General features: G+C 62.1%; 93 protein-coding genes and 4 tRNA genes (1 of these 97 running past the window's edge). 45 read left to right on the plus strand and 52 right to left on the minus strand.

The window, feature by feature from the left end; all coding sequences use genetic code 11:
• The 4 genes from dnaA (at nucleotide 1) to JAB4_RS00020 (ending at nucleotide 6984) form a co-directional block, all read left to right on the plus strand.
• Entirely contained in the window at nucleotides 1–1395 is a 1395-nt protein-coding gene (gene dnaA / locus JAB4_RS00005; protein WP_070224767.1) for a chromosomal replication initiator protein DnaA, read from the plus strand.
• A 274-nt stretch (nucleotides 1396–1669) separates the two neighbouring features.
• Entirely contained in the window at nucleotides 1670–2776 is a 1107-nt protein-coding gene (dnaN, locus tag JAB4_RS00010; RefSeq protein WP_034754341.1) for a DNA polymerase III subunit beta, read from the plus strand.
• Between the two features lie 152 nt (nucleotides 2777–2928).
• A complete protein-coding gene (gene gyrB / locus JAB4_RS00015; protein ID WP_070224768.1) occupies nucleotides 2929–5427 on the plus strand; it encodes a DNA topoisomerase (ATP-hydrolyzing) subunit B in 2499 nt (832 codons plus the stop codon).
• A gap of 225 nt (nucleotides 5428–5652) precedes the next feature.
• On the plus strand, nucleotides 5653–6984 hold the full coding sequence (locus JAB4_RS00020) for a hypothetical protein (RefSeq protein WP_070308508.1): 1332 nt from the start codon (nucleotides 5653–5655) through the stop codon (nucleotides 6982–6984).
• Nucleotides 6985–7149: 165 nt separating this feature from the next.
• Here the strand turns inward: JAB4_RS00020 and JAB4_RS00025 are convergent, their stop codons facing one another.
• On the minus strand, nucleotides 7150–8235 hold the full coding sequence (locus JAB4_RS00025) for a Fic family protein (protein WP_343216286.1): 1086 nt from the start codon (nucleotides 8233–8235) through the stop codon (nucleotides 7150–7152).
• Nucleotides 8236–8750: 515 nt separating this feature from the next.
• Between JAB4_RS00025 and JAB4_RS00030 the strand changes: the two genes are divergently transcribed.
• Nucleotides 8751–9812, plus strand: coding sequence for a GGDEF domain-containing protein (locus JAB4_RS00030; RefSeq protein WP_070224770.1), 1062 nt, complete (start codon nucleotides 8751–8753; stop codon nucleotides 9810–9812).
• Here JAB4_RS00030 and JAB4_RS00035 read toward each other — a convergent pair.
• A complete protein-coding gene (locus JAB4_RS00035) occupies nucleotides 9791–10159 on the minus strand; it encodes a hypothetical protein (protein ID WP_070224771.1) in 369 nt (122 codons plus the stop codon). The genes JAB4_RS00030 and JAB4_RS00035 overlap by 22 nt on opposite strands.
• A 123-nt stretch (nucleotides 10160–10282) precedes the next feature.
• Here JAB4_RS00035 and JAB4_RS00040 point away from each other — a divergent pair, with 123 nt between their 5' ends.
• Together JAB4_RS00040 and JAB4_RS00045 are read left to right on the plus strand one after the other, a co-directional pair.
• On the plus strand, nucleotides 10283–11299 hold the full coding sequence (locus JAB4_RS00040) for a hypothetical protein (RefSeq protein WP_139143769.1): 1017 nt from the start codon (nucleotides 10283–10285) through the stop codon (nucleotides 11297–11299).
• 162 nt (nucleotides 11300–11461) lie between these two features.
• A complete protein-coding gene (locus tag JAB4_RS00045; RefSeq protein ID WP_070224773.1) occupies nucleotides 11462–12604 on the plus strand; it encodes an AI-2E family transporter in 1143 nt (380 codons plus the stop codon).
• A 10-nt stretch (nucleotides 12605–12614) separates the two neighbouring features.
• On the opposite strand, the gene JAB4_RS00050 is transcribed toward JAB4_RS00045, so the two are convergent.
• From JAB4_RS00050 to JAB4_RS00060, 3 genes are all read right to left on the minus strand, one after another.
• Nucleotides 12615–14345: a methyl-accepting chemotaxis protein gene (locus JAB4_RS00050; protein ID WP_070224774.1), complete on the minus strand. Its 1731-nt coding sequence runs from the start codon at nucleotides 14343–14345 to the stop codon at nucleotides 12615–12617.
• Nucleotides 14346–14696: 351 nt separating this feature from the next.
• Entirely contained in the window at nucleotides 14697–16316 is a 1620-nt protein-coding gene (locus JAB4_RS00055) for a hypothetical protein (protein WP_175444802.1), read from the minus strand.
• 40 nt (nucleotides 16317–16356) lie between these two features.
• Nucleotides 16357–17271 carry a DMT family transporter gene (locus JAB4_RS00060; RefSeq protein WP_070224776.1) on the minus strand — a complete coding sequence of 305 codons (915 nt, stop codon included), beginning with the start codon at nucleotides 17269–17271 and terminating at the stop codon, nucleotides 16357–16359.
• A gap of 102 nt (nucleotides 17272–17373) precedes the next feature.
• On the opposite strand from JAB4_RS00060, the gene JAB4_RS00065 reads away from it, so the two are divergent.
• The 3 genes from JAB4_RS00065 to JAB4_RS00075 all read left to right on the plus strand — a co-directional run bounded on the left by JAB4_RS00065 (nucleotide 17374) and on the right by JAB4_RS00075 (nucleotide 19455).
• Complete coding sequence (locus JAB4_RS00065) at nucleotides 17374–18162, plus strand: helix-turn-helix transcriptional regulator (protein ID WP_083287361.1); 789 nt, start codon at nucleotides 17374–17376, stop codon at nucleotides 18160–18162.
• Between the two features lie 116 nt (nucleotides 18163–18278).
• The gene (locus JAB4_RS00070; protein ID WP_070224777.1) at nucleotides 18279–18878 is read left to right on the plus strand and encodes a MarC family protein; all 600 of its coding nucleotides are present in this window, start codon (nucleotides 18279–18281) and stop codon (nucleotides 18876–18878) included.
• A 31-nt stretch (nucleotides 18879–18909) separates the two neighbouring features.
• Nucleotides 18910–19455, plus strand: a complete 546-nt coding sequence (locus JAB4_RS00075) for a DinB family protein (RefSeq protein WP_070224778.1) — start codon at nucleotides 18910–18912, stop codon at nucleotides 19453–19455.
• Here JAB4_RS00075 and JAB4_RS00080 read toward each other — a convergent pair.
• Nucleotides 19420–20610 (minus strand): MFS transporter, encoded by a 1191-nt coding sequence (locus tag JAB4_RS00080; protein WP_070224779.1) that lies wholly within the window; start codon nucleotides 20608–20610, stop codon nucleotides 19420–19422. The genes JAB4_RS00075 and JAB4_RS00080 overlap by 36 nt on opposite strands.
• Entirely contained in the window at nucleotides 20607–21788 is a 1182-nt protein-coding gene (locus JAB4_RS00085) for a serine hydrolase domain-containing protein (RefSeq protein ID WP_217494550.1), read from the minus strand. Before JAB4_RS00085 ends, JAB4_RS00080 begins: the two co-directional genes overlap by 4 nt.
• 113 nt (nucleotides 21789–21901) lie before the next feature.
• On the opposite strand from JAB4_RS00085, the gene JAB4_RS00090 reads away from it, so the two are divergent.
• Both JAB4_RS00090 and JAB4_RS00095 read left to right on the plus strand, forming a co-directional pair.
• Entirely contained in the window at nucleotides 21902–22792 is an 891-nt protein-coding gene (locus tag JAB4_RS00090) for a LysR family transcriptional regulator (RefSeq protein ID WP_070224780.1), read from the plus strand.
• A 207-nt stretch (nucleotides 22793–22999) separates the two neighbouring features.
• Nucleotides 23000–24712: a methyl-accepting chemotaxis protein gene (locus JAB4_RS00095; RefSeq protein ID WP_070224781.1), complete on the plus strand. Its 1713-nt coding sequence runs from the start codon at nucleotides 23000–23002 to the stop codon at nucleotides 24710–24712.
• Here the strand turns inward: JAB4_RS00095 and JAB4_RS30560 are convergent.
• Nucleotides 24709–25059, minus strand: a complete 351-nt coding sequence (locus JAB4_RS30560; protein WP_227742066.1) for a hypothetical protein — start codon at nucleotides 25057–25059, stop codon at nucleotides 24709–24711. The genes JAB4_RS00095 and JAB4_RS30560 overlap by 4 nt on opposite strands.
• On the opposite strand from JAB4_RS30560, the gene JAB4_RS00100 reads away from it, so the two are divergent.
• A complete protein-coding gene (locus JAB4_RS00100; RefSeq protein WP_227742067.1) occupies nucleotides 25027–28251 on the plus strand; it encodes an AAA domain-containing protein in 3225 nt (1074 codons plus the stop codon). The two genes, JAB4_RS30560 and JAB4_RS00100, sit on opposite strands and share 33 nt — an antisense overlap.
• 354 nt (nucleotides 28252–28605) lie before the next feature.
• Here JAB4_RS00100 and JAB4_RS00105 read toward each other — a convergent pair whose 3' ends face one another.
• Complete coding sequence (locus JAB4_RS00105) at nucleotides 28606–30006, minus strand: heavy metal sensor histidine kinase (RefSeq protein ID WP_083287362.1); 1401 nt, start codon at nucleotides 30004–30006, stop codon at nucleotides 28606–28608.
• The gene (locus tag JAB4_RS00110; RefSeq protein ID WP_070224783.1) at nucleotides 30003–30713 is read right to left on the minus strand and encodes a heavy metal response regulator transcription factor; all 711 of its coding nucleotides are present in this window, start codon (nucleotides 30711–30713) and stop codon (nucleotides 30003–30005) included. The genes JAB4_RS00105 and JAB4_RS00110 overlap by 4 nt, the downstream gene beginning before the upstream one ends.
• A gap of 138 nt (nucleotides 30714–30851) precedes the next feature.
• On the opposite strand from JAB4_RS00110, the gene JAB4_RS00115 reads away from it, so the two are divergent.
• Nucleotides 30852–31346 (plus strand): heme-binding protein, encoded by a 495-nt coding sequence (locus tag JAB4_RS00115; protein ID WP_070224784.1) that lies wholly within the window; start codon nucleotides 30852–30854, stop codon nucleotides 31344–31346.
• Nucleotides 31347–31357: 11 nt separating this feature from the next.
• On the plus strand, nucleotides 31358–31765 hold the full coding sequence (gene uraH, locus JAB4_RS00120; RefSeq protein ID WP_070224785.1) for a hydroxyisourate hydrolase: 408 nt from the start codon (nucleotides 31358–31360) through the stop codon (nucleotides 31763–31765).
• Here the strand turns inward: uraH and JAB4_RS00125 are convergent.
• Nucleotides 31762–32466 carry a glutathione binding-like protein gene (locus tag JAB4_RS00125; protein ID WP_070224786.1) on the minus strand — a complete coding sequence of 235 codons (705 nt, stop codon included), beginning with the start codon at nucleotides 32464–32466 and terminating at the stop codon, nucleotides 31762–31764. The two genes, uraH and JAB4_RS00125, sit on opposite strands and share 4 nt — an antisense overlap.
• A 189-nt stretch (nucleotides 32467–32655) precedes the next feature.
• Here JAB4_RS00125 and JAB4_RS00130 point away from each other — a divergent pair, with 189 nt between their 5' ends.
• Nucleotides 32656–33081 (plus strand): hypothetical protein, encoded by a 426-nt coding sequence (locus tag JAB4_RS00130; protein ID WP_070224787.1) that lies wholly within the window; start codon nucleotides 32656–32658, stop codon nucleotides 33079–33081.
• A gap of 6 nt (nucleotides 33082–33087) precedes the next feature.
• Here JAB4_RS00130 and JAB4_RS00135 read toward each other — a convergent pair whose 3' ends face one another.
• Nucleotides 33088–34731, minus strand: coding sequence for a methyl-accepting chemotaxis protein (locus tag JAB4_RS00135; protein WP_070224788.1), 1644 nt, complete (start codon nucleotides 34729–34731; stop codon nucleotides 33088–33090).
• Nucleotides 34732–35055: 324 nt separating this feature from the next.
• On the opposite strand from JAB4_RS00135, the gene JAB4_RS00140 reads away from it, so the two are divergent.
• Nucleotides 35056–35421: a hypothetical protein gene (locus JAB4_RS00140; RefSeq protein WP_070224789.1), complete on the plus strand. Its 366-nt coding sequence runs from the start codon at nucleotides 35056–35058 to the stop codon at nucleotides 35419–35421.
• Between the two features lie 144 nt (nucleotides 35422–35565).
• Here the strand turns inward: JAB4_RS00140 and JAB4_RS00145 are convergent, their stop codons facing one another.
• Nucleotides 35566–35973 carry a hypothetical protein gene (locus JAB4_RS00145; RefSeq protein WP_070224790.1) on the minus strand — a complete coding sequence of 136 codons (408 nt, stop codon included), beginning with the start codon at nucleotides 35971–35973 and terminating at the stop codon, nucleotides 35566–35568.
• A gap of 169 nt (nucleotides 35974–36142) precedes the next feature.
• Here JAB4_RS00145 and JAB4_RS00150 point away from each other — a divergent pair, with 169 nt between their 5' ends.
• Nucleotides 36143–36985: a helix-turn-helix transcriptional regulator gene (locus JAB4_RS00150; RefSeq protein WP_227742068.1), complete on the plus strand. Its 843-nt coding sequence runs from the start codon at nucleotides 36143–36145 to the stop codon at nucleotides 36983–36985.
• A gap of 45 nt (nucleotides 36986–37030) precedes the next feature.
• Here JAB4_RS00150 and folE read toward each other — a convergent pair whose 3' ends face one another.
• Both folE and nudC read right to left on the minus strand, forming a co-directional pair.
• Nucleotides 37031–37597, minus strand: coding sequence for a GTP cyclohydrolase I FolE (gene folE / locus JAB4_RS00155; RefSeq protein WP_034781250.1), 567 nt, complete (start codon nucleotides 37595–37597; stop codon nucleotides 37031–37033).
• A gap of 74 nt (nucleotides 37598–37671) precedes the next feature.
• Entirely contained in the window at nucleotides 37672–38511 is an 840-nt protein-coding gene (gene nudC / locus JAB4_RS00160; RefSeq protein WP_070224791.1) for an NAD(+) diphosphatase, read from the minus strand.
• Between the two features lie 296 nt (nucleotides 38512–38807).
• Between nudC and JAB4_RS00165 the strand changes: the two genes are divergently transcribed.
• The 6 genes from JAB4_RS00165 to JAB4_RS00190 all read left to right on the plus strand — a co-directional run bounded on the left by JAB4_RS00165 (nucleotide 38808) and on the right by JAB4_RS00190 (nucleotide 48016).
• A complete protein-coding gene (locus JAB4_RS00165) occupies nucleotides 38808–41138 on the plus strand; it encodes a catecholate siderophore receptor Fiu (RefSeq protein WP_070224792.1) in 2331 nt (776 codons plus the stop codon).
• A gap of 384 nt (nucleotides 41139–41522) precedes the next feature.
• Entirely contained in the window at nucleotides 41523–42836 is a 1314-nt protein-coding gene (locus tag JAB4_RS00170) for a dicarboxylate/amino acid:cation symporter (protein WP_070224793.1), read from the plus strand.
• Nucleotides 42837–42944: 108 nt separating this feature from the next.
• Nucleotides 42945–43937, plus strand: coding sequence for a porin (locus tag JAB4_RS00175; protein WP_070224794.1), 993 nt, complete (start codon nucleotides 42945–42947; stop codon nucleotides 43935–43937).
• Between the two features lie 110 nt (nucleotides 43938–44047).
• On the plus strand, nucleotides 44048–45955 hold the full coding sequence (locus JAB4_RS00180) for an ATP-binding protein (protein WP_070224795.1): 1908 nt from the start codon (nucleotides 44048–44050) through the stop codon (nucleotides 45953–45955).
• Entirely contained in the window at nucleotides 45948–47291 is a 1344-nt protein-coding gene (locus JAB4_RS00185; RefSeq protein WP_070224796.1) for a sigma-54 dependent transcriptional regulator, read from the plus strand. The genes JAB4_RS00180 and JAB4_RS00185 overlap by 8 nt, the downstream gene beginning before the upstream one ends.
• Before the next feature lie 89 nt (nucleotides 47292–47380).
• On the plus strand, nucleotides 47381–48016 hold the full coding sequence (locus JAB4_RS00190; protein ID WP_070224797.1) for a hypothetical protein: 636 nt from the start codon (nucleotides 47381–47383) through the stop codon (nucleotides 48014–48016).
• On the opposite strand, the gene JAB4_RS00195 is transcribed toward JAB4_RS00190, so the two are convergent.
• A complete protein-coding gene (locus JAB4_RS00195; RefSeq protein ID WP_070224798.1) occupies nucleotides 48013–48765 on the minus strand; it encodes a metallophosphoesterase family protein in 753 nt (250 codons plus the stop codon). The genes JAB4_RS00190 and JAB4_RS00195 overlap by 4 nt on opposite strands.
• Nucleotides 48762–49328, minus strand: a complete 567-nt coding sequence (locus JAB4_RS00200; RefSeq protein WP_070224799.1) for a GNAT family N-acetyltransferase — start codon at nucleotides 49326–49328, stop codon at nucleotides 48762–48764. Before JAB4_RS00200 ends, JAB4_RS00195 begins: the two co-directional genes overlap by 4 nt.
• A gap of 165 nt (nucleotides 49329–49493) precedes the next feature.
• Here JAB4_RS00200 and JAB4_RS00205 point away from each other — a divergent pair, with 165 nt between their 5' ends.
• Nucleotides 49494–50342: a hypothetical protein gene (locus JAB4_RS00205; protein WP_083287363.1), complete on the plus strand. Its 849-nt coding sequence runs from the start codon at nucleotides 49494–49496 to the stop codon at nucleotides 50340–50342.
• Between the two features lie 6 nt (nucleotides 50343–50348).
• Here the strand turns inward: JAB4_RS00205 and JAB4_RS00210 are convergent, their stop codons facing one another.
• Both JAB4_RS00210 and JAB4_RS00215 read right to left on the minus strand, forming a co-directional pair.
• The gene (locus JAB4_RS00210; RefSeq protein WP_139143771.1) at nucleotides 50349–50855 is read right to left on the minus strand and encodes a GNAT family N-acetyltransferase; all 507 of its coding nucleotides are present in this window, start codon (nucleotides 50853–50855) and stop codon (nucleotides 50349–50351) included.
• A 152-nt stretch (nucleotides 50856–51007) separates the two neighbouring features.
• Entirely contained in the window at nucleotides 51008–51787 is a 780-nt protein-coding gene (locus JAB4_RS00215) for an acetoin reductase (RefSeq protein WP_070224802.1), read from the minus strand.
• 288 nt (nucleotides 51788–52075) lie between these two features.
• Between JAB4_RS00215 and JAB4_RS00220 the strand changes: the two genes are divergently transcribed.
• The gene (locus JAB4_RS00220; protein WP_070224803.1) at nucleotides 52076–52492 is read left to right on the plus strand and encodes a hypothetical protein; all 417 of its coding nucleotides are present in this window, start codon (nucleotides 52076–52078) and stop codon (nucleotides 52490–52492) included.
• Here JAB4_RS00220 and JAB4_RS00225 read toward each other — a convergent pair.
• Together JAB4_RS00225 and ssb are read right to left on the minus strand one after the other, a co-directional pair.
• The gene (locus JAB4_RS00225) at nucleotides 52489–52968 is read right to left on the minus strand and encodes a DUF1203 domain-containing protein (RefSeq protein ID WP_070224822.1); all 480 of its coding nucleotides are present in this window, start codon (nucleotides 52966–52968) and stop codon (nucleotides 52489–52491) included. The two genes, JAB4_RS00220 and JAB4_RS00225, sit on opposite strands and share 4 nt — an antisense overlap.
• Nucleotides 52969–53162: 194 nt before the next feature.
• Entirely contained in the window at nucleotides 53163–53678 is a 516-nt protein-coding gene (gene ssb, locus JAB4_RS00230; RefSeq protein ID WP_034754418.1) for a single-stranded DNA-binding protein, read from the minus strand.
• Between the two features lie 381 nt (nucleotides 53679–54059).
• On the opposite strand from ssb, the gene uvrA reads away from it, so the two are divergent.
• A complete protein-coding gene (uvrA, locus tag JAB4_RS00235; RefSeq protein ID WP_070224804.1) occupies nucleotides 54060–56909 on the plus strand; it encodes an excinuclease ABC subunit UvrA in 2850 nt (949 codons plus the stop codon).
• Between the two features lie 67 nt (nucleotides 56910–56976).
• On the opposite strand, the gene JAB4_RS00240 is transcribed toward uvrA, so the two are convergent.
• Both JAB4_RS00240 and JAB4_RS00245 read right to left on the minus strand, forming a co-directional pair.
• Complete coding sequence (locus JAB4_RS00240) at nucleotides 56977–57543, minus strand: hypothetical protein (RefSeq protein ID WP_139143772.1); 567 nt, start codon at nucleotides 57541–57543, stop codon at nucleotides 56977–56979.
• 149 nt (nucleotides 57544–57692) lie between these two features.
• The gene (locus tag JAB4_RS00245; protein ID WP_070224806.1) at nucleotides 57693–59564 is read right to left on the minus strand and encodes a phosphoenolpyruvate carboxykinase (GTP); all 1872 of its coding nucleotides are present in this window, start codon (nucleotides 59562–59564) and stop codon (nucleotides 57693–57695) included.
• Between the two features lie 357 nt (nucleotides 59565–59921).
• Between JAB4_RS00245 and JAB4_RS00250 the strand changes: the two genes are divergently transcribed.
• Nucleotides 59922–60935, plus strand: a complete 1014-nt coding sequence (locus tag JAB4_RS00250; protein WP_070224807.1) for a D-2-hydroxyacid dehydrogenase family protein — start codon at nucleotides 59922–59924, stop codon at nucleotides 60933–60935.
• Here the strand turns inward: JAB4_RS00250 and JAB4_RS00255 are convergent.
• Nucleotides 60923–61696, minus strand: a complete 774-nt coding sequence (locus JAB4_RS00255; RefSeq protein WP_070224808.1) for an L-asparaginase — start codon at nucleotides 61694–61696, stop codon at nucleotides 60923–60925. The two genes, JAB4_RS00250 and JAB4_RS00255, sit on opposite strands and share 13 nt — an antisense overlap.
• Nucleotides 61697–61874: 178 nt before the next feature.
• Here JAB4_RS00255 and JAB4_RS00260 point away from each other — a divergent pair, with 178 nt between their 5' ends.
• The gene (locus tag JAB4_RS00260; RefSeq protein ID WP_070224809.1) at nucleotides 61875–62360 is read left to right on the plus strand and encodes an asparaginase domain-containing protein; all 486 of its coding nucleotides are present in this window, start codon (nucleotides 61875–61877) and stop codon (nucleotides 62358–62360) included.
• A gap of 524 nt (nucleotides 62361–62884) precedes the next feature.
• The gene (locus JAB4_RS00265) at nucleotides 62885–65608 is read left to right on the plus strand and encodes a TonB-dependent receptor (protein ID WP_070224810.1); all 2724 of its coding nucleotides are present in this window, start codon (nucleotides 62885–62887) and stop codon (nucleotides 65606–65608) included.
• Nucleotides 65609–65744: 136 nt separating this feature from the next.
• On the opposite strand, the gene JAB4_RS00270 is transcribed toward JAB4_RS00265, so the two are convergent.
• The gene (locus tag JAB4_RS00270) at nucleotides 65745–66641 is read right to left on the minus strand and encodes a recombination-associated protein RdgC (protein WP_034754435.1); all 897 of its coding nucleotides are present in this window, start codon (nucleotides 66639–66641) and stop codon (nucleotides 65745–65747) included.
• Between the two features lie 118 nt (nucleotides 66642–66759).
• Nucleotides 66760–67935 carry a DNA polymerase IV gene (gene dinB, locus JAB4_RS00275; protein WP_265334697.1) on the minus strand — a complete coding sequence of 392 codons (1176 nt, stop codon included), beginning with the start codon at nucleotides 67933–67935 and terminating at the stop codon, nucleotides 66760–66762.
• Nucleotides 67936–68076: 141 nt separating this feature from the next.
• Here dinB and JAB4_RS00280 point away from each other — a divergent pair, with 141 nt between their 5' ends.
• The 8 genes from JAB4_RS00280 to JAB4_RS00315 all read left to right on the plus strand — a co-directional run bounded on the left by JAB4_RS00280 (nucleotide 68077) and on the right by JAB4_RS00315 (nucleotide 73298).
• The gene (locus JAB4_RS00280; RefSeq protein ID WP_070224812.1) at nucleotides 68077–70215 is read left to right on the plus strand and encodes a S9 family peptidase; all 2139 of its coding nucleotides are present in this window, start codon (nucleotides 68077–68079) and stop codon (nucleotides 70213–70215) included.
• Nucleotides 70216–70314: 99 nt separating this feature from the next.
• A tRNA-Val gene (locus JAB4_RS00285) sits at nucleotides 70315–70390 on the plus strand.
• A 54-nt stretch (nucleotides 70391–70444) separates the two neighbouring features.
• Nucleotides 70445–70521: transfer RNA gene (locus JAB4_RS00290), tRNA-Asp, on the plus strand.
• 215 nt (nucleotides 70522–70736) lie between these two features.
• Nucleotides 70737–70812, plus strand: a tRNA-Val gene (locus JAB4_RS00295).
• Between the two features lie 57 nt (nucleotides 70813–70869).
• Nucleotides 70870–70946 (plus strand) — tRNA-Asp (locus JAB4_RS00300).
• A gap of 156 nt (nucleotides 70947–71102) precedes the next feature.
• Nucleotides 71103–72200, plus strand: coding sequence for a hypothetical protein (locus JAB4_RS00305; protein ID WP_227742069.1), 1098 nt, complete (start codon nucleotides 71103–71105; stop codon nucleotides 72198–72200).
• Nucleotides 72191–72817: an ATP-binding cassette domain-containing protein gene (locus JAB4_RS00310; RefSeq protein WP_070219444.1), complete on the plus strand. Its 627-nt coding sequence runs from the start codon at nucleotides 72191–72193 to the stop codon at nucleotides 72815–72817. Before JAB4_RS00305 ends, JAB4_RS00310 begins: the two co-directional genes overlap by 10 nt.
• A gap of 133 nt (nucleotides 72818–72950) precedes the next feature.
• Nucleotides 72951–73298 carry a CzcE family metal-binding protein gene (locus JAB4_RS00315; RefSeq protein WP_070219445.1) on the plus strand — a complete coding sequence of 116 codons (348 nt, stop codon included), beginning with the start codon at nucleotides 72951–72953 and terminating at the stop codon, nucleotides 73296–73298.
• A gap of 68 nt (nucleotides 73299–73366) precedes the next feature.
• On the opposite strand, the gene ahpF is transcribed toward JAB4_RS00315, so the two are convergent.
• The 15 genes from ahpF to JAB4_RS00390 all read right to left on the minus strand — a co-directional run bounded on the left by ahpF (nucleotide 73367) and on the right by JAB4_RS00390 (nucleotide 89818).
• Nucleotides 73367–74962, minus strand: a complete 1596-nt coding sequence (gene ahpF, locus JAB4_RS00320; RefSeq protein WP_070219446.1) for an alkyl hydroperoxide reductase subunit F — start codon at nucleotides 74960–74962, stop codon at nucleotides 73367–73369.
• Nucleotides 74963–75060: 98 nt separating this feature from the next.
• Nucleotides 75061–75624: an alkyl hydroperoxide reductase subunit C gene (ahpC, locus tag JAB4_RS00325; protein ID WP_070219447.1), complete on the minus strand. Its 564-nt coding sequence runs from the start codon at nucleotides 75622–75624 to the stop codon at nucleotides 75061–75063.
• 194 nt (nucleotides 75625–75818) lie between these two features.
• Nucleotides 75819–76217, minus strand: coding sequence for a DUF3597 domain-containing protein (locus tag JAB4_RS00330; protein WP_070219448.1), 399 nt, complete (start codon nucleotides 76215–76217; stop codon nucleotides 75819–75821).
• A 168-nt stretch (nucleotides 76218–76385) separates the two neighbouring features.
• Complete coding sequence (locus JAB4_RS00335) at nucleotides 76386–79229, minus strand: EAL domain-containing protein (protein ID WP_070219449.1); 2844 nt, start codon at nucleotides 79227–79229, stop codon at nucleotides 76386–76388.
• A gap of 134 nt (nucleotides 79230–79363) precedes the next feature.
• On the minus strand, nucleotides 79364–79756 hold the full coding sequence (gene rbsD, locus JAB4_RS00340; RefSeq protein ID WP_070219450.1) for a D-ribose pyranase: 393 nt from the start codon (nucleotides 79754–79756) through the stop codon (nucleotides 79364–79366).
• 13 nt (nucleotides 79757–79769) lie between these two features.
• Nucleotides 79770–80684 (minus strand): ribokinase, encoded by a 915-nt coding sequence (gene rbsK / locus JAB4_RS00345; protein ID WP_070219451.1) that lies wholly within the window; start codon nucleotides 80682–80684, stop codon nucleotides 79770–79772.
• Nucleotides 80681–81739 carry a LacI family DNA-binding transcriptional regulator gene (locus tag JAB4_RS00350; protein ID WP_070219452.1) on the minus strand — a complete coding sequence of 353 codons (1059 nt, stop codon included), beginning with the start codon at nucleotides 81737–81739 and terminating at the stop codon, nucleotides 80681–80683. Before JAB4_RS00350 ends, rbsK begins: the two co-directional genes overlap by 4 nt.
• Before the next feature lie 9 nt (nucleotides 81740–81748).
• Nucleotides 81749–82720: an ABC transporter permease gene (locus tag JAB4_RS00355; RefSeq protein WP_070219453.1), complete on the minus strand. Its 972-nt coding sequence runs from the start codon at nucleotides 82718–82720 to the stop codon at nucleotides 81749–81751.
• A gap of 18 nt (nucleotides 82721–82738) precedes the next feature.
• Entirely contained in the window at nucleotides 82739–84292 is a 1554-nt protein-coding gene (locus JAB4_RS00360) for a sugar ABC transporter ATP-binding protein (protein WP_070219454.1), read from the minus strand.
• Between the two features lie 86 nt (nucleotides 84293–84378).
• Nucleotides 84379–85314: a sugar ABC transporter substrate-binding protein gene (locus JAB4_RS00365; RefSeq protein ID WP_227742192.1), complete on the minus strand. Its 936-nt coding sequence runs from the start codon at nucleotides 85312–85314 to the stop codon at nucleotides 84379–84381.
• 231 nt (nucleotides 85315–85545) lie between these two features.
• A complete protein-coding gene (locus JAB4_RS00370) occupies nucleotides 85546–86427 on the minus strand; it encodes an EamA family transporter (RefSeq protein WP_070219456.1) in 882 nt (293 codons plus the stop codon).
• A gap of 160 nt (nucleotides 86428–86587) precedes the next feature.
• Complete coding sequence (locus JAB4_RS00375) at nucleotides 86588–87682, minus strand: zinc ribbon domain-containing protein (protein WP_070219457.1); 1095 nt, start codon at nucleotides 87680–87682, stop codon at nucleotides 86588–86590.
• An 8-nt stretch (nucleotides 87683–87690) separates the two neighbouring features.
• Nucleotides 87691–88797 (minus strand): zinc ribbon domain-containing protein, encoded by a 1107-nt coding sequence (locus JAB4_RS00380; RefSeq protein ID WP_070219458.1) that lies wholly within the window; start codon nucleotides 88795–88797, stop codon nucleotides 87691–87693.
• Nucleotides 88798–88864: 67 nt separating this feature from the next.
• A complete protein-coding gene (locus JAB4_RS00385; protein WP_070219459.1) occupies nucleotides 88865–89590 on the minus strand; it encodes a hypothetical protein in 726 nt (241 codons plus the stop codon).
• Nucleotides 89591–89638: 48 nt separating this feature from the next.
• A complete protein-coding gene (locus tag JAB4_RS00390; protein WP_193725206.1) occupies nucleotides 89639–89818 on the minus strand; it encodes a hypothetical protein in 180 nt (59 codons plus the stop codon).
• 757 nt (nucleotides 89819–90575) lie between these two features.
• Here JAB4_RS00390 and JAB4_RS30885 point away from each other — a divergent pair.
• Nucleotides 90576–90863: a hypothetical protein gene (locus JAB4_RS30885; protein ID WP_254677365.1), complete on the plus strand. Its 288-nt coding sequence runs from the start codon at nucleotides 90576–90578 to the stop codon at nucleotides 90861–90863.
• Nucleotides 90864–90989: 126 nt separating this feature from the next.
• On the opposite strand, the gene JAB4_RS00400 is transcribed toward JAB4_RS30885, so the two are convergent.
• From JAB4_RS00400 to JAB4_RS00425, 6 genes are all read right to left on the minus strand, one after another.
• Complete coding sequence (locus JAB4_RS00400; RefSeq protein ID WP_070219688.1) at nucleotides 90990–93251, minus strand: YgiQ family radical SAM protein; 2262 nt, start codon at nucleotides 93249–93251, stop codon at nucleotides 90990–90992.
• Between the two features lie 237 nt (nucleotides 93252–93488).
• The gene (locus JAB4_RS00405; RefSeq protein ID WP_070219601.1) at nucleotides 93489–93767 is read right to left on the minus strand and encodes a DUF4404 family protein; all 279 of its coding nucleotides are present in this window, start codon (nucleotides 93765–93767) and stop codon (nucleotides 93489–93491) included.
• An 11-nt stretch (nucleotides 93768–93778) separates the two neighbouring features.
• Nucleotides 93779–93991 carry a VF530 family protein gene (locus JAB4_RS00410; RefSeq protein WP_070219603.1) on the minus strand — a complete coding sequence of 71 codons (213 nt, stop codon included), beginning with the start codon at nucleotides 93989–93991 and terminating at the stop codon, nucleotides 93779–93781.
• A gap of 109 nt (nucleotides 93992–94100) precedes the next feature.
• Nucleotides 94101–96245, minus strand: coding sequence for a M3 family metallopeptidase (locus JAB4_RS00415; protein WP_070219605.1), 2145 nt, complete (start codon nucleotides 96243–96245; stop codon nucleotides 94101–94103).
• Between the two features lie 226 nt (nucleotides 96246–96471).
• Nucleotides 96472–98628 (minus strand): M3 family metallopeptidase, encoded by a 2157-nt coding sequence (locus JAB4_RS00420; RefSeq protein ID WP_070219607.1) that lies wholly within the window; start codon nucleotides 98626–98628, stop codon nucleotides 96472–96474.
• 154 nt (nucleotides 98629–98782) lie between these two features.
• Nucleotides 98783–99001, minus strand: coding sequence for a SlyX family protein (locus JAB4_RS00425; protein ID WP_034753936.1), 219 nt, complete (start codon nucleotides 98999–99001; stop codon nucleotides 98783–98785).
• A 159-nt stretch (nucleotides 99002–99160) separates the two neighbouring features.
• On the opposite strand from JAB4_RS00425, the gene JAB4_RS00430 reads away from it, so the two are divergent.
• Nucleotides 99161–99544, plus strand: a complete 384-nt coding sequence (locus JAB4_RS00430) for a type II toxin-antitoxin system RelE/ParE family toxin (RefSeq protein ID WP_070219609.1) — start codon at nucleotides 99161–99163, stop codon at nucleotides 99542–99544.
• Nucleotides 99541–99897, plus strand: coding sequence for an addiction module antidote protein (locus JAB4_RS00435; protein WP_070219611.1), 357 nt, complete (start codon nucleotides 99541–99543; stop codon nucleotides 99895–99897). The genes JAB4_RS00430 and JAB4_RS00435 overlap by 4 nt, the downstream gene beginning before the upstream one ends.
• A 7-nt stretch (nucleotides 99898–99904) precedes the next feature.
• Here the strand turns inward: JAB4_RS00435 and JAB4_RS00440 are convergent, their stop codons facing one another.
• The gene (locus tag JAB4_RS00440) at nucleotides 99905–101965 is read right to left on the minus strand and encodes a UvrD-helicase domain-containing protein (RefSeq protein WP_070219613.1); all 2061 of its coding nucleotides are present in this window, start codon (nucleotides 101963–101965) and stop codon (nucleotides 99905–99907) included.
• Nucleotides 101966–102174: 209 nt separating this feature from the next.
• On the opposite strand from JAB4_RS00440, the gene JAB4_RS00445 reads away from it, so the two are divergent.
• On the plus strand, nucleotides 102175–102660 hold the full coding sequence (locus tag JAB4_RS00445; RefSeq protein ID WP_070219615.1) for an SRPBCC family protein: 486 nt from the start codon (nucleotides 102175–102177) through the stop codon (nucleotides 102658–102660).
• 9 nt (nucleotides 102661–102669) lie between these two features.
• Here JAB4_RS00445 and JAB4_RS00450 read toward each other — a convergent pair whose 3' ends face one another.
• Both JAB4_RS00450 and JAB4_RS00455 read right to left on the minus strand, forming a co-directional pair.
• Nucleotides 102670–103791: an HD domain-containing phosphohydrolase gene (locus JAB4_RS00450; protein ID WP_227742070.1), complete on the minus strand. Its 1122-nt coding sequence runs from the start codon at nucleotides 103789–103791 to the stop codon at nucleotides 102670–102672.
• A gap of 164 nt (nucleotides 103792–103955) precedes the next feature.
• A complete protein-coding gene (locus JAB4_RS00455; protein WP_070219691.1) occupies nucleotides 103956–105404 on the minus strand; it encodes a dihydrolipoyl dehydrogenase in 1449 nt (482 codons plus the stop codon).
• A 129-nt stretch (nucleotides 105405–105533) separates the two neighbouring features.
• Between JAB4_RS00455 and JAB4_RS00460 the strand changes: the two genes are divergently transcribed.
• Nucleotides 105534–106424 (plus strand): ArgP/LysG family DNA-binding transcriptional regulator, encoded by an 891-nt coding sequence (locus JAB4_RS00460; protein WP_070219617.1) that lies wholly within the window; start codon nucleotides 105534–105536, stop codon nucleotides 106422–106424.
• Between the two features lies 1 nt (nucleotide 106425).
• Here JAB4_RS00460 and JAB4_RS00465 read toward each other — a convergent pair whose 3' ends face one another.
• Nucleotides 106426–108477, minus strand: a complete 2052-nt coding sequence (locus tag JAB4_RS00465) for a primosomal protein N' (RefSeq protein WP_070219618.1) — start codon at nucleotides 108475–108477, stop codon at nucleotides 106426–106428.
• 842 nt (nucleotides 108478–109319) lie between these two features.
• The gene (gene hemE, locus JAB4_RS00470; RefSeq protein ID WP_070219620.1) at nucleotides 109320–110405 is read right to left on the minus strand and encodes a uroporphyrinogen decarboxylase; all 1086 of its coding nucleotides are present in this window, start codon (nucleotides 110403–110405) and stop codon (nucleotides 109320–109322) included.
• Nucleotides 110406–110603: 198 nt separating this feature from the next.
• Here hemE and JAB4_RS00475 point away from each other — a divergent pair, with 198 nt between their 5' ends.
• Together JAB4_RS00475 and JAB4_RS00480 are read left to right on the plus strand one after the other, a co-directional pair.
• Nucleotides 110604–112547, plus strand: a complete 1944-nt coding sequence (locus tag JAB4_RS00475; RefSeq protein WP_070219622.1) for a prolyl oligopeptidase family serine peptidase — start codon at nucleotides 110604–110606, stop codon at nucleotides 112545–112547.
• On the plus strand, nucleotides 112544–115343 hold the 5' portion of the coding sequence (locus tag JAB4_RS00480) for a DEAD/DEAH box helicase (protein WP_070219624.1). Its footprint extends 1382 nt past the window's final position; 2800 of the gene's 4182 nt are visible here — the first part of the coding sequence; its start codon is at nucleotides 112544–112546; its stop codon lies off the right edge, out of view. The genes JAB4_RS00475 and JAB4_RS00480 overlap by 4 nt, the downstream gene beginning before the upstream one ends.

Consider the following 115343-nt stretch of genomic DNA (forward strand, 5'->3'; position numbering starts at 1 on the left):
ATGGATAATTTCTGGCAGGCCTGTTCCGCGCAGTTGGAACTGGAGCTGACACCGCAACAATTCAGTGCGTGGATCAAACCGCTTATCCCTCTCGATTACGAAGAGGGCAAGCTGCGCATTGCTGCGCCCAATCGCTTCAAGCTCGATTGGGTCAAGACCCAGTTCGCCAGCCGCATCACGGCGCTGGCCATACAGTATTTCGAAGCGCCGACGGAAGTGCAGTTCGTGCTCGACCCGCGCCTGGCCCTGCCGAAAAAGCCAGTCACCGCCAGCACCCCGGCCAGCGATCCGAATGGCGGCGCGCCCAGCGCCCGCCCGGCGGAGCCGCAGCCGAGCGTGCCGGAACTGAGCATCGGCGCCGCGCCGCGCCGCGAGCAGAGCCGCATCAACACCGACCTGACCTTCGACAGCTTCGTGACCGGTAAGGCCAACCAGCTGGCGCGCGCCGCCGCCATCCAGGTGGCGAACAATCCGGGCGTGTCGTATAACCCGCTGTTCTTTTACGGCGGCGTCGGCTTGGGTAAAACCCACTTGATCCACGCCATCGGCAATCAGGTGATGGCCGACAATCCGGGCGCGAAGATACGCTACATCCACGCAGAACAGTACGTTCGCGACGTAGTGACCGCTTACCAGCGCAAGGGTTTCGACGATTTCAAGCACTACTATCACTCGCTCGACATGCTGCTGATCGATGATATCCAGTTCTTTGGCGGCAAGAGCCGCACGCAGGAAGAGTTTTTCTATGCGTTCGAGGCACTGATTGCCGCAAAGAAACAGATCATCATCACCTCGGATACGTATCCGAAGGAAATCACGGGCATGGACGACCGCCTGATTTCGCGCTTCGACTCGGGCCTGACGGTGGCCATCGAACCGCCGGAACTGGAAATGCGCGTGGCGATTCTGTTGAAAAAAGCCAAGCAGGAAGGCGTGACCTTCTCCGACGACGTGGCCTTCTTTGTCGCCAAGCACTTGCGCTCGAACGTGCGCGAACTCGAAGGCGCGCTGCGCAAAATTCTGGCGTACTCGCGTTTCCATGGCAAAGACATCACCATCGATATCGTCAAGGAAGCCTTGAAGGACTTGCTGTCGGTGCAGAACCGCCAGATTTCCGTGGAAAACATCCAGAAAACCGTGGCCGACTTCTTCAATATCAAGGTGGCCGACATGTATTCGAAGCGCCGCCCCGCGAATATCGCCCGGCCGCGCCAGATCGCCATGTACCTGGCCAAGGAATTGACACAGAAGAGCCTGCCGGAAATCGGCGAGCTGTTCGGCGGCCGCGACCACACCACGGTGCTGCATGCCGTGCGCAAGATCGCGCTGGACCGCACCAAGAATCCGGAATGCAACCATGAACTGCATGTACTGGAGCAAACATTGAAAGGCTAAGAACGCCTGACCAAACCTACTGCGCGTCGCGATTCGCAGCCTCCGATGCTCACTGTGCTAAAGCACAGCTCCGCGTCTCGGCCACGACTCACTGCCGCTCGCTACGGTTTTGTCAGGCGTTGCAAGCACGACTGGGCAAGACTGGCTCAAAACGTGCTTTACCCTTATTATCTGGGAGGGCGCCGCAGCCGGTCTGTCGGGGCTCCCTATGGCAAGAATTGTTAAATTAATACGTTAAACGTCGTACTGTTCAACCTATACATTGAGGATAAATATGCAATTGGTCAAAACCACCCGAGATACCCTTCTCCGGCCACTGCAGATCGTGAGCGGTATTGTCGAGCGTCGGCACACTATGCCGATTCTGGCCAATATCCTCATCCGCAAAGACGGTGAAAATGTCTCCTTCCTGTCGACCGACACCGAAGTGCAGATCACCACGCACGCGGAAATCGGTTCCGGCGCGGACGTCACCGGTACCACCGTGGCCGCGCGCAAGCTGCTCGACATTTTGCGCGCCCTGCCCGAATCGGGCGACGTCACGATGACCCTGCTCAACAAGCGCCTGACCGTGCAAACGGGCAAGTCGCGCTTCGCGCTGCAAACCCTGGCGGCGGAAGAGTTTCCAACCGTGCAACAGGCGGAGAGCTACAACGCGTCCGTCACCCTGCCCCAAAAAACGCTGAAGCACCTGTTCAACATGGTGCATTTCTCAATGGCGCAGCAAGACATCCGCTATTACCTGAACGGCTTGCTGCTGGTTCTGGATGGCAATAATGTCATCGCCGTGGCCACCGACGGCCACCGCCTGGCGTTTTGCCAGGTCGCCACCGAGCAGACGTTCGCGCGCCAGGAAGTCATTATTCCGCGCAAGACCATCATCGAACTGCAGCGCCTGCTGGAAGAGAACGATGAGCCGGTGCAACTGGACATCGCCGCCAACCAGGTGAAACTGACCTTTGCCGACATCGAGCTGATCTCGAAGCTGGTGGAAGGCAAGTTCCCCGACTACACGCGCGTGATTCCCAAAGGCTACAAAAACGACTTCACCATCGGCCGCGATGAACTGCTGCGCTCGCTGCAACGTGCCGCCATCATGACCAGCGACAAGTTCAAGGGCGTGCGCTGCATCATCACCCCGGGCAGCATGAAGATCAGCTCGACCAATGCGGACCAGGAAGAAGCCGTCGAAGAGCTGGAAATCGACTACGGCGGCGACTCCGTCGATATCGGCTTCAACGTGACGTATCTGCTGGACGTGCTGAACAACCTGAAATGCGAATACGTCAACATCGCGCTGGGCGACTCGAATTCGTCCGCCCTGATCTCCATCCCGGACAATGCCGACTTTAAATATGTCGTCATGCCGATGCGGATCTAAAGACCACAGCAGTGACGTAGGTCGGATGAGCGCAGCGTCATCCGACATGCTGAGCGCCGTCTGTCGGGTTACGCCGTTCCGGCTAACCCGACCTACGGTCATCAGCCAGCAGCCCCGAATCAATCAGCAATCGTTATTTGAGAAAGCAGTCCATGTCCGAGAATCCACAAGACACCCCGATCCAGGCCAAAACGGAAGAATACGGCGCCTCCTCCATCCAGATCCTGGAAGGCCTGGAAGCCGTACGCAAACGCCCGGGCATGTACATTGGCGACACCTCGGACGGCACCGGCTTGCACCATCTGGTATTCGAAGTGCTGGACAACTCCATCGATGAATCGCTGGCCGGCCACTGCACGGAAATCCACGTCACCATCCACAGCGACAATTCGATCTCGATCACCGACAATGGCCGCGGCGTGCCGACCGGCCTGAAAATGGACGACAAGCACGATCCGAAGCGTTCGGCGGCGGAAATCGTCATGACCGAATTGCACGCGGGCGGCAAGTTCGATCAGAACTCGTATAAAGTCTCGGGCGGTTTGCACGGCGTGGGCGTGTCCTGCGTGAATGGCCTGTCGAAATTGCTGAAACTGACCATCCGCCGCGACGGCAAGGTCCATTACATGGAATTCGTGCGCGGCGTGCCGCAGGACCGCCAGATCGTCATGGTCGGCGACGTCGCCACCTCCCCGATCAAGGTCATCGGCGACACCGACAAACGCGGCACCGACGTGCACTTCTGGGCCGACGAAGAGATTTTCACGCACGTGGAATTCCACTACGAAATCCTGGCCAAGCGCATCCGCGAACTGTCCTTCCTGAACAATGGCGTCAACATCAAGTTGTCCGACCAGCGCACGGGCAAGGAAGAAATCTTCGCTTTCGAAGGCGGCACGCGCGGCTTCGTCGAATACATCAACAAGGCCAAATCGGTCTTGCACCCGACGATTTTCCAGGCTACGGGCGAGCGCCTGTCGGACCAGAATACGAACATCTCGGTCGACGTGTCGATGCAGTGGAACGATGCCTACAATGAACAGGTGTTGTGCTTCACGAATAACATCCCGCAACGCGACGGCGGCACCCACCTGACGGGCCTGCGCGCGGCCATGACGCGCGTGATCAACAAATACATCGATGAACACGAGTTCGCCAAGAAGGCGAAAGTGGAAATCAGCGGCGACGACATGCGCGAAGGCCTGACCTGCGTCCTGTCGGTAAAAGTGCCGGAACCGAAATTCTCGTCGCAGACGAAAGACAAGCTGGTATCGAGCGAAGTGCGCGGTCCTGTCGAAGAGATCGTCGCCAAGACCCTGGCCGATTACCTGCAAGAAAAACCGAATGACGCCAAGATCATTTGCGGCAAGATCGTCGAAGCGGCACGTGCCCGTGAAGCGGCCCGCAAGGCCCGCGACCTGACGCGCCGCAAAGGCATCATGGATGGCCTGGGCCTGTCGGCCAAGCTGGCCGACTGCCAGGAAAAAGACCCCGCCCTGTGCGAACTGTACATCGTCGAGGGTGACTCGGCAGGCGGCTCGGCAAAACAGGGACGCGACCGAAAGTTCCAGGCGATCCTGCCGCTGCGCGGTAAAGTCTTGAACGTGGAAAAAGCCCGTTTCGAAAAAATGCTGTCGTCGGAGCAGATCACCACCCTGATCGCCACCCTCGGCACCTCGATCGGACCGGACGAATTCAACGTCGAGAAGCTGCGCTACCACCGCATCATCATCATGACCGATGCGGACGTCGACGGCGCCCACATTCGTACCCTGCTGCTGACCCTGTTCTACCGCCAGATGCCGCAACTGGTCGAGCGCGGCCACATCTACATCGCGCAACCGCCGCTGTACAAGGTGAAAGCAGGCCGCGACGAGCGCTATCTGAAAGATGACGCCGAGGAAGCGAGCTACATGATGACGGTGGCGCTGAACACGGCCGTGCTGGTGCCGCGCACAGGCGCGGAAGGCATTTCCGGCGACACCCTGACGGAACTGGTGCGCAAGTTCAACCTGTCGAACACCATCATGACGCGTCTGACGCGCGTCATCGACCGCGCCGCCCTGACGGCCATCATGACGGGCGTGCAACTGGACCTGTCGACCCTGGACCTGGCGGAAGCTTCCGCCCTGGCCCTGCAGACGGCCATCAACGACAGCGCCGTGAAAGTGCATGTGCGTTCCGACGACTTGTCGGAAAAACACATGCTGCGCATCGAGCGCATGCACCACGGCAACATCAAAGTCAGCGCCATCGACGCCGACTTCGTGCAAGGCCCGGACTACGCCGTGCTGAGCAGCGGCGCCGCCACCTTCGAAGGCCTGATCGGCGAAGGCGCGTTTGTCCGCCGCGGCGAAGGCGAGCGCATGAAGGAAATCGCCGTGGTCGACTTCCACCAAGCCATGCAATGGCTGCGCGACGAAGCCGAACGCACGGTCTCGAAACAGCGCTACAAAGGTCTGGGCGAAATGAACCCGGACCAGCTGTGGGAAACGACGATGGACCCGACCGTGCGCCGCCTGTTGAAAGTGCAAATCGAAGACGCCATTGCGGCGGATCAGATCTTCACGACCCTGATGGGCGACGACGTGGAACCACGCCGCGCCTTCATCGAAAATAATGCATTGCGAGCGGGCAATATCGACGTGTAACTGCGACTTGTAGCAGAACCCATAATCTGAGATTTTGAGACGCAACCATTGAGATTTTTATTCAACGGGGCGTCTCGATAACGCGTGTGGCCCGCACCATAATTGATAAAAAAGCCCTCGAATTTTGATTCGTGGGCTTTTTCGTTTCCAGGTAGCTTCTTGTTGCGTGCGGCCGGAGACTCAGGTCGTGATTTTCGGTGACTGAATATCAAAGGACGAAAAATAATGACATCTAAAAAAGAAGGATTTTTAGTCTACTTTGACGAGGCTCGACTCGAACAAGTACTTGATAAAGGATCTTCTGGTATTCCTACTACGTTTTCAGATGCATTGAGCATTCGCGACTGGAGTGTCGGCAAAGTTTGCGTCGCGTTGCTCGGTTTTTCGGAGTCAACCATTGACTATATTTGTCTAGCTAAACGAGGCAAGACGGTTGTCACTGCAAAACAGCGCGTCGAGTTCACTTCGTTTGTTGGCCTGGAAGGTATCCAAGTCTCAGATATCACCGCCCGGTTGGGTGCAGGAATAAAATCACATTTTATTCGCGCATCTAGTGGTGTGGGGGGCGCGTTTCCGACAGCCACATGGCATTCCTTGATCATTGCGCTTAAAGAACTTCGTCCACATATTGCGGCTGAAATCGACAGAGTTTTATCTCTTCAGCGTCTTTCGGGGGTGCGACTCAGCGGTCCATCTGCTGAGGTCGCGTTGCAGGAGCGAGAGGCTATTGGTATCTCGCTAGATATATTTTCTGGCGGCACCGGACTGCGTGAAGAAGTGCTGAGTCAGTGGGCGCCTGTTGAAACGGATGTCGTCCTGAACGCTGACGGCGAAACTGGTACCTTAAAGCCCGCTGACGAATCGTCATTCTTACTCGGGCTGCCTAGTCGGTATATACAGGAGGAGTCCGCACTTCAACACGATCTTATGAACTGGCAAGGGGCCACAGCGCTGCATCAACTCGGCGGTTCCACCTTTAATCTGGGTGATCGACGACTGGATGTTGTTTACGCGAATCGCAATTCATTGGAAACGACGATGGGGGTAGACCTGATCTACTACAACTCCATTTTTGACATGTTCACTCTCGTTCAATACAAGTTAATGCGAGATGAAAATGGGGAAATGGTGTATCGCCAGGATAGTAATATCCATGCAGAATTGGATCGAATGGACCAATTTTATATATCAACGAAAGTTCAAAGCACTGCATCGCAACACAAACATTTTCGTCTAAATGATGACGGATTTTTTTTCAAATTCGTACCAAATCGTGGGATTCAGGCAGCCACGGGAGAGCTTGTAAAAGGTATGTATTGCTCCCGGGAGTATGTTCGCTTTTTGCTCGGACCAGGTGGGCCAAAGGGGCCACAAAATGGGACACGCATTTCGTTTAAGGGAGCTCCGCGCTACTTAACGAATTCTCAATTTTCGGATCACGTGCATGGCGGATGGCTTGGCAGTAGAAGCGACCAATCAAAGGCCATTTTCGAGATGGTGCAGACTCACCTGAGCACTGGCAGAGCGGTCGTCGTCTCCCGTGAAACACGACGCTAGATCGGTCAGAGAGACGGATTCACAGGGAGACGAGGTCTGGTCCGCCATTACGACACGATCTCAGCCATGCCGATATCCAAACCTCTGCGCAATCTCAGCGACAATGCATCATAGCGCAGCACGTCGCTGGGTTTCAGAGTTTCTGAATAGTATCTTTGTTATTCATTAGCTTGTTTCCTGATTCAAAATGTTGATGTAAGCACCGTAGGCATACACGCGGTTACGTTTTTGGCCGGTCACTTCCTGCACCATACCCAGCGTACCTGCCATGGCATCGAGTGCCTTGCCCACCGTCGCGGCGGTCAAGCCGGTGGTCTTGCTCAGGGCGGCAATATTCAAGATGGGGTGCGCAAACAGCGCATCAAGAATTTGCCTGGCCGACCCCGCCAAGCGCCCCAGTTCCGCCAACCGTGCCTTGTCTTGCGCCAGCAACTGCGTCAGCGCCTGGGCCGTGCTGACGGCCTGATTGGCGGTGGCGGCGATGGCATCGGCAAAGAACAGCAGCCATGCTTCCCAGTTGCCGCTGATGCGTACTTGTTGCAGCAAGCTGTAGTAGGTTTCACGATGCTGTTTGAAAAACACGGAAAGATACAGCAGCGGCTCCTGCAAAATACGGGCGTCAACCAGTATCAGCATGCGGCCGAGGCGGCCATTTCCATCCAGGAAGGGATGGATGGTTTCAAATTGCACATGCGATAGTGCCGCCTTGATGATGGCGGCAGTCGGCTGCGGCACGTCGTTGATGAAGTTTTCCAGTGCCGCCCAGCATTCAGCGAGCTGGTTGGCAGGCGGTGGCACGAACGTTGCCTCGTCGGCGCGATGGCCACCGATCCACACCTGATTGCGGCGAAATTCGCCAGGGCTGCGCTGCACGCCCCTGCCCGACGTCATCAGCACTTTATGCACTTCCGTCAGCAATCGAAAACTGATGGGCTGCCCTTGCCGTATCCGTTCCACCCCCAGCGACATCGCCTTGACATAGCACGAGACCTCTTGCACATCATCGAGCGGTACGCCAGGCTGCCCGTCTATCTCATACAGCATTAGGTCGCTGAGCGACGATTGCGTGCCCTCAATTTGGGAAGACATGACGGCTTCCTTGCGCACATAGCTGTACAGGAACAGCCGTGCATCAGGCAAGAGCGTGCTGATGGCATCGAGTCGCCCCAGCGCGATCAAGGCTTCGTCCAGGCGGCTTTGCAGCTTGCCGTTCAAGTCCAGCGCCGGCACTGGTGGCAGTGGCAAGGGCACAAAGGCCTGGCACGCGACACCGCCGGCAATGGTCGACGTGTAAGTCCCTGTGAGTCCACGTTGCATAGATTCGCTGAAGTTAAAATGAATGGAGGTTTTATTTTAACTTACGGAGAAAAATGAAATAATGAAATCCTTATTTTATGTTGACGCTATCAAGCCGCCTTCGGCAACAGCACTTCCCCAAAGGTTTGCAACACTTGTTCCAACTTGCCGTCCATCATCGCGTTAAGACGCCGACGATGCTGGCGGCGATATCCTGATTGGTCTTGCTACACCAGACGGTTTGCGGCATGGCGTCGGTGTAGCTATGTTGATCGAGCAATAAGCGCACTTCCTTCATACTGTGGCGACACGAAGACACTGGCCGCCGTTTTCCTCGCCCGGATCACCACTGCCCCCAAGAAACCAGTACACTAGTTCCTGAGCGCAACTAATTTTGTACGCGCGTCATGCCGCCTGCCGTTGCCGGGAGGCGCCCCTGCCGCAAGGCGTGTTGTCTCTGGACAAATGCAATGTTCACTTCGCGCAGCCTGTCGCCTGCCTTTTATTACCTGTTCTTTTCAGGAGAACGGGAGCAGCAGCAGCGCTTTTTCAAGGAACTGCATTTCATTTCGATAGCCATCCTGACGTTTGGCCTGGCTTGCTGGCTGGTCACCTTCAGCCTGACCTTGTCGCGCGCGTCGCTCGATCATGCGCAGGCGGCGCTGGGCGTGACGGGCATGCTGGCCGGGCTGCTGCTGACTGTGTATGCGAAGTCCTTGCAGGCCATCATCACCAGCGGCACCATCAGCGTGCTGTTCATCGCTTTCGGCTTTCGCGTGCTGATGCTGGGCACGGAAGACCCCGCTTTCTGGGTATTGCCGCTGGGCGTGATGATCACCCTGACGACGGCGCCCATCTTCAGCGGTATCGCGTATTACCTGGGCGTGTCGCTGTGCGTGTGGGCCATTCTGGGGCTGGGGCAGTTTCCCGTGCATGCGGGCCAGGCCGACCAGCATTGGCCCGTGCTGGCCGTCACCATCAGCGTGATCATCGGTCTGGCGCTGAACATCTATTTTCTCGTCTTGCGCATCCATAACTACCGCGCCCAGCGCGAGCTGGCGACGATGGCCTACAAGGATGGCTTGACCGGACTCAATAACCGGCGCATGTTCACGCAAAGCGCGCGCGCCTTGCAGCGCACGGCGCGCACGCCCGCGTATTTCCTGATGATCGACATCGACGACTTCAAGCAGATCAATGACGTGCATGGCCATGACGTGGGCGACGAAGTGCTGAAAAGGATCGCCGAGGTGATCGCGGGGCTGTCGGGCGAGCACCTGTGCGGCCGCCTGGGCGGCGAGGAATTTGCCGTCATCTACGTGGGTGAAAAGAACGCGGCCTGCGCCTTTGCCGCGCAGCTGGTCGATGCGGTCGAGGCGGCTTTCGTGCCGGAACGCAAGGTGTCCGTCAGCATCGGCATGGCGGAACTGATCAAGGAAGCGGACTTGTCGCACAGCTACCGGCGCGCCGATGAATCCTTGTACCAGGCCAAGAAAAACGGCAAGAACCGCTACGTGTTCAACGCCGCCTGAATACCGCCGTCCGGCGTCGCGTCGAGCAGCGCCAGCAAGGCTTGCGGCGCAATCTTCCATGGATCGCGCTGCTCGGGATCCACCTCGCACCAGCTGTCCTGCGCGCCGATCTTGAGGATGGTCAAGGGAATGTTCTTGCTCTCAAAGAAGGCCAGCATGCGGCGGAGCAGTTGGCTGACCCTGGCATGGTCTTCCAAGTATAAAGAACACGTATAGAAGCAGCCCTTCTCTCCCATGCGTAATTTCCTGGCCGCCCCGACACGCGATTGGAGCACGTACTTGTGCAAGAACTCGGTCACGACCTCATCGTCAACGGGCGTACTGCAGGAAATGGTGATCTTGGCCATGGCAAGCGGGGCAGTGATTCAATAGACTAGCTTAGCAGAAAGCTTTTCATTCCTGAAATGCTAAGATCGCGGCGCGCGCATGTCGGCAAGCCGACCGGCCTGGCGTCTCGACAAGGATAGCCATTGAACACCCCAGGAAAATTCACTCTGCGCATGCTGTCACTGTGCGCCGCCCTGTGCCTGCCGCTTGTCAGCATGGCTCAAGCCGTTTCCGCCGAAGACGCCGCCTTCGTGGCCGCCACCGTGCCTGTCTCCGTGCCATCGCCGCCGCTCAGCCTGAACGAGCATCCACAAATTCGCGCCGGCGTCTTCAAGCTGCTCGGTTATGCGCGCGGCAACTACACGCAGGGCGATACCCTGATCGCGCTCCAGGTACTCGACAGCATGCGTTCGCTGCCAGACATCCAGCGCACCATGCTGCCCGACGGGCGTTCCGTGCTGGCGTCCATCAACCCCGACACACACGGCGCGCAGCGTGCCGCCATGCTGTTCGATCCGCAACGCAAGCTGTTGGCCCTGGGCCTCGTCAACGGTCATTGCCAGGCCGCCATCGGCGATGCCGTGCCCGCCTGCCTGCCGTCCACCCACGCCGTGCTGACGGTGTTTGTACCGCCGGGCGCGGAGGACGAGATGGCCGCGCCGCTGCTCGTGTGGGCGCGGCAACTGCCGCCCATGCTGGCGCAGGCTGCGCCGGAACAGCGGCAAAGTATTGCTGCGGTGGAATACATCACCACTCTTCCCGGCCAGCCCGGCTGGGAGCCGCGCGACGTGCCGCCCGGCTTTCCCCCCAGCTTGCTGCACCTGTTGCTGCCGGACGCGGAATTGAATAGCAGCGCCAGCGGCGGCAAGCTCATTGCACCGGCGGGCCTGGGCGGTTTGCCCATGCGCACGCCTGCGGAAGCGGCCGAGGCCGGTGACGAGCCCCTGCCCGATGCCAGCATCACCCTGCGCAGCTATGCCGATTTCCACTGGGTGCTCAACACCTATGCCAAGCTGGCCAAAGGCGCGCAAGTGCAGGGCCATGACGACAAGGTCGTGTTCACGGGCAGCGATACGAGCGGCCGCTACACGGTGACCTTGCGCGAACCGGGCAAGAAAGACAGCGTGCTCATCACCGTGGCCATCTGGCGGAAAAATTAAGGAAGGCGAACAGGGAAAGCATTGCCATTACGCACAAGAGCATGGCATTTTGGCATTTTGCGGTATGATTTCCGGCCGTGCGGCGCGGCCTCATCCCTGCCTTGCCCACCCTGCCCTTCAAGCCAGCCACGCTTGCGTCGCATCCTGCCCTAAGGAATTCATATGTTCGGTTTTAACTTGCGTGTTGCCAAGATGGTGTGGACGGCGTTCCTCATCGCCTTCCTGCTCTTTCTCACCTACAAGGTCTCGTCGACCCTGATCGTGGTGGTCTTTGCCATCTTCTTCAGCTACCTCGTGTATCCGCTGATCGGACTGCTGGAGCGCCATGGCCCGAAGCGCCTGCCGCGCACGGCCGCCATCGGCATCGTCTTCCTCGTGGTGATCTTGCTGGTGGCGGTGCTGGGGTCCATCTTCGGGTCGCGCATCGAGGAAGAAGCGATCAAGCTCAGCGATCAGCTGCCGACCTTGCTCAAGGGGAATAATTTTGCCGAACGCATCCCATTGCCCGAATTCATGGAGCCCTTGCGCGCGCGCCTGCTGTCCTTCATGCAGACGCAGCTGAGCAGCGGTACGGGACAAGCCATGCCGCTGGCGAAGGAACTGGGCTTGACCGTCATGCATGCGGCCAGCAACCTGATCTATCTGGTGCTGGTGCCCGTGCTGAGCTTTTTGCTGATCAAGGAAGGCCCGGACATGCGCGACGGCTTGCTGTCCCTGCTGAACCGCCCGAACAAGAAACTCTGGGGCGCCATCATCGATGACCTCGACATCCTGCTGTCGCGCTATGTACGCGCCCTGCTGCTGTTGTCGATCGCCACGTTTGTGTCTTACAGCATCGCCTTTTCCCTGATGGGCGTGCCGTACAGCCTGCTGCTGGCCGGCGCGGCCGCCTTGCTGGAATTCATCCCGTTTGCCGGTCCGCTGGCGGCGGCCGTCATCGCCGTGGTCGTGGCCGGTTTCAGCGGCTTCGAGCACGTGTTCTGGCTGATCGGCTTTATCGCCGCCTACCGTTTGTTCCAGGATTACGTGGTCAACCCGTATTTGATGAGCGAAGGCGTGGAAGTGAGCCCGCTGATGGTGATCGTCGGCTTGCTGGCCGGCGACCAGTTGGGTGGCGTGGTCGGCATCTTCCTGTCCGTGCCCGTGATGGCGGCCATCAAGATCGTCTTCGTGCGCGCGCGGGCAGCCTTGCAGGCGCGCCACGATGCACTGGAGAAAGCCGAACAGGCGGCAGAGGAAGCGCGCGCCCAGGCCTTGGCCGAGGCGGCGCTATTGCAGGAACAGGGCAGCAAGGTGGCCCTGTAAGCCCGCTAGATTAAAACTCTTCCCATTCGCCGCTGCTGTCTGCAGCGGGCTTGGCAGCACGTGGCTGGGCCGGAGCGGCTGCCGAGGCAGTACGGCTTGGCGTCAGGCGCAACGCCGGGCGTTTCAAGGCCGTGCTGGCGGCGGCCACGACAGGCTTGCGCAAGGCAGGCTTGGCCGCTGCCGGGCCGCTGTGGTTGGCGTCGAGTTTAAAAATGCTGACCATCTCGGCCAGCGCCGCAGCCTGCTCCTGCATGGATTCCGAAGCGGCTGCCGCTTCTTCCACCAGCGCCGCATTCTGTTGCGTCACGGTATCCATTTCCGCCACAGCTTGATTGATCTGGCCGATGCCCAGTTCCTGCTCGCGGCCGGCGGCGCTGATTTCGCCCATGATGTCCGTCACGCGGCGGATGCTGGACACGATCTCGTCCATCGTCGTGCCCGTCTGGCTGACCAGCGCGCTACCGGCGCCCACGTTTTGTACCGACGCTTCGATCAGCATCTTGATGTCCTTGGCGGCGGAAGCCGAGCGGTGCGCCAGGTTGCGCACTTCCGTGGCGACGACGGCAAAGCCACGGCCTTGCTCGCCGGCGCGGGCCGCTTCCACGGCCGCGTTCAGGGCTAGGATGTTGGTCTGGAAGGCAATGCCGTCGATCACGCCGATGATGTCGGCGATCTTTTTCGACGATTCGCTGATGGTGCCCATGGTGTCGACCACTTGCGCCACCAGTGCGCCGCCTTTCACCGCCACGTCCGAAGCGGAAACGGCCAGCTGGTTGGCCTGGCGCGCATTGTCGGAGTTCTGCTTGACGGTCGAGGTCAGCTCTTCCAGCGACGAGGCCGTTTCTTCCAGGCTCGACGCTTGCTGTTCCGTGCGGCTCGATAAGTCCAGATTGCCCGAGGCGATTTCATTGCTGGCCGTGGCGATGGCACCGCTGCCGTCGCGCACGCCGCGCACGGTGGTCGACAGGCGTTCCTGCATTTTCTGCAAGCCCGTCAGCAAGGCGCCCATCTCGTCGTGGCGCGTGATGACGATGTCGTTGGCCAGGTTGCCGTCGGAAATGGCGCCGAAATGGCGCAGGGCCTGGTCCAGCGGACCAAAGATGGCGCGCAGCAGCAAGAAGCTGGAAATAATCGTCAGCAAGGCGCCCACTATCATGCCGCCGATGGCCATGGTCACCTGGGTGCGGAAGCTGGACTGGCTTTCCGCATACATCTTGGCGGCCGAGCTGGCCTGGTATTGCGTCAAGGTTTCGGCGGCCTGGTCAAGGGTGCGGTACAGCGGCGTCAGCCCTTTCATCATCAAGCCGTCCGCTTGCGCGATGTTGCCTTCACGCAAAGCCTTGCTCATGGTCAGCACGCCATTGTTCATGTAATCGCTGCGCTTCTTGTCCATGTCGTCGGACAGCCGCTTTTCTTCCGCGCTCTGCGGCAAGGCCAGGTACACCTTCCACGACTTGTTGGACGCTTCCAGAAATTGTTCCGCGCGGGCCAGGGTATCCTTGGCATCGGGCGCGTCCGGGTGCACCATCACACGGTCCATCGTGAACCGCGCGCGGCCCAGGGCAATTTGCGATTCGCCGATCGCTTGCGTCGAGGCCAGCTGATTGCTGTAGACCTCGTTGAGGCTGTTGTTGGCCGATTTCAGGCTGATGATGCTCATCACGCCCAGCAAGGCGATCAACACGCCCAGCACACTCATGGTAGCGATCAGACGCATTTTTATTGTTATATTCGACAGCATGCAGTTTTCCTTGGTAAGGGCGCGACCGTGCCACCGCCTGCCGGACGAGATAGCGGCAAACGCCAGATGGGCGGATCACGTGAATTGTTCAGGACAGGTCGATACGGCGTGTGCGGCGGCAGGGGGGAAGGCGGCCCGCGCATATCGTCAGGAGTGCAAGACAGGGCAACGAGGTCGAGGTTTCCTGTACTTTTAATTTCCTGACTGCAAGATACAGGGAAAGATTACCAGTAGCAACATCCGTCTGGAATTTTCACGCTTTGTAACAAGCGGATGATGTTTTTTGCGCAGAACTGGCATTCCGCTGACGTGCGCGGTCGCTTGGGAATGCCATTTATGCTAGCCATCTAGTTAATACATGGTTTCTTCGATGAGCTGGCCATCGTCGCGAAAATATTGAAACCGGCCCGTTTTTCTGCCCATGTTGTAGGCGCCGATCTGCTTCGGCTTTCCGTTCTGGAAATTCTCGATATTGACGCCATGCAGCACGCCCATGTGCCAGTTGCGGTGAAATTGCGGCAGTTCGCCATCGGGATACAACAGGGTTTCCGCACCATCGCGCTTGCCGTCGGCAAACGTGCCTTGGTAGCGCCGCTTGCCGTCCGGATAAAAACTTTCCATCGTGCCATCGAGGACACCGAGGCGGTAATGTTCGACCAGTTCCAGCCGACCATCGGCCGCATACTGCTCCAGCTTGCCATCGGGTTTGCCATTGAGCATGGTCAACACTTGCCAGCCGCCGTCCGGCGTCGATTTCTTCCATGGCCCCTGTTTGATGTCATCGACATAGTTGCCGCCACCGCCAGGTTCCACCCACTGGCCCTGCTTCTTGCCATTCACATAAGTACCCTGCCATTGCACCACGCCACCGGCGCGGCGCTCGCTGGGGCCGTCCAGGCGGTCTTTTACGAAATGGTCGTAACCGGTGTAGCTGTGCATGTCCGCTGCGCGCCATTCGGCCACGCCCGGGCGCACTTCCCAGCGCCCCGTGCGCTGGCCCCGCTGCATCATGCCCGTGGTGGTCTCGTCGCCGCTTGCATATGTCCACGGCCCCTCGGCCTTGTCGTCGACAAAAGCGCCAGACGAGCGAATGGTATTGGGCTCTTCGTAATGCCATACGCCGGTGCGCTTGCCCTGCGCATACAGGCCGCGGGCAAACACGCTGCCCACGCAGCAATTGACGTCGTACTCGATGAATGGCCCGTCCTGGCTGCCGGCAAAGCGTTGCGGCTGCGTTTCCCAGGTGATCCACTTGACGTGGTAGCTGGGCGCACGGCCCCCTTCCCAGCCCTTTCCCAGCAGATACGTGACGGTCAGATAATGGCCATCCTTTTCCTGATACGTCTTTTTATAGGCAAACGCGGGAGCGTCGGCTGGCTTGCCGGGCAGTAATTCGCCATCGATATTGAAATAGCCGGCCAGCTTGCCATGCGCATGCTCGATGGCGTCGAACCCGGCCACGCTCGTGGGCGCGTAGGCGATGCTGTAATCGATCAGTTGCAGGGACGCCAGCGCGGCGCGCACCTGCGCCTCGTCCATGGTTGTTGCGCCGCGCACGATGGCGTCCAGCGCAGGCTGCAAGGCCGGCACCTTGAACATCTTGCCGCCGCTGCGCTCGTAGCGGTAGGCATGCAAGCCGTAGGCTGCGCCACTGTTAGCACTGCGGCTGAGCACGAACGTGGTTTCACCCTCGCTGTCGAGATCCAGCTGGAACACGGCCTCGATGCTGGCCTGGCCGTACTTGTCCAGGTTCATGCGTTTTTCACTGATGCCGTTGCACTGGCAATAGTAGCCGTTGACCTCGCCATTTTCCCGCAGGAAGGCCAGCACCACGCCGCCGTCGCGGCGCTCGACGGCGCTGGCGTAGGCCATGGGCGCACCCTCATAAAAACGCGGCGCGGCCTGGGCCGGCGCCAGGGTACCCCAGGCCAGCGCCATGGCCATCGTGCTCACCCAAAATGTGTACCGCATGTCAACTCCACTGCCGAAAGCCGCCATTATGCATGGCCGTTCAGGCAAGGCCGGACACCCCAGCACGCCGGCCAAACAGCGGCCGCTGCACTGTCTGCGCCAGCAGCACTCCCAGCAGCGAGATGCCGCCGCCGACCAGGTGATAGAGATGCATGCTTTCCTGCAGCCAGACGATGGCCAGCAAGGCCGTCAGCAGGGGCAGCAGGTTGACGTAGATACTGCAGCGGTTCGGCCCCAGCAGTTTCACGCCTTCGATCCACAGGTAGGACAGCACGATGGACGAGCCGATGCCCGCATAGCCGATCAGGGGCAAGGTGGTGGCGTCCAGCTTGGCGCTGCCGGGCGGCAGCAGCAGGAAAAACGGCAGCATGCACACCAGGGCCGCCAGCGCCTGGCAATAAATAGCTTGCCAGGCGGGAATGGACAGACGCCAGCGGCGCAGCAGCACGCCGTACAGGGCAAAGCTCAGGCAGGCCAGCAGCATCAGCGCATCGCCCGCATGCACGCCCTGCTGCAGCAAGGCCAGCACGTCGCCGCGCCCCACCAGGTACAGCAAGCCGCCGAACGACAGCACGCCGCCGGCCGCCATGCCGACCGTCAACCGCTCGCCCAGCAGCAGCACGCTGAGCAGGGCCGTCATCAGGGGCGCCAGCGCCGTGACGATGGCCATATTCGTCGCCGTCGTCGATTCGGCGGCCCGGTAGGACAGGCTCTGGAACAGCGCCATCGACATCAGGCCGCACAGGGCAAGCTGCCACCACTGGCGGCGGATAGCGGCGCGGTTGCGCCACAGGGGACGGGCGATAAACGGCGTCATCACCAGCAAGACCAGCACCAGCCGATAAAACGTGATGGCCGTGGGGGCGATGCTGGACGCGGCCAGCTTCGAGACGACGACGTTGCCGGCCCACAGCAGCATGGCCAGAAAAGGATACAGATAGGCGCGCACAGGCATGCGTAGCTCCAGGAATAGTTGCGGGGAACCATCATGCCTCAGGCGCGCCGCGCCTTCTCGCGCTAAGATGTCCATACCTATCGCAAAACTGACGCTCTTTTTATGGATTGCACCTCCCCCGCCTTTCAGGAATTGCTGCCCGTCACGGCGCGCGCCATGGCGCTGGCCGTCGACTATGCGCATGGCCACGTGATTTCCGTACACCGCCACACGCATGCGCAATTGCTGTACGCCATCGAGGGCGTGATGACCATCGAGGCGCAGGGCGGGCGCTGGGTGGTGCCGCCCACGCGCGGCGTGTGGCTGCAACCCGGCATCGCGCACCAGGTGCGCATGAGCGGCGCCGTGAAAATGCGCACGGTGTTCGTCAACTGCGCCAATTCTCCATTGCTGCCTGGCCACAGTTGCGTGCTCGACATCAGCCCCCTGCTGCGGCAACTGATCGTGGCGGCCGTCGACATCGCGCCCGATTTTACGGAAGGCAGCCGCGACTGGCATCTGCTGCAATTGCTGTTGCACGAACTGGGCAGCCTGCCTGTGCTGCCCCTGTATCTGCCCTTGCCTGCGGACGCGCGCCTGCGCGGCATCTGCGCGCGGCTGATGGAACAGCCGGGCGAACAGCTGACGGTGGCGCACTGGGCGCAGGAACTGGCGATCACCGAGCGCAGCCTGCACCGTTTGTTCCAGAAGCAGACGGGCATGCGCTTCGGCCAGTGGCGCCAGCAGGCGCGGCTGCTGCGGGCGCTGGAGCAATTGGCGCGCGGCGGCAAGGTCATCGACGTGGCCATGGACAATGGCTACACGAGCCAAAGCGCGTTTGCCGCCATGTTCAAAAAGCATTTCGGCACCACGCCCACCGCGTTTTACCAGGCAAAAGTCATCGCCGCATAAAAAAAATGCTGCTATGCATCAATAATCATGGGCGATAAGCGCCGCTCTTGCTATCATCGCAAGCCTTATCGCACCGCGCCCATCCTGGCAGCGGTGTTGACCTCAATCACACCACCATGACACAGAATTTCTTCCAGACTTTTATCCTGCTTTTGCTCGTCACCGATCCATTCGGCAACGTTTCCCTGTTCGTCAACGCCCTGAAACGGGTACCGATCGAGCGGCGCTGGAAAGTCGTGGTGCGTGAATGCCTGATCGCCTTCGGCATCTTGCTGCTGTTTATGTTCTTCGGCCGCCATTTCCTGAACGCCTTGCAATTGTCGGAAGTGGCGCTGCGCATCGGCGGCGGCGTGATTTTGTTCCTGATCGCCATGCGCATGGTGTTTCCGCAGCCAAACGCGGGCAATAGCGACCACGAGATGGGCGGCGAGCCGTTCATCGTGCCGCTGGCCATCCCCGCGCTGGCCGGCCCGTCGGCCCTGGCCACCGTGCTGCTGTTTTCCTCGCATGAAGTCAATGAAGTGATCGCCCACGTGGCGGGCTTGACGGCCGTGGCCGTCGTCTGGCTGGCCGTCTTCCTGTGCGCCGAACGCTTGCAGCGGGCGCTCGGTCCAAGGGTCATGACGGCGTTCGAGCGCCTGATGGGCTTGATCCTGACGGCGATGGCCATTGAAATGTTGCTCGCCGGCATACGCGCGTTTTTGAAGTCCGTTTAATATTGTCATTCATCCACTGAAGGAGTCCAGCATGAGCCGTTGCGCCCACATTTGCCTGATGGCCGATTACAACCAGTGGATGAATGCCAAGGTCTACGCAGCGGCGGCCAGCCTGCCGCCCGGCGAGCTGGAGCGCGAGCGGGGCGCCTTTTTCGGCTCCCTGCTGGCCACTCTGAACCACGTGATGGTGGGCGATACCTTGTGGCTGCAGCGCTACGCGAAACATCCGGCCGGTTTCCCCCTGCTCGATCCCATCCGCGCCATCACGCCGCCCGCGTCGCTCACGCAGCCGCTGTTCGTGGCCGACGATTTTGCCGCCATGCACGCGCACCGGCAATGGCTGGACCAGGTCATCATCGACTGGGCCGCGTCCATCCGCGAAGAAGACCTCGACCATTTGCTCGATTACCGCAACAGCAAGGGGCCGAACCGGCGCGAGTTTTTCAGCCTGCTCATGCATTTCTTTAACCACCAGACGCATCACCGGGGTCAGGCCAGCACCTTGCTGTCGCAAGCGGGCGTGGACATCGGCGACACGGATTTACTGTTTCGCATCCCCAACCATCTTGCCGACTGACGGCGGGCGGTACAGCCACGCTTTCACGGCAATCGCCGCCAGCGCCAGCCCGCCCAGCAACGCGCCGCAGGCCAGCGCCCCCGGCATGCCATAGGACTCGATGGCCATGCCGCCCGCCAGTGCGCCCACCGTCACGCCCAGGTTGATGGCGGCGATATACACGCCGATGGCGAACGCGGGCGCCTCGCGCGCTTCGCTGCTGAGCCATACTTGCGTGACGATCAGCCCGCTCGTATGCGCGGCGCCCCAGAACAGCAGCAACACGGCCAGCGCCGCCCAGCCGATACCCGTGCCCGCATGCCGGTACAACAGCCAGTACGCCAGCCCCAGCAGCACAGGCTGCAGCAAGACCGTGCGCAGCACATGCGTGCCCAGCTGGCGCCCCGCGAACAGATTGCCCGCCACGCCACCGATACCAAACACCACCAGCGCCAGCCCCGTCTGGCGCGCCGACAAGCCCGCTTCCTGTTGCAGATACGCGGCCGCATACGCATACACGGCAAACATGGCGGCAAACACCAGCACGGCGGCGGCGATGGTGAACCACAGCGCAGGTTTGCGCAGCACGGCCAGCTGGCGGCCATACGCCATCGGCGCCTCGCGCGGCGACTCGGGCAAGAACAGGTATAAGCCCAGCGCGGCCAGCGCATTGACGAGGGCGCACGCGAGGAACGATGCCTCATAGCCAACTTGCGCAGCGATCCAGGTGGTCAGCGGGATGCCCAGCACCATGCCCATGCTGGTGCCCGTGAACGCATGCGCGCCGGCCCGCGCCGCATCGCGCGGCGGATACAGGGCGGCGGCGGCCACCATGGCCAGCGAGAAATATACAGGGTGGAACAGGGCCGGCACGATGCGCAGCGCCAGCAGCAGCCCGAAGCGCGGTGCATACGCCGAGGCCACGCTGGCCAGGGCAAACACGAGCAGCGAGACGATCAGCACGCTCTTGCGGCGCCACCGCGTGGCCAGCAGCACGAGGAAGGGGCCGCCCACGGCGATCACCAGCGCGAACAGGCTCACCAGCGAACCGGCCTGCGCCGCCGTCACCCCGTAACGCTGCATGATCATCGGCAAGATGCCGACCACGCCAAACTCGATGCAATACACGCCGAACAGACCCAGCGCGAGGAAGACGATGGGGTGCGGGCGCGTCATGGCATTTCCTTGGCGCCATACACTGCCTGGCACAGTTCCGTGACGAACGGTCCCGCCATGCCCTCCAATGCCGTATTCGTAAACGCCACCACGGACAGTTCCTGCGCCGGGTCGACAAACCACGAGTGGCCATACGTGCCGCCCATGCGCCACGTGCCCGCCGCTTCCGGCGTGGCGGCGGCAAGCGGGTCCGTCAAGACCGTGAACCCCAGGCCGAAGCCGCGTCCCGGCCAGAACGGCAAGTCGAAACCGCCCGTCTGGTTTGCTCCCATCTGGCGCGCCAGCGCTGGCGGCAGCAGCGGCGCGCCGCCCAGCCGCAGGGTTTCCAGCAGGCGCATGAAATCGGGGGCGGAGCCGACCATGCCGGCGCCGCCGGACGGATACGCGTGCGCGTCGAGCGCCCTTGCCGGCGACAAGGTAAATCCGGCCATGCCTTCGAGAAACGGCAGATGGTCTTCCCCCTCGTCCAGCAAACGGCGCGGCCGGGCTTCTTCCGCTGCGCGGTCCGCATACGCGACGGCCAGGCGCGCCCCGTCCGTGGCCATAAAACCCGTGTCGTGCATGGCCAGCGGCCCCGTCACCAGGCGTTCCACGGCCTGTGCCAGCGGCATGCCGGCCGCCTGTTCGATCACGGCGCCCAGCACGTCGGTGGCGATCGAATACGCCCAGCGCGCACCCGGTGCAGACGCGAGCGGCACGGTAGCGAGGCGGCGCAGGTTGTCCTCGAGGGAAATACGGGATGCATCCATGCCGTCGGACACGCCCGCCTGCGCATACGCGCCGCCCGGCGGCTGGAAAAAGCCGTAGTCGAGCCCGGCCGTATGCGTGAGCAAATGGCGCACGGTCATCGCCGCCACGGCGCCGTCCGGCTGGCGCGGCGTGAAATACGGCAACCAATCCGTCACCAGGTCGTCCAGCCCCAGACGGTGCTGTCCCACCAGCACCAGCGCGGCCGTGGAGACGATGGGTTTGCTGACGGACGCCAGGCGGAAGACGGCGTCTTCCACCATGGGCGTGCCCGCCTCGCGGTCCAGGTGGCCGGCGGCGCGGCGATAGATGTCCTGGCCACGCTGGCGCACCAGCACCACGGCGCCCGCCAGGCGCTGCTGTTCCAGCACGGCATCGAGCAAGGGATCGATACGGGCGGACAAGGCCGCAGGAGAGAAGTTGTACATCATGGCGTAGCCTTTCAAATGATCAGGCTGCCAAGGTAAGCCAGGCGCGATCAAAGAAAAACAGGCTATAGTTTCAGTCTGTGCGGACGTTGGCATCCGCAATCAAAAGGAAAACCATGGATAACCTGGCGGGATTCACGGCCTTCGTGCAGGCAGCGGAGCTGCGCAGTTTCGTGGCGGCGGGCCGGGTGCTGGGTATTTCCGCCTCGGCCGTTGGCAAGAGCATCGCGCGGCTGGAAGAGCGGCTCGGCGTGCGCCTGTTTCACCGCAGCACGCGCAGCATCGCGCTGACCAGCGAAGGCACTGTGTTTCTCGAACGCTGCCGGCGCATCTTGGGCGAGATCGAGGCGGCCGAGCTGGAGTTATCGAACAGCAAGCGCGCGCCGCAAGGCCGGCTGCGCGTCAGCCTGCCGCAGGTGGGCAGCCTGCTCAATCCCGTGCTGGCGGCCTTTGCGCGTGCCTATCCGCAGGTGGAACTCGACCTCGATTTCAGCGACCGCCGGGTCGACGTGATCGAGGAAGGCTACGACGCCGTCGTGCGCGCGGGAGAAAGCGCCGACAGCCGTTTGATGAGCCGCCAGCTGGGCCAGTTCCAGCTGCAACTGGTGGCCGCGCCAGCCTATCTGGCGCGCAACGGCACGCCCGCGCTGCCGGCCGACCTGGCCCGCCACACTTGTTTGCTGTACAAGTTTCCCAGCAGCGGCAAGGTCGAGGCGTGGCCCTTGCCCGAGTGGCATGCCCTGCACGCGGCCGGCTTGCCGACTGTGCTCAACTGCAACAATGTCGACACCCTGCTGCACTTTGCCGAAAGCGGCCTGGGCATCGCCGCCCTGCCCGACTTTGCCGCGCGCGCGGCGCTGACGGCAGGCCGCTTGCAGCCGGTGCTGGACGCGCACCGCCGGCACGACGGCGCCTTTCGCATCCTGTGGCCCAGCAGCCGCCACCTGACGCCGAAACTGCGCGCCTTCATCGACTTCCTCGCCACCCACGTGTTTCCGGAAAACTAAGCCCGCATCCGGCGTCGCGCTCGTTGTTTCCACACGACAACTTATTTAATTTGCTACCATTTTTTAAACTTTTCGCGGACTTGATACAAGTTTTTGTATTGCAGTGCGGAATTTTGAGGAACAATTACAGGCTGGCTGCCCTTACGTATAAACCCGTAGCCTTGGCCTGTCGACGTTTTCCCTCACTTCCGCAATACGAAAGCAATCATGTCACTTACACAATTCAAAATCGGCACCCGGCTCGGGATCGGATTTGCTGTCGTTCTCGGTCTGCTGGTGGCCGTCTTGCTCGTCGGCCTGTACTCCATGGGGCAACTGAGCGCACGCACACACGACATCGTGGCCGACAAGAACGTCAAGATGGCGGCCGCCAATACCATGAGCGACAACGTGCGCAACATTACCCTGGCGATCACCAGCATTGTGGTGGCGCCGACGGAAGCGCTGGTGCAGGCGGAACTGGCAAAGATCGGCGAAGCACGCAAGAAATACGGCGCCGCCAAGGAAACCCTGCAGAAGAAAATTTCGACGGACAAGGAAACGGCGCTGATGGCTGAACTGGACGCGGCCCTGAAATCGGGCGCGCCGCTGAACAACAAGGTCATCGAGCTGCGCAATGCGGGCCAGACGGATGAAGCGATCGCCTTTTTGACGCAGCAGGCGGCGCCGAGCCTGAAACGCGTGCTGGGCGCGCTCGACAGCCTGGTCGCGTATGAAGGCGAGCAGGCGGCCCAGGCGGCAACGGACGCCGAAACGCTGAGCAACAGTGCGCGCGCTTCCATGATTACCTTGGGCAGCGTGGCCGTGCTGCTGGGCGCTTTTGTTGCCTGGATCATCACGCGCTCGATCACCCAGCCCATCAATGCGGCCGTCAGTGTGGCCGAAACCGTGGCCTCGGGCGACTTGTCGTCGCACATCGTCGTCGATTCCAGCGATGAAACGGGCCGCCTGCTGGGCGCCCTGAAAGCCATGAACACCAGCTTGCTGGGCGTGGTGGCGCAAGTGCGCAACGGTACGGATGCGATTTCCACAGCGTCGAGCGAAATTGCCGCAGGCAACCTCGACCTGTCGTCCCGCACGGAAGAGCAAGCCAGTTCGCTGGAAGAAACGGCGTCGGCCATGGAGGAACTGACCTCGACCGTGAAACAGAACGCGGACAATGCGCGCCAGGCGAACCAGCTGGCGAAAAGCGCGTCGGAAGTGGCCGTGCGCGGCGGCAGCATCGTCGCGCAAGTGGTCGACACCATGGGCACGATCAATGACTCGTCGAAGAAAATCGTCGACATCATCGGCGTCATCGACGGCATCGCCTTCCAGACCAACATCCTGGCCTTGAACGCGGCCGTGGAAGCGGCGCGCGCGGGTGAACAGGGCCGTGGCTTCGCCGTCGTCGCCACCGAGGTACGCAATCTGGCGCACCGTTCGGCCTCGGCCGCCAAGGAAATCAAGGAACTGATCGCCGCTTCGGTCGCCAACGTGGACACGGGTTCGCGCCTCGTCAATGAAGCGGGCCAGACCATGGGCGACATCGTCGACAGCATCGTGCGCGTCACCGACATCATGGGCGAAATCACCTCCGCCACGCACGAGCAGACCATCGGCATCGAACAGATCAACATGGCCATTGCCCAGATGGATGAAGTGACGCAGCAAAACGCGGCCCTGGTGGAAGAAGCGGCGGCCGCCTCGCAAAGCATGCAGGAACAGGCGGGCGAACTGGCGCACGTGGTGGGCTTCTTTAAAACCGGCAACCATGTTGCCAGCGTCAGCAAGCTGACGCCTGTGCGCGCCACGCCGGCAGCGGCTGCGCCCGCCATCGCGCGCCCCGCAGCCAAGCCCGCCCCTGTGCGCAAGGCCGTCGCGGCCACGCCGGCGCGCCGCAGCAACGCCGCCGCCGAAAGCGAATGGGAAGAGTTTTAAAACACCCGTGTTAATACCAGAGTTTTAACACCCGGCAACATCGCAACGGGGAAAGCCAGGCAGGAAGTTGCTGCCTGGCTTTTTTTCGTCCGCCAATACCACTTTTTTTGCGGCAAAGCCCGCGCAATAGACAAAAGTGCAAAACGTGCACCGCGCATACGCTTTACAATCCTCGCTCGCTTTACAAAATATTGGTCATCATGAATCAGGCAGAACAGCAGCGCCTCCTGGCTATCCTGGAGTATTGGCACAAGATCGAATTCTTTATCCCGTTTGACCTGAATCAAATCACGGACGTTGAAGACCAATCCACCGTGCGTCTCCTCCACCGCGAACAGCTGGCCCAATTGCCGCCGCAGTTCGCCACGCAGTGGCCAGTCCCTTCCGACCGCGAGATCGACGGCTTTTCACTGTTCCTCGGCGTGTTCGACAAGGCCGAAATCAACAAGGCTTGCCCGCCGGCCAACGGCCCGGAAAACATTGCCGAGACAGAAAAAACAGAGCTGCTGGGACGCTCGTGCTTTGCCCGCATTAACCTCAATGCGCTGGGCGAGCCGCAGTTCGACCCGGTCTCCGTGTCGACCTTGCCGTGGGCCCTGGGCCGCGCCCGCACGCCGGACTGGTCGGGCCTGAGCCTGGACGCCTTCAGCGACAGCCAGCTGGTGCTGCAGGACAGCCTGCGCAACTTTGCCGCCGCCCGCGCCCCGCAGCCAGTGACGGACGAGGCAGGCAATGTCTCGGCGCCCCTGTCCGGCATGGAAATCGCGGCCCTGGCCGACCTGCTCATCGACTGGGCCGGCTTCCACCCGTCCGCCGGCCAGCCGCTGGCCGTGCTGGAATTGCGCACGCGCAAGAAACGCGCGGCCGTGACGGAAGGCGACCTGGCTGAGGCCAGCCAGAACCGCAGCCTGGACTTTGGCGACGCGGTGGAGCCGTCGATCGATATCCTCAACAGTTTTTACCTCGATGACCTGGAGCAGATCATCCGCGCCTTGCGTGGCGGCAAGTTGCCGGCCACGGTGGCCGCCTACCTGACGCCGCTGGCGCAGGACGAGCGCATCGACCTGTACAGCCCGGCCGGACGCCAGGCGCTGGCCGCCATGCTCAATCCCGCGAACATGAACCGCGGGCACTGGCTGGAAGACGCCAGCTACGCCATGAGCCTGATGCAGCAGTTCGCCATCCACGGCGCGCGCACGGGCTTGAGCGAACGCGGCATCTTTTCCGTCAACGGCCCGCCCGGCACGGGCAAGACGACGTTATTGCGCGAATTGTTCGCCGACAACATCGTGCGCCGCGCCAGCGTGCTGTCCTGTCTGGACCGCGCCGGCGACGCCTTCATCGGCAAGGTGGCCGTGGCCTTCGAAGGCGTGCGCGACCCGATCACCATCGCCCGCTTGCGCCCGGAATTGACGGGCTTTGAAATGGTCGTCGCCTCGTCGAACAACGCGGCGGTGGAAAATATTTCCGGCGACCTCCCAAAACCGAAACAGCTGGGCAAGGAATGGGCGCGCACGCGCTATTTTGAAAGCGTGGCGCGCCGCGTGGTGGCCGATGGCAATGGCGCCAACCGCGCCCTGGTCGAGACGGAAGCGCCGTGGGGCTTGATGTCCTGCGCGCTGGGCAATAGCGCCAACCGCCGCCGCTTCGTCAGCAATTTTTATGACGACGACTGGGACAAGAGCACGGCGCGCAAGACGCCGAATGCACAGAATATCCGCCAGTGGCTGGCCAGCTACCAAGGCGTGAGCTTCGCCCAGGCCGCGCGCGAGTTCCGCGAAACGGAACACGTGGTGGAAAAGGCCCTGGCCGAGCACGCGCAATATGCGGCCCTGTGGCAAGCCGTGGGCACGTGCTCGGAAGCCGATTTTATCCAGGCCAGCCAGCAAGCGTTGATTGAAGCTGAGCAAGAGATGGATGCAGCGAATGGCGCCCTGTCCGGCGCGCTGGCACAGCAGGACACCCTGCTCGCCAGCAAGAAGGAATTGCTGGAAGAAGAGCGCCTGGTGGCGCTGACGCAACCGGGCTTTTTTGCCCGCCTGTTCCGCACGGCCCCGGCGCGCGCCTACAAGGACGCCGTCGTGGCCAACGCCGAAGCGCAGCGCCAGGCCGCGCGCGACGTGTCCGCCATCAAGCTGCTGCTCAAGGGCGAGCTGGAGCCGCGCTGCGAGCGGGCCCGCAACAGCCTGCACATTGCCCTGCGCACGGCGCAATCGCGCCAGCGCGAATGGGATGACAGCACGGAATTGCTGCGCCGCGCGCGCATGCGTTTCCCCACCATCATCACGCCGGCCAGTGTGGACGAGCTGGACGGCGACGCCTTGCAGATAGGCGGCCTGTGGCATGAACCGGCGCTGGCGCGCCTGCGCTCGCGCCTGTTTGTCAAGGCCCTGGCCCTGCACGAAGCGTGGCTGGCGGAAGTAGCGAAGAAGGGCGGACCCGGCTTTGGCGGCAACTTGCTGGCCGTGTCGAAATTGCTGAAAAACAAGCGCGCGTATGACCAGTCGCACGTCGCCATGGTCTGGCACAGCCTGTTCATGGTGGTGCCTGTCGTGTCGACCACGTTTGCCTCGTTCGCGCGCCAGTTCCAGGGCATGGGCCCGGAATCGCTGGGCTGGCTGTTCATCGATGAAGCGGGCCAGGCCGTGCCGCAAGCGGCGCTGGGCAGCCTGTGGCGCGCCAAGCGCGCCGTCGTCGTGGGCGACCCGCTGCAGATCGAACCCGTGTTCACGGTGCCGGGCCGCCTCGTGCAGACCCTGTCCGCCCTGTCGCCGCATACGCAGGACGGCAGCTACGCGCCGACTTCCGTTTCCGTGCAGACCCTGGCCGACAAGGCCAACCGCTATGGCGCAACGGTCGGCACCGGCAGCGCGCAGCCCCTGTGGATCGGCAGCCCCCTGCGCGTGCACCGCCGCTGCGTCGAACCGATGTTTTCGCTGGCCAACAGCATCGCCTACGAAGACAAGATGGTCTATGGGCTGGCTGAACGCACGCCGCCGGCCGGCGCGCGGGGCCTGACGCGGGGACCGAGCCGCTGGATCGACGCCGTCGGCGCCGTCAGCTACAAGCAGGTGGTGCCGGTGCAGCTCGATTTCGTGCTGGAAGTGTTATTGAAACTATATCGCCGCGACGGCAAGCTGCCGGACATGTATGTGATCACGCCGTTCAAGGCCGTGCGCAACGAATTGCGTTCGCGCATCGTCGACATGGACTGGGACCGCCGCCTCGGCTACGGCAAGGCGCCGACGGCGCGCGAATTGCGCCAGTGGAGCAGTCAGATGGTGGGCACCGTGCACACCTTCCAGGGCAAGGAACAAAGCGTGGTGATGCTAGTGCTCGGCGCCGACGACAGCACGGCCGGCGCCGCGCAATGGGCGGCCAGTACGCCGAACCTGCTCAACGTGGCCCTGACGCGCGCGCAGCATTATGTGTACATCGTCGGCAACCCGCTGCTGTGGGGCCAGTTGCCGCATTTTGCACCAGCGTGTGCACAGTTGCCGCATACGGGCATGCATGAGTTTTTGGTGGAGATGGGCTGATTGGCAGGCGTAGGTCGGATTAGCGCCCCAGTGCGTAATCCGACAACATTGTTGGCCGCTCTTGTCGGATTACGCGCGGCTACGCCCCGCTAATCCGACCTACGTTGCTGCGCCGGGAAGACCAAGGTAAACGTCGTGGCGGCCGCGTCGGACGCCACACTCGCGCTGCCGCCGTATAACTGCACGATGGCCGTGACGCAGGCCATGCCCAGGCCTGCGGAAGCGGCCGAATCGCTATTGTCGGATTACGCGCGGCTACGCCCCGCTAATCCGACCTACGTTGCTGCACCGGAAAACCAAGACGTAGGTCGGATTAGCGCGCAAGCGCGTAATCCGACACCACCACCATCAATATTACGCCGGGAAAACCAAGGTAAATGTCGTGGCGGCAGCGTCGGATGCGACCGTCGCGCTGCCGCCGTGCAACTGCATGATGGCCGTGACGATGGCCAGCCCTAATCCTGTGGAGGCGGCCGAGTCGCTGCGGGCCGGGTCGGCGCGGTAGAAGCGCTCGAACAGGTGGGGCAAATGGCGCGCGGGGATGGCGGGGCCGAGGTTGCTTACGCTCAGTTCCACGCCCTCGTTGGTCGCGTGCGAACGCATTAAAATCGTGCTGCCCGGCGCCGCGTGGCGGATGGCGTTCGACAGCAAATTGCCCAGTGCGCGGCGCAGCAGTTGCGGCTCGGCCGTCACCGTGCCGCTGCCGTGGCAGGCCAGCGCCAGCTCGCGCTCTTCGGCCAGGCCTTCAAAGAAATCGGCCAGGCGCAAGAACTCGTCCTGCACGGGCAAGACTTGCTTGACGAGCACCATTTCATCCTGCTGCGCGCGCGCCAGAAACAGCATGCTGTCGATCATGCGCGACAGCCGTTCCAGCTCTTCCACATTTGACGACACCAGCTGTTCATATTCGTGCGCGCTGCGCGGGCGGGCCAGCATGACCTGGCTTTGTCCCAGCAGATTGGTGACGGGCGTGCGAAATTCATGTGCCAGATCGGCGGAAAACTGCGACAGCCGCGCATAGCCTTCCTGCAGGCGCGCCAGCATGGCGTTCAGGGCCTGGATCAGGGGCAACAGTTCCGTGGGCGCATCGCGCGCCTCGAGCTGCTGCCCTAGCTTGCCCGGCCGCACGAGGGCCGCATGGGCGGCGATATTGCGCAGCGGCCGCAAGCCCCGCAGCAGCATCACGCTGGCCAGAATCGCCGCCACCAGTGCGCTGATTGCCACGGAGACGACGATCTGCCAGCGGTAGGCGGCGAACATGGCCGTGCGGTCGCCGTAGACCCGGGCGACGGCAATATCGGCCATCTGCGCCGGCTCGCCGATGCGGGCGCTGGCCGCCACGACCCGGGCCGGATAGCCGTCGCGGCTGGTCCAACTGACGATGTCGCTGGCCGTCACGGGCGCATCGACGGCCACGGGAACAGCATGCGCGACGTTCTCGCCGTTCGGATTGACATCGATCAAACGCGTGCCATCGGCGCGCACGATGCGCACCAGGGAATTCTCTTGGCCGCTCATGGTGTCGCGGAAATACTGGGGCCGCTCGCGGATGATATCGAGGGTGCCGGCATTGCCGAGTAATTGCTGAATCTGCCGCAGTTTTCCCAGCAATAAGATGTCATCGCGGCGCTCGATTTCCGCCACAAAGGAACGGTACAAATGCATGCCCAGCCCGGCCGACACGAGCGCCACGATCAGCACGAAGACGAGCGTCACGCGCAGGGTCAGCGAGCGCCGCAGTTCTGCCAGCTTCATGCGGCGGCGCCATTGTCAGGTACCGTGGGCGCGCGTAATTCGCAGACATAGCCCATGCCCCGCAAGGTGTGGATCAGCTTGGGTTCGAACGGATCGTCGAGCTTGCTGCGCAGGCGGCGGATGGCCGCGTCGATGACATTGGTGTCGCTCTCGAAATTGATGTCCCACACTTGCGAGGCGATGATGGAACGCGACAGCACTTCGCCCTGGCGCCGCGCCAATAAATGCAGCAAACCGAATTCCTTGGCCGTCAGGGCGATGCGCTGGCCTTGCCGGCTGACCTTGCGTTTCATCACGTCGATTTCCATGTCGCCGATGCGGATGACGTCGTCTTCACGCGGTGGCCCGCGCCGCAGCAGGGTGCGGATGCGCGCCACCAGTTCGGCAAAGGCAAATGGTTTCACCAGGTAATCGTCGGCGCCCAGTTCCAGCCCTTTCACGCGGTCCTGCACTTCGTCGCGCGCCGTGAGGAAAATCACGGGCACGTCCGCGCCGCCCTCTTGCAGGCGCAGCGCACGCAAGACCTGCCAGCCGTCCATGATGGGCAGCATCACGTCGAGCACGATCAGATCGGGTGACTCCGTACTTGCCATGTGCAAGCCATCGCGGCCATTGCGCGCCAGGCTCACCGTGAAGCCGGACTCGGCCAGGCCGCGCAGCAGATAGTCGCCCGTCTTCGGTTCGTCTTCAATGACCAGGATGCGCATGGCAGCTTTCTAAGGGGAATATAAAACCATTCTACGCCGCGCGCCGGGCACCGCGGATGATAAAAATGTCATGCGGCGATCATCTTCTCGTAGGGCAACACTGACCATACTGGCGCCACCTTATCAACGGACAGCCACATGAAAACCCTGTTACTCGGCAGTACCCTGCTGTACCTGCTGGCCAGCCCCGCCCACGCCCAGCTGCGCCAGGTCGATGATCTTTCTCTGGCAATGGCCAACAAGCTGGCGAATGCGGCCATCGCCGCGTGCCAGGCGCAAGGCCGGCATATCGTCGTCAGCGTACTCGACCGTGGCGGCAATGTCGTGACCGTGCAGCGCGCCGATGGCGTCGGGCCGCACAACACGGACGCCAGCCGGCGCAAGGCCTACACGGCCCTGTCGACGAAAAACGATACCCAGGCGCTGGCCGTGGCCGCGCGCGGCAATCCCGACATGGCCAATTTGACGACCGTGCCGGAACTGTTGCTGCTGGGCGGCGGCCTGCCCTTGCGCGCCAAGGGCGAAGTCGTCGGCGCCATCGGCGTCGCCGGTGGCGGTGGCGCCCTGCAAGACCGGGCCTGCGCCCATGCCGCCCTGGCCGCCATTCCTGAACTCGATTCCCCCACCCTGTGAAAGCAACAACGATGACCTATCTGAAAAAAATCACCGCCACCCTGGCCTTCGCCAGCCTGTCCAGCATGGCGCTGGCCGCCAATCCCTTGAGCGTGCACATCCTCGACCTGCAGAGCGGCCAGCCGACGGCCGGCGTGACGGTCACGCTGGAGCAGAAAAAAGGGGATGCCTGGCAACAATTGGGCAGCGCCGTGACGAATGCGCAGGGGCGCATCGCGGCCATGTATCCGGAAAATCAACCCATGCAGGCGGGCGACTACCGCATCGTGTTTAAAACCGGCGAGCACTATACACGGCTGAAACAGGAAACCTTCTTCCCGGAAATCCCCGTGCAATTCCACGTGGAAAAGACCGACCAGCACTATCACATCCCCTTGCTGCTCAGCCCTTTCGGCTTTTCCACCTACCGCGGAAATTAAACCTGGCCGATAGTCTTCGCCGTCTGCCCGAACAGCACGCTTTTCGCGTCGCCGCTGACGGTGGGCTGCACATTGATCTCGGCCGCGCGCGCATACGCGCGCACCGTGGCGGGACGGGCGGCGATGGCCGCGAACCAGCGCGCCAGGTGCGGGAAGTCTTCCAGCTTCTGGCGCTGGCGTGCGTGCGGCACGATCCACGGGTAGATCGCCATGTCGGCGATGGAATACGTGTCGCCGGCCACGAATGCGCGGTCCGCCAGGCGCTTGTTCAGCACGCCGTATAGCCGGTTCGTTTCATTGACGTAGCGCGTGATGGCGTAATCGATCGGTTCGGGCGCATATTGCACGAAATGGTGGTTTTGCCCGGCCATGGGGCCAAGGCCGCCCATTTGCCAGAACAGCCACTGCATGACCTCGGCACGTCCCCGCACGTCGGCCGGCAGGAATTGCCCGCTTTTCTCGGCCAGGTATTGCAAAATCGCTCCCGATTCGAACAGGGATAGCGGTTCACCGCCATCCGCCGGCGCCTGGTCGACGATGGCGGGGATGCGGTTGTTCGGCGCGATGGCGAGAAACTCGGGCTTGAACTGCTCGCCCTTGCCGATATGCACGGGAATGATGTTGTAGGGGATGCCCGCTTCTTCCAGGAACATCGTCACTTTGTGCCCGTTGGGCGTGGTCCAATAATACAGGTCGATCATCGTGGTCTTTCCAGGTAGATAAGTAGGGGCAGGCGCACTTGGCAGAACTATTGTCGCGCCGCAACTGATATGCATGGATATAATGCCACGTAAGCGAAAAACAAGACGGCGCCCCGGCAGGGCAAGCATTCACTAGCGCCGTCACGCAGGCATCCCGACATTCCAGAGTACAAACAAAGAAAGCCGACCATGCGCAAACTCCTGATCGTCACGCTGTCCGTCCTGCTGTCAGGCTGTGTCCAGGACTTCGCCATCTACATGTTCGATGGGCAAGACCATTCCCTGACCGTGCGCCGCCAGCAACGTTATTTTTGGCAAGATACGGTGGAAGTGCAGCTGATGGCCACCAACCTGCCGCAATGCCAGCGCCTGCATACGCTGTCCACCGATGCGCCGGCCGACATCAAGGTCGAGCTGTTCGCGGCCGGCGATGGCCTGTGGAATATCCGCATGGGCAAGCAGCTGTGGCAGGCGGAAACGAATACCTGCAATGAGCTGACGGAAATGGAAAACGACCCGAAAGCCGACCTGGGCCAGCCGGTCGGGCAATTCGTGGTCGTCGATGACAAGCTGGAATTCGAGCCGGCGCCGCAAGCGGCGGCACCGGCCCAATAGGAACACTTAGCGCGCCGCCAAGCTGCGCAGGGGCTTTTTCGCCACGGCGCGCGGTGCGGCCGAGCTTGCCGTCAGGCGCGGCGACGTTCCCGGTTCCTGCGCCGACAGTTTGAAGCGCGCCACCAGTTGCGCCAGCACGGCCGCCTGGTCCTGCATGCTCGACGCCGCTGCCGCCGCTTCTTCCACCAGTGCCGCATTTTGCTGCGTCACGCTGTCCATCTCCGTGATCGCCTGGTTGACGTGGCCGATGCCCGTGCTTTGCTCATGCGAGGCGGCCGTGATGTCGGCCATGATGTCGGTCACGCGCGACACGCTGGCCACCACCTGATCCATGGTCGTGCCCGCCTGTGCGACGAGCGTGCTGCCGGCCGCGATGCTGTCGACGGAAGCGCCGATCAGTTCCTTGATTTCCTTCGCTGCGCCCGCGGAGCGCTGCGCCAGATTGCGCACTTCCGACGCCACGACGGCGAAGCCGCGTCCCTGTTCGCCCGCGCGCGCCGCTTCCACGGCCGCGTTCAAGGCCAGGATATTCGTCTGGAAAGCGATGCCGTCGATGACGCCGATGATGTCGACGATCTTGCGCGACGACGCGTTGATGGTGTCCATGGTACCGATCACTTGCGCCACCACGGCGCCGCCCTGGCGGGCCACGGCGGAAGCGGACTGCGCCAGTTCATTCGCCTGCACGGCATTGCCCGCGTTTTGCGTCACGGTCGAGGTTAATTCCTCCATTGAGGCCGCCGTTTCTTCCAGCGAACTGGCTTGCATTTCCGTGCGCGCCGACAAGTCCATATTGCCGCTGGCAATCTCGCTCGATGCCGTGGCGATAGTCTCGGCACTGTGGCGGATTTCGCTGATCGCGTCGACCAGGTTGGCCTGCATGGTTTTCATCGCGTACAGCACGCTGTGGCGGTCGCTGGCATGCGTGCGCACGACGCCGCTCAAATCGTTATTCGCGATCTTTTCCGCCACGTCGGCCGCATACTCGGGATCGCCGCCCAGCGCATGGCGCAGGCTGCGGTTGATCACGACGACGACGGCGGCCAGCAGGCCGCACACCAGCACCAGCACGCCCAGCGAGGTGAGCAGCGACTGGCGGAAGGCCGCATCGATATCATCCATGTACACGCCCACCACCAGGGTCCAGGCCCACGGCTTGTAGGCCACCACGCGGCTCATCTTCGGTTCGGGCGTCTTCTGGCCCGGGCGGGGGAAGTAATAGTGGACGAAGCCCTTGCCCGCATCGCTCTTGCCGACGGCAACGATGTCGCGGTACAGATAGGTGCCGTTGGCATCTTTAAAATCCGACATGTTCTTGCCGTTGGTTTGCGGCGCGGCGGGATTCATCACCACGACGGCATCGAGATCGATGATGGACAAATAACCGGTCTCGCCGAAACGCATGCTCTTGATGACGGCGGTGGCCTGCTTTTGCGCTTCTTCCTTGGTCAAGGCGCCGCTGGCGGCCAGGTCGCCAAACATCTTGACGGCGCCCAGGCCCAGGTCGGCGGCATTGCTCAGGTCGGCGCTGCGTTCTTCGATGCGGATCTTGCGAATTTCCAGCGCGTTGTAGACAAAAATAACGGTGATGCACAACAGGCTGCAAATCAGGGGAATCCATAACTTCTGCTGGAACGTCAATTTCTTCATGCTGTGTCTCCGACTCTCTATTGTGCGGCGATGGGGCGTGGCCCGCTTCCAGCTGGGCAAGCCCGGAATGCGGCGGCGACGGTGCTCTGGCGACACCGTTCAGACGTCTCCAGCATACGCTCGAACGACCGATATTTACAATGCCGGGAGGCAATGATTTTTGCCCGGTGTTGTTAATGCGTTGCGACAATTGATGAGAATTGATGTTGCATTGCGATATTGCATTGCAGCAAAAAAGGATGCGGATAGGCAGCGGCAAGGCAGCGTGGAGGGCGGGCGTGTGTCAAAATGCACGCCAGATCGATTGAATCACGAAAGCACAGCATGACCAAGAATGAAGCCATGAAACGCATCAACGACCGCCTGGGCAAACCCACGCTGACGGACAAGAACACGCATTTTGCCAGCGTCGCCAGCTATGGCACGGACGAAGGCTGGTGGCTGAAGATCCCCTTCCTGACGTTCAAGCAGGAATTGCACTTCATCCTCAACAACGAAAAGACGAAAAGCTTCCAGCACCTGAAGATCGGCGCCAACCAGATTCTCAGCCCGGGCATGAAGTTCCGCAGCACGGGCGGCGCGGCCGACGCCTTCATGTCGGCCTCGGCGCCGAAACGCCTGATCGACTTGCTCGACGGCGGCAGCAAGTACAACTTTACAAAACACTTCGTCAACGACTACCGCTACTAAAACACCTGACCAAACCTGCTGCGCGGCGCGCTTTGCGGCCTGCGATGCTCACCGGCTCGGCGCCCCCGTACAAAAGTACGGTTGCGCTTCTTGGCCACAAATCACTGTCGCTCGCTACGGTTTTGTCAGGTGCTCTTGGCGTTGTTAGTTTTCCCTTGGAGGCAGCCAGGCCCTGAGCAAATGTTGGGCGATGTCGAGCGCGTCATCGCGGCTGGTGCCAAAGTGTAAAGGGTAGCCCCAGAACTGGCCGAACATGACGGCAAAGGCCTTGCCGGCCAGGCGCTTGGCGGCGCTCGGTTCGACCAGCACCATGCCCTGGATATACGCGCGCAGGGCGGCCTTGTGCCGTTTCATCCACAGCACGGCGCGCTTGCGCTCTTCCTGCGGATGGTCATGCCCATCCTCGTCCAGGCCTTCTTCGCTGAGAATCACAAACGCTTGCTGGCGCGCCAGCAAGTCCTCGAACTGGCTGAACAAGGCATCGTCGGGGCCGCTGGCGGCGTTGTCGCGGCGCATCCAGACGAGGGGGAAATCGGTGATATCGAGTTGCATGGGGGACTCCTTCAAGGGGGTTGCCGTTTCTCCTCACCTTCATCAGAACACGGGCGGCGGCGGTTGCCGTTGAAGCGGGACTGCGGATAGCCATACGATACCGATGACGGCGCCCGACGTCATTGCATACAATAGCCACAATATTATTCAATCCAGCCAAAGTCATCCCATGCCCCATCCCCTCTTGCCCAGCATGCTGACGGCCCATCTGGGTCTGGACGACGATGCCTCCATCCTCGATTTCGACGTCGACGGCGTGCTGCGCCCCTTGCTGGCCGTGGGCCTAGCCAGCGTGCCAGAGGATGCGGAGCAGGCGCCGCACCAGCACCGCAAGGGGCAGCTGCTGTACGCCACGCGGGGCGTGATCCATTGCGAAGTAGAAAGTGGAGTGTGGATCGTGCCGCCCCAGTGCGCCGTGTGGATACCGGGCGGCCTGATGCATTCGGCGCAGGGCGTGGGCGAGGCCGAGTGCTACTGCCTGTTTATCGAGCCGGCCACGGCGCCGGCCTTGCCGGCCATCTGCTGCACCGTGGCCGTCTCGCCCCTGTTGCGCGAACTCATCACCAAGGCGGCCGGTTTTCCCACCCTGATCGCGCTGCAGGGCGCGCAGGAACGTTTGGTGGCCACCCTGCTCGACGAATTGGCGGTCGCGCCCGTGGAAGACTTGCATCTGCCAATGCCGCGCGATGCGCGTTTGCGCCGCCTGGCCGCCCTGCTGCTGGCGCAGCCAGCCGATAAAAGCACCCTGGCCGAGTGGGCCAGCCGCATCGGCATGAGCGAGCGCAGCATGACCCGGCAGTCGCTGGAGGAAATGGGCATGAGCGTGGGCCGCTGGCGCCGGCAACTGCACGTGATCCTGGCCTTGCAACGACTGGCGCAAGGCCACAGCGTGAAAGCGGTGGCGCTGGAACTCGGTTATGAAAATACCAGCGGTTTTGTCACCATGTTCCGCAAGGCTGTGGGCAAGCCGCCGGCCCGCTACCTGGCGGAACGGGAATCCGGGCGCGCATGAAAAAAGGCGGCATATGCCGCCTTCGTCCCGCATCGTCGCCGAAAATCAGACTTCGCGCGCCAGGGCCAGAAATTCCGTGCGCAGCGCCAGGTTCGGCTGCATCTCGCCCAGCATGGCCGAGGTGATGGTTTCTTCGCCCGGCGTGCGGATGCCGCGGCTTTCCATGCACAGGTGACGGCAGCGCACGACCACGCCCACCGATTTCGGTTCCAGCACTTCCATCAGCGCATTGGCGATCTGCATCGTCATGCGTTCCTGCACTTGCAGGCGCTTGGAGAAGCAATCGACGAGGCGCGTCAGTTTCGACAGGCCGACGATCTTGCCGTTGGGCACGTAACCGATGGTGGCCTTGCCGAAGAACGGCGCCAAGTGGTGTTCGCAGTGGCTGTAGACGGGGATGCCGCGCACGACGATCAGCTCGTTGTACTGTTCCGCGCCATCTTCAAAGGCTTTCAGCAAGTCCACCGGGTCCTGGCCATAACCGGACGTCCAGTGCTTCCACGCCTTGGCCACGCGCGCCGGCGTTTCCAGCAAGCCTGGACGCTGCGGATCTTCACCAAGGCTGCTGATCAGCCGGCGCCAGTCGTTTTCGGAGAATTCTTCTTGAGACATGCTAAACCACCCTAAAATTTTCAATTGCCGCCAGTATATAGAAAATGCGGCAGGCTGCCTGAGCAGCCCCAGCTTTACGACTGCGCCGGCGGCCGGTGCGCGCCGACCAGCAGCGCGGAAATCGACACGCTCGAACTCGGTTCCGGCCACGCATCGCCGGGGCCGAACCAGCGCGCCTCGGCGATCTCGTTCTCGTCGAGGCGGATCTCGCCATCGAGATAATCGGCTGTAAACGCGATCATCAGCGAATGGGGAAACGGCCAGGACTGGCTCATGAAGTACTGCAAGTTATGCACGCGCAAGCCCACCTCTTCCATCACTTCGCGGTGCACGGCTTCCTCGATCGATTCGCCCGCTTCCAGGAAACCGGCCAGCGGGCTGAAGCGCTGCGATGGCGAATTTTTATGCATCGCCAGCAACACCTGGTCGCCCTTGCGGATGAGCACCATCATGGCGGGCGAAATGCGCGGGTACGCGAGCATGCCGCAGGCGGCGCACGTAAAGCAGCGTTCGCCGCGCGTGCGCTGCATGGGCGTGGCGCACACGCCGCAATGGCGGTGCGTGCGCGCCCATTCGGCCAACTGCATGGCGCGGCTGGCCAGGCCCAGGAAGTCATCATCGACGGCGTTGAACAGCGAACGCATGCCGTGATACGCCAAGCCGCTATCGGCGGGCAACAACTCCGCATCCGTCCAGACCGTCTGGCAATAGCGGCCCTGCCACCAGCCCACGGGCTGGGCGCGGCTCAGGTCAATATCGAGCACGGCCGCCTCGGCGGCAGTGGGCAGGGTCAGCCTGGGCATACGCAACAGCAGGCGCCCGCGGTGAAAGACGAATGTCAGCGTCTCGGTGGCGGCCGGGGCCGGTTCGGGCGTGTCGATCAGGGGGACGAAGGCAAGGGGCGTGTGCAGCATGTGCTGGGAAGAAATTTGTAAAGGTTGCTCATCATACTCCCGCTGCCAAACGCTTGCGCGCATAGCAGCGCCCGGGCTGCAAAGCAAGCATTCATGAGCCATGCGCATGTTTTTTTTGCGCTAAGTCCAATCCGTTGCGTAAACGATACTGATAACGATTCTCATTTACGAAATAGCGCCCAGTTATTACAATACCGCCTATTCCGTCTCCATCGCCAGCCACTTGCCCGCGTGCCCAAGCACTGCGGCGCAGAGCCAGCCAGGAACCACCACCCTGAACTTATCGAGAGAGCAAGATGGCAATCAAGAGCCGCAAACACGCCCCAACCCGTTTCAACCAGCACATCGGCGCCGCCCTGGCCGTGATGCTGCTGCCCGTCGCCGCCCAGGCGGCCGACCCCGCCGGCCAAAGCGCCCCGGCATCGCAGCAAACCCTGAACGAAATCAAGGTCGTGGGCTCGAAGGAAAATGATTTCAAGGCCGAAAAAGCCTCGTCGCCGAAATACACGGAAGATCTCGTCAACACGGCGCAAACCATCGTCGTGATCAAGAAGGAATTGATCGAACAGCAAGGCGCGCTGACCCTGACGGACGCGCTGCGCAACACGCCTGGCGTCGGTACCTTCTTCCTCGGTGAAAACGGCAACACGAACACGGGCGACGCCGTCTACATGCGCGGCTTCGATGCCTCGGGCAGCATCTATGTCGATGGCGTGCGCGACGTGGGCTCCATCTCGCGCGACGTCTTCAACATCGAACAGATCGACGTATTGAAGGGCCCGGCGGGCACGGACAGCGGCCGCGGTTCGCCCACCGGTTCGATCAACCTGGTCAGCAAGACGGCCACCATGGAAAACAAGTTCAATTCGCTGCTGACGGCCGGCAGCGGCAAGCAGAAACGCGCCACGGCCGACTGGAACCGCATCATCGACGCCGATTCCGGCACGGCTTTCCGCCTGAACCTGATGACGCAGGACAGCGGCAATCCGGCGCGCGACGAAGTCAAGAACAAGCGCTGGGCCTTCGCGCCTACCGTCACCTTCGGCATCGGCAAGCCGACGCGCATCACGGCCAGCTACCTGCACGTGGATCAAAACAACGTGCCCGACGGCTTCGTACCCACCATCGGCCTGCCCGGCTACAGCACGCCGGACAGTATCACGCCGACGAACAAGGTCATCCGCACCTTCCTGAATAGCGCCGCCAAGGTCGATCCAAAGAATTTCTACGGTTCCACCGCGGACCACGACAAGGTCAAGGCCGACATGGGCACCTTGCGCATCGATCACGATTTCTTGCCCAACGTGCAGATTCAGAACACCACGCGCTACGGCAAGACCAAGCAGGATTACCTGTTGACGGCCTTCATGGGCAGCACCGCCAACCTGAAGACGCCGGTGGCCACCGATCCGTCGACCTGGACCCTGGCGCGCTCGCTGCGCACCGTCAAGGATCAGGAAAACACGATTCTGACCAACCAGACCGTGGTCAGCGCGCAATTCGATACGGGCGTGCTCAAGCACTCCGTGGTGGCCGGCGCCGAATTCACCAGCGAAAAGCAGACCAACTACAGCTATGTGCCTGCCAGCCTGGGCACCATGCCGGACGCCAATCTGTACCATCCGAACCCGCGCGACCCCGTCACCGGCTACCAGCCTGTGCGCAGCGGCGCCTACAGCCAAGGCGAAGTCAACACGCAAAGCGCCTATGTCTTCGACACCATCAAGTTCGGCGACAAATGGATCTTCAACGGCGGCGTGCGCTTCGACCATTTCAACACCAGCTATGACTCCGTCACCCTGCAGACGGCCGTCGCCGCAGGCCAGGTGCAAAAACTGCCGGTAGGCACGCCTATTCCTGTTCACATCACCCTGAACGACACCTTCGCCAACGGCAAGATCTCGGCCCTGTACAAGCCGACGCCGGACAGCAGCGTGTATGCGCTGTGGGCCACCTCGAAGGCGCCGCCGGGCACCAACTTCACGCTGAGCACGGGCGCCAGCAGCGCGCAAAATCCGATGTATGATCCGCAGGAAACCACCACCAAGGAAATCGGCACCAAGTGGGATTTCCTGAAACAAAAACTGTCGCTGTCGGCCGCCGTCTACCAGACGGACGTGAAAAATGAAGTAGAGCAAGATCCCGTCGACCTGATCTACTATCAGAATGGCAAGAAACGCGTGCAGGGCGTCGAAATCGGCATGGTGGGCGAGATCATGCCGAACTGGCTGGTCAGCGCCGGCTACACGCGCATGAATACCAAGGTCGAGTCGGGCAAGGTCGTCACGGCAAGCGGCATCAATAACCTCAGCTACACGCCGAAACAGGCGTTCACGGGCTGGACCTCGTACACCCTGCCCTTCGGCCTGAAGATCGGCGGCGGCGCGCGTTACGTGGGTGAAATGCTGCGCGGCACCGATGGCGCCGTCGGTACGCCGGCCCGCGTGGATGCCTACTGGGTCTTCGACGCCATGGCAACCTACACCGTCAACAAGAACCTCGACTTGCAGTTGAACGCCTACAATCTGGCCGACAAGACCTATGTGGCAGCCATCAACAAGTCCGGCTTCCGCTACACGCCAGGCCAGCCCCGTTCGTTCAGCCTGACGGCGAATATCAAGTTCTAACATCTAGAGAACCCGCATCGCGTCACATCAAGCCCCTCTTCGGAGGGGCTTTTTTATTGTCCTGATAATCTTGTCTTTTTGGCGCACCGCCGCCCTGCCGCGACTAGCGTATGAAAAGTCATACAGCGATGCGCTTGCGCGTCCAATATTTCGCGCAAACGTGCAAAGTTGCAACATCTAAGCAACAAAAAAGCTTCCTCAAATCAACAACTTAAGAAGTTAGGTTTCAAATTCCCATTTCAGGCATATCCTTTGCTATGTACAGGTTTTGCTGCAAATAATCGCTGGCACGCAAGGGCTTGTTTTTGAGAAATATTGACTCCAAGCTTGAGTTGCTCGCAATCAATAATCCGCTCACAGCGGCGTTTCACCGGAGGAGTCATAATGAAAAAGAAACGGCCATTAACCCTGTACATCCTGATTGCCATGATCCTCGGCATTGCCGTCGGTTATGGATGCCATTCCGCTTTCCCCGATGCGGACATGAGCAAGCAAATCGCTGGCAATATTTCCATCGTCACCGACGTCTTCCTGCGCCTGATCAAGATGATCATTGCGCTGCTGGTGTTCTCCACCCTGACGGTCGGCATCGCCCACATGGGCGACGGCAAGACAGCCGGCCGCATCGGCCTGAAAGCCATGTGCTGGTTCGTCGTCGCCTCGCTGGTCTCGCTGGCGCTGGGCATGGTGCTGTCGAACCTGATGCAGCTCGGTACCAACCTGGGCTTGCCATTGCCGGACGTACACGCTTCAACGAATCTGAAAACGGCCGCCTTCACCTTGAAAGATTTCTTCACGCACCTGGTGCCGAAATCGCCGATCGAGGCCATGGCCAACAATGAAATCCTGCAAGTGCTGGTGTTCTCGATCTTCTTCGGCGGCGCACTGGCCGGCCTGGGCGAATCGGGCAAGACCCTGACGGCCGTCGTCGATCAGCTGGCGCAAGTCATGCTGCGCATCACCGGCACCATCATGAACCTGGCCCCGCTGGCCGTGTTCGCTGCAATGGCTTCCGTCATCACCACGCACGGCCTGGGCGTGCTGGTCACGTTTGCCAAGTTCATGGGCGGCTTCTACCTGGGCCTGATGTGCCTGTGGGCCCTGCTGATCGGCGCCGGCTTCGTCGTCATCGGCCCGCGCATCTTCAAGCTCGTCGGCCTGATCCGCGAACCATTCCTGCTGGCATTCTCGACGGCCAGCTCGGAAGCGGCCTATCCAAAACTGCTGACGGCACTCGACCAGTTCGGCGTGGACCGCAAGATTTCCAGCTTCGTGTTGCCGATGGGCTACTCCTTCAATCTGGACGGCTCGATGATGTACTGCACCTTCGCCGTGCTGTTCATCGCGCAAGCCTACGGTATCGACCTGTCGATCGGCACGCAGATCACCATGCTGCTGCTGCTGATGCTGACCTCGAAAGGCATGGCCGGCGTGCCGCGCGCCTCGCTGGTGGTGATTGCCGCTACCCTGAACCAGTTCAATATTCCGGAAGCGGGCCTGCTGCTGCTGATGGGCGTCGACCAATTCCTCGACATGGGCCGTTCGGCCACCAACGCGGTCGGCAATGCCGTCGCCACGGCTGTCGTCGCCAAGTGGGAAGGTGGCCTGGCCACCGAGGAAGAAGCAGCCGCGGCCAACGCGGCCAACCAGAACACGGAAAGCCATTGGGGCGAAGCGGATCACGCTAGCAAAGCCTGATAGCGCCATGGCCCGCCACAAGCGGGCTATTTATTTGTTGTCCATGTTGAGTAACAAGCAGTCAGGTAGTGCGATCAGTAGTCATTCCAACTTATTAGAGAGATTTTCATGAAAAAAGTCCTGTTTACCCTGCTGACCCTCGGCGCAGCCTCCACCGGCGCCATGGCCCAATCGAGCGTGACCGTCTACGGCGTGGCTGACGCCGGCCTGGTGTTCGACAAGGATGCGGCCGGAGACCGCCTGAACCGCGTCGCTTCCGGCGTCGCCTCGGGCTCGCGCATCGGCTTCAAAGGCAAGGAAGACCTGGGCGGCGGCCTGGCCGCCACCTTCGTGCTGGAAAGCGGTTTCAATATCGATACCGGTACCTCGGGCCAGGGCGGCCTGCTGTTCGGCCGTCAGGCGTATGTCGGCCTGACCGGCAGCGCCGGCGCCGTCACCCTGGGCCGCCAGTACTCGCCGTACTACCTGGCCCTGCGCGACGTGGCCGATCCGTTTGTCATCGGCCTGGCCGGCACGGCGTCGAACCTGATGGTGACGAATATCCGCGTCGATAACATGGTGCAATACAGCACGCCGACCTGGAGCAAACTGTCGGCCGACCTGGCGTACGGCTTTGGCGAAGTGGCCGGCGACAACGCGAAAAACCGCAGCATGGGCGGCGCCGTGCATTACATCGATGGCCCGCTGAACGTGACCCTGACGCACCACCGCAAGGAAAATGCGCTGGCGACCCAGCAAACGCGCAACACCCTGCTGGCCACGCGCTACGACTTTGGCGTGCTGCAAGGCAACTTCGGCTACGCCGACAACCGTGCCCTCGACAACAGCAAGAGCAACGACATCCTCGTCGGCTTCAGCGCCCCGTTCGGCGCCACCAAGCTGGTCGCTTCGTACATCCGCCACAACGACAAGAGCAACCTGAACCGTGATGCCCAGCAGTGGGCCATCGGCGCGTTCTACGCCCTGTCCAAGCGCACCGACCTGTACACCGGCTATGGCCACATCAGCAACAAGAACGGCGCCACCTTCGTCGTCGGCAACGCCACCGACAATGGCACCGGCAACAGCGGTTTCAACCTCGGTATGCGTCATACCTTCTAATCGCGGCTCACGCTAGCGCAGGCCGCCGGATGCATGTCCGGCGGCTTTTTTTATGTTGAGACACATCAAGATGCGATACTGTGGGTTCTTGCAAGTTGGCAGCTGATTTTATGAATAGCAGTAACAAACCCACCCTTTCCTGGCGCCAGCGCCTGTCGCAACGGTCGGGCCGCGAAACGCTGGCCTGGGGCGTGGTGCTGGCCGCCTGCCTGGCCACCGTCTGGCTCGTGTATTTCTGGACGGAACGCATCGCCATCGGCAAACTGCAGGCAAGCGGCGCGCAGCGCCTCGAAGTGTATGTGAGCAGCCTGGAAAACGCGCTGGAGAAATACGACTTCCTGCCCAAGACCCTGGAACTGAACCGCGACGTGATCCGCCTGCTGCAGCACCCGGAAGACCCGGTGCTGGTCGACACCGTCAACCATTACCTCGAGCAGATGAATGCCCAGGCGAAATCCTCGACCATTTTCATCAGCAACCTCGACGGCAACACGCGGGCGGCCAGCAACTGGCAGGGGCCGGACAGCTTTATTGGCGACAACATCTCGTTCCGCCCCTACGCCCAGGATGCCTTGCGCGGCACGCCGGGCCGCTTTTATGGCGTGGGCACGACGCGGCTGGAGCCCGGTTACTTCTTTGCCCACGGCATCTACCAGAATGGCCACATGCTGGGCCTGGCGACGGTGAAGGTGAACCTGGAAACCCTGGAAAAACGCTGGGTACAGGGCGCAGACAAGGTCATGCTGGCCGACGAGCACGGCGTGATCTTCCTCAGTTCCATGGCGGACTGGAAGTACAAGACCCTGGCGCCGCTGTCGCCCGCCGTCGTCGAAGAACTCAACCGCACGCGCCAGTATTACTCGAAGCAGCTGGAAGCCATTCCCTTCGTTTCCGACCGCCAGCTGGGCAATGGCGCGCGCGTGATCAGCGTGCGCGAACAGGAACATGCCGACACGCCGCCGAAGACCAGCTCGAGCGTCATGACGCAGATCAAGCTCAAGTCGCCGCAAGGCTGGACCTTCATTTACCTGTCCGACCTGGCGCAGGCCAAGGCCAGTGCGCGCGCGGCGGCCGCCTTCTCGTGCGTGCTGCTGGGCTTTTTCATGCTGCTGTTCTTTTACCTGCGCCAGCGCCGCGCGGCCGTGGCGCAAAAACTGCGCGCCCGCGAAGACTTGCAGCATGCCTACGACAACCTGGAAGCCATGGTCGAGGAGCGCACCTCGGAACTCAATGCCATGACGCAAAGCCTGAGCCAGGAAATCGAGGTGCGCAGCAAGGCCGAACAGAAACTCCACATCACGCAGAATGAACTGTTCCAAGCAGGCAAGATGGCCGTACTGGGACAGATGTCGGCCAGCATCACGCATGAACTGAACCAGCCGCTGACGGCGCTGCGCACCATGTCCGACAATGCCGTCATTCTGCTCGAGCGGGGCCGGCTCGACGACGCGCGGCGCAACCTGGCGAAGATCTCGCAAATTGCGGCCAGGATGGGGACCATTACGGGGCAATTGAAGATCTTTGCGCGCAAATCGACGACCAGCCTGACCTCCGTCTCGATTCCCACGGCGATCAGCAACGCCCTGTTCCTCGTCGAACGCCGGCTGCAGGTGGAAAATGTGCGTTTTACTTTGCAACTGCCGCCCGAGGATATCTTCGCCATGTGCGAAAGCAACCGCCTGGAGCAGGTGCTGGTGAACCTGTACGCCAATGCGCTCGACGCCATGAACGGCAGCGAGGTGCGCAGCCTGCGCGTGGCCGTCGAGTGCACGCCCGAGCACGTGCTGATCCACGTGGCCGACACGGGGCCGGGCCTGTCGACGGAAGTGTATGAACACCTGTTCGAACCGTTCTTCACGACCAAACCGCAAGGCCTGGGACTGGGTCTGGGGCTGGCCATTTCCGAACAGATCACGCGCCAGTTCGGCGGCGTGCTGCGCGCCGAAAACGCCCCGGGCGGCGGCGCCGTCTTCACCATCGAACTACAGATTGCAACGCAGGAGGAAAAACATGTTTGACGGCTTGAAGGTCTTGCTGGTCGAAGACGACCCCACCGTACGCGAAGGCAGCGAACAGGCACTGCAGCTGGCCGGGCTGGACGTGCTGGCCTTCCACTCGGCCGAGCTGGCCTATAAACTGCTGACGCCCGATTTCCCCGGCATCGTCGTGAGCGACGTGCGCCTGCCCGGCATGAGCGGCCTGGAATTGCTGCAAGCGGTCAAGACGCTCGACGCCAACCTGCCCGTGATCCTCGTCACGGGCCACGGCGACATCACCATGGCCGTGCACGCCATGCGCACGGGCGCCTACGATTTCATCGAAAAACCGTATTCGTCCGACCAGCTGGTCGACGTCATCATGCGCGCGCTGGAAACCCGGCGCCTGACCCTGGAAGTGCACAGCCTGCGCCGCCAGCTCGAAGACGGCGGCGGCATCGAGGCACGTTTATTGGGCAATTCCGTGGCAATGCGCGACATACGGCGTTTGATACTCGACGTTGCCGACGAACCGGCCGACGTGCTGATCTATGGCGATACGGGCACGGGCAAGGAAATGGTGGCCCGCTGTCTGCACGACTTCAGCCACCGCCGCAAGCACAACTTTGTCGCCGTCAACTGCGGCGCGATTCCCGAAAGCATATTCGAAAGCGAAGTCTTCGGCCACGAACCGGGCGCATTTACGGGCGCGGCCAAGCGGCAGGTAGGCAAGATCGAGCACGCGGACCAGGGCACGTTCTTCCTCGATGAAATCGAAAGCCTGCCCCTGTCCCTGCAAGTGAAATTGCTGCGCGTGCTCCAGGAACGCTATATCGAACGCCTGGGTTCGAACGTGCCCACACCCGTCGACGTGCGCGTCATCGCGGCGGCCAAGCTGGACCTGGAAGACTTGTCGCAGCAACAAAAATTCCGCAGCGACCTGTATTACCGTTTGAATTTGATCGTGCTGCACCTGCCGCCGCTGCGCGAACGGCGCGAAGACATTCCCATCCTGTTCGAGCACTTCGTGCTGGCCGCCGCCGCCCGCTACAACCGCGCCGCGCCCGTCGTCTCGAGCGCCCAGATGCGCAACCTGATGGCCCATTCCTGGCCCGGCAATGTGCGCGAATTGCGCAATATCGCCGACCGCTTCGTGCTCGGCATCGCCGGCGGCGCCTCGAGCCTGCTGGCGAGCGCCCAGCCCAGTCCGTTGTCGCTGGCGGAGCAAGTCAACGGCTTCGAACGCGCCCTGATCGAGCAGGAACTGCGCGCATATGCGGGCAACGTCAGCGAAGTGAGCACGGTGCTCGGATTGCCGAAACAGACCTTGTATCACAAGATGCAGAAGTACAACCTGGTGGCGGAAGAATTCCGCTAGGCGTCTGGAGGGAGGCGAAGCGATTCAAAAAAGCAACAAAATATTGCCTAATGGTATATATTGTTTCTTTTTGATAATTTTTAAAACCAATGAAAAAACCTGCTTTCCTCTTTTCCCTGTTGCTCTGCAGCGCCAGTTTTGCCCAGGATACCGCCACCACCGAAGCACCCGCAGCCGCCGCCGAAGCGGCCAGCGCGCCAGCGGCGCCGGCAACATCGGCCATCAGCCGCCTGCGCCTGTTCGGCCAGAATGGCGCCACGGCCTTCCTGTACCGCGACAGCAGCTGCATCCGCGGCATGTTCAGCGATGGCGTGGAAAAGGCCAGTGGCGGCATGAGTTCCGCCTTCGGTTCCCTGATCGGCAGTGTCAGCAATACCAGCCTGGGCATCCCGGAGACGGAAACGTCGAAAAACCTGTCGCGCAAGGATGGGATTTTCTCGAAAGCCTATTTCCGCGAATACGAAGTTCCAGCCGACAAGCCAAGCAGCCTGCGTATCGGCTTCCAGGACGTTTCGCCATTTTATGTGGTCAACGGCATCAACTATGAAACCGTCTCGCCCAGCTGCAGTGGCGACATCACCTTCACGCCGCGCGCGGGCGAAGATTACGAAGCGGCGTTCTCGTGGGAAGGCAAGCGCTGCAGCATCAGCATCAACCGGGTGATCGCCAAGGACGGCAAGACGGAACTGGTGCCCGTGCCCATCACGCGCGCCCCAAGCTGCTAAGCAACATCAGGCGGCCCGACGAATCCCGTGCGCAAGGGCACGACCCAGTCGGGCCGGCCGTTGGCCAGCGCCAGCCGGGCCGCCTGCTCCCAGTCATATTCCACGGCGTGCCACTGCGCCGTCCAGGCGCCGTCCATCCCCTGTTCGGCGATGGCATAGCGCGCGTGCGGCGTGCCGTTTTCCATCACATGCGGATAACCGTGGTCGTCGTCGTAGGCTTGCAAGCCGACGCTGCCCGGATTGACGATCAGCCGCCCATCGGCCAGGCGCACCTGGCGCGGCATGTGCGTGTGGCCGCACAGGATCAAGGCCGCGTCGGCATCGCCGGCCCGTTCGGCCACCTCCTGCTGCGTGGCGGCGCGGCTGCCTTGCGGCGTGACGCTGTCGAGAAAATACACGAGATCGCTTGTCGGCGTGCCATGCACGAGCAGCACGTCTTTGCGCAAGCGCAAGGTGGCGGGCAGCGCCGCGATCCAGTCCAGTTGCTCCGGCAGTAGTTGCGCGCGCGCAAAAGCGTCGGACACGCCCATGCGGGCCGGGTCGCCGAACAATTGGCGCTCGTGGTTGCCGCGGATGGTGGGCAAGCCGAGCCCCATCAGGCGCGCCGCCGTGGCGCGCGGCTGCAGATGGCCCGAGACGATATCGCCCAGATTGACGGTCACGTCCACGTCACGCCGGGCGATGTCGTCCAGCACGGCCTCCAGCGCATCAAGGTTGCCGTGGATATCGGAAATGGCGGCGATTCTCATGTTCCCTCCTGTGCGCCCCATTCTGCGCGCGTCAGACGATACAGGCAATGGGTGCGCAATGCGTGTCCTGGCGGCAGGGCCGGATGCTCGAAGGTGGCAGCATCGCGGCGCATGCCCAGGCGCGCCATCAGGGTGCTCGAGCGCACGTTGGGCAAGGCCGTGAACGAGACGATCTCCGGCAGTTGCAAACGCTCGAAACCAACCTGCAGGGCGGCGTGCGCCGCTTCCTGCGCGTAACCTTGTCCCCAGTAATCGAACGCCAGACGCCAGCCGATTTCCACGCATGGCGAGCACGGCAATTGCGCGTCGGGGCTATGCAGCCCCGTCATGCCGATGAAGGCATTGTTTTCACGCAAGGTTACCGCCCATAAACCCCAGCCCCGCCCGGCGATCAATCCGCTGCAGCGCCGCGCCATGGCGTCGCTGGCGTCGCGCGACAGGGCGGCCGGGAAATATGCCGTCACGCGGGGATCGGCATTCAGCGCCGCGAATGGCGGCAAGTCGCTGTCGCGCCATTGGCGCAGCAGCAAACGCGGTGTCGCCAGCTCGATGATTGCTTGCATCGTTTTCCTCTCCTCTAACCAGGACTTACATGTGGTAGGACAAATCCGACGGTAATTTGCGCCGTGCGGCTACGTAATTCAAAAGTAACAATTGCTACCATTTCCTCATTGCACTGTTGCCCAAAACGTCGCGACAGTTTTCACTTTATTTTGAGGAGTTACCCCATGTCTGTCATGTCCGTGTCCACCCGCCTGTCCCCACCACGCCCGCACCACCTCGCCTTGCGCGGCGCCATGATGCTGGGCGTGCTGGGCATTGCCACGGCGGCCGCCACTGCACGGGCCGAGCCATCGCCCACGCTGGACCGTGTCAGCATCTCGGTGGGGGCATTTTCCGCCGATCCGCGCATCAATATCGGCGCCGACACGCAATTTGGCCGCATCGACGCGCCCGAATCGAAGCAAAGCCATACGACCATCCCGCGCATCAAGGCGGACTTGCTGATCGGCGACCGCCATGGCCTGGCATTCGACTACTACCGCTACGACAAATCCTACACGCCAAGCCTGACGGGCGAGACCATCATCAATGGCCAGCCCGTCACGGGAACGGCCACGGCAAATGCCGATCTGAAGCTGGACCTGGCCAAGCTGGCCTATAAATGGTGGCTCGGCAGCGGCAACGACACCTTGGGCATCGGTCTGGGCGCCGCCTATTACCATGCCAACCTGAACGGCACGGCCACCGGCGTCGTCAATGGCGAAACGGCCACGGCGCGCGATTCCATCGGCGAGCACGCGTTTGCGCCGCTGCTGGAAGTGGGCTGGCGCCATGCCTTCACGCCGGATTTGCGCATGTATGCGGAAGCGTCGGGCATCAAGAAAAATGGCGGGCGCATCAACGGCCACATCTACGGCGGCAATATCGGCGTGGAGTGGTTCCCGTTCAAGAATATCGGTTTCGTGGCCGACTACGGCATCTCGAAAATCAAGCTGCACCGCGACAGCGAACGCGATGCCGACCTGAACATCCGCCTGACGGGACCGTCGGCATATGTGAAAGTACGCTTCTAAACCGGCTCAGGCCGCCGGTTTCAGCAAAGTCAGCTGGAACTGCGGCAAGTCCGGATCCTCGTACGCCTCGATCCTGGCAAACGGCAGGCGCGCAAATGCCTGCCGCCAGAACGCGCAGGCAGCGGCATCGGCGCGGAACGTCGCCACCAGCCACGTCTGCTCGCTGCCCAGCAGCACGCGGCGCACCACTTCCAGCGCCACGCCCCGGCGCCGGTACTTCTTCAAAATAAAGAAGTCGCTGAACTCCTGCACCGGCAGCTTGCCCGCCACGCCAGGCTCCGTGATGAAAAAGCCCGCCAGCGCACCATCGACCTCGATCCAGACGGCAGTATGCGCGGGCGCATGCACATACTCGGCCAGCCCGGCATCGCACACATCGTAGCGACCGTCGGCCAGCACGTCTTCACCGCTCCAGGCCGTATTTTCGTAGCAGTACAGCTGGAACAGCCGCGCCAGCGCCCCTTCTTCGCCGGGCGCAACGGCGCGTAATATCATGTTCTGTGCGACTGGCATGGTCCCGTCTTTCCGACGCCTGGCGTCGCTGAAAATAGCGAGTGTAGCACCGGGTCACTCATCTCCCTGCTGCATTCCAGCGCTGCATTGCCACGCCAACAGGCCGCGCTATCGGTGACAGCGCGGGCTGTTTTTTCTGCGCGGTCAATACCTCAACGGTACACGAGACCACCATCGATCAGCGGCGCCTGGCCCGTCATGTAATCGGCGTCAGGCCCTGCCAGGAAGGAAACGAGTCCCGCCACGTCATCGGGCGTCTCGGCGCGTCCCAGCGCGATGCCGTCCACAAATTTTTTATACGTTGCACCCAGCTCGGCGCCTGTCACTTCGGCCATGCGCTTGTCGATCTCGACCCACATGTCCGTGCCGACGACGCCAGGACAATACGCGTTGACGGTGATGCCGTCGGCCGCCAGTTCCTTGGCCGCCGCCTGCGTCAGCGCGCGCACGGCAAACTTGGTGGCACAATACACGCCCAGCAGAGCAAAGCCGTCGTGCCCGGCGATGGAGCAGGCATTGATGATCTTGCCCTTCTGCTTGCGCTTCTTGAAGGTCTTGGCGGCCGCCTGGATGCCCCAGAGCGTCCCTTGCACATTGATGCGCATGATGCGGTCGACCTCTTCCGGCGTGACGTCGAGCAGCGGCTGCACTTGCGCGATGCCGGCGTTGTTGACGATGATGTCGAAGCCGCCCAGTTCCTGTTCGGCAAACGCCACCGCCGCGGTCACCTGATCGAGCTGCGACACGTCGGCAATGAAGGTGACGGCGCGGCGCCCCAGCGCGCGCACTTCGGCGGCGGCCGCGTCCAGCTTTTCCTGGTGCAGGTCGACCAGCGCGATATCGGCGCCATCCTTGGCCAGGCGCAAGGCGATGGCCTTGCCGATACCTTGCGCGGCACCTGTGACCAGCGCGACTTTTCCGGAAATACCCATTCTGCGTTCCTTTCAATACAGGGAAGAAGAGCTGCAAAACCGGTCCGGCGCAGCGGCGCCCGCAGCCAGTTCCGCATCGAAGAGACGCTTCAGCCTACCCGAAAATCGTATTTCGCCGCATCTTGAAACGTGCGCGGCCAGAAAAACTACATAGGTCAAGAAAGGTGAAAAAACCGTCCTCGAACTGGCCATACGCGCGCTGCCGTACAGGCGCATGGCAACCGCTGGCGTAACATGGACGGCATCGCCACCGTCTGCTTATTCATCCACGTTCAAAGGAAATGCCATATGCTGCGTCGTCACCTGTCCCTTTGCCCCGGCCTGCTGCTGGCGGCCCTCGTGTTTGCCACGCCCGCCTGGAGCGTCGACCCTGTCCACAAGGAAACAGTGGAATTGACGGCAGGCAAAGCCGCGTACAGCGTGAAAGGCAAGATCAAGGGCTACGCCACGGCCGAATATACGCTGACAGGCAAGGCCGGCCAGACCCTCAGCGTCAAGCTGAAAACCAATCAGGCGTCGAATTACTTCAACATCCGCCAGTCAGGCCAGGAGGAAGCCCTGTTCATCGGCTCGACCAGCGGCAACAGTTTCCAGGCGCAACTGCCAGCCGATGGCGAGTACACGGTGCAGGTGTATTTGATGCGCAACGCGGCGCGCAGGAATGCGGTAGCCAGCTACAGTCTGGAGATGGGCTTGCGCGATTAGGCAAGGGAGTCCGCGCGGTCGATGCGGGCCGCATAACAGCCCCGCTTGGCATTGTGGACGTGGATATAACTGACGTCCGCATTGCCGAATAGTCGTGCAATGACGGCCTCGATGGCGGTGCCTTCCACCACATCGGCATCGAGCATCATGCCGTCGGCGCAATAGGCACGCAGCGACAACAAACGCCGCCGCATCGATTCCGGTACTTGATTGATGGCATCGTACACTTGCGTAGCGCCCTCGCGCACAAAAATGGCGTGGCAAGCCCGGTAAGGCGTCATGGCGGGCTGGCACACATGGCTCAACAACAGCACAGTCTCGCCCAGCGGGGCGTCCTCCAGCGTTATACGGTCAGGAAATCCGGGGTATTGGTCGACCACGTAGCGCCGCATGCCGAGCGCCGCCAGCTCGGCATCGGATAGGAAAAAAAAGGGCAGAAAGGGCTCGGGCGACAGCCCCGTAATGCGAAAATCCATGCTGTTCTCCGGCGTCGTCAAAAACACCATCAGACCAGCATCGGGACAGCGCCGCCATCCGCTTCTTGCTGCGGAATGGAACAATGCGACCCGGGATTGCCTTCTACCACCGGTGCGCATAAAAAAAGCCTGCTTCACGGATGAAGCAGGCTCTTTATCGACAGTGTCTGACGCCAGGCGTCAGAACGACGTGCTTAGAACGGAATGTCGTCATCCATATCCGAGAAGTTCGGTGCTGGCTTCGGTGCCGGGCGTGGCGCCGGTGCCGGAGCTGGACGCGGGGCTGGCGCCTGGCGCGGGGCCGGGGCGTCGTAACCGCCGCCACCGCCACCACCGTAGCTGTCATCGCCACCGCCGGCGTCGCCGCCCATGCCGGAACGGCCGCCCAGCATTTGCATCTGTTCCGCGATGATGTCGGTCGCATACTTCTCGACGCCGTCCTTGTCCGTGTATTTACGGGTTTGCAGACGGCCTTCGACGTAGACGGACGAGCCTTTTTTCAGGTATTGGCCGACGATTTCCGCCAGGCGGCCGAAGAACGAGATACGGTGCCACTCTGTCAATTCTTTTTGTTCGCCCGTGTTGCGGTCCTTCGATTTGTACGAAGTGGCCACGGCGATGTTGGCGATCGCGTCGCCGCTAGGCATGTAGCGGATTTCCGGGTCACGGCCCAGATTGCCGACGATGATGACTTTGTTGACTGATGCCATGAATAACTCCTGATGAACTGCAGCGGGAGCCGGTGTCCCGCGCGTTAGTTTAGTGTACTAAACGAGGATTATAAGCGACCACGCGACGCAAAGCACCCGCTTTCTGGCGGACGCCATCTCCCGTGCGGCAGCACGTTTTTTTCACGGCAGAGGAAAACAAGAAACTTGAATACTGGTATTATATACAGTATTCAAACGTCAGTACGCATCTGCATCAAACTTTGTCAGGGCACGTTCGCCCGGCGGCGCAATCCGCCCATGGACGCCTCAGGCATGCAGAGCAAAACCCGGCTATAGTTACAGGTTGACCCGTTGTGGCTCCTCATCTGCACCCAGGCACAATGCGCCGGCCGCACCACTCACTGAAAGCAAGGCAATCACATGGAACAGATCCGCATTCGCGGCGCTCGCACGCATAACCTCAAGAATATCAATCTCGATTTGCCGCGCAATAAGCTGATCGTGATTACCGGCTTGTCCGGCTCCGGCAAGTCGTCGCTGGCCTTCGATACCCTGTACGCGGAAGGCCAGCGCCGCTATGTCGAATCGCTGTCGGCCTACGCGCGCCAGTTCCTGCAATTGATGGAAAAGCCCGATGTCGACCTGATCGAGGGGCTATCCCCCGCCATCTCCATCGAACAGAAGGCAACGTCGCACAACCCGCGCTCGACGGTGGGCACCGTGACGGAAATACACGATTATCTGCGCCTGCTGTATGCGCGCGTGGGCACGCCGTACTGCCCCGACCACCCGGAAAATGCGCTGGCCGCCCAGTCCGTGTCGCAAATGGTCGACGCCGTGCTGGCCATGCCGGAAGACACCAAGCTGATGATACTGGCGCCCGTCGTCGCCAACCGCAAGGGCGAGCACGTGGATCTGTTCGAGCAGATGCAGGCGCAGGGCTTCGTGCGCTTTCGCGTGCAGAGCGGCACGCATGCGGCCAAGATCTATGAAGTCGATGACCTCCCGAAATTAAAGAAAACGGAAAAACACACGATCGACGTCGTCATCGACCGCGTCAAGGTGAACCAGGAGATCAAGCAGCGCCTGGCGGAAAGTTTCGAAACAGCCCTGCGCCTGGCCGATGGCCGCGCCATTGCCTACGAAATGGATACCGCCCAGGAACATGTTTACTCGAACAAGTTCGCCTGCAATGTGTGTGGCTATTCCCTGCAGGAACTGGAACCGCGTCTGTTCTCGTTCAACAACCCCATGGGCGCCTGCCCCGAATGCGACGGCCTGGGACATATTGAATTCTTTGACCCGAAACGCATCGTCGCGTTCCCGAACCTGTCGCTGGCCTCGGGCGCCGTCAAGGGCTGGGACCGCCGCAACCAGTTTTACTTCCAGATGCTGTCGAACCTGGCCGCGTATTACGAGTTCGACCTGGACATGCCGTTCGAGCAACTGGACTTGAATTCCCAGCAAGCCGTGCTGTACGGTTCCGGCAAGCAAGTGATTCCGTTTACCTATGTCAACGAACGGGGCCGCACCGTCATCAAGGAACACACGTTCGAAGGCGTGGTCAATAATTTGCAGCGCCGCTACCGCGAGACGGATTCGATGGCCGTCAAGGAAGAATTGGCCAAGTTTATCAATGAAAAATGCTGCCCGTCCTGCGATGGGGCGCGCCTGCGCGTGGAAGCGCGCTTCGTCAAGGTCGGCACCGGCAAGCAGCAGCGCGCCATCTATGAAGTGGCGGGAAAACCGCTGCGCGAGACCCTGGAATTCTTTGAAAAGCTGAAACTGACGGGCGCCAAGAAAGAGATCGCCGACCGCGTGGTCAAGGAAATTATTTCGCGCCTGAAATTCCTCAACAACGTGGGCCTCGATTACCTGTCCCTGGACCGCAGCGCCGATACGCTGTCCGGCGGCGAAGCACAACGCATCCGCCTCGCGTCGCAAATCGGCTCCGGTTTGACAGGTGTCATGTATGTGCTCGATGAGCCGTCGATCGGCTTGCACCAGCGCGATAATGACCGCCTGATCGAAACCTTGAAACACTTGCGCGACATCGGCAACAGCGTGCTGGTGGTCGAGCATGACGAAGACGCCATCCGCACGGCCGACTACATCGTCGACATGGGCATCGGCGCGGGCGTGCACGGCGGCGAGATCATCGCCGAAGGCACCCTGCAAGACATCCTGAAAAACAAGAAATCGCTGACGGCGCAGTACCTGAACGGCAAGCTGAAGATCGCCGTGCCCGCCAAGCGCCATGCGAGCAACCCGGAAAAGCAGCTGGTGATTACTGGCGCGACGGGCAACAACCTCAAAAAGGTCTCGCTGAGCTTGCCGGTGGGCTTGATGACGTGCGTGACGGGCGTGTCCGGCTCGGGCAAATCGTCGCTGGTCAACGATACCCTGTATCCGGCCCTGTCGCGCCATCTGTACGGTTCGCAGACGGAACCGGCACCGCACGAATCGATCAGCGGCCTGGAACACTTCGACAAGGTCATTTCCGTCGACCAGGCACCGATCGGCCGCACGCCGCGCTCGAATCCCGCCACGTACACCGGCTTGTTTACGCCGATCCGCGATTTGTTCTCCACCGTGCCGACGGCCAAGGAACGCGGCTACAGCGCGGGCCGCTTCTCGTTCAACGTGAAGGGCGGACGCTGCGAGGCGTGCCAGGGCGATGGCGTGATCAAGGTCGAGATGCACTTCCTGCCCGACGTCTACGTGCCGTGCGACGTGTGCCACGGCAAGCGCTACAACCGCGAAACGCTGGAAGTGCACTACAAGGGCAAGAACATCACGGAAGTGCTGGGCATGACGGTGGAAGAGGCGCATGCATTCTTCAAACCGGTCCCCTTGATTGCGCGCAAGCTGCAAACCCTGCTCGATGTGGGCCTCGGCTACATCAAGCTGGGCCAGAGCGCCACCACCCTGTCGGGCGGCGAAGCGCAGCGCGTGAAATTGTCGCTGGAACTGTCCAAGCGCGACACGGGCCGCACCCTGTACATCCTCGATGAACCGACGACGGGCTTGCACTTCCACGACATCGACTTGCTGCTGAAAGTCATCCACCGCCTGCGCGACCAGGGCAACACGCTCGTCATCATCGAGCACAACCTGGACGTCATCAAGACGGCCGACTGGATCGTCGACCTGGGTCCCGAAGGCGGCGCCGGCGGCGGGCAGATCATCGCCAGCGGCACGCCGGAAGACGTGGCCGTCAATCCTGCCAGCGTGACAGGCAAGTACCTGGGACCGCTGCTCAAGCAGTAACAACAGCAGCGCAATAAAAAACGGCGCGGATTGCTCATGCAATCCGCGCCGTTTTTTATTCCCGAGTCTACGGCAATGCCGGCAGGGTCACGTTTTTGTCCTTGGCGACTTCCGCAACTTTCATTTCCATATAGCTCCAGACCTTTTCCAGCGCATCATAAAAGACAACGGCCTCATCAAGTACACGGGGAGCAAGCAAACACATGCCGCGCGTCTTCTGCGCTGGGTGGTCGCTCATGGTGGCATCCCAGGACTGTACCGTCAGCACTTGAATCTTCCATCGCTCGGTCGCCTTCTTCCGGCCAGCCTCCACAGCCTTCCCGCTCTCATCCGCCCAGATATTCGTAAAGAACGTCACGGAGTCGTCGTCCGACCACACGCCGCGTTGTTTCAAGGCAGCCACCATGCCGTCCAGCTTTTTTTGATGTCCGGCCTGCTGCTGCCTGAGGCGCTCGACATTGTTCTTCATGCCTGCAGCAAATGTGTCGTCATATCGCTTGGCATAGTCCGCACTTTCACAATCCTGGCGGTGGTCGGCATGAGCGCCGCTGCCGAGCAGGCAGGCGGCCACGGTGCTAATAATGATGAGCGTGTTTTTCATTTTTTGGGCAGGCATGACATCAATAATTTCCATAGAACAATTATTATACCGGCAATAAAAAACGGCGCGGATTGCTCATGCAATCCGCGCCGTTTCTCTTTGATAGCACCCCAGTCATTGCCGGCGTGTCATTTATCGCACGCCAGTCTTTGCCGGCGTGTTTCTCCCCCACTACTAAACGTTTACTCAGCCAGCCGCTTTTCCAGCGCAGCCTTGTGATCTGCCAATTCTTGCGGCAGATGATACGCGAGTTTTTCAAACAATTCCGTATGCAATTTCAATTCTTCCACCCACGCGGCCTTGTCGATCGAGGTGATGGTGTCGAATTGTTGTTGCGTGAATGGCAAGCCATCCCAGTTCAGGTCGCCATACTGCGGTGTCGTGCCGAACAGGTTTTCCACGCCGCCCGCCTTGCCTTCGATGCGCTCCAGCATCCATTTCAGCACGCGCATGTTGTCGCCGAAGCCAGGCCAGACGAACTTGCCTGCCTCGTCCGTGCGGAACCAGTTGACGCAGTAGATCTTCGGCAGGGCCGCCGGGTTGACTTTGCCCACCTTGACGCCCATGTCCAGCCAGTGCTGGAAGTAATCGCTCATGTTATAGCCGATAAACGGCAACATGGCAAATGGATCGCGGCGCACGACGCCCATCTGGCCCACGGCCGCAGCCGTCGTTTCCGAGCCCATGGTGGCAGCCATGTACACGCCTTCGACCCAGTTGCGCGCTTCGGTGACGAGCGGTACGGTGGTCGAGCGGCGGCCGCCGAAGATGAAGGCGGAGATCGGCACGCCGGCCGGATCGTCCCAGGCCGCGTCGATCACGGGATTTTGCGTTGCCGCAACCGTGAAGCGTGCGTTCGGGTGCGCGGCCTTGGTGCCGGACGCCGGCGTCCAGTCCTTGCCCTGCCAGTCGATCAGGTGGCTAGGTGCTTCCTTGCTCAAGCCTTCCCACCACACGTCGCCATCGTCCGTCAGCGCCACGTTGGTGAAAATCGTGTTGTCGCGCATGGAGGCCATGCAGTTGTAATTGGTTTTTTCGTTGGTGCCCGGCGCCACGCCGAAGTAGCCCGCTTCCGGGTTGATCGCATATAAGCGGCCATCGGCGCCCGGCTTGATCCAGGCGATATCGTCGCCGATGGTAGTTACTTTCCAGCCGTTAAAACTTGCCGGCGGGATCAGCATGGCGAAGTTGGTCTTGCCGCAAGCCGACGGGAACGCTGCCGCCACATAATGCTTCTTGCCTTCCGGCGATTCCACGCCGAGGATCAGCATGTGTTCGGCCAGCCAGCCCGGGTTGTTGTCCGATGCTTGCGCTTCCTGGTAGCCCATGTTCGAGGCGATGCGCAGGGCGAAACATTTCTTGCCCAGCAAGGCGTTGCCGCCGTAGCCCGAACCGAAGGACCAGATTTCGCGCGTTTCCGGGAAATGTACGATGTACTTGGTGCTGTTGCACGGCCATTTCACGTCTTGCTGGCCGGCCGCCAGCGGCGCGCCCACGCTGTGCACGCAGGGCACGAATTCGCCATCGGTGCCCAGCACGTCGTACACGGCACGGCCCATGCGGGTCATGATCTTCATGTTGACGGCGACATACGGCGAATCGGACAGTTCCACGCCGATATGGGCGATCGGCGAACCCAGCGGGCCCATCGAGAATGGCACGACGTACATGGTGCGGCCGCGCATGCAGCCGTCAAACAGGCCATTCAGGGTGTGGCGCATTTCGCCAGGCTCGGTCCAGTTATTCGTCGGGCCGGCCGCTTCTTTCGTTGCCGAGCAAATATACGTGCGGTCTTCGACGCGGGCCACGTCGCTCGGATCGGAGCAGGCCAGGTAGGAATTCGGGCGCTTGTCGGCATTGAGTTTTTTCATGGTGCCGCTGGCAACCATGTCAGCGCACAGGCGCTCGTACTCTTCCTGCGAACCATCGCACCAGTAGATGCGGTCTGGCTTGGTCAGCGCGGCAATGTCGGCCACCCAGTTGATCAGTTTCTGTTGTTTAATATAAGCTGGGACGTTGAGTGCGGCGACGCCACCCATGACGGGCTGATTCATATTACCTCCAATACCAATAAAAGAAATTCTGGTCGTTCCGGCAAGACAGGCAGCATCGTTGAGAGGTGGCTGCGGCTCACTGCGGGCGGTGTGTTCACGCGGGCAGGGCTCTGGTGTCGTGTCCGCCGCGGCGTTCGCGCCAGCGGCATTTACCTGGATCATGCTCCCGGGCTGCAGGAACAGTTTGCGCTATCACTATAATCACGAAGCTTCAAAAGTGCCGGCGATTGTACACCCGCGTAACGGCTATTCTCGCAAAAATGTAGGAGAATAGCTTGACTAATGTAGTAGGCTATTCAGCATTTCCCGTATCCTGTTATTTCCCTACCAAATCCTTACTAAAATCGGCCATCCACCATGAAAATTGCCATACTCGATGATTACCAGGATGCCGTGCGCGGCCTCGATTGTTTCAAATTGCTCGACGGCCACGAGGTCAAAGTGTTCAGCAATACGGCGCGGGGCCTGGGCCAGCTGGCGATCCGCCTGGCGCCGTTCGACGCGCTGGTGCTGATCCGCGAACGCAGCAGTTTCAACCGTGCCTTGCTGTCGAAACTGCCGAACCTGAAACTGATTTCGCAAACGGGCAAGGTCAGCGGACACATCGATGTGGCGGCCGCCACCGAGCTGGGCATCGCCATCGCGGAAGGCATCGGCTCGCCCACGGCGCCGGCCGAACTGACGTGGGCGCTGATCATGGCGGCGCAGCGCAAGATCGTGCCGTACGCGCAACATTTGCAGGAGGGGCTGTGGCAGACGTCGTCGCTGGAGCCAAAGCACAACACGCTCGGTACGGTATTGAAAGGGCGCACCCTGGCGATCTGGGGCTACGGCAAGATCGGCCAATTGATCGCCGGCTATGGCCGCGCCTTCGGCATGACCATCCTCGTGTGGGGCAGCGAAGCGAGCCGCGCAGCGGCCGTGGCGGCCGGTGATACGGCGGCGGTCTCGCGCGAGGCGTTCTTCGAGCAGGCCGACGTGCTGAGCTTGCATCTGCGCCTGTCCGACAAGACACGCGGCCTGGTCACAAGCGAGGATCTGGCGCGCATGAAGCCGACGTCCCTGTTCGTCAACACCAGCCGCGCCGAACTGGTGGCCGATGGCGCACTGGAAGCGGCGCTGCCACAGGGGCATCCGGGCGCCGCCGCGCTCGACGTGTTTACGGACGAGCCGCTACCGCCAGGCTCGCCGCTACTGCTGCTGCCGAACGTGCTGGCCACGCCACACCTGGGCTACGTCGAGCGTGACAGCTATGAGCTGTATTTCCGCTACGCCTTGCAAAACATCGTCGATTTTACGCAGCATCAATGCACGCGCCTGCTCAATCCCGAAGCATTGCAGCATGCGCGCCAAGCCCCTCAAGAGCGCTGAAAGCCCTTGATCAGGTCGGGCTCGCCCGTGATGCGGATGGCGGGCGCGGACAGCACGTGCCGGCCGCGCCACAGGCCGGTCCAGCCGGGCGGCCAGGCGATGTCAGGTCCACTGTACGGCGCCACGCCGGCGCGCACGGCGACCACCGGCACGGGCGGCATGTCTTGCAAGGGCTCGCCTGGCGCGCGCTGCATGTCCAGGCTGTACATATAATCGGGTAATAAAGCGTCGCAGACGCGGCCGAACCAGTCGCTATGGTCGTCGTCGCGCCCCAGCGCCTGTGCCAGGCCTTGCGGATCGAAACGGGCCAGGGCATCGATCAACTCGCCAGTGGAAGCGCCGGGAGAGTCTCCCCAGCCCATCACGGGATTGACGTTGTAATCGGCGCCCGAGCCATACCAGCCTTCGCGCCAGGGACGCTGCATCCAGTCGCGCGGCCCCGTAAACAAATGCCAGCGCCAGTGCAGCCCGGATGGCTTGGGCCAGGAATACAGATACAGTTTTTGATAGCCGGCCTGGTGCAGTGCGCGCACCATGGCCATCAGGCGCGCATGCGGCATGCGGTCGGGCGGCGCGCGGCGAAAGAGGATCGCTTCGCCATCGGCAAACTGCACGTCGTCGGTCGACAGGTTCAGGTCCAGGGTCCGCGCTTCGCTGCCGAAACGGGCGGCGATCCAGCCCGTCAGCAAATTGACGGACGTGATCACCCCGTAACCGCGGTGGCGGTGAAAAATGACGGTGCCGGGAGCGAGCGCTTTCATACGGAGTCGGGGGTGGCTGGCAAACAAAGAAACCAGTGTACTCACAGATGGCCAAATTTTCCAGATGCGGCGCATGCGCAGGCGGCAAGCACGCCGTCCCATCCGCAGCGTCATTCACGCAAGGGCGGCAATCCACGATATCATGCGCGTCATTCTCCACTGACATCGTGACCACATCATGACATTGCGCATACTCGCCACCGGCGGCACTTTCGACAAGCACTACAACGAATTGAACGGTACCCTGGGCTTTTCCGACAGTCATTTGCCGGCAGCGATTGCCCGCGCGCGCATGACGGCGCCCGTGGCGCTGGAGCAATTGCCACTGCTGGACTCGCTCGATATGCAGGATGCGGACCGCCAGCGCGTGCTCGCCTCGTGCCGCGCGGCACAGGAAAAAGCCATCGTCATCATCCACGGCACCGACACCATGCGCGAAACGGCGCAAGTGCTGGGCGCGGCGAACCTGCACCAAACGGTCATTTTGACGGGCGCCATGATTCCCTACGAAATCGACAACTCCGATGCCCTGTTCAACCTGGGCTTTGCGTGCGGCGTGGCGCAAACCTTGCCAGCCGGCGTCTACGTGGCCATGAATGGCCAGATATTTGCATGGGACAATGTGCAAAAGAACCGCGCCGCCGGGGTGTTCCAGCCCTTGTAAGCGATGGCACAGGACAGGGGGCAACAAGCAGACCAGCAAACGGCCTGACCGACACTCTGTCACAATTCGACCCGCCCGCTTTCAGCGGGCTTTTTTTACATTTTTTTATGCTGCATAAATTCTGCAATACAACATTTTTCATCTAATTATTGCTGGTAAAACATCGAATTGCCAATACAATAATTTTATGTTGCAAAAAAACGCCATTGATCATTTTTAAAAACGCAGATATTTATAAATATAAAATCTATATTTAACATTTAAATCAAATATTCTTCAGTATCTCGAATTTATTGCCAAATCCGACACGGTTGAGGTGCATTTTTTCTTGCTGAGACGACATAATGTTTGCCTCGACAAGTCAAAAGTGCATTTATAACAATATTGCGCTAAGTAGTCTTCCACCTCCCACCGACGTGGTTCCGCCTACCGTACACGAGCACCGCTGGGCATCTACCCGATGACCAGAACGGTGCTCGTGTACTGCTTGTCGTTATTAAAACTACTACGGAGTAATTGTTACAATGGCATTTAAAGAAAAGATTGGCGTACGCAGCGTACGCCTGGCCCTGACCGTCCTGGCAGGCAGCGTTTTGTTCTCCGGCCAATCCATGGCGGACGAAGCAATTCAAAAAGTTGAAATTACCGGTTCGAGCATCAAGCGTATCGCTGTCGAAGGCGCCTTGCCTGTACAGCGCCTGTCGCAAGAAGCGATCGCCAAATCGGGCGCCACTTCGGTTGCCGACCTGATTCAGGCCCTGCCGGCGATGCAAGGCTTCACCATCGGCGCCGTCGCCGCCGGTTCCGACTCGGGCGGCAATACCAGTGCTTCGCTGCACGGTATCGGCGAAACCTACACCCTGGTGCTGTTGAACGGCCGCCGCATCGCGCCACAAGGTTCCGGCACCACGGTCAACCTGAACGCCATTCCGATGAGCGCCGTTGAACGCGTCGAAATCCTGACCGACGGCGCTTCGGCCCTGTACGGCTCGGACGCCATCGCCGGCGTACTGAACTTCATCCTGAAGAAAAATCAGCAAGGCGCCACCCTGGAAGCCACCTACGGCGGTCCGGAAGACAAGGGCGGCAACGCCTGGAACACCAGCGTCACCTACGGTTTCGGCGACCTGGACGAAGACCGTTTCAACGTGCTGTTGTCGTACCGCCATGACGAGCAATCGAAACTGCGCGCCACCGACCGCACGTTCGCCGCTACCTCGTATGTGCCATTCAGCCGCAACGGCAATAACTACATCTGGGACCGCACCAGCACATCGGCTTCGCCAGCAGGCGCCACGGTTGCCTACAAGAGCGGTGCGCCATCGACCGCGTTTTCGCCTTACCTGGCTAAAAATGGCAATTGCCCTGAAGGTTTCGACGTCACCACCGCCAATGCACGCGCTTGCGGCTTCGACACGGGTTCCACCGTGGAAATCGTACCGCAATCGAAACGCGACAGCCTGTTCTCCAAAGCGACGTACAAGCTGAACGACAACCTGAATGCATTCGCCGAACTGGCCTACTCGCGCTACGACCTGACGGCGCGTATCGCCGCCAATCCGATCCCGATCGCAATCGCCAAGGACAGCGCGCTGTACAACACCTATGTGTCGCCCTACCTGACGCCAGCGCAACGTGCCGACGTCAAATCCGTGACGGCCAACTACCGCAGCACCGACTTCGGCCTGCGTGCCAGCAACACCATCACCGAAACCAAACACATGGTCGTCGGTGTGGAAGGCGAACTGGGCGCGTGGAACTTCGAAAGCGGCCTGACCTGGTCGCAAAACTCGATCGACGAGCGCTACACGGGCGGTTACCAGAAGAGCCAGGAATTCAAAAATATCCTGGCCAATCCGGACTTCAATCCTTTTGCTGCGACACAAAAGCCATCCGTGCAAGCACAGGTCGCTGGCGCGCAATTCGTCGGCTCCGTGCGCACCGCATCAACCACCATGCGCGGCATCGACACGCACGGCTCGCGTGAATTGTTCAGCCTGCCAGGCGGCAAGGCCAGCCTCGGTATCGGCGGCGACTACCGCACCTATACGTATGAGCAATCGCCAGGCGCCACCGGCGACGACATCTACAGCTTCAACACCAAGCCAGCCTACGACATGAGCCGCGACACCTACGGCGCCTTCGTCGAGTTGCTGGCACCGCTGACCAAGTCGTTCGAAATGACCGTCGGCGGCCGTTACGATGCCGTCAAAGCGATCGATGACAAGCTGAACAACAAAACTGTCGGCAAAAAAGACAGCGCCAATACCTACAAGGTATCGGCACGCTGGCAGCCGGTACAGACCGTGCTGATCCGCGGTTCCTACGGCACGGGCTTCAAGGCGCCAAGCATGCTGGACATCGCTCAGCCACTGGTCAACGCCGGCTTTACCGCCAAGAAATTTGACTGCCCATACCCAGGTAACGCACTGTGCCGCGCGGAAGCAACGCAATACAACGCGGTATCGCAAGGCAACCCGGATCTGCAATCGGAAAAATCGAAGCAGTTCACCCTGGGCTTCCGTGTCGAGCCTAGCTCGGCATTCTCGTTCGGCGCCGACCTGTGGGATGTGAAATTGCGCAATGCCGTGTCGGAAGTATCCGAAGAGCAAGCATTTGCCGATCCGGTCAAGTATGCATCGAGCTTCGGTGAATACATCGAACCATCGACCGGCATCGCTTACTACGCGTTCAAGAAACTGTCGGTCAACATCGGCAAGAAGGAATACCGTGGTATCGACTGGGATCTGTCCGCCAACCACAAGTTTTCTTTCGGCAAGCTGACCGCCCAATTGAGCGGTACGCACATGTTGCACGCCAACTACACCAAAGCCGGTAGCGACAATGTGTTCACCAGCAACATGAACTTCTTCGGCGACACCAACGAAGTCACGTTCCGCAACCTGATGAAGCTGACGACGACCCTGGACACGGGCCGCCTGAGCAACACGGTCACGGTCAACTACCGTAACGGCTACACCGATGCTCCCGCTACCGTGTACAACCTGGCGACCCAAAAAGAAGAGAAAAACTTCCGCCTGCAAGTACCGTCGTACACGACGTTCGACTGGCAAGCACGTTTCGCCTTTGACAAGCAAACCACGATCCGCGCAGGCATCAAAAACCTGTTCGACCGTGCACCGCCGCTGTCGCTGCGCGCTTCGTCGGGCCACCAGATCGGTTTCGACCCACGCTACGCCGATCCGATGATGCGTTCGTTCTACGTCACCGGCAACTACAAGTTCTAATTTGACGTGTTGAATTAGCTTGTCTGAAAAGCGCCTTGCACTTCACCGTGCAAGGCGCTTTTTTTTATGCACCCACAAATTGCACAGGCGAAAAAAAAGGAGCCGCAGCTCCTTTTTCGTACCAGCATGACGGCTGTTACGCCGTCGCTTCGCCGCCCAAGGCTTCGACCACGTCGGCCATCAGCTTGGAGAGCTCGCCCGTCATCAGCATCACGTCGCCGTCGAAACGCTCTTCGTCGTTCTTCGTGCTCGATTCCGTTTCCTTGATCACGTCGAGCGGCTTGACGCTCTTGATGGCCAAGGACTCCGTTAGCACGAACGAGATCTTGTCGTTCCACGTCATGGCCAGGCGCGTGCACTGCTTGCCGGCCGCGATGTGGCGGCGCACATCGTCCGCTTCCAGGGTGTGGCGCACGTAGCGCACGGTGGCCTTGCTCTCGCCCGTGGCGCGCAATTCCGTATCCATGTCGACCGTGAAGCCGGCCGGCGCGTCGTCCGCCTGCAGCCACTCCGTCATCACCGCCACGGGCGAGCGCTGCACGCGCAGGCTTTCCAGCGGCAGTTTATCGACGGCTTTCAGCAGCAGCTTGATGACTTCATCGGCTTTCGCCGGGCTGGCGGCATCGACCACCAGCCAGCCATTGACGGGGTCGATCCACGTCCAGACGTTGCTGCGGATGCTGAAGGCGCGCGGCAGCAGTTCGTCGGCCACGCGTTCCTTCAATTCCTTCATGGCTTTCTTGCCAGGCGCAAAGCCTTGCGCTTCTTCCATCTCGGCGGCGCGGGCCTTGGCCACCTGGTTGATGACGGTGGCTGGCAGCAGTTTCTTTTCCGTGCCCAGCAAGATCAGCATTTGCTTGTTGACCACGTGGACCAGGCCGCCGTTCGGGCGTGGCGTATCCCAGCCCTGGCGCATCAGATCCATGCTGGTCGCCGGCGTAAATTTGTTCGAGGACAAGGCCTCTTCCAGTTGTTCTGGCGTGTAAGCCCACGGTGCGGGCAGGCGGTAAATCTGAAGATTCTTGAACCACATAATTTTTGTCTTCCGTTTGTTTCAGTAGTGCCAGGGGAACGCCATTCTACACTTTCGACACGGGAATGCCGTCAAAAGCGCGGACTGGCGCGGTGTTGTTGATGCATGGGGAATGCCGCTACAGGGCGGGAAACAGCTCCGCCTGGGCTGGCGCCTGCCGCGTCATGACGGCCGGATCGGACAAGGTCGAGATGCGCACGCCCAGCAGGCGGATTTTCTTGTCAAATGGCACGCGCCGCAAGCAATCGCGGCTGGCGCGCAGGATGGCGGCGGCGTCCGCCGTGGCACTGGGCAGGGTGATGTCGCGCGTGACCGTGCTGAAATCCTCGAAGCGCAGCTTGATGCCCACCGTGCGCCCCGCCAGCGACTGCTTGTCGAGGTCGCCCGCCACGCGCGTGCACAGGCTTTCCAGCTTTTCCGACAGCGTGGCGCGGTCGCGCACCACCTGCAAGTCGCGCTCGAACGTCGTTTCGCGGCTGACGGACTTGGTTTCCCGGCTCGTCTGCACGGGCCGCTCGTCGATGCCCAGCGCCGCCTGGCGCAGCCAGCCCGTGTACAGGTCGCCGAACTGCGTGCGCAGCATGGCCATGTCGGCCCGCGCCAGCTCGCCGATAGTGATGATGCCCAAGGCTTCCAGCTTGGCCGTCGCCTTCGGGCCGATGCCGTTGATCTTTTTCGCCGGCAAGGGCCAGACCCGCGTTTCCACATCCTCGGGCGACAAAATGGTCAGGCCGTCGGGCTTTTCCAGATCGGAACAGATTTTTGCCAGCAATTTGTTCGGCGCCAGGCCGATCGAGCACGACAGGCCCGTCGCCTCGAACACGGCCGCCTTCAGGCGCGCCGCGATGGCCGGCGCCTGCTCGCCATGTTCCGTCAGGTCGACATAGATTTCATCGATGCCCACGTTCTGGATGATGGGGCACAGCTGTGCCACTGCCTGCTTGAAGCGGGCCGAATACTCGCGGTAAGCCTCGAAATCGGCCGGCAGCAGGATGCTGTCGGGCGCCAGTTTCGCCGCCTTCATGATGCCCATGGCGGAAAACACGCCAAACTTGCGCGCCGCATAGGTCGACGTGGTGACGACGCCGCGCCCCACGTAGTCGCGCATGCGCGCGAATTGCCGCGTGCCGTCTTCCTGCAACAGGGGTTGCTGCAAGCGCCCGCCGCCGATGACGACGGCTTCGCCGCGCAATTCCGGATATTTCAACAGTTCCACGGAGGCGAAAAAGGCATCCATGTCCAGATGGGCTATCCAGCGGCGCGGTTCAGGCAATGTAGGGGCAGATGTGGTCAAGGACACCTCGCGGCGGGATACTGTAGTTATATACAGTATCGCTGGAAATGCCCATGGATGCAAGTTGAAACGCACGCGCTCCGCAGTTGCTTTTCTCAATAGCAAGATTACAATCCTGACACGACTATAAAAGGAGTTGCCTTGTCTACAGCACATCAAGCTTTGCGCCGCCTGGCCGTCTGCTCATCCATCCTGCTGTCCACGCTGGCGCCATCCGCGCAGGCCGCCGACGCCACCGCGCCGGTCGCCGCCAAGACGGCCTGGCAGGAAACGCGCCACGGCACCGTGGTTACGGACGACTACCGCTGGCTGCAAAAGAAGACCGATCCTGCCGTGATCGACTACCTGAATGCGGAAAACGCCTATACGGCGGCCGTCACGGCCCCGATCCAGCCGCTGGCCGACAAGCTGACTGCGGAAATCAAGGGACGCATGCAGGAAGTGGACCTGTCCGTGCCTGCGCGCCAGGGCAATTTCTACTATTACACGCGCACGGAAGCGGGCAAGCAATATCCAATTCACTGCCGCCGCCCCGTCGGCGCCAGCGGCGCCTACGATGCGCAGGCGCTTGAAGAAATCTTGCTGGATCAGAATCAATTGGCCGAAGGCCACAAATTTTTTGCCGTGCGCGCGTTTGCCATCAGCCCGAATGAACAGTTGCTGGCCTACACCACCGACACGACGGGTTTCCGCCAGTACGCGCTGCATGTCAAGGATTTGAAGACGGGCAAGTTGCTGGGCGACAGCATGCCGCGCGTCACATCCCTGGCCTGGGCGGCCGACAACGCCACCCTGATGCTGACGCAGGAAGACGCCACCACCAAGCGCGCTGACCGCTTGTTCCGCCTGGCCTTGGGCGGCATGCCGCAGCAGGTCTATCACGAGCCGGTAGAGCAATTCGCCATCGGCGTGAGCCGCACGCGCGACCAGCGCTACTTTGTGCTCACGGCGCGCAGCACGGATACGAGCGAAGTGCTGCTGTTGCCAACGAACAAGCCGCAAGGCAGTTTCCAGAGCGTGCTGAAACGCGAAAAAGGCCACCGCTACGTCGTCGAACACCGCGACGGCCAGCTGTACATCCTGACCAACAAGGATGCGAAGAATTTCCGCGTCGTCAGCGCGCCATTGAGCACCCCGCAGCCGAAACACTGGAAACCCGTCGTGCCGCACAACAAGGATGCCGTGATCCAGTCCATCGACGTCTTCCAGGGCTATCTGGTGGTGATGGAAAAGGCGCGCGCCCTGAACCGCGCGCGCATCCTTGATTTTGCGCAAAAGAACTGGAAAACCGTGCAGTTCGACGACCCCGTCTATCTGGCCACGTCCGTCGGCACACCCGAGTTTTCGGCCACGCAATTTCGCATGTCCTACCAGTCGCCCGTCACGCCGCCCACCATCATCGATGTCGGCATGAAGGATGGCCAGCGCACGGTGCTGAAGCAGCAGGAAATCGTCGGCGGCTTTGACGGCAGCCGCTACACGACGCAGCGTCTGTGGGTGACAGCGCGCGACGGCGTGCAAGTGCCGCTGTGGGTCGTCTACAAGAAGGGCGTCAAGCTCGACGGTTCCGCGCCGCTGCTGCTGTACTCGTACGGCTCGTATGGCATCTCGACGGAAGCCACTTTTTCCATCAGCCGCATCAGCCTGCTGGAACGCGGTGTCATCTATGCGCAAGCGCATATCCGCGGCGGCACCGACATGGGCGAAGCGTGGCATGAAGACGGCATGCTGATGAAGAAGAAAAACACCTTCCATGACTTCATTGACAGCGCCGACTACCTGGTGCGCGAAAAATGGACCAGCCCGAACCGCCTGATCATCCAGGGCGGCAGCGCCGGCGGCTTGCTGATAGGCGCCGTCGTCAACATGCGTCCCGAGCTGTTCCACGCCGTGCACGCGGCCGTACCATTCGTCGACGTGATGAACACCATGATGGACGCCAGCCTGCCCCTGACGACGGGCGAATACCTGGAATGGGGCGACCCGAACCAGAAGGCGGCCTACGACTACATGCTCAGCTACTCGCCCTACGACAACATCGCGCGCAAGAATTATCCCGCCATGCTGGTGACGACGGGCCTGAACGACAGCCAGGTCATGTACTGGGAACCGGCAAAATACGTGGCCAAGCTGCGCGCGTATAAAACGGACGGCAATCCATTGCTGCTGAAAACGAATATGGGCGCCGGCCACGGCGGCGCGTCGGGCCGCTACAACGCGATTGCCGAAAACGCCTTCAACATGGCCTGGATGCTGTCGCAGTGGAACATCACGCAATAATGTGAAAAAAGCGCTTGCAGAAGGATTTTAGCCATCCTATAATAGCGCCTCTTCCAGACGTGGTGACAAACGTCGGGATGGTTTTCTGAGACAAGCAACGGGTGCTTAGCTCAGTTGGTAGAGCGGCGCCCTTACAAGGCGTAGGTCGGGAGTTCGAGCCTCTCAGCACCCACCAAATCAGAAAACTGTCCAGTGCTTCATGGATCAGCAACACAGATCATACGAGCTTGGAGTGGTAGTTCAGTTGGTTAGAATACCGGCCTGTCACGTCGGGGGTCGCGGGTTCGAGTCCCGTCCGCTCCGCCAATAAAAGAAAAGCCCTTTGGTTCTCTGAACCGAAGGGCTTTTCCCATTTCAGCGCCGAAAACACGCCCGGGCTTCCCCGCATGAATATTTTTGCGCTTTTCAGCAAAAAAACCGCTTTTATCGCCAAGAATAGTTGCACAAGCGGCAGAGCGCCCCCTATAATAGTGCCTCTTCCAGACGTGGTGACAAACGTCGGGATAGTTTTCTGGGTATGCGGGTGCTTAGCTCAGTTGGTAGAGCGGCGCCCTTACAAGGCGTAGGTCGGGAGTTCGAGCCTCTCAGCACCCACCACCAATACAGAAAATTATCCAGTGCTTCATGGATCAGCAACACAGATCATACGAGCTTGGAGTGGTAGTTCAGTTGGTTAGAATACCGGCCTGTCACGTCGGGGGTCGCGGGTTCGAGTCCCGTCCGCTCCGCCAATAAAAGAAAAGCCCTTTGGTTCCTGGAACCGAAGGGCTTTTCCCATTCTGGGGTCAGATCCACAACACCGTCAACCCCAACGCTGACTTGTCCGGGGGTCTGACCCCGGCTGTTAGAATCAGCGCTACCCTGACTCCGCCCCTGCCCGCATGCGCTTGCCCCGTAGTACTCCTCCCTATATCGCCCTGCGGCTGCGCCTGGCCCATCATGCTTTGCTGCAATTTGCCGCCAGCCTGACGAGTTCCATGGAAATCTTCTTTTTCCTGGCCGGTCCCGTCCTGCTGGGCTTGCTCAGCGTCATCGCCCTGCCCAGCTTTCTCGCCGCGAGCCAGCCCTGGCCCGCCGCACTGAGTATCATCGTCACGCAGACGGTCCTCACTTGCCTGCCCGCCTGGCTGCTGCGCAAACGGCTGCTGCCGGCAAGTACCGCCGTCTGGCTGCGCCAGCTCCCCTTGCCGCCGCGCCTGCGCTGGCAAGCCGATATCGCCGTCGCCGGCCTGCTGATGCTGCCGCTGGGCCTTGCGTATGCCGTCTCGGCCGGCATCTGGCTGCTGCAGTCGCCGCCGTGGCTGCGCCCCATTGCGGCGCCCGGCATTGCCGCCACCGTCGGTGCCTGGCTGCTGGCCTGGCTGCTGACGACGCTCATCGTGGCGCAACGCCTGCGCGCGCCGCGCCCCGCACAAAGGGCGCGCCCGCCCACGATGACGGCCTATGTGCCGCAACGGCCCCGCTGGCCTACCCTGTTCCTGTGGCGCCAGCTGTTCTGGCTGCCGTTCTGGCGCAATGAGAATGTGATCGGCCTGCAGCAAAGCGTCTTGCTGGCCACGGCGGGCGCCAGCATGCTGGCCTGGCTGCTGCGCGCGCCCCTGCTGCCCGCGCCGCTGCTCGGTTTGCTGGCCAGCGCCAGCCTGGTCATTGTGACGGACCGGGGCGACAAGGCCGTGCGCGAGCAGATCGCCGTGCTGCGCCCAGCGCTGAACGCCTGGCCGCTGGCCAGCGCGCCCTTGCTGCGCCTGGCCTGCGCGGCCAGCCTGCTGCCCGCCTTCGCCGTGCTGCTGGCCGGTGCTGTCTTGCTGTACGCCACCGATCCCGCCGCCTTGCAACAGCGCGTCACCAGCGTGTATGCGCTCACCGCCAGTGTAGCCCTGCTGGCCATCGTCGGCCTGCCCCGCCTGACGGCGCGCGGCAGGGTCGCCCTCGTCGTCCTGTCCATCCTTGCCTTGAGCGCCATCGGAAGCGAATTATGGAATTGAACCTGCCTTCTCCCGTGCTGTATATCGAGCACCTCGATTTTCACTTCCCCACGCACAGCGTGTTCCAGGGGTTCAACCAGCAATTCGGCCCCGGCGTCACCTGGCTGCGCGGCGCGAACGGCGCCGGCAAGACGACCTTGCTGAAGCTGGCGGGCGGCGCCCTGCTGCCCGCGCGCGGCGCCATCCGCCTGAACGATATCGACAGCGGCTTCATGCCGCTGGCCTACCGCGCCCGGGCCTTCTATTGCGGCGGCGATGCGCCCGCCCTGCCCTGGCTGCAAGTGCACGAGTTTCTCGACCTGCACCTGGCCCTGTACCCGGGCAGCGACCAGGCCCTGCTGAACGACGAGCTGAGCGCGTTTTCCCTGCTGCAGACCTTACAGCAAAGCATCAACGCCCTGTCCCTGGGCCAGCATAAAAAACTGCAACTGGCCCTGGCCCTGGCCTTGCCCGTGCGCCTGCTGCTGATCGACGAACCGTTCAACGGCCTCGACGCGGCCGCCATGGCGTACTTGCGCCAGCGACTGGCCGACCCGGCCCGCCTGGCGCGCCAGTGCATCGTGCTGACCAGCCATCTGGCGCCGGACGTGCCGCTGGCGGCGACGGTGGAAATATAGACAGGAAATACAGCTTTTCAGATCGGCAAGAACCGCTTAGGATGCCGTGTTGCAAAAACCGGCGATCCCGGTGCAGCCACGACAACAACACGGCACGGTTATTCACCGCGCCCGGCTTATTCTTGGAGAAATCATGTTGAACATCCACCGCAGCGCCCTGGCCATCCTGTGCGCCGCTATCACCACCTGCACCTCTTCGGCCCTCGCCGCCGGCCCCACGGGCACGGCCGCCGACTATGGCAGCAGCGCCCCGCACGCCGCCGCCCAGCGCAGCATCGAACTGCAGCCCGACACGCGCCACATCAACGTCACGCACGGCGAAACCGTCACCATCGCGCGCGCCGGCCAGCGTTTTACGTGGCACGTGCAAACTTTTAACCATCAAACGACATTCGCCCTGAGCGACATCGCGCCGAAGGACATGGCCGTCGATGGCGTGCAGGTGTATGTCGCCGCCAACCCGCTGTACACAGGCAGCTAAGTTTCCTCTACGCATAAAAAAACCGGAAGGGCCTCGCGGCCGTTCCGGTTTTTTTTCAGCGTGAAGAGTTACGCCGTCAGCGCTTCTTTCGCGGCGGACTCGTCGACCACTTCCTCGTCATCCGAGCGGATCAGGTGGTCAAAGGCGGACAGGGCTGCCTTGGCGCCTTCGCCGGTGGCGATGATGATCTGCTTGTACGGCACCGTGGTGACGTCGCCGGCCGCGAACACGCCGGGGATCGAGGTCTGGCCGCGGGCATCGACTTCGATTTCGCCGTGGCGCGACAGGGCGACCGTGCCTTTGAGCCACTCCGTGTTCGGCACCAGGCCGATTTGCACGAAGACGCCTTCCAGCTCGACCTTGTTCGACGCACCGCTGATACGGTCCGTGTAGCTGAGGCCATTGACGATCTTGCCGTCGCCGTGGATTTCGGTGGTTTGCGCCGAGGTGATCACGGTCACGTTGGGCAGGCTGTGCAGCTTGCGCTGGAGCACCGCATCGGCGCGCAGTTCCGCGCCGAACTCGATCAGGGTCACGTGTTTCACGAGGCCGGCCAGGTCGATCGCCGCTTCCACGCCCGAGTTGCCGCCGCCGATCACGGCCACGCGCTTGCCCTTGAACAAGGGACCATCGCAGTGCGGGCAGTAGGCGACACCGTGGTTGCGGTATTCCTTCTCGCCCGGGACATTGATTTCGCGCCAGCGGGCGCCGGTGGCCAGGATGACGGTCTTGGCTTTCAGCACGGCGCCATTCGCCGTTTCAATCTCGATCAGCTTGCCTGGAGTCAATTTCGCGGCGCGCTGCGTGTTCATGATATCGACGTCGTATTCCTTGACGTGCTGTTCCAGCGCCACGGCGAACTTCGGACCATCGGTTTCCTTGACGGAAATAAAATTCTCGATCGCCAGGGTATCGAGCACCTGGCCGCCGAAACGCTCGGCCAGCACGCCCGTGTTGATGCCCTTGCGGGCCGCGTAGATCGCCGCTGCCGCGCCGGCTGGGCCGCCGCCAACGATCAGCACGTCAAACACGTCTTTCTTGCTCAACGCTGCCGCCTGGCGGGCGCCGGCATTGGTGTCGAGCTTGGCGAGGATTTCCTCGACATTCGTGCGTCCCTGGCCGAAATGCTGGCCATTGAGGAACATCATCGGCACGGCCATGATCTGGCGTTCTTCCACTTCTTGCGGGAACACGCCGCCATCGATGGTGGTGACCTTGATGCGCGGGTTGATCACGGCCATGGCATTCAAGGCCTGCACCACTTCCGGGCAGTTATGGCAGGAGAGCGAAATAAACGTTTCAAACTCGTAATCGCCGTCGAGGTTGCGGATCTGCTCGATCACGGCATCGTCGAACTTGATGGTGTGGCCGCCCACTTGCAGCAGCGCCAGCACCAGCGAGGTAAATTCGTGGCCCAGCGGCACACCGGCGAAACGCACGCCGATGTCGGAGCCGGTACGGTTGATGCTGAACGACGGAACCCGTACGCCAGCGTCAAGGCGCTCGACCAGCGTGATCTTGTCGCTCAACAGGACTATCTCCTGGAGCAATTCCTTCATCTCGCGGGCTTTTGCGCTGTCATCGAGAGAAGCGACCAGCTCAAGCGGATACACCACTTTTTCCAGGTAGGATTTCAGTTGGGTTTTGAGGGTTGCATCTAACATGATTTTTTCTTCCTTTACAAATATTTAGGCGAATGCCGGGCCGGACGCCCGGTCCGGCATCGCGGTAACTACTTGTTTGCTACGTCGTGCATCGAGACTTAGATCTTGCCGACCAGGTCCAGCGATGGGGTCAGCGTTGCGGCGCCTTCCGTCCATTTTGCCGGGCACACTTCGCCTGGGTGGTTCGCCACGTACTGGGCGGCTTTAACTTTGCGCAACAGTTCCGATGCGTCACGGCCGATGCCGTTGTCATGCACTTCCAGCACTTTGATGAAGCCGTCCGGATTGATGACGAAGGTGCCGCGCAGTGCCAGGCCTTCTTCTTCGATCATGACTTCGAAGTTGCGCGACAGGGCGCCGGTCGGGTCGCCGATCAGTGCGTATTGCACTTTCTTGATGGCGTCCGAAGTGTCGTGCCAGGCTTTGTGCGCGAAGTGGGTATCGGTCGAGATGCCGTAGACATCGACGCCCAGCTTCTGGAACTCGGCGTGGTGATCGGCCAGATCTTCCAGTTCGGTTGGGCAAACGAAGGTGAAGTCGGCTGGGTAGAAGACGAATACCGACCACTTGCCTTTCAGCGACGCTTCCGTCAGGTCGACGAATTTGCCATTGTGGTATGCGGTTGCCTTGAATGGTTTAACTTGGGTATTGATCAGCGACATGTCATTTCCTCTCGTGTGGTGAATCAGTAAGACTCTAGTGTAAGGGGTTTTAACCCATATTCAAAATTGATTGTCACAATAGTTTCAATTGGTTTTAGCTATCATGACGCCATGGGAACTCCATGATAGGCAGTTCCCACGGGATTGGATAGCGGTGACAGTGGATACCCCTGCCGCCGCCAGGTGTTTCATTCCTAGTTCTTTAACTCTTCTGGTACCTTGCCGCCGTTTTCCGCCAGCTTGATCATCACCTGGCGGTGCAGCCAGATATTCATGCTGGCCGAATCGTTGGTGTCGCCCGTGAAGTGCAGCTCTTGCGCCAGTTCCTTGCGCGCGGCCAGGCTGCTGTCGAGTTGAAGCAGTTTCATCAGGTCGACGATGGACGTGCGCCAATTGAGTTTTTCCGCGTTCTTGCTGGCCAGGTCGACCAGCACCACTTCCACGTCGACGACCGGCACGGCGGCGGCCGGTGCAGGCGCTGCCGCCGGTGCGGCTGCCGCTGGCGCTTCGGTAGCGGCGGCTGGCGTAGCTGCCGGGGCAGCGTCGGATGAATGGTGGAAGATTTTGTTATAGATATTGCTGAAAATGCCCATGAGGTCACCTCGAGTTGAGTGAATGGAAGAAGGTTTGCCTGCGCACCAGGTCCAGGACCCGTGACAGCAATGCCGGGCGCAGGCGCCAGCCCGTCGAGTATAAGCCCGTTCGGGCCGGGAGCCCCGTCCCGCAGGCTTGCGTGAAATCTGGTGGCGGACGCGCCCGTTTCAAGGATGCAAAGGCCGCCGGGCGTGCAGCAGCGCGTCGAACGCGTCGATGGCCAGCGGCGGCGCAAACAGCTCGCCTTGCGCAAAATCGCAACCGATGTCCAGCAGCAGCGCGCGCTGCTCTTCGGTCTCCACCCCTTCGGCGATGACTTGCAAACCCAGCTTGTGGGCCATGGTGACGATGGCTTCGCACAGCACCAGTTCGCTGGCCCCGGGCGCCAGCTTGCGCACCAGCACGCCGTCGAGCTTCAGGTAATCGATGCCGCACTGCTGCAATTGCGTCAGCGAGGCATGGCCGCTGCCAAAGTCGTCGAGGGCGATCTGCAAGCCCGCCTCGCGCAAGTGCTGCAGGCGTGGCGCCATGCTATTGCCGCTAGGTAAAAGTACATCTTCGCGCATGTCGAGCACGATGGCCGAAGGCGGCACATCGAGCGCCAGCAGTTGGCGCAGCCAGGTGCCGGGCGCCTCGACTTCGCGCTGCAATTCCAGCGACGACTGGTTCAGGCACAGCTGCAGCCCCGGCAAGCCGATGGCCTGGCCCTGGGCACGCCAGCTCCGCAGCTGCGCCGCCGCCGTGCGCAGCACCCAGTCGCCGATCTCCACGATCAAGCCGCTGCTCTCGGCCAGCGCCAGGAAATCGGGCGGGCACACGACGCCCCGCTGCGGATGCTGCCAGCGCAGCAAGGCTTCCACTTTGGCAAGTTTGCCGCTATGCAGCTCGACGATGGGCTGGTAATACAGCTGCATCTGCTGTTCGTGCAGGGCCGCGCGCAAGTCCGCCCCCATGCGCATGCGGTTGACGGCCGCCACCTGCATGGCCGGCGTGAAATAACTGTAGCGGTTGCGCCCCGCGCCTTTCGAGACATACATGGCCTGGTCCGCCTGCTTGAGCAATTCCTCGATCGTGCCCGCGTCGTCCGGATACAGGGTGATGCCGATCGAGGCCGAGACGAAGGCCTGTTCCTGTCCCAGCAGGAACGGCGCCAGCAAGCCGTCGAGGATTTGCCGCGCGATGCGGTCGACTTGCTGCAAATCATCGATATCGGACAGGATCACCGTGAATTCATCGCCGCCCAGGCGCGCCACCGTGTCCGTCTCGCGCACGCCCACGCGGATGCGCCGCGCCGCTTCGATCAGCAAGATATCGCCCTGGTGGTGGCCGAGGGTGTCGTTGACTTCCTTGAAATGGTCGAGGTCGATGAACAGGATGGCCACGCGGCTCGCGTCGCGCCGGGCCTGGGCCAGCGCCAGGCGCAGGCGCTCGTGGAACATGCGGCGGTTCGGCAATTGCGTCAAGGTATCGAAATTGGCTTGCTGCCAGATCAGCGCTTCCGTTTGCCGCTTGTCCGTCACGTCTTCCAGCATGCACAGGTGGTGCGGGCCGCCATGGCGCGCCGTGGCGATGGCCGTCACCGAGGCGTCGACCCACACCACGCCGCCATCGGGACGCACGATGCGCTTGGCGTGGCGAAAACCCTGCATGCGCCGCGCCAGCAGCTGCGCCACGTGCGCCTGCTCGCCCGCCACGTCGTCGGGATGGCTGATTTCCATCCAGCTCGTCTGCTTCATGTGCTCCAGCGTGCGCCCGGCGATGGCCAGATAGCGCGGATTGATATCCAGAAACTGTCCGCTCACGGTATCGATCAGGGCGATGCCCATGGGCGCCTGCTCGAACATGGTGCGAAAGCGCAATTCCCCTTGCCGGATGGTGTCCTCGGTGCGGCGGCGCTCACGCGCCAGATTGCTGAAATGAAAGGCGGCCGACACGGCCAACAGGCTGCCCGCCACGCCCAGCGACAGGTACAGCCAGCCCAGGTCCGCGCCTGGCACGGGGCGATACAAAAAACCCTGGTAGGCGCGGCTGTCCGTGGCATTGCGCGGCAGCACGCCCATGGCGGCATACGTATCGGCGATATGCTGCCAGCGCTGGGGATTCATGTAGCCCGGCTCCACCAGCGTAGGCTGCAGCAGTAAATCCATTTGCTGCGCCTCGTACAGCAGGTGCGCGCGGTCGTGGCGCTGGCTGTATTTGACATGGATCAATTGCGCCATTTCCTCGCGGTGCGCCATCGCGTATTGCCAGCCGCGCAGGCTGGCCGCGCGAAACGCTTTCACGCGCTCGGGATGGCGGCGCAGTTCGTGCTCGCTGGTAAACAGGTTGTCGCCGTAGAAATCGATGCCGGCCGTGCGCGGCGTAAACTGGTAATAGGGAAAGCCCGCCCGGTCCAGATAGTCCGGTTCGTTGGTGGAATACGCGGCAATCGCATCGACTTTGCCCTCGATCAAATCCTCGACCCGGTAGCTGGGCGGCAAGTGGCGCATCTGCTGCGGCGCGACGCCCATTTTCCGCAGGAATAGCGACACTTCATCGGATGCAGACGCCACGTCGGTGGGCGCGCCTATCATCACGGGCGCCCCCGCCAGCTTGCGCACGTCGGGCGCGCCGCCTTGCTGGCGCATCAGCAGCACGCTGGGCGAATGCTGGAACACCACGGCCAGCGCCACCACGGGTTTACCTGCCAGGCGGCTGAGCAACAAGGTGCTGTTGCCCACGCCATATTCGGCCTGGCCCGCCAGCACGGCCGCCTCGGCGCGCGGCGCGCCGCTGCCTTCGAGCAGCGTCACGTCGAGGCCCGCCTCGCGGTAATAGCCTTGCTCGATGGCCGCGTAATAGCCGGCGAACTGGAACTGGTGCGTGAAATTGAGCTGCAGGGAGACGGGTTCCAGCGCCCGGGCTTGTGTGGCCAGGCACAGCAGCAGGAAGAACAGGCCGCGCCAGCCGCGCGCCAGCCTGCCGGCGAGCGGCAAGACAAAGCGGAAAGCATCGGGGGCTTTCATCGGCATGGCGGAACACCACAGGAAGCTGCCGAGCTGGCAGGGGTAAGGCTATTGTAGCCGCCCCTTTTGCCATTGGATAATTATTTCAGTGAGAACAATAGCGTTGATGTTTTTGGCAAACAATGTCGCCATTATTTGCACTAGAACACGACGCCGGCGACCAAAATGATGTTGGCATACGGACTGCACTCGCCAGTACGCACGATGGCGCGCGCGCCCTTGCTCAATTGCTTGAACTCCTCGTGCGTCACCTGGCGCGCATCGGGCAGGGACAAGGCCGCCACCTGGGCCGCCATGGCCGGATTATGCTGCGGCAGTTCGCTGGCGAGCAAATGGTATTCCACCTGCATTTCAGTCAATACCGTATTGACGGTATCGATGAAGCCGGGAATGCCGCGCGTCAGGGCCAGGTCGATCAGGGGCACGCCCGGCTGCGACGGCAAGCCCGCGTCGCCGATGACGAGCATGTCGCCATGGCCGAGCGACGCAATCATTTGCGACAGCGCAATATTGAGCAACGGTGATTTTTTCATGGGCGTGGTGTCGTTAGAACAGCTCGTGCAAGTGGGGGATCGAGGTTTGCGCGCCGGGCTTGGTGACGCTCCAGGCAGCCGCGCGCTGGCCTTGTTGAATCGCTTCCGCCTCGTCCATGCCGGACGCCAGGCCCGCCACAAAACCGCCAATGAAGGTGTCGCCGGCGGCCGTCGTGTCGACCGCTTGCACCGCTTCGGCCGGAAAGGTGTAATCGCCGCCATACAGGGCCGCGTGCACGCCCTTGGAACCCAAGGTGATGATGACGTTGTCGCTGCCCAGCTTTTGCAGCGCGGCCGCCAGCGCTTGGGCATCGGCGCCTTCCGGGCTGACGCCGGCCAGCATGGCCGCTTCGATTTCATTCGGAATCAGGTAGTCGACCAGTTCCAGCACGCCTTGCGGCAAGCTGGCCGCCGGGGCCGGGGCCGGGTTCAGCACCACGGTCTTGCCCAAGGAGCGGGCCAGTTTAATCGCGTGCACGACGGTGTCCATCGGCGTTTCCAGCTGCAGCACGACGATGTCGGCCTGCTCGATCAGCTCTTTGGCCGCGTCGATATGCGCGGGGCTGAGCAGATCGTTGGCGCCGCCGGCGATCACGATGCTGTTCTGGCCGTTGTCGTCGACGAGGATCGAGGCGATGCCGGACGCCACGCCGGGCAAGGTGGTGACGTGGCTGTCGATGATGCCGTCGCCCACGAGGGCCGCGCGCAACGTCGCGCCGAAGGCGTCGTCGCCCACGCAGCCGACCATGGCCACTTGCTGGGCGCCCGCCACCTTGCCGCTCAGGCGCGCGCAGGCCACGGCCTGGTTGGCGCCCTTGCCGCCAGGAATAGTTCTAAACGCGCCGCCCGTCAGGGTTTCGCCGGGGAGGGGCATGCGCGGCACGCGCAAGACCAGGTCCATATTGATGCTGCCGATAACCACGATCATGATGTCATTCCCATCAGTTCAGTTGCAGGAGAAGAAGTAGGTACAGCAGAAGGTACGGTGGCGGCCACGCTGGAGCCGCGCACGTGCAGCTCGGGGGCGATGCTGCGCTGCTGGCGCGGCAAGGCGGGGTCGGCGATGCGCGCCAGCAGACAGGCCGCCGTGATGTGGCCCAGCTCGCGCGTATTTTGCGCCACGCTGCTCAAGGCCGGATGCACGAAGCTGGCCAGGTCGATATCGTCGAAACCGACGACGGCCAGTTCCGCCGGCACGGCAATGCCACGCTCGGCGGCGGCGCGCAGGGCGCCAAAGGCCATCAAATCATTGCAGCAGAACAGGGCGTCGGGGCGCTGGCCTGGCGGCAGCGCCAGCAAGTCCAGCGCGGCCGCATAGCCGCCCGCGCTCGTGAAATCGCTGTGGCGGCACAGGGCGTCGGCCAGGACCACGCCCGCGTCCGCCATGGCGCTGCGCGCGCCGGCGATGCGCTCATTGGAAATGCTCACTTCGCGGGGACCGGCGATGCAGGCAAGGCGCCGGCGCCCCAGCTCCAGCAAATGGCGCGCGGCCAGGGCTCCGCCGGCGCGGTTGTCGACGGCTACCGCATCGATGGCCAAGTCGCTGGGCGCGCGGTCGAGCAGCACGGCCGGCACTTTCATCTTGCGCAGCAATTCGCCATCGCTGTCGGCCAGAGCGGACAAAATCAGGCCGTCGCAGCGCTTGGTCAAGAGCACGTTCAGGTAGTCGCGCTGCTTGGCGGGATCGTCATCGGAATTGCACAAAATCACGCTGTACCCGGCCGCATAGCAGCTGTCCTCGATGCCGCGCGCCACTTCCGAGAAATACGGGTTCGTATTGTTCGGAATGATCAGGCCGATGGTGCCCGTGCTGCGGCTGCGCAAGGAGCGCGCCAGCGCGCTGGGCACGTAATGCAGTGCCTCCGCCGCCGCCAGCACAGCGCGGCGCGCCTCGTCGCTGACGGGGCGGGTATTGTTGAGGACGTGCGAGACGGTGGTAAACGACACCCCCGCCGCCTGCGCCACTTGCTTGATGGTTGCCATGGGCCGGTATTATGAACGCTCGCCGCGGCGGCGGTAAGTGTCGAGCACCACGGCGGCGACGATCACCAGGCCCGTGACGATGCGTTTCACGGGTTCGGACACGCCCACCTGCGCCAGGCCCGCTTCCAGCACGGAAATGATCAACACGCCGATAAACGTGCTGATGACGGAACCGCGCCCGCCCATCAAGCTCGTGCCGCCGATCACGACGGCGGCGATCACTTGCAATTCCATGCCCACGCCGCCGTTCGGGTCGGCCGCTTCCAGGCGCGACACCTGGAACAGCGCGCCCACGCCGGCGAGAAAGCCCATCAAGGCAAACACCAGCACTTTCGACGGTTTTGTGTTGATGCCGGACAAACGCACGGCTTCTTCATTCGTGCCGATGCCGATCCAGTGGCGTCCCAGCACCGTGCGCGTGAGCACCAGGTGGCCAATGACGACGATGGCGATCGAGGCGATGAAGGCGGGCGACAGGCCAAACGCAATCGGCGAGCTGATGCCGTCCACGGCGCTGCCGATGTATTCCGTGCGCGAGTTCGTCACTTGATACGCCATGCCGCGCGCCATTTCCAGCACGCCCAAGGACACGATGAACGAGGGGATGCGCCAGCCGACGGAAATGAGGCCCGTCGTCGCGCCGCACAGGGCGGCGACGAACATGCCCAGCAAAGCCGCGCTCCACACGGGCCAGCCCCAGTGCACGACGGCCAGCGACAGCACGGACGCGGCCAGCGCCATCACGGAACCGACGGACAAATCGATGCCGCCGATGATCAGCACGAACGTCATGCCGACGGCCATCACGACCAGGGTCGGGATGTTGTTCGACAGGGTACTCAAGGTAGCCAAAGTAAAAAAGTTTTCGCTGGCAAACGAGAACAGCACGCACATGGCGAGCAAAGCGCCGATCAGGCCCGCATAGTTTTTCAGGTCGGCCAGGCTGCGCTGCAGATACGAAGGAGAGGAATGGGTGGTCATGGGAATCTTTCCGGCGGATCAGGCCGCAGCTGGAGTGGAGTTGGGGGTCAAATAGCCGGAGAAGGCGGCCGACAGCAGCGCGTCCTGGCTCCAGGCACCGCGCTCGAAGGTGTCGACGATGCTGCCCGCGCTCATGACGGCGATGCGGTCGCAGATCAGCATCAGTTCGCGCAAGTCGCTCGAGACGATGACGAGGCCCTTGCCCTGGCGCGCCTGCTCGGCCAGCACCTGATAAATATCAAACTTGGCGCCGATATCGATGCCGCGCGTGGGCTCGTCGAACAGCATCACGGGGCAGTCGCGGTACAGCCAGCGGGCGATCACGACCTTTTGCTGGTTGCCGCCGGACAGCTCGGCCACCGTTTGCGCGCTGTTGCGCGAACGGATGCCCAGGCGCTGAATATAGTCGTCGGCCACCGTCGCTTCGGCCGCGTCGTTGAGCCAGCCAGCGCCACTGACCGTGTCGAGCGAGGCGAGGGTCGTGTTGACGGCGATCGACTGGCGCAGCAACAAACCTTGTCCCTTGCGGTCTTCCGTGATCATGGCGATGCCGGCCTGCACGGCCGCCTGCGGCGAGTGCAAGGCGGCAGGGACTTCGCTGTCGCCGAGGAACACGTCACCCGCGTCCGCGCGGTCGGCGCCGAAGATCAAACGCAGCAATTCCGTGCGGCCCGAGCCGATGAGGCCGGCGATGCCGAGGATTTCGCCGGCGCGCAAGTCGAACGATGTCGGCTTGACCACCTTGCCGCGCGCCAAGCCCCGCACGCGCAGCAGCGGCGCCCCTAAGGTGCGGCCGCTCAGGTCGACGGCATCGTCGGCCGAGCGGCCCACCATCAGGCTGACCAGGTCGGCGGCGGAGTGGCCGGCGATATCGTCGTCGCACACGAGCTGGCCATCGCGCAGCACGGCGATGCGGTCGGCCACGCGCTTGAGTTCTTCCAGGCGGTGGGAAATGTAGATGATGCACACGCCGTCGGCCTTCAGGCGTTCGATTTGCAGGAACAGCAATTCCACTTCGCGGTGCGTCAGCATGGCCGTCGGCTCATCTAACACCAGCAGGCGGCAGGCGCCGATCAGGTTTCGCGCGATCTCGATCATCTGCTGGTGGCCGATGCCCAGTTCGCCCACGAGGGTCCACGGATCGAGGCCGCCCAGGCCCACTTTCTCCATCTGCTCGCGCGCGTCGCGTTCGAGACGCGTGCGGTCGATGAAGCCGAAGCGCTGCGGCAGGTTTTTCAGGTACAGGTTTTCCGCGATCGACAGGGTGGGAATCAAATTGAGTTCCTGCATCACCATGCGGATGCCCAGCGCCTCGGCCGCGCCGCGCGAGGCGGGCTGGTAGGGCTTGCCGTCAAGCAGCATCGTGCCCGTGGTCGCTTGCTCCAGGCCGCAGATGATCTTCGACAGGGTGCTTTTACCGGCACCGTTCTCTCCCGTCAGCGCCAGTACCTGGCCGGGGGCGAAACGCAAGCCCACGCCGCCCAGCACGGGGCCGACATAGGACTTGCCGATGTTATCCAGGGTCAATAGAGGGATGGCGGCTGATGGCGCCGGGGGGATGTCGGTGGGCATGATAAAACTCCGCGGAAAAAGGCGGCGGGGCCGGCGCCACAGCCTCAGGCTGAGACGCGGGCGCTGGCCCCGGCGGGATCAGACGATCAGGACTTGGCGCCCTTGGCGACCAGTTCGACCTTGGTTTCGATGACGCCACCGAGATCGGCCTGTTTCTTCTTCTGCGCCAGCGCTTTGAGCACGGTGTCGATGCCGAACACGGCTTGCTGCGAACCGAACTGGTCGGCGGTAGCCAGCACGCGGCCATCGGCCAGCATCGGCTTGATGGCGTTGATGTTGTCGTAGCCGACGACGAGCACTTTGCCCGTCTTGCCGGCCGCCTTGATGGCGGACACGGCGCCGATGGCCATGTTGTCGTTACCGCACAGCAAGGCCTTGATATTCGGGTTGGCGTTCAGCATGGCGGCGGCCACCGTATTGGCGGGGGCGATTTCCCACTGGCCCGACTGCACGCTGACGACCTTGGCACCGGCCGCGTTCATGGCGTCCTGGAAGCCCAGGGTGCGCTGCTGCGCGTTATAGGTGGTGGACACGCCCTCGATGATGCCGACGGGGTCGCCCTTCTTGATCTGCTTGGCCAGGAAGTCGCCGACGACCTTGGCGCCCTTGCGGTTGTCCGGGCCGACGAACGGCACGGTGATGCCCTTCTCTTTCAGCGCGCCCTCGTCGAGCTTGTTGTCGATATTGACGACGATGATGCCCGCGTCAATGGCTTTTTTCAGCACCGGCACCAGCGCTTTCGAATCGGCCGGGGCGATCACCAGCGCGTTGACGCGCGAGACGATCATTTGCTCGACCAGCTTGATCTGGCTCGACGTATCCGTTTCATCCTTGATGCCGTTCGACAGCAGGTCGTACTTGGCGGCATTGGCCTTCTGATGCGCCTTGGCGCCATTTTCCATGGTCAGGAAAAATTCATTGGCGAGCGACTTCATCACCAGCGCCACCTTCGGTTTGGCAGGCGTCTGCGCCATGGCCGGCACGGCGGGCAAAGCACATACCAGGACAGCGGCGGCAATCATTTTCAGGCGAATACGGGATGTCATGAGCGTCTCCAGAGTTGTTGGTCAAGCACGTGTACTGCATGCTTTTTAGGAAATTCGTTGCGCGCAAACGTTTGCGCGAAGCGAATAGTGCCTCAATGCCCCATATCAGTGCAAGCAAAACAGTATGTGCGGTGCAGCAAAAAGAGGGCGCTCAGAGGGAAACGGGCAGGCCGATGCGATCGGCCTGCCGAGGGAAATGCGCGGAAGTCAGGCGTTTGTTGCGGGACGGGCGCTGGCCCACTGCACCGCCAGCACGCTGGCCAGTACCAGCAGCAAGCCCAGCATCGACCAGCCCGTCATGGCCTGGCCCAGCAAGGCCCAGCCCAGCACGACGGCCATCAGGGGACTGAGCAGTCCCAGCGAGGAGACGGCCACGGGCGACAGGCGGGCGATGCCGCGAAACCACAAGGCATACGCCAGCAGCGCGCCGGCCAGGCACAGGTAGGCGTAGGCCAGCACTTGTTGCAGCGACAAGGCCGGCAACGGTGCGTCGGCCAGCCAGGCGACGGGCGCCAGCATCAGGCCGCCAAGCAGCAATTGCCAGCCCGTCAGCGCCAGCACGGGCAAGTCCGGCTTCCAGCGCCGAGTCAGGTAAGTGCCGGCCGCCATGCAGGCCGTGCCGCCCAGCGCGGCGGCGATGCCGATCGGTTCCCACACCGTGCGCGGCGACAACAACAAAACGGCCATGCCGGCCACGCCCAGCACGCTGGCAAGCAAGGCCAGGCGGGCCGGACGGCGCCCTTCCACGCCCCAGGCCAGGCCCATCACCAGCAGCGGCTGGATGGCGCCCACCACGGCCGCCAAGCCGCCGGGCAGGCGGTAGGCGGCCACGAACAGCAGCGCCTGGAACACGCCGATATTGAGCGCCGACAGGATCAGCACGCGGCCCCAGTCGCGCCGCGCGGGCAGGCGCCGCATGATCAGCAGCAACAGCAGGCCGGCCGGCAGCACGCGGATCAGGGCCGCCGTGAAGGGCCGGTCCGGCGGCAGCAGTTCGGACGTGACGATATACGTGGAACCCCAGATCAGGGGCGCCAGCGCCGTGAGCAGAATATCGCCCCAGGCGGGGCGGACAGAAAAGGCGGACATGTACTATCTCGACATCAAGATAAAAAGCCAGTGTGGGCGCGAACTATCTTGATGTCAAGATAAATTGACGGAGGCACCGGCGCCTGGCGGGCGTAAAAAAGCCCGGCAGGGCCGGGCTTCGGGAATGAGGCAAGGCGGCACGCTGCCGCCTGCCCGACGCTTAATCGCGCACGCGCTGCAGCACCGCGACCGGCATGCCGCCGACGGTGAGCGTGGCCACGTTGTTGCTGTTGCTCAGGCTGATCTGCATGGCCATGCCGCCCCCCTCTTCCGAGACGATCGTCACGACATTGCCTTCGGTGGCAAACGTGGCCGTGCTTGCGTTGCCGTTCTCGATAATGCTGTCCTTTGTAAATTCCAGGATTTTGCCCGTCGAGCCCTTCCATTTGCCCACCAGCGGGTGGCCGCCAAAGCGGAACAGGCTTTTCAGCTTGTCCAGCATGCCCGCTTCTTGCGCACCCGAGGCATTGCGCATGGCACCCGCCATGGCCATGGCGGCCTGGTGCAGTTGCGCACGGTCGGTGACTTGCCATTGCTTGTCGACCAGCGCCAGCGGCAGTTGCACTTCCAGACCGCCGCCTGGCAAGCGTTGCAGGATCTGCGCGCGGTCCGGCGACTTGACGAGCCATGCCGCTTCATCGCTCAGCGCCAGGGTGGCCGTGGCCATCGCCGTCGGCTGCCCGCCCATCTCGCGCACCTGCTCGTAGCCGCTGACCTTGGCCACTTTCACGCCCTTGGCCACGCACAGCTTGTCGCCGCGCAAGGCGGCCTTGCCCGGCGCGGCCAGCGCATAGACGAATTGCGATTGCGCCAGCCAGCCGCCGCTGCTTTGTTCGACGGGCGCGTTGTACAAGCCGCCACGCACGAGGATATCGAGCCATTGTCGAGTGGAGCTGTCGTACGACGCCACGCGGATTTCTTCCTTCTGGTACGGCAAGTTGGTGAAGCACAGCAGCTTGTCGCGCGCCGCCTCGTCGGCCGCCAGGTGGGCATCGATGGCGCGGCCAAAACTGCTGGCCGACGCCGCTTCCGGCGCCAGCAGCCACGCCAGGGCGCCGCCAGCCACGATGACCGCCGCCAGCGCGCCGCCGGCGATCATGAGGTGCCGCCGCTTCACGCCGGACAGCGCCGGTGTCGCGGCCGGCGCGGGTGCCGGTGATGGGACTGGCGCGGCATTGACGGCCTTGCCGCACTCGTCGCAAAAGCGCGCGTCGGGCGCGTGGGCGGTGCCGCACTGTTTACAGAATTGCGCCATGGTCTGCCTTACTTGAGTTTATGCGCGCATTCGCCGCAGAACACGTCATCGGACGCGACCGGGGCCTTGCAGCTCGGGCAATGCAGGCTGTCAACCGACGCAGCGGCCGGTGCGGCAGGTGCCGCGGCCTGTTCGGCCAGGGCACGCGCGCGTTCACGCGCTTCTTCGGCTTTCTTCTTGACCGTGGCCAGCCCGTCGTTCAGGCTCGCTTCCGAGGCGCTGAAATCGACATTGCGCGTGGCGTTCAGGTAAATGATGCACACACCCTTGGTAAAGATCAGGCCGGGCACCACAGCCGCGGCCGCCATCAGCAAGCCGCCGCCCAGACCGGCTGCGATGATATAGCCGGAACCGCCACTCAGACCCGAAGCCAGGGAATACATATTCATCTGGCCGCCCAGGCCCAGGATGCCAGCCGACATGCCGCTGGTCAGCGACACGCCGGTACCGACCACGCCAAAGATCAGCAGCGCCACAAACGTCGTAATCAGGAACAGCAGCACTTCCAGCAAGATCACCGACACCAGCTTCGTGCGCACGATCAGGTTCAGGCGGGCAATGATCTGGAACACGGTGGCTCCCGACCACGCGGCGGGGCCGGCCAGCGGCAGCATCACGTAAAACAGCGCAAACACCAGCACGCCCAGCACAATGGCCGACAACGGGAAGACCAGCGTGTACAGCACGGGACCGAGCACGGGGATCTTGCAGACGAACAAAATGATGGCGATGGCGATCATGGCCGCCAGCACGATCAGAAATTCCAGGAACACGACCGCGATCAGGCGGTGGCTCGTGTACAGCGAAACGAGCACGGCATCCACCAGGCTCAAGCCAGGCTGGCCCTGGGCATCGCGCATCAGCAGGATGCCGACGGCGTTGGAGCCGTAAAACATCACGAGGAAGGCCATCAGGCCGCCCAGGAAGCCCAGCAGCACGCTGCTCATGCTGCCGGCGAGCATCGTCAGTACACCACCGACGAGCACGGCGCCGATGAAGGTCAGGGCCAGCAGGGCAATCGCGCGGAAATTCTTGATGGCGTCGGTCGCTTCGATCAGCGAACCGAGCGCGGAGGAAAAGGGAAGAGGTTTAGGTGCTTCTGTGGAAATGGTCATGTCTAGCCTGGATGGGGGTAAATCGGGGAACGGAACGGCCGGCATGGCCGCCCCGTGGCAATCAGTGTCAGTAAGCGCGGGCCAGTTGCAGGTCGGACGCAGGCGCCTGGCGCTGGACGATCTGCAGCTTGACGTCCTGGCCGCCGACGCGCTTGCTATTCAGGTACAGGGCCGTGCGTACCGGGTAAATGCCCTGCGGCACGCCTTCAGGCATGGGAATCGAGAAGCCGCCCTTGTAAGCGCCGCTGCCGTTGTTGCTGCTGACCACCTTGCGCACGGTTTTGATCAAGTCGCCATTGGGCTTGTACAGGCTCAATTCCTCTTCCACCAGCGGGTTCGGATCGCGCGTGCCGGCCGCCACTTCGATATACGAATTGGTCTGCGCCTTCTGGCCCGGACGCACGGACGATGGCGTAAAGCCCGTCTCGTACTTCACCAGCGTCGACTGCTCGGGCAGCTTGCCCTTGTTGGCCACCTTGTAGTCGGCCTGTACCTGCTGCGACGTCTTGACTTGCTGGCTTTGATAATTCAGGGCCACGCAGGCGAGCGCGCCCAGGCTGGCGCCCAGTGCCGCGCCGCGCACGGTATTGTTGCCGCCGCCCAGCAAGCCGCCCACGACGGCGCCGATGCCGGCCAGCATGGCCGTATTGCATTCGCCGCTGCCCGCTTCCGTGCCGGCGGTGGTGGTATTGCCCGTGGCGCCAGGACCGCCTGGCGCGGCGCAACCGGCCAGCATCGAAGACACGACCAGCAGCGCTACCATGGGCTTGGCAATTTGTTTCAAGTTTTTCACGTTATTCTCCGGAAGGATCAAAAATAGGGGGAAGGCAAGCCGCGCGGCTTACTCGATCTGGATTTGCGACAGCGCCTTGTCTTGCGCCTCTTTCGCCTTGCGCTTGATGTCGAGCGCATGGCGGTTGCCCGTGTCCATGCGCAACACGGCATTCGCATTGGCAATGGCGCAGTCGTACTTGCGCTGGCTCATGCAATGGCTCGCTTCCGACAGGCTGTCCGTGATCACGCTTTCGAGATCGATAGACAGCCTGCGTTTATCCAGCAGTCGAAGCACACGATCCCGACGCCACCAACCATGCCGGACTGCGTAAGGTTATCAAGAAAACAGCGCCTGACGGCCAGCACATACGCGGATAAAAGCGTAGGGCTGGTGCGGGCACCGGCTCGGGGGCGGGCGCGGCGACAGATGCCGGGGCGGGCGCAGCAGGCGCAACGGCAGGCTCGGCCGCCGTCGCGCCGTCGAGCGCCGGGTCGCTGATGGCCAGCGGCTGCTCGGCGGCAGGCGCAGGTTCCGCCTGGGCGGGAAAGACTGGAACAGCTTCCGGCGCCGGCGCTGCCGGCTTGCTTGAGAGAAAATAGTAAGCGCCCGCACCGCCCAGCAGTACTACTGCGACGGCTGCAGCGATCAGTTTCATGCGGCTGCCCGCCGCTGGGCTGTCACTTGGCGTGTCGGCCACGGGAGTTGGCGCTGGTGCTGGTGCGGGCGCTGGTGCGGGTGCAGGATCGGCACGGCGCTTTTCCAGCACGGGCGGTGGCGGCGGTGGCGGCGGTGGCGCGACCGGCTCCGGGATGAAGACGGGAACGGGTTCCGGAACAGCTTGCGCGACCATTTCTGTCACTGGAGCGGGCTCAGGAACGACCACACTCACTGGTTCGGGAATCGGCGCCGGCACAGGTGCCGCAACAGGTTCTGGCGGCAGCACTGGCGTCACGGCAAAGCTGAACGCGCATTTGGGGCAGAACTTGGCGTCGGGTTTGCAATCATGGCCGCACTGGCCACAGGATTTGCCCGGCACGGCAGCGGCGGCGGTCGTGGCGGCGGCAAACGTCGTGCCGCAGGAAGAACAGAATTTGGCGCCCGGCTTATTCTCGGCTTGGCAGGAAAGGCATTTCAATTGGCATCTCTTTTCATATCAACGCTGGGAGTCGCGTACGCTGGCGCTTGCCAGAAAGGCAGCATTGTTGCCGTACGGCTAAATATCCAACGAGTATATTTTCAAACACCAAGTTGCCACAAGGGAAAATTGCCTTTTGCTCTATTCAATTTTTAAATATTGGTAAAAATCCCGCCGCCACGGCGGTTTGCCGCCCCATCTTGGTGCGCCCATAGCAAAAAACCCGGCAACGCAGTACGCATTGCCGGGTTTTTCAAAGGATGCCCAAGGGCCGAAGACTATCTACTTGCGTCCACCCCGTGCCGGCGCGGCATGGCCGCCCTTGGCTGGCGGCTTGCTGCCACGGCCCATCGGCACGGCGGCCGGCTTGGCCTTCGTCTTGATGGTCGACAGAATCGATGGACGCACTTTCGACTCGGCGGCCGACGCTTTGGGCGCCGCTGCCGTGCCGCCCAGGGCGATGCGGTTCTTGCCCGGCGTGACCTTGAACTTGTCCGGCGTGCCGGCGCCATGCGTCTGGCGGCTGCGTTCGCCTGCGGCCAGGCCGCCCGATTCCGACGACGTCCAGGCGGGGATCAGATGCTTGTCGCCATTGCCGATCAAGTCGCCACGGCCCATATTGACCAGCGCTTCGCGCAAGATCGGCCAGTTGGCCGGGTCCTGGTAGCGCAGGAACGCTTTATGGGTGCGGCGGATCTTGCCGCTGCGCGCCGTTTCCACCACTTCCGAGTCGGCTGTCACCTTGCGCAGCGGATTCTTGCGCGTGTGGTACATCGTCGTGGCCATGGCCATCGGCGTGGGCATGAAGGTCTGCACCTGGTCCAATTTAAAATTGTTTTTCTTCAGCCACAGGGCCAGGTTCAGCATGTCCAGGTCCGTCGTGCCCGGATGGGCGGCGATGAAATACGGGATCAGGTATTGCTTCTTGCCCGCTTCCAGCGAAAAACGGTCGAACATTTCCTTGAATTCGTCGTAGGCGCCGATGCCGGGCTTCATCATCTTCGACAAGGTGCCCTCTTCCGTGTGCTCAGGGGCGATCTTCAACAGGCCGCCCACATGGTGCGTGACCAGTTCCTTCACGTACTCGGGCGAACGCACGGCCAGGTCGTAGCGCAAGCCCGAACTGATCAGCACTTTCTTGATGCCGGGAATGGCGCGCGCCTTGCGATATAGCGAGATGAGCTTGCTATGATCCGTGCCCAGGTTGACGCAGATGGACGGGTACACGCAGGACAGGCGGCGGCACGACACTTCGATCTCTTTTTCCTTGCAGGCGAGGCGATACATATTCGCCGTCGGGCCACCCATATCGGAAATGGTGCCCGTAAAGCCTTTGGTTTTATCGCGGATATGCTCGATTTCGCGCAGGATCGACGGTTCCGAACGGCTCTGGATGATGCGGCCTTCGTGCTCCGTGATCGAGCAGAAGGTGCAGCCGCCGAAGCAGCCACGCATGATGTTGACGGAAAAGCGGATCATTTCCCAGGCGGGAATGTGCGCCTTGCCATAGCTCGGGTGCGGGGCGCGCGCGTAGTTCATGTCGTACACGCCATCCATCTCGTCCATGGCCAGCGGCAGCGGCGGCGGGTTGAGCCACACGTCGCGCTCGCCGTGCGCCTGCACCATGGCGCGCGCATTGCCGGGATTCGATTCCAGGTGGAATACGCGCGACGCGTGCGCATACATGACGGGGTCATCCTTGACGACGTCGTAGGCGGGCAGGCGCACGACGGTCTTGTCGTGCTTTTCCTTGGCCATGGCCAGGCGCTCTTCGCGGCTCATGATGCGGATCGGCTTGATGACTTCGGCCGATTTCGACGCATTTTCCGTGGCGCAGGCGGTCTTGTCTTCCTGCACCATCTCGTACGGGCTGTAATGCGGGTCGATCTTGCCGGGCACGTCGACGCGGGTGGAATTGTGCACGCCCCAGTCGTCGCCGGGCAGCCAGCCGGACGGCACCATGAAGGCCGTGCCGCGCAAGTCGCGGATATCCTTGATGTTTTCGCCGGCGGCCAGGCGGTGGGTCAGGTCGACCAGCGCCCGCTCGGCATTACCGAAAATCAGCAAATCGGCCTTGGAATCGGGCAAGACGGAACGGCGGACCTTGTCCGACCAGTAATCGTAATGAGCGATGCGGCGCAGGGACGCTTCGATGCTGCCGATGACGATGGGCACGTCGGAATACGCTTCGCGCGCGCGCTGGGCGTACACGGTGACGGCGCGGTCCGGGCGTTTATTCGGTTCGGCATTGGCCGTGTAGGCGTCGTCGGAGCGGATCTTGCGGTCGGCCGTGTACTGGTTGACCATGGAATCCATGTTGCCGGCGGTAATGCCGTAGTACAGGCGCGGCTTGCCGAGGATGCGGAAGGCGTCGGCCGACAGCCAGTCGGGCTGGCTGATGATGCCGACGCGATAACCCTGCGCTTCGAGCAGGCGGCCGACCAGGGCCATGCCGAAACTCGGATGGTCGATGTAGGCGTCGCCCGTGACGAGGATGACGTCGCACTGGTCCCAGCCCAGCGCGTCCATCTCGGCACGCGACATCGGCAGGAAAGGCGCCACGGCAGCGCGGGCAGACCGCTTGGGAACGGTCGCAAATAAATTGGTAGGGGAGCTCATAGGGTACTGATTGTACCGGAATTGGCTATTTCCAACCTGACGGCCTGCTTTTTACTGTTGGATTTCAGTACAAAAAACGTTTATTTTTCAATCACTTGGGGAAAGAAGGCCCTTGGGGTCAGACCCTTCGGGGGTCTGACCCCAGCTTTTCCCCGGGTTACATCAGATCCCCATATTGGCAAGAATCTCGCCAAGTTCGCGCAAAGCCGGCTCCAGTTTCGGATGCTTGACGGCAAACTTGGCCGACAATTCCTGGCTGCGCTCGGCCAGTCCATACGTGGTCGACTCTTCTTCCTGCTCCTGCGCGGCGCGCTTTTCCATCAGCAACTTGATGTCGACATCGAGTTTTTGCAGCAAACCATGCAGTTCTTCATCGACGGGACCGCTGCTTGCCAGTGTCGAATGCAGCTGTTGCAGCGATTCCTTGAGTTTGCTATCCATGTTTTTTCCTGTCAGTCAGTAAATTGCGTGTCTAGGAACAATTGTTCCACCTTGCTCCTGGCCCACGGGGTCTTGCGCAAAAACTTCAGGCTCGACTTGATGCTGGGATCGCTGATGAAGCAATTGATATCGATGTGCTTGGCCAGGCCATCCCAGCCGTAGTGGGCATGCAGGCGCGTCACGATACCTTCCAGGGTAATGCCATTCAAATCTTGCTGACTCATATACTCTTTCAACTGCCTTCTTGTTTACATCTTACTCAATTCTACGCCGCCGGCACGGAAAGCTTGCGTGCGCCATGTCAACGCAACGCAAGCTTCTGATGAGGACGTCTTACTTGGCGTTCAAGCCGCGGCGTTCCAGCAGCGGTTCCACGGTGGCGTCGCGGCCGCGGAAGTCGCGGAACAGTTGCAACGCATCGACGCTGCCGCCGCGCGACAGCAATTTGCTGCGGAACCAGTCGCCATTCTTGCGCGTCAGGCCGCCGTTTTCCTTGAACCAGTTGACCGATTCCGCGTCCAGCTTTTCCGACCACAGGTAGGCGTAATACGCGGCCGAGTAGCCGCCCGAGAAGCTGTGCGAGAAATACGTGGTGCGGTAGCGCGGCGGCACGGGCGCGTAGTCGACACCCGCGTCTTTCAACGATGCCGCTTCAAAGGCCAGCACGTCCGTCGGGATCTGGCTTGGCGCCAGCTGGTGCCAGCGCTGGTCCAGCAGCGCCGCCGACAGGTATTCCGTCGTCATGAAGCCCTGGTTGAATTTCTTCGCCGCCGTGACCTTGTCGAGCAATTCCTGCGGCATGGCCGCGCCGCTCTGGTAGTGCTTGGCGTAGTTTTGCAGCACTTCCGGCCAGACGGCCCACATTTCATTGACTTGCGACGGGTACTCGACGAAGTCGCTCGGCACGCTGGTGCCGGCAAAGCGCGGGTATTTCACGTTCGAAAACATGCCGTGCAGCGCATGGCCGAATTCGTGGAACATGGTCGTCACTTCATCAAACGTCAATAAGGTCGGCTGGCCGGCGGGCGGCTTCGGAATATTCAACTGGTTGGCGACGACGGGATGCGTGCCCATCAGTGACGATTGCGACACGTATTCATTCATCCACGCGCCGCCATGCTTGTTGCCGCGCGCATAGAAGTCGGCGATGAACAGGGCCAGCGGCTTGCCGTTGGCATCCAGAACGTCGTAGACGCGCACGTCCGGGTTGTATACCGGCAAGTCCTTCCGTTCCTTGAAGCTGATGCCGTACAACTTATTGGCGGCAAAGAAGACGCCATTGTTCAGCACGCTGTTGAGTTCCAGGTACGGTTTCAGCTCGTTTTCATCGAAATTGAAACGCTGCTTGCGCAGCTTGTCCGTGTAGATGGCCCAGTCGGCCGCTGCCACCTGGAAACCGCCCTTTTCCGCATCGACCACTTGCTGCAGGTCGGCCGCTTCGCGGCGCGCATTCGCGACGGCCGGTTTCGCCAGTTCCGACAGCAGGGTATTGACGGCCGTCGTGGTCTTGGCCGTCTGGTCTTCCAGCGAGTACGCGGCGTAGTTGGCGTAACCGAGCAAGGTCGCCCGTTCGGCGCGCAGTTTGGCCAATTTCAGCACGATGGCGCGGTTGTCGAACTCGCCGCCCTGGCTGCCGCGGTTCAGCGACGCGTCCATCAGGCGCTGACGCGTCTTGCGATCCGTCAATACGGCCAGCGGCGGCTGGCCGCTGGTGTTGACGAGGGCGATGACGAACTTGCCCGTCAAGCCCCGGTCCTTGGCGGCCGCGGCAGCCGTGTCGATATCGCTGTCCGTCATGCCGGCCAGCTCGGCACGGGTGTCGACGACGATGCTCTTGGCATTCGTTTCCTTCAGGACGTTTTGCGCGAAGGCCGTTTCCAGGCCCGCCTGCTCGGCGTTATAGGCTTTCAGTTTTTCCTTGTCCGCATCGGACAGCTTGGCGCCGGCGCGCACGAAATCCGTGTGATAGCGCTCGAGCAGGCGCAGGGATTCGGCATCGAGGCCCAGCTTGTCGCGCTTGGCGTACAGGGTGTCGATGCGGGCAAACAGTTTCGGGTTCAGCGTGATGGCGTCGCCATGCGCGGCCAGTTTCGGCGACACGTCCACTTCCACCGCTTCCAGCACGGCATTGGTATTGGTCGAGGTCATGTTGCTGAAGATGCTCTGCACGCGGTGCAGCAGCTGTCCCGTGCGCTCGAGGGCCACGATGGTGTTTTCAAACGTGGCCGGCTGGCGGTTGTTGGCAATCGCATTGACTTCGGCCAGCTGGCGTTTCATGCCTTCGGCAAACGCCGGCGCGTAGTGACCATCCTTGATCAGGCCGAACTGCGGCATCTGGAACGGCAGCGGGCTCACTTTGAGCAGGGGGTTCTGGGCGCTGATGGCGGCGGCAGGTGCAGCGGCGGCGGCCATGGCGGATGGGGCGGCGTGGGCCAGCATGACGCTGGCGGCGATGACGAGCAGTTGTGGACGGATCATGACATCTTTCAGGAAGCGCGGGAAGAACCGCGATCGCGTCGCGGGCCAGTGGCAGATCATAGCAGCCTGTCACACAGGCGTCATCCAACATGGGCGATCCTGTGGTGCATCCCGCCAAATGCGCGGTTTACCACGGTTTACAGGCAAAATCCCCAAATAAAAATGGCCGCCCATTGCCGGGCGGCCATTGATGTTCAGCACAGACGAGGCCGGTGCTAGGGAGAAATTACTTGCCGTTCAAGCCACGGCGTTCCAGCAGCGGCTCGATCTTCGCATCGCGGCCGCGGAAGTTGCGGTAGATGTCGAGCGCATCGGCGCTGCCGCCGCGCGACAGCAGTTGATTGCGGAACCAGTCACCGTTCTTGCGCGTCAGGCCGCCGTTTTCCTTGAACCACTCGACCGTGTCGGCATCGAGCTTTTCCGACCACAGATACGCGTAGTAACCGGCCGAATAGCCGCCCGCGAACGCGTGCGAGAAATACGTGGTGCGGTAGCGCGGCGGCGCCGGGGCGAAATCGACGCCCGCTTCCGTCAAGGCGGTTTTTTCAAACGCCAGCACGTCGGTGGGGATCTGTGCCGGGGTCAGCTGATGCCAGCGCTGGTCCAGCAGGGCCGAGGCCAGGTATTCCGTGGTTTTATAGCCCTGGTTGAAATTGTCTGCCGCCGTCACCTTGGCCAGCAGTTCGGCCGGAATGGCCGCGCCCGTCTGGTAGTGCTTGGCGTAGTTTTGCAGCACTTCCGGCCACAGCGCCCACATTTCATTGACTTGCGACGGGTATTCGACGAAGTCGCGCGGCACGCTGGTGCCGGCAAAGCGCGGGTATTTCACGTTCGAAAACATGCCGTGCAGCGCATGGCCGAATTCGTGGAACATGGTGTTGACTTCGTCAAACGTCATCAGGGTCGGCTGGCCCGCTTCCGGTTTCGGAATGTTGAGATTATTCGCGATCACCGGCTTGCGGTTCAGTAAGGTCGACTGGCCCACATAGGCATTCGCCCAGGCGCCGCCGCGCTTGTTGCTGCGCGCGTAAGGGTCGAGCGTAAAGATGGCCAGTTGCGTGCCGTCTTCATTGAAGACGTCGTACACCAGCATGTCGGACGTGTAAACGGGCAAGTCGGTGCGCTGCTTGAAAGTGAGGCCGTACAACTTGCCGGCGGCAAAGAACACGCCACGGGTCAGCACGCTGTGCATTTCAAAGTACGGCTTCAACTGATTTTCATCAAAGTTGTAGCGTTCGGCGCGCACCTTGTCGCTGTAGAAGGCCCAGTCGGCGGCGCCTACCTTGAAGCCGCCCTTGCCTGCATCGATGACCTTCTGGATATCGTCCGCTTCGCGGCGCGCGTTGACAACGGCCGGCTTCGCCAACTCGCCCAGCAGGGCGTTCACGGCGGTGGTGTCATGCGCCGTCTGGTCTTCCAGCGAGTAGGCCGCGTAGTTCGGGTAGCCCATCAGCGCGGCACGTTCGGCGCGCAGCTTTGCCAGTGCCAGCACTTCCTCGGTGTTGTCGAACTCGCCGCCACGGCTGCCGCGCGCTTGCGATGCCGCCATGATGCGTTCGCGCACCGCGCGGTTGGTCAGCAGCGACAGCGGCGCCTGGCCCGTCGTGTTGACGAGGGCGATCACGTATTTGCCATCGAGGCCGCGCTTCTTGGCCAGGCCGGCGGCCACTTCGATGGCGGCCGGCGACAGGCCGTCGAGTTCTTCACGCGTATCGACGACGACGGCCGAAGCGTTCAATTCCTTCAGCACGTTCTGTGCGAACTTGGTCGACAGGGCAGCCAGCTGGCCGTTGTAGGCGCGCAGCTTTTCCTTGTCCGCCGCCGACAGCTTGGCGCCGGCGCGGACAAAATCGGTGTGATAGCGTTCCAGCAGGCGTTTCGATTCCGCATCCAGACCCAGCTTGTCGCGCTTGGCGTACAGGGTGTCGATGCGCTGGAAAAGCTTGTCGTTGAGCATGATCGCGTCGCTGTGGGCCGCCATCTTCGGCGCCAGTTCGCGTTCCAGGCCCTGGATCGTGTCATTCGTGTTGGAACCGGACATCACGGAAAACACGGTGCGCACGCGGCCCAGCAGCTGGCCCGAGCGTTCCATGGCCACGATGGTGTTGTCGAACGTGGCCGCTTTCTTGTTATTCGCAATCGCGTTGATTTCCGCCAGGTTGGCGGCCATGCCTGCCGTAAAGGCGGGCGCGTAGTCGGCGTCCTGCACCTTGTCGAACGGCGGATACTGGAATGGCAGGCTGCTCGCTTGCGCAAACGGGTTCGAGGCGGGCAAGGCGGCGGTAGCGGCGGGCACGGTGGTAGCGGCGGTGGCGGCAAAAGCGGCGGCGGCTGGCGCCAGCATCAGGCTGGCGGCGATGACGAGCATTGTAGGACGGGTCATGTCTTCTTTCAAGGAACGCAAGAGAGCCGCGATTGTGTCGCGGGCCAGCCTGAAATAATAACAGCCTGACACACTTGCGTCACCAGCAACTACCGGTGGTAGCGCGCCTGCCAGTAATGAACGGTTTTCATGCGCCCCGCACTACGATGCCGATTTAATAATGCGGCGGACGTTCGTTGACCAGCCCGCCATTCGCCTGCTGCGCCCCGTCGCGCACATGCTCGCCCAGCTTGTGCAGCATCGCTTCCAGCTGGTCGATGCGCTTGCCCTGCTGGTACACCATCTGGTTCAGCGACTCGACCAGATCTTCCTGCTGCGCCAGCTTGATTTCGATATCGACGAAACGTACTTCCATCTGTTCTGCATTGTCCATGGTGCTCTCGGTGATTCCTGACTGAAAGGGGGCATTCTACCGCCGCAGCGGCGTGAGCCAGGACAAACTCCCTCCATTCGCCGCCGGACGGGCCCCGATTTCTGTTTATTCTTCCTGGATGGGCTCAAGCCGCTTGACGAATGAGAACAAACGATTACAATGAACACACCAACGCCACCCGAACCAGTACTGATCGATACGCGCAAGACGACAGAATACCGGCGCTGGGAAGATTCCCTGCACGATGTGGCGGCGGCGGCCATCGATGCGCGCATCAAGCATTTGCAGCATGGTAAAAAGGGCGACTGGCGGTCAGTGGGCGAAGGCGTGTGCGAACTGCGTTTTTTACAGACGGGACCCGGCTGGCGCGTGTACTTTCACGAAACCAACCTGGGCACCCTGATCTTGCTGCTGCTGGGTGGCAACAAATCGAGCCAGCAGCGCGACATCAAACAGGCGCAAGCGATACTCAAGGACTTGAAAGCCCGGCAAGCGGCCCTGAAGAAAGCGGCGGCGGCATCCACAGGAGCACGAAAGAAATGAACCAACATATCGACCATGACACCTTCGACCTCGACGACCTGGAAGCCTTAGGCCTGAGCAAATTTGATCCGACGCAACACCTGACCAGCAAGGCCGCCGTGGCCGCCTACATGAGCGAAATCGTCGCCACCGGCAATGCCGAACTGTTCCAGTCGGCCATGAACGACGTGGTGCGCGCGTACGGCATGGGCAAGGTGGCGGCCCGGGCCGACATCACGCGCGAAGGCGCATATAAAGCCTTGCGCGAAGGCAGCAAGCCGCGCTTTGAAACCATTTTGAAGATGCTCGATGCGCTGGGCATGCAGCTGGCCATCGTGCCCAAAACCACGCCCGACAGCACCGTGGAAGCGTGAACACTGCTTAAGCCTTCGGCGCGGCCAGCAAGGCCTTCATGCGCGCCAATCTTTCCTTGGGCGAAATCACTTCCGCCTCCGTCGGCACGGCATCGCCCACGTCGAGTTGCATTTCCTTGATGAAGCGCGACGGGTCGCAATGGACTTGCTCGCCCGCCCGCTTGCGCTTCTTGCACCAGGTGACGTGCAAGGTGCGCTGCGCGCGCGTGATGCCCACATACATCAGCCGCCGCTCTTCCTGGATGCGCGCGGCGATGGTTTCGGCCGGCGCGTCAGGATCGCCCTTGTGCGGCAAGATCCCCTCTTCCACGCCAACGAGAAATACGTGCGGAAACTCCAGCCCTTTCGACGCGTGCAGGGTGGACATGCGCACGGCATCCTGCTCTTCGTCCTTGCCCTCGAGCATGGTCATCAGGGCCACCATCTGCGTCAGTTCCAGCACGTTCTTTTCTTCGCCGTCGCGGTCCTTGCCGCCCCTGCCCCGTTCCTTGAGCCAGTTGACGAATTCGAGCACGTTCTGCCACTTGCTTTGCGCTTGCCGTTCCTCGAAGGCGTCATATAGATACGATTCGTAGTGGATTTCCTTCATCATGTCGTCCAGCACTTCGGCCGCGTTGTCGCCGCTGCCGGCAGCGCCGGGACGGCTGGCGCGCGACTCGAGGTCGTTGATGAAGTTGCAGAAGTCGCGCAGCGGTCCCAGCTGGCGATCCGTCAGCTTGGCCTCGATGCCGCCCTTGAACACGGCCTGGAACAGCGAGCACTGCCACTGCCCCGAGAACGCGCCCAGCACTTCCAGGGTCGACTGCCCCACGCCACGGCGCGGCGTCGTCACGGCGCGAATGAAGGCCGGGTCGTCATCCTCGTTGGCCAGCAAACGCAGGTAGCTGATGATGTCCTTGATCTCGGCCTTGTCGAAGAAGCTCTGGCCGCCCGAAATCGTGTACGGAATGCGCTCCTTGCGCAGACATTGTTCGATGATGCGCGCCTGGTGGTTGCCCCGGTACAGAATCGCGTAATCGGAAAATTTGTTCTTGCGCTCGAAATGGTCGGCCGAGATCATGATGGCGACCTGCTCCGCCTCCTGCTCGTCCGTCTGCATGCCCAGCACCTTGATCGGCTCGCCCAGGCCGTGTTCGGACCACAGCGACTTTTCAAACAGCTTCGGATTGTTGCCGATGACGGCATTGGCCGCGTTCAGCACGCGCATGGTGGAGCGGTAATTCTGCTCGAGCTTGATCACGCGCAAGTCGGGGAAATCCGTTTCCAGCGTTTTTAAATTTTCCACCGTGGCACCGCGCCACGCATAGATCGCCTGATCATCGTCGCCCACGGCCGTAAACATCGGCTTCTTGCCGATGCCCGTCACCATCAGTTTGACCAGTTCGTACTGGCAGGTATTCGTATCCTGGTATTCATCGACCAGCAGGTAGCGCAAACGGCGCTGCCACTTGTCGCGCACGGGGCCGTTGTTGCGGAACAATTCCACGGGCAGGCGGATCAGGTCGTCGAAATCGACGGCCTGGTAGGCGGAAAGCGTGGCCACATAGCTGCGGTAGATGCGCGCCGCGTTGGCTTCATCTTCATCCTTGGCTTGCGCCAGCGCCATGTCCGGATCGATCAGGCCATTTTTCCAAAGCGACATGGCATTCTGGATGCCGCGGATCACCTGTTTATCGGTGGTAATGGCGAGATCTTGCACGAGGGAAAAACAATCGTCGCTGTCCATGATGGAAAAGCGATCCTTGAGGCCCACGCCATTGGCTTCCTGGCGCAGGATTTTCACGCCCAGCGAGTGAAAGGTCGACACCGTCAACTGCTTGGCCTGGCGCGGCTGTTTCAATAATTTGGCGATGCGTTCCTGCATTTCCAGCGCCGCCTTGTTGGTGAAGGTCAGTGCGGCAATGGTGCGCGGGTCATACCCCCGGTCTTCGATCAGATGGGCGATCTTTTGCGTAATCACGCGCGTCTTGCCCGAACCGGCGCCCGCCAGCACCAGGCAGGGGCCGTCGAGGTAGGTAACCGCTTCGCTTTGGGGCGCATTCAGACCGAACTGTGGTGCTTTGGACATCAGGGTATTTCCGCAGGGAACAGCAGCCCATTGTAACAGCGTCGCGCCCGCCATTTGCACGGCAAGATCTGCATGAAAAACAGGCAATGGCATTGATATATCGCCATATGCCGCCATCTTGGCCGATGCAATGCGTGCGGCGATGCCACGCCTGGAGTACCATTCCGCCTATATCGCCCGTGCGCGCCCACTTACCGAATGGCAGTCCCATGAAATTTGAACACCTGATTGAAATCAATGATCCGTTGAATCCGCTGATCGACACCTTGACCTTGGAACAAGTGTGGCGCGGCCTCGTCTTGCGCGCCGAGTCGCCGAAGCTGTTCGTGCCGCACCTGGACGAGTGCCGGATCAGCGAGCGCTGCGATGCAGGTTTCGCGCGCAGCCTGCGCTATGGCGAACTGGTCATCAACGACAAGGTGGTGCTGGTGCCGCAACTGCAGGTGCGTTACGAAGTGCCGGCGCAACAGGATATCAGCGCCTCTTCATTGGTCATGACCATCGAGATGCCCGACGAAGCGAGCCTGTGGGTGCGCTTCCAGTACGACGACGGCCACGACGCGGCCACCGATGCGGCCAACGCCCTGTACGACGACTTCCGCCGCTCGGCCTACAAGGAGTCCGACATCGACACGGTGCGCATCATGCGCGAGCTGGCGCTCGAGGGACGGCTCGATGCGGGTCTGCTGAATTAAGCTCCCGCGCTAAATTCGTGCGCTGCGGCCCCATAGCTGGTCGGGGCGAAATTGCAGTCCCGCCTGCTCCGCGCTGAGCACTTCGCGGATGGCGTGCAAGTCCACGCGCGTGTCGCGCCGCAGCGGCACGTCCAGGCGCGCGCCGCGGGGGCCGACCAGCGACTGCACGTGGGGCGTGGTGGCGTTCAAGCCCTTGCGCGTGACGACGCCGATTTCCCCATTGAGTAATTTGACGAAAGTGCCGACCGGGTAGATGCCCAGCTCGCGCACCAGCAGGGACGCCAGCGGCGCATCCAGGGTGGCCTTGTCGGCCATCAACATTTCACGCAAGGCCACGTTCGGCAGCAAAGGCTGGCGGTAGCTGCGCTTCGAGACGCGCGCGCAATAGCGGTCGGCCAGCATGATCAGCCGGGCGCCGATGCCGATCGCCTCGCCTTGCGTGCCCAGCGGATAGCCGCTGCCATCGATATTTTCATGGTGCTGCAGCACGGCCTGCAGCCAGACGGCATCCGTGACGCCGGCCGCGCGCAGCAAGTCGACACCGGCTTGCGGATGGGCGCGCAAATAGGCGCGTTCCTGCGCGTCCAGCGGGCCCGCCTTGTGCTGGAAATCCGCATGGCGTTCCAGCATGCCCACATTCATGCTCAGCGCGGCCAGCAGCACGCTGCGCACGACGGCGTCGTCGAGTTTCAGCGCGCGCGCCAGCAGGGCCGTGATGACGGCCGTGTCGACGCTGTGGCGCACGGCAAAGTCGCCCGCGCTCTGGTTGTGCAGGATGCAGGCCAGCGCCACGTCGGCATCCAGAACAACGGCCTCTTCCACCAGTTGCGCCAGCGGCGCCAGGGATAGGTGGCTGCCCGCCTGCCCGGCGGCGATGACCGGCAAGACGAGGGCCAGCCCTGCCGTGACGAGGTTCAGCATGCGCAGGGCCGATGGCGCTTCCGTGGCCGTGCGCGGCACGTCGGCGCTGGTATCGGCGATGACGCCGCGCGCCAGCAGCAATGCGATCTGGTTTTCGCTGCTGATGACATGGCCCAGCCTGGCCAGCAAGCCGCCCGTTTCGCCATGCACGTCCCAGGGCAGGGCCACGCCCAGGGCGAGTTCTCCCGCGTAAATGCGCCGAATTTTCACATCGTCTCCATCATCGCCTGCACCCGCTTGTTTTTACCATCCTGGCATCAGCGGCATGTGCCAATTGAAATGTTTTTTGCTTTTAATCAATATTTCAATGTGGCAGCGATGATCGCGCAATCATGTGCGCTTGTCTACAAAATTGTATAAATATCAAAATTGCATCAGACGCCAGGCGAGCAGTCGGCGCAGTCCGGTGCGTGTTCCGGGTCTTTTTCCAGGTGCAGCGCCAGTTCGCGCAAGGCCGTGCGCACGCCTTCCTCGATGACGGGGTGGTAGAACGGCATGTCGAGCATGGCCGGCACCGTCAGCTGCGCCTGGCAGGCCCAGGCCAGCAAGTGGCCCAGGTGTTCCGCCCGTGGGCCGATCAGCTCGGCGCCAAGAAAGCGCTTGCTGCCGAATTCCGCATACACGCGCAACATGCCCTGGTTTTGCAGCATGACGCGGCTGCGGCCCTGGTTGCCGAACGACACGGCACCGACGGCAAAGCGGCCCGCGTGACTGACGCACAATTGCTGGTAGGTGGCGCCCACAGTGGCGATCTGCGGCTCCGTGAAAGCGATCGCCAGCGGCGTGCGGCGCAAGCCCGGTTTGACGTCGGGAAAGCGCGCCGCGTTGTCACCCGCGATGCGGCCCTCGTCGGCCGCTTCGGGCAGCAGCGGCAAGGCGTTGTCGGCATCGCCCGCGATGAAGATGGCGCTGTTGCCGCACTGCATGGTGTGCGGATCATGCAAGGGGATGCCGTGGCGGTCGAGCTCGATTTGCGCCGTGTCCAGGCCGATCTTGTCCACGTTCGGACGGCGGCCGATGGCGGCCAGCACGTACTCGAACTGCTCGGTTTTTTCCACGCCCGCATCATCGCTACTGGTCAGCGCGATGCCGCCGCCGTCCGGCGTTCTTGCCATGTGCGCGACCTTGGTCATGAAACGGATATCGAGTTCGCGCGCCAGCACGGCATCGGCCTCCCGCAGCACCAGCGGGTCCGTCAGCTGCGCGACCTTATTGCCGCGCGCAAACAAGGTCACGCGCACGCCCAGCCGCGCCAGCGCCTGGCCCAGTTCCAGACCGATGACGCCGCTGCCGACCACGGCGACTGACTTTGGCAAGTCCGTCCATTCGAACACGGCGTCGCTGGTGATGACGCGCTCGCCCGCCGCCTGCCACTCGGGCGGCACGATGGGCGTGGAACCGGTGGCGATCACCACGCTGGCCGCTTCGACAAGCGTATGTTCGTCGACCTGCAGCTTGCCCGGCGCAATGAAGCGCGCGTGGCCGCGCAGTTTTTCTTCCTCGGGGATGGCGTTGACGCCGTCGAGCACGAAGCCGACAAAACGGTCGCGCTCGCTGCGCACCCTGGCCATCACTTGCCGGCCGTCGATGCGCACGGGGCCCGGATGCACGCCAAAAGCGGGCGCGGCGGCCACGGCATGGGCCGCCTCGGCCGCCGCGATCAGGAGCTTGCTGGGCATGCAGCCCACGCGCGCGCACGTCGTGCCGTACGGCCCGCTTTCGATCATCAGCACGCGCTTGCCCTGCATGCGCGCGGCCTTGTGCGCCGTCATGCCGGCCGTGCCGCTGCCGATCACGGCTACATCTACTTGTATCGTCTTCATGCTGCTGTCCATCCCACTGAGGTTGCTCACAGCGTTCGATACTACCCGTTTGCCGAAAATAAGGTTTTACTTTGCTGCAATATGTGTATTAGTATAACTAATCAATTTTAAAATTTATAAGCTGAGCTAATGGGATCACTCGATTATCGCGCGCTGGCCGTGCTGGACGCCGTGGCCAGCCATGGCAGTTTCGACAAGGCCGCCCTGGCCCTGGGCATCACCCAGTCGGCCGTCTCGCAGCGCATCAAGGCGCTGGAAGACGCCAGCGGGCGCTTGCTGATCATCCGTGGCCAGCCAGCCGTGCCGACGGGCCTGGGCCAGCGATTGATCGTGCATCACCGCAACGTCAAGCTGATGGAAGCATCGCTCGACATCGACCTGGGCAACAGCGTCAGCATGCCGGAAATCGCCATCGCCATCGATGCCGACAGCCTGGCCACGTGGTTCCCCGACACCTTGTCCGCCCTGCTGGCGCCACCGCGCTGCCAACTCGACGTGCGCCTGGCCGACAGCGACAGCGCCCTGCAGATGGTGCGCGACGGCTCCGTGTTTGGCTGCGTGGCGGCCGAGTCCGGCACGGCGCTCGACGCGGCGGCGGCCACCAGCGTCACGCCGCTGGGCACCTTGCGCTATGTCTGCGTGGCCACGCCCGTGTTTGCGGGTCACTGGTTCGGCGATGGTTTTATTGCCGAGGCCGTGCAACTGGCGCCGGCCGTCGTGGGCCAGCACGGCTTGCTGGCGCGTTTCCTCGCTGAACAATTGAGCATGCGTGAACCGTTTCCGCACCATACCTTGCCGGTCGAAGCGGCGCGCCGCGCCTGCGTCCAGGATGGCCTGGCCTACGGCCTGATGCCGCAGCGCCTGGCCGCGCAGGCGCTGGCGACGGACCGGCTGGTCGATCTGATGCCGGGCGGCACCCTGGATGTGCCGCTGAGCTGGCACGCGTGGACCCTGGACACGCCGTTTACCAAGCTCTTGTCGGAACAGATCGTCAAATCGGCGCGCGATTACCTGCAGTAATTTAAATATCGAGCGGGTCCACTTCCAGCGACCATTTCACGCGCGTCTTCATGGCGCGCAACTCCGCTAACCATTCCTTCAGGAACGCCTGCAAGGCCGGCCGCGAAGGCGATTCGAGCAGCAGCTGGGCGCGGTCCACGTTGTAGACGCGCGTCATGCTCATGGGAATCGGGTCGTTGATGGTCACCTGCGGGTGTTCCATGCACTCTTTCGCCGCCTGCAGGAATTCGATGGCCGTGGCCAGCTCGGGCGCCTCGGCGCGCAGCAGGGCCTGGAACAGATACGGCGGCAGCGCCGCCTGCGCCCGCTCTTCCAGCAAGGTCGTGGCGAAATGGTCGTAATCGTGGTTGACGACGGCGTCGTACAGCGGATGGCGCGCATAGCGCGTCTGGATCAGCACTTCACTGACGCTGCCGCCTTCCGTCTGCGCGGCCCGTCCGGCGCGGCCCGCCACCTGCATCAGCTGGGCGAACAGGCGTTCGCTGGCCCGGTAATCCTGGGAAAACAGGGCCGTGTCCGGGTTCAGGATGCCGACCAGGGTCAGCTTTTTGAAATCGTGGCCCTTGGCCACCATCTGCGTGCCGATCAGGATATCGACTTCGCCCCGGTGCACGGTGTCGAACGCTTCCTGCGCGCTGCCCTTCTTGCGCGTGGAATCGGCGTCGATGCGCAAAATGCGCGCCTCGGGAAACAATTGCTGCAAGCCCTCTTCCACACGCTGCGTGCCCCGTCCCAGCGGCTGCAGGTCGACGTTGCCGCAAGTGGGGCAATGGCGGGGAATACGCAATTCCAGGCTGCAATGGTGGCAGCGCAAGCGGTGTTCGGGCTTGTGCAGCACCATGAACGAAGTGCAGCGCGTGCAATTGCTGATCCAGCCGCACGATTCGCAGCAGATCACGGGCGAATAGCCGCGCCGGTTCAGGAACAGCAGCGACTGCTCCCCGCGCTCCATGCGCAGTTTTAATGCGGCGACCAGATGCGAGGTCAGGCCGTCTTTCGGCTTGTCGCGCTCCATGTCGAGGATCTTGACGCGCGGCAAGACCGCATTTTTGACGGCCCGCTCGCGCAATTCCAGCTTGCGGTAGCGCCCCGTCTGCGCGTGGTGCCAGCTTTCCAGCGACGGCGTGGCCGAACCGAGCACGATGGGAATCTGCAATTGCCAGGCGCGCCACACGGCCAGGTCGCGCGCGGAATAACGCAAGCCTTCCTGCTGCTTGTAGGAAGGATCGTGCTCTTCGTCGATGACGATCAGTTTGAGTTTCGGCAAGGACGCCAGGATGGCCAAGCGCGTGCCGAGCACGATGCGCGCCTGGCCCTGGTGCGCGGCCAGCCAGTGCAGCATGCGCTCGCCTTCGGACAGGCTGCTATGCAAAGTGGCCAGCATGACGCCGGGAAAGCGCGCGCGGATATTGCCTTCCAGCTGGGGCGTCAGGTTGATTTCCGGCACTAAAATCAGGATTTGTGCATCGTCCTCGCGCGCCAGCACCTGGGCGCACGCCTGCAGATACACTTCCGTCTTGCCGCTGCCCGTCACGCCGTACAGCAGGGTCGGCTTGAAACCCTGCGCGCCGCCGATGGCGTCCGCCGCCTCTTGCTGGGCGGCATTGAGCGCCGGCATGTTCAGCGGCGTGCCGTCATGCGCATCGGCCAGCTTGCCCAGCTTCTTGATGGCGCGGTCGAGCGCCACGGTGGTGAGCACGCGCAAATTCTTCGGTAAACCCGGCAAGGCCACTTCACCGAGCGGGCGCTGGTAGTAATCGGCGGCGAAGGCGGCCAGCGCCAGCCACTGTTCCGACAGCGGCGCCAGCTGGCTGCGCACGGCCAGCACGTCCTTCAATTTCGCGGCGGGCACATCGGTGCTGTCGGACACGCCGACGATCAGCCCCATCACTTCGCGCCGGCCGAATGGCACCAGCGCCAGCTGCCCCACCTGCGGCAGCGGCACGGCAGCGCCCGTATCCGCCGCCGCTGTCCAGCGGTAGTCGAACAAGGCGTTCAAGGGCGTGTCGAGCGCGATTTTCAGGATGCACGACGTCAAAATGCACTGCGACATGGGGGTAGGGCCTATCTCAATAAAAAAGCGCGCCGCAGGGGCGATGGCGCGGCGGGATGTCCGGCATCAAGCCAGCGGGCCATGATACTTGTTTCATCCGTCAAACGCCTAACGACGGACGGGACGGCGTGCTCTCGTGCCTGAAGAAAATTCTGTGGATAACTTTGTGGACAAAGCAAAATTAACTTTCAGAAAAATGTGGACATAAAATTTCGACTGCCGTCAAGAGCGGCACGCAAGAAAAATTAATCATTTAAAATCAATGGCTTAAAAATTGATGCCCGGGCGGTCACAAATCCACAGGGCATTTCCGCCGCTGTGCATAACTGAGCCATTTGTAATGTATTTATACAGAAATCGGCACCATTTTGAGGCGTCCGATCGGCAAAAACGCGGACGGCATGCAGCAAAATTGACAATTGCCGGGCAAGCGTTCGTTTTTACCTGACGGACGGCGAAACATTGTTCAATTATCATGCACTGCAACATGCACTTCAGGTGAAACCTGAACATCGGCGCTAAGTATCGGTTAACAAAATACTTTTCAATTTTATCCACAGAATCTGTTGATAACTTTGTGGACAATGAAGGAATAAGGCAAGCGGACGAAAGAATAACCTTATCAATAGCAACAAAGTCCGCTAGTCAATGAATTTTTTATTCCTTAATAATCAATCACTTGCAAATCACCCCCGGGCATGGCTTTGACACTGCCTCTTATTTCCGCAGCAAAAAAAATTGTGCATAAGTCGGTATGTCTTGCTAAGGCGCAGCAAAGAAAAAGGCAGGCTTCCGTTGGAAAGCCTGCCTTTTCTGCCCCTGCGCCAGGGGAAAATGACGACTTACTGGCCGCTGCGCATGGCGCGGCTCATGCTGTGCACGGCGTCCACCATCGCTGCCACGGATTCCGGCGGCGTGAACTGGGAAATGCCATGACCCAGGTTGAACACGTGGCCCGTACCACCCGATGGCGCGCCGAAGGCGTTGAGCACTTTCGCCACTTCGGCGCGGATCTGCTCGGGGCTGGCGAACAGGATGGCAGGGTCGAGGTTGCCCTGCAAGCCCACTTTATGACCGACCAGCTGGCGCGCGCGCGTCAGGTTGACGGTCCAGTCCAGGCCCACGGCATCGGCGCCGATGTCGGCGATCTGCTCGATCCACTGGCCGCCGCCCTTGGTAAACACGATGGCGGGAATCTTGACGCCATCCTTGTCGCGTTTCAGCTGCGCCACCACTTGCTGCATGTAGGCCAGCGAGAATTCCTGGTAGGCGCCGTCAGCCAGCGCACCGCCCCAGGAATCGAAGATCATCACGGCTTGCGCGCCGGCGTCGATCTGCGCATTCAGGTACTGCGCCACGGACGTGGCGTTGATCGCCAGGATGTGGTGCATCAGGTCAGGGCGGTTGTACAGCATCTTCTTGATGGTATGGAACTCTTTCGAGCCGCCGCCTTCCACCATGTAGCACGCCAGGGTCCACGGGCTGCCGGAAAAACCGATCAGCGGCACGCGGCCATTGAGTTCCGTGCGGATTTGCGTGACGGCCTTGAAGACATAGTCGAGCGACGCCAGGTCCGGCACTTGCAAGGCCTTCACGTCCTGCTCCGTGCGCAGCGGGCGCTCGAACTTCGGGCCTTCGCCATCGGCGAAATACAGGCCCAGGCCCATGGCGTCCGGCACCGTCAGGATGTCCGAAAACAAAATGGCCGCGTCGAGCGGGAAACGCTCCAGGGGCTGCAAGGTCACTTCCGTTGCGTAATCGGGATTCTTCGCCAGGCCCAGGAAGGAGCCGGCCCGCTCGCGCGTGGCGCGGTATTCGGGCAGGTAGCGGCCCGCCTGGCGCATCAGCCAGACAGGAGTGTGCTCGGTCGGCTGGCGCAGCAGGGCGCGCAGGAAAGTGTCATTCTGGAGCGGAGCAAATTGTGGCATGGCAGGCAATCGAGCTTGGAGAAGCGGTATTATCGCATCCAATCGCCGCCATTTCATTGATTCCGGTGCCGCTTTGCAGCATTTGCCACGCACAGCGATGACTTTCGTTGTGCCTGCCCTTCCATTATGATGATGAACGCCGCCGCGCTGCCTGACGCCGCCTGGAGGCCCCTCTACCCACCACGACACGGAGCCCGCATGACCTCGACCGCATCCAGCACCCCTTATGGCATTTGGCCATCGCCGATCAGCGCGGCCATCGTCGCCGCCGGCGCCTCGCCGCTGACGCAGCTGGCCCTCGGGGGAGCGGATGGCGCCGACGTGTTCTGGCTGGCCGGGCGCGCCAGCGAGGCGGGCCGCAACACCCTGCTGCGCCAGCGCGGCGCGCGTGTCGATGAACTCACGCCAGCGCCGTTCAATGTGCGCACCCGCGTGCATGAATACGGCGGCGGCGCGTATGCGGTGGCCGGCAATACCGTGTATTTCTCGCATTTCGCCGACAATTGCCTGTACCGCGTGGCCGGCGACGCCGCGCCCGAAGCGTTCACCACGGGCGGCAATACGCGCCACGCGGACTTCGTCGTCGATGCGGCCCGTGCCCGCCTGATCGCCGTGCGCGAACAGCATCCGGCAGAGGGACATGCGCAGCCGGAAAACTGCCTGGCCGCCGTCGGCTTCGACGGGCACGAAACGGTGCTGGCGCGCGGCCACGATTTTTATGCGGCGCCGCGTTTGTCGCCGGACGGCAGCCAGCTCGCCTGGATCAGCTGGGACCACCCGCGCCTGCCGTGGCAAGGCACGGAGCTGTGGCTGGCCGACGTGCAGGCGGACGGCACGCTGGGCTCTCCCCGCCTGATCGCCGGCGGCGCGCGCGAGTCGATTTGCCAGCCGGAATGGTCGCCGAACGGCTTGCTGCACTTCGTTTCCGACAGCAGCGGCTGGTGGAATTTGTACCGTCTGCACGGCGCCGACATCGAGGCGCTGTGCCCGATGGAAGCGGAATTTGCCACGCCGCACTGGACCTTCGGCGGCAGCATGTACGGTTTTCTTTCTGACGACGAGATCGTCTGCACGTATATCCAGTCCGGCATCAGCTACCTGGCGCAATTGAACGTGACGGCGGCCAAGCTGGAACCGATACCGCACCCGTACCAGGAAATCCGCGAACTGCGCGTGGGGCCCGGCTTCGTCGCGCTGCTCGGCGGCAGTCCCACCATCGCGCTGGAACTGGCGCGCATTGACCTGTCGAACCATGAACTGGAAGTGCTGGCGCAGTCGATCACGGCCTTGCCCGCGCTGGCTTACCTGTCCGTGCCGCGCAGCTTGAGTTTCCCTAGCAGCAATGGCCGCACGGCGTACGCGTTCTTCTATGCGCCCACGAATGGCGACGTGCAGGCGCCGGCAGGCACCTTGCCGCCTGTCATCGTCATCAGTCATGGCGGCCCCACCAGCATGGCCAGCAATACCTTAAAGCTGGCGACGCAATACTGGACCAGCCGCGGCATCGGCGTGCTCGACGTCAACTACGGCGGCAGCAGCGGTTTCGGCCGCGAATACCGCGACGCGCTGCGCGGTCAGTGGGGCATCGTCGACGTGGAAGACTGCATCGCCGGCGCCCGCTACCTGGCCGCCAACGGCCTGGCCGACCCGGAACGCCTGATCATCCGCGGCGGCAGCGCGGGCGGCCTGACGACCCTGTGCGCCTTGACCTTCCACGACGTCTTCAAGGCCGGCGCCAGCTACTATGGCGTATCCGACCTGAAGGGCCTGGACGACGATTCGCACAAATTCGAATCGCGCTACACCGATTACCTGATCGCCCCCCAGCCGCAAGCCGAGGCGCTGTACCGCGAGCGCTCGCCCATCCACCACACGGATAAATTGTCGCGTCCGATGATCTTCTTCCAGGGCCTCGATGACAAGGTGGTGCCGCCGCAGCAATCGCAGCTGATGGTCGACGCCCTGCAGGCGCGCGGCGTGCCCGTCGCCTACGTGCCGCTCGAAGGCGAGGGCCACGGCTTCCGCAAGGCGGAAAACATCGTGCGCACCCTCGACGCGGAACTGTATTTCTATCAGCGCGTATTCGGCCTGCCCGTGACGGCCGGCGAGCCGCCCGTGCACATCGCCAACTTGCCCGCATGAGCGAACAGCATGTAGAGCAACATCTGCTGGACGAGTTCGCCGCACTGGAGCAGCACGAACAGATGATCCTGGCCTTGCTGGCCATCGCGGGCGAACCCGTGGGCAAGCATGCCGTGTATGAACACTTGCAGCGCGCCAATGTCGTCGAGCCGGACGGCACGCCGTTTTCCCTGCTGGTGGTAACCAACATGCTGCAACGGCTGACGCGTCTGGCGCTGGCCAGCGAGGTGGTGGGGCGCGGTTTTGCCTGCGAAGCCAGGCTGCGCTGGCCCGCCATGCGCGCCGCCATCGAGCACCTGGTGTTCCGCGACCTGTGCCAGGCCATCGAGCTGATCAACCCCGTGCGCCGCAACTGGGATGGCTATGTGGAATTGCGCAGTTACCGCCAGGGCGTGGCGCGCCTGCGCATCGCCCTCTTGCGCAATGACGAGGTGCGCCACGTGGCCGCCATCCTGGCTGCCTGCATGGCGTGCTATGAAGCGCAGCAGCTGCATCCGCTGATCGAGATCTTCGGCCGGCCGTTCGAGCCGGAAATGTTGTCTTTCGTCATGCCGCAATTGCAGGACGACATCCTCGCCGTGCTGCTGGGCAACGCCCCGCGCGAACCGGCCACGGCGCACGCCATCCGTACCTACGCGCGCGCGCACCACGCGCGCCAGGCGGCCGCGGGCGACCACATCGGCACCGCCCTGCCGCTGGCCTTGGCCGAGGACGCCCTGCTGTGCGGCGAACTCGACGCGGCCGCGCGCTACCTGGCGGGCCAGCAGGGGCCGCAGGCGCTGTTTGTCGACAGCAGCATCGCCCTGTTGCGCGGCGAACATGCGCACGCCGTGGCGGGCTTTGAAACGGCCCTGAAAGGGTTGCGCAAGGAAACAGGCAAGCGCAAGCTGTGCTTTACGGGCATCGGCGGCCACCTGTACGTGCTGGCCTTGCTGCGCGGCAACGACGCCAAGCTGCTGAAAAGCGCGGAGACCTACCTCGATATCGCGCTGCATGCGCAACCGAACCACGACAGCATCGTCTACCAGCAACTCAATACCTTGCGCCTGGTGCGCGCCGGCGTGCTGCAAGCCGATGCGATCCCCACGCGCAGCTGGGAAACGGGACTGCAGGCGCAGCTGTTCCAGGCCTTGCTGTACTACTGGCTTGCGCTACCGCAATTGAGCGAGCGCAAGGATCAACTGCGCCTGTTGGTGCAGCAAGCGGACGCGGCCGGCTACGACCTGATTGGCGCGCAGGCGGCCGGCTTACTGGGCTTGCTGGGCGAGCCGCAGCAGGAGCGCTATGCCACGGCCAAACGGGCGCAACACGGTCTGACGGACATGGCGCCGTGGTTCGAGCGCCAGGAAGCGTGGCAGCGCCAGCTGAGCGCGCTGATCAACCTGCAGCAGAACGCGCCCGCCGAAGCGCTGGGCGGCGTCTCGCGCCTCGTGTGGCTGGTGGCGTTCGACCCGCGCTTCGGCCTCACGGCCGTGGAAGTGCGCGAGCAGAAACGCGACGCGCGGGGCGGCTGGAGCAAGGGCCGCGCCATGGGCCTCAAGCGCCTGGCCGAAGAGGCGGGCGACATCGATTTCCTCACGCCGCAAGACGCGCGCGCGGCCGGCAGCATCGCGCCGTTCAAACAATATTATTCGTCGGCACCGCGCTATGAAATCGAGCTGGACAAGGCTGCCGTGCTGCTGGTGGGCCACCCGCTTGTCTTCTGGCTCGATCACCCCGACACGCGCGTGGAACTGATCGCCGGCGCGCCCGAACTCCTGATCAAGTCGCACGAGGGACAGCTGTGGCTGGGCATGCAGCCGCCGCTGCCCGACAGCGGCGGCAACGTCGTGGTGCAGCGCGAGACGCCGACACGCCTGCGCGTGGTGCACATCCTCGACGAGCACCGGCGCATCGGCGCCATCGTGGGTCTGGGCTTGTCCGTGCCCCTGCATGCGGAAAAACAGGTGATGCAGGCCATCGGCGCCATCTCGTCCATGGTCACCGTGCAGTCCGACATCGGCGGCGGCGCCGGCGACGCGGAAGTCATCACGGCCGACCACCGCCTGCACGTGCATTTGCTGCCCTACCAGCAGGGGTTGAAGATGCAAATTCTCGTGCGCCCGCTGCTCGACAACGGCGCCTATTACGCACCGGGCAGCGGCGCCGAAAGCGTGTTTGCCGATGTGGCGGGCCGGGCCGTGCAAGCGCGGCGCGACCTGAATGCGGAACGCGAAGCGCAGCGCCAGCTGATCGGAAAATGTCTGGTGCTGGAAGAGGCGGAAGAAGAGCATGGCGAGTGGCTGCTGGGCCAGCCAGCGCTGGGCCTGCAATTGCTGGTCGAGCTGCAATCGCTCGATCCCGCCGGCATGGTGCTGGCGTGGCCCGAAGGCGAAACCATGCGCGTGTCGAAACGCATCGACAGCGGCCAGATGCGCTTGAATATCAAGAGCGAAAAGGACTGGTTTGCCGCCAGCGGCGAAGTGCAGATCGATGAAGACAAGGTGATGGATTTGCGCGCGCTGCTCGATTTGATGCAGAACAATAAAAGCCGCTTCGTGGCCTTGGGCGACAACCAGTTCCTCGCCCTCAGCGATGAATTGCACCGCCGCCTGTCGGAACTGGCCGCGTATGGCGAAGCGCATGCCGATGGCTTGCACATCCACCCGCTGGCCGCGTTTGCGCTGGAAGAGCTGGCCAACGATGCGGGCGGCGTCAAGGCCGACAAGTTGTGGCGCGAACACCTGCTGCGCCTGCGCGCGCTCGACGATTACCAACCGCAGCTGCCCAGCACCCTGCAGGCGGACTTGCGCGACT

It is taken from the genome of Janthinobacterium sp. HH102, assembly GCF_001758625.2.
Lineage (GTDB): Bacteria > Pseudomonadota > Gammaproteobacteria > Burkholderiales > Burkholderiaceae_D > Janthinobacterium.

Bases quoted from the DNA above. Each gene is read 5' to 3' on its own strand.
- dnaA (WP_070224767.1), top strand. From the start codon at position 1: ATGGATAATTTCTGGCAGGCCTGTTCCGCGCAGTTGGAACTGGAGCTG.
- dnaN (WP_034754341.1), top strand. From the start codon at position 1,670: ATGCAATTGGTCAAAACCACCCGAGATACCCTTCTCCGGCCACTGCAG.
- gyrB (WP_070224768.1), top strand. From the start codon at position 2,929: ATGTCCGAGAATCCACAAGACACCCCGATCCAGGCCAAAACGGAAGAA.
- JAB4_RS00020 (WP_070308508.1), top strand. From the start codon at position 5,653: ATGACATCTAAAAAAGAAGGATTTTTAGTCTACTTTGACGAGGCTCGA.
- JAB4_RS00030 (WP_070224770.1), top strand. From the start codon at position 8,751: ATGTTCACTTCGCGCAGCCTGTCGCCTGCCTTTTATTACCTGTTCTTT.
- JAB4_RS00035 (WP_070224771.1), bottom strand. From the start codon at position 10,159: ATGGCCAAGATCACCATTTCCTGCAGTACGCCCGTTGACGATGAGGTC.
- JAB4_RS00045 (WP_070224773.1), top strand. From the start codon at position 11,462: ATGTTCGGTTTTAACTTGCGTGTTGCCAAGATGGTGTGGACGGCGTTC.
- JAB4_RS00050 (WP_070224774.1), bottom strand. From the start codon at position 14,345: ATGCTGTCGAATATAACAATAAAAATGCGTCTGATCGCTACCATGAGT.
- JAB4_RS00055 (WP_175444802.1), bottom strand. From the start codon at position 16,316: ATGCGGTACACATTTTGGGTGAGCACGATGGCCATGGCGCTGGCCTGG.
- JAB4_RS00060 (WP_070224776.1), bottom strand. From the start codon at position 17,271: ATGCCTGTGCGCGCCTATCTGTATCCTTTTCTGGCCATGCTGCTGTGG.
- JAB4_RS00065 (WP_083287361.1), top strand. From the start codon at position 17,374: ATGGATTGCACCTCCCCCGCCTTTCAGGAATTGCTGCCCGTCACGGCG.
- JAB4_RS00070 (WP_070224777.1), top strand. From the start codon at position 18,279: ATGACACAGAATTTCTTCCAGACTTTTATCCTGCTTTTGCTCGTCACC.
- JAB4_RS00075 (WP_070224778.1), top strand. From the start codon at position 18,910: ATGAGCCGTTGCGCCCACATTTGCCTGATGGCCGATTACAACCAGTGG.
- JAB4_RS00080 (WP_070224779.1), bottom strand. From the start codon at position 20,610: ATGACGCGCCCGCACCCCATCGTCTTCCTCGCGCTGGGTCTGTTCGGC.
- JAB4_RS00085 (WP_217494550.1), bottom strand. From the start codon at position 21,788: ATGATGTACAACTTCTCTCCTGCGGCCTTGTCCGCCCGTATCGATCCC.
- JAB4_RS00090 (WP_070224780.1), top strand. From the start codon at position 21,902: ATGGATAACCTGGCGGGATTCACGGCCTTCGTGCAGGCAGCGGAGCTG.
- JAB4_RS00095 (WP_070224781.1), top strand. From the start codon at position 23,000: ATGTCACTTACACAATTCAAAATCGGCACCCGGCTCGGGATCGGATTT.
- JAB4_RS00105 (WP_083287362.1), bottom strand. From the start codon at position 30,006: ATGAAGCTGGCAGAACTGCGGCGCTCGCTGACCCTGCGCGTGACGCTC.
- JAB4_RS00110 (WP_070224783.1), bottom strand. From the start codon at position 30,713: ATGCGCATCCTGGTCATTGAAGACGAACCGAAGACGGGCGACTATCTG.
- JAB4_RS00115 (WP_070224784.1), top strand. From the start codon at position 30,852: ATGAAAACCCTGTTACTCGGCAGTACCCTGCTGTACCTGCTGGCCAGC.
- uraH (WP_070224785.1), top strand. From the start codon at position 31,358: ATGACCTATCTGAAAAAAATCACCGCCACCCTGGCCTTCGCCAGCCTG.
- JAB4_RS00125 (WP_070224786.1), bottom strand. From the start codon at position 32,466: ATGATCGACCTGTATTATTGGACCACGCCCAACGGGCACAAAGTGACG.
- JAB4_RS00130 (WP_070224787.1), top strand. From the start codon at position 32,656: ATGCGCAAACTCCTGATCGTCACGCTGTCCGTCCTGCTGTCAGGCTGT.
- JAB4_RS00135 (WP_070224788.1), bottom strand. From the start codon at position 34,731: ATGAAGAAATTGACGTTCCAGCAGAAGTTATGGATTCCCCTGATTTGC.
- JAB4_RS00140 (WP_070224789.1), top strand. From the start codon at position 35,056: ATGACCAAGAATGAAGCCATGAAACGCATCAACGACCGCCTGGGCAAA.
- JAB4_RS00145 (WP_070224790.1), bottom strand. From the start codon at position 35,973: ATGCAACTCGATATCACCGATTTCCCCCTCGTCTGGATGCGCCGCGAC.
- JAB4_RS00150 (WP_227742068.1), top strand. From the start codon at position 36,143: ATGCCCCATCCCCTCTTGCCCAGCATGCTGACGGCCCATCTGGGTCTG.
- folE (WP_034781250.1), bottom strand. From the start codon at position 37,597: ATGTCTCAAGAAGAATTCTCCGAAAACGACTGGCGCCGGCTGATCAGC.
- nudC (WP_070224791.1), bottom strand. From the start codon at position 38,511: ATGCTGCACACGCCCCTTGCCTTCGTCCCCCTGATCGACACGCCCGAA.
- JAB4_RS00165 (WP_070224792.1), top strand. From the start codon at position 38,808: ATGGCAATCAAGAGCCGCAAACACGCCCCAACCCGTTTCAACCAGCAC.
- JAB4_RS00170 (WP_070224793.1), top strand. From the start codon at position 41,523: ATGAAAAAGAAACGGCCATTAACCCTGTACATCCTGATTGCCATGATC.
- JAB4_RS00175 (WP_070224794.1), top strand. From the start codon at position 42,945: ATGAAAAAAGTCCTGTTTACCCTGCTGACCCTCGGCGCAGCCTCCACC.
- JAB4_RS00180 (WP_070224795.1), top strand. From the start codon at position 44,048: ATGAATAGCAGTAACAAACCCACCCTTTCCTGGCGCCAGCGCCTGTCG.
- JAB4_RS00185 (WP_070224796.1), top strand. From the start codon at position 45,948: ATGTTTGACGGCTTGAAGGTCTTGCTGGTCGAAGACGACCCCACCGTA.
- JAB4_RS00190 (WP_070224797.1), top strand. From the start codon at position 47,381: ATGAAAAAACCTGCTTTCCTCTTTTCCCTGTTGCTCTGCAGCGCCAGT.
- JAB4_RS00195 (WP_070224798.1), bottom strand. From the start codon at position 48,765: ATGAGAATCGCCGCCATTTCCGATATCCACGGCAACCTTGATGCGCTG.
- JAB4_RS00200 (WP_070224799.1), bottom strand. From the start codon at position 49,328: ATGCAAGCAATCATCGAGCTGGCGACACCGCGTTTGCTGCTGCGCCAA.
- JAB4_RS00205 (WP_083287363.1), top strand. From the start codon at position 49,494: ATGTCTGTCATGTCCGTGTCCACCCGCCTGTCCCCACCACGCCCGCAC.
- JAB4_RS00210 (WP_139143771.1), bottom strand. From the start codon at position 50,855: ATGCCAGTCGCACAGAACATGATATTACGCGCCGTTGCGCCCGGCGAA.
- JAB4_RS00215 (WP_070224802.1), bottom strand. From the start codon at position 51,787: ATGGGTATTTCCGGAAAAGTCGCGCTGGTCACAGGTGCCGCGCAAGGT.
- JAB4_RS00220 (WP_070224803.1), top strand. From the start codon at position 52,076: ATGCTGCGTCGTCACCTGTCCCTTTGCCCCGGCCTGCTGCTGGCGGCC.
- JAB4_RS00225 (WP_070224822.1), bottom strand. From the start codon at position 52,968: ATGGATTTTCGCATTACGGGGCTGTCGCCCGAGCCCTTTCTGCCCTTT.
- ssb (WP_034754418.1), bottom strand. From the start codon at position 53,678: ATGGCATCAGTCAACAAAGTCATCATCGTCGGCAATCTGGGCCGTGAC.
- uvrA (WP_070224804.1), top strand. From the start codon at position 54,060: ATGGAACAGATCCGCATTCGCGGCGCTCGCACGCATAACCTCAAGAAT.
- JAB4_RS00240 (WP_139143772.1), bottom strand. From the start codon at position 57,543: ATGGAAATTATTGATGTCATGCCTGCCCAAAAAATGAAAAACACGCTC.
- JAB4_RS00245 (WP_070224806.1), bottom strand. From the start codon at position 59,564: ATGAATCAGCCCGTCATGGGTGGCGTCGCCGCACTCAACGTCCCAGCT.
- JAB4_RS00250 (WP_070224807.1), top strand. From the start codon at position 59,922: ATGAAAATTGCCATACTCGATGATTACCAGGATGCCGTGCGCGGCCTC.
- JAB4_RS00255 (WP_070224808.1), bottom strand. From the start codon at position 61,696: ATGAAAGCGCTCGCTCCCGGCACCGTCATTTTTCACCGCCACCGCGGT.
- JAB4_RS00260 (WP_070224809.1), top strand. From the start codon at position 61,875: ATGACATTGCGCATACTCGCCACCGGCGGCACTTTCGACAAGCACTAC.
- JAB4_RS00265 (WP_070224810.1), top strand. From the start codon at position 62,885: ATGGCATTTAAAGAAAAGATTGGCGTACGCAGCGTACGCCTGGCCCTG.
- JAB4_RS00270 (WP_034754435.1), bottom strand. From the start codon at position 66,641: ATGTGGTTCAAGAATCTTCAGATTTACCGCCTGCCCGCACCGTGGGCT.
- JAB4_RS00310 (WP_070219444.1), top strand. From the start codon at position 72,191: ATGGAATTGAACCTGCCTTCTCCCGTGCTGTATATCGAGCACCTCGAT.
- JAB4_RS00315 (WP_070219445.1), top strand. From the start codon at position 72,951: ATGTTGAACATCCACCGCAGCGCCCTGGCCATCCTGTGCGCCGCTATC.
- ahpF (WP_070219446.1), bottom strand. From the start codon at position 74,962: ATGTTAGATGCAACCCTCAAAACCCAACTGAAATCCTACCTGGAAAAA.
- ahpC (WP_070219447.1), bottom strand. From the start codon at position 75,624: ATGTCGCTGATCAATACCCAAGTTAAACCATTCAAGGCAACCGCATAC.
- JAB4_RS00330 (WP_070219448.1), bottom strand. From the start codon at position 76,217: ATGGGCATTTTCAGCAATATCTATAACAAAATCTTCCACCATTCATCC.
- JAB4_RS00335 (WP_070219449.1), bottom strand. From the start codon at position 79,229: ATGCCGATGAAAGCCCCCGATGCTTTCCGCTTTGTCTTGCCGCTCGCC.
- rbsD (WP_070219450.1), bottom strand. From the start codon at position 79,756: ATGAAAAAATCACCGTTGCTCAATATTGCGCTGTCGCAAATGATTGCG.
- rbsK (WP_070219451.1), bottom strand. From the start codon at position 80,684: ATGATCGTGGTTATCGGCAGCATCAATATGGACCTGGTCTTGCGCGTG.
- JAB4_RS00350 (WP_070219452.1), bottom strand. From the start codon at position 81,739: ATGGCAACCATCAAGCAAGTGGCGCAGGCGGCGGGGGTGTCGTTTACC.
- JAB4_RS00355 (WP_070219453.1), bottom strand. From the start codon at position 82,720: ATGACCACCCATTCCTCTCCTTCGTATCTGCAGCGCAGCCTGGCCGAC.
- JAB4_RS00360 (WP_070219454.1), bottom strand. From the start codon at position 84,292: ATGCCCACCGACATCCCCCCGGCGCCATCAGCCGCCATCCCTCTATTG.
- JAB4_RS00365 (WP_227742192.1), bottom strand. From the start codon at position 85,314: ATGATTGCCGCCGCTGTCCTGGTATGTGCTTTGCCCGCCGTGCCGGCC.
- JAB4_RS00370 (WP_070219456.1), bottom strand. From the start codon at position 86,427: ATGTCCGCCTTTTCTGTCCGCCCCGCCTGGGGCGATATTCTGCTCACG.
- JAB4_RS00375 (WP_070219457.1), bottom strand. From the start codon at position 87,682: ATGGCGCAATTCTGTAAACAGTGCGGCACCGCCCACGCGCCCGACGCG.
- JAB4_RS00380 (WP_070219458.1), bottom strand. From the start codon at position 88,797: ATGACCATTTCCACAGAAGCACCTAAACCTCTTCCCTTTTCCTCCGCG.
- JAB4_RS30885 (WP_254677365.1), top strand. From the start codon at position 90,576: ATGGCCGCACTGGCCACAGGATTTGCCCGGCACGGCAGCGGCGGCGGT.
- JAB4_RS00400 (WP_070219688.1), bottom strand. From the start codon at position 93,251: ATGTCGCGTGCCGAGATGGACGCGCTGGGCTGGGACCAGTGCGACGTC.
- JAB4_RS00405 (WP_070219601.1), bottom strand. From the start codon at position 93,767: ATGGATAGCAAACTCAAGGAATCGCTGCAACAGCTGCATTCGACACTG.
- JAB4_RS00410 (WP_070219603.1), bottom strand. From the start codon at position 93,991: ATGAGTCAGCAAGATTTGAATGGCATTACCCTGGAAGGTATCGTGACG.
- JAB4_RS00415 (WP_070219605.1), bottom strand. From the start codon at position 96,245: ATGATCCGTCCACAACTGCTCGTCATCGCCGCCAGCGTCATGCTGGCC.
- JAB4_RS00420 (WP_070219607.1), bottom strand. From the start codon at position 98,628: ATGACCCGTCCTACAATGCTCGTCATCGCCGCCAGCCTGATGCTGGCG.
- JAB4_RS00425 (WP_034753936.1), bottom strand. From the start codon at position 99,001: ATGGACAATGCAGAACAGATGGAAGTACGTTTCGTCGATATCGAAATC.
- JAB4_RS00430 (WP_070219609.1), top strand. From the start codon at position 99,161: ATGAACACACCAACGCCACCCGAACCAGTACTGATCGATACGCGCAAG.
- JAB4_RS00435 (WP_070219611.1), top strand. From the start codon at position 99,541: ATGAACCAACATATCGACCATGACACCTTCGACCTCGACGACCTGGAA.
- JAB4_RS00440 (WP_070219613.1), bottom strand. From the start codon at position 101,965: ATGTCCAAAGCACCACAGTTCGGTCTGAATGCGCCCCAAAGCGAAGCG.
- JAB4_RS00445 (WP_070219615.1), top strand. From the start codon at position 102,175: ATGAAATTTGAACACCTGATTGAAATCAATGATCCGTTGAATCCGCTG.
- JAB4_RS00455 (WP_070219691.1), bottom strand. From the start codon at position 105,404: ATGAAGACGATACAAGTAGATGTAGCCGTGATCGGCAGCGGCACGGCC.
- JAB4_RS00460 (WP_070219617.1), top strand. From the start codon at position 105,534: ATGGGATCACTCGATTATCGCGCGCTGGCCGTGCTGGACGCCGTGGCC.
- JAB4_RS00465 (WP_070219618.1), bottom strand. From the start codon at position 108,477: ATGTCGCAGTGCATTTTGACGTCGTGCATCCTGAAAATCGCGCTCGAC.
- hemE (WP_070219620.1), bottom strand. From the start codon at position 110,405: ATGCCACAATTTGCTCCGCTCCAGAATGACACTTTCCTGCGCGCCCTG.
- JAB4_RS00475 (WP_070219622.1), top strand. From the start codon at position 110,604: ATGACCTCGACCGCATCCAGCACCCCTTATGGCATTTGGCCATCGCCG.